This window comes from Prauserella isguenensis (assembly GCF_014191605.1).
GTDB lineage: Bacteria > Actinomycetota > Actinomycetes > Mycobacteriales > Pseudonocardiaceae > Prauserella > Prauserella isguenensis.
Genome location: NZ_JACHWU010000001.1, coordinates 1,316,173 through 1,429,790 on the forward strand (window position 1 = coordinate 1,316,173; position 113,618 = coordinate 1,429,790).

Here is a 113,618-nt window from a genome sequence, read left to right on the forward strand (position 1 = left end):
GGGTTCGGAACTGTTCGACCGCTCTGCGTTCGAGGGCACGGCGTTCGGCGACACTGCTTCGGGCTTCTCCTGCGCGGGGGCCATGGTTGAACACTAGCGCGGCGCGCTTATTCGGGGCTTCCTCCGGGATCGAGCGGGCCTGCCATACGCGGGCCTGCGAGCCTGCGTTCCAGCCTGCCGAGTCCCGTTCGGACGGGCTGGGCGAGGAACTCGCCCAACACCACGCCCGCGGCGAGGGCGATACCGATCGCGACGGCACCCATCAGCGGTGTCAGGTTGCCGAAGTCGGCCAATTCGGACAGTCCGCGGTAGGTGGCGAAACCGGGCAGCAGCGGAGTGATGCCGGAGACCGCCACGACCAGGGGCGTCACCTTCAGCCTGCGGGCCATGACGCCGCCACCGAGGCCGACGAGCGTGGCGGCGATCGCCGACGCGACGATCGGGCCGGCCGTGAAGACCATCAGCGTGCCGTAGGCACAGGCGCCGACCGCTCCCGCGCACGCCGCGACCAGCAGCGGGCGCAGGCTCGCGTACGACGCGAGCGCGAAGCACGCGGCCGCACCCGTACCGGCGAGGACGACGATCGGCAGGTTCAGCGCCTGCAACGGCGGCACCGACGGCACGGGAGTGCTCGCCGCACCGAAGTACTCGGCGAACTGCATGCCACCGGCCACGCCGGTGATCAGTCCCGCCGACATCAGTGCGACCTCCAGACTTCGCCCGGCCGCGGTGACGTAGTAGCCGGTGATCGCGTCCTGCACGGCCGAGACCGTGGACAGTCCCGACAGCAGCACCGTCAACGCGGCCGCAACCACCAAAGTCGGTCTCTCCAGTGGCATCAGGTCCAGGTTGACGACGCCGATCGCCGCAGCCGACGCCAGCGCACCGCCGGTGATCTGCTGGAAGAAGAACGGCATCGACATGCGGTTGAGCAGGCGGCCGACCCGGTCGATCACCGCGCTGATCACGAACGCGACGAGCGCGGTCCAGACGTCACCGCCGAGCAGCAGGGCGATGAAGCCTGCCATGCCGCCCCACGCGAGCGTCGACACCCACCGCGGGTACGGGTGGCCCGCGCCGGTGACGCGGTGCAGTTCGGCGTAGGCCTCCTCGGCGCTGAGCTTGTTCCGGAGCAGCTTCTGCACGAGACGTTCGGTGTCGGACAGCCGCGTGTAGTCCAGGCTGCGGGACCGGACCACGCGCAGGGCCGTCACCGGTGACAGTTCGCTGCCCCGGTGACACGACACGGTGATCGACGTGAAGATCACCTCGACCTCGCAGTGCGGCAGGCCGAGCGCGCGGGTGAGCGAGAGGATCGTCGCCGTGACGTCGGATGCGCCCGCCCCGCTGGCCATCTGGACCTCGCCGATGCGCACGACGAGATCGAGCACCATGTGCACGGTCGGTTCGTCGGGAAGCTGGGGGCCGATCGCCGCGTCGCGTTCGACCGCGGGGTGTTCGCCGGTGGGGGCCTCGAGGATCTGCCAGGCGCGCTGCCGGAGGTTGTTGCGGCCGCGATGCTGGCGAGAACCACGGTTGTTGTCGTTGTCGTGCCTGCGATCCTCGGCCGGCGCTTCGAGGATCTGCCACGCGTGCCGGCGATGTCCCGCCGTCCTGGCGCGCGGCTTCAGTTTCATACGGCCCCACCTCCCTAGCTGCTCACCTGTTCCCCCATGGCATCGCCTCCGGAGGCTGCGCCGTTGCACCCCGGATCATGTGTCGTGTGACACGTTTCGGCGCTGGCTGTTGCGCCGCGTCCAATTTACTCTCGTGTAGGCGTTTTCGCAGGTCGGAATGTGTGTTCGAGGTGTGTTGGGCCGTTGTTTGTTGCGGGTTCCGGGAGGTTCGCCCGCGCCGGGGAGGGCGGTCCTATACTGGACGCGCGAACCCGCTTCGGCGGGGCGCGCCGGCATAGCTCAGTTGGTAGAGCAGCTGTCTTGTAAACAGCAGGTCGCGGGTTCGAATCCTGTTGCCGGCTCCGATGTGATCAGGGGCTTCCGGTTTCCGGAAGCCCCTGATGTCGTTCGGTCTCAGTTCTGGCCTCAGTCCCGGTCCGACCGGTCGGCGGGTGCCGTCAACGGCAGGCGGGTCGCGGTGACGAGTTCGTCGCCTTCGGCCCGTTCGTAGATCGCCCGTGACTCGCGGCCGTCGATCTCGACGGTGGCCACGGCGTTGGGCAGGTGCGGTCCCCACACCCGCTCCCACGTCACGTCGGCGGGTGCGACCCCGGCGCGGCGGGCCCACCGGCGCATGACGGCCGCCAGCGGACGCCACCACGCGATCCGGAAACCCCACGCGATGTAGGCGGGTGCCTCGTTGTGCACCGGGGAGCAGGTGAGCTGGTGCACCCGGGAACGGACCCGCTCGCCGAACGTGGCCTCGGCGGCGTAGTGATGGTGGACGTCGCCGGACAGGACCGTGACCGACGCGGGCGCGTCGTCGCGGCTCGCGACCCGGCGGATGAGGCGCGCGAGCCGGTCGAACGACGTGCGGAACGCCGCCCAGTGCTCCATGTCGACGAGCTGGCGAGCCGTTTCCGCCACCCGGCCGCGCAACCCCGGCCTCTCGCAGGCGCGTTCGTTGATCGACTCGCCGTCGGAGATGGAGTGCGGCAACAGCCACGGCAGCGAGGAGCCGAGCAGCAGATGGTCGAACTCGCCCTCGGTGTTCGCCTCGATCCAGGTGAACTCGTCGTCGTCGACCATCGACCGCCCGCCCGGTTCGAGCATCCGCCCGGCCCTGGTGTCGATCATCAGCAGCCTGATCCGCCCGAAATCGCGCCGGTAGGACCACCGGACGCTGGTGCTGTCCGCGTCGGCGCGCCGGGCGAACTCGCGCAACAGCGGCGCGGCGTCGCCGTCGTGGCGGGTGACCGTCGTGAAGATCTCGTCGTCGGCGAGCTCGTCCGGCCCGAGGTTGCCGAGGTGCTGATACACCCAGTACGACACCAGCGCGTCCTGGATCCGCTCCGGCCACCACGGCTTCGTCGACATCTGTTCGCGCCATGCCCGCGATGTGTTCCAGTCGTCGCGTACGTCGTGGTCGTCGAAGATCATCGACGTCGGCACCGTGGAGAGCAGCCAGCGCAGCAGCGGCTCCGTCCAGCTCTCGTAGTAGAGGTGGGCGTACTCGTGGAAGTCGGTGACCTCGACGCCGGGCGGCTTGCGCAGGTCCCGGCGGCCCGCCAGCCACTCCTTGGTCTCCGCCGTCGGTTCGTCGGCGTAGACCTGATCCCCGAGGAGCAACAGCGCCTGGGGCCACTCGGACTCCGCCAGCTCGGTCATCCTGCGTGCGTAGGCGATGAGCGCGTCGGAGCCGATACCCCGTTCGTGTCCCGGCCTGCGGCACGACCCGAACATCAGTCGGAACGTCCCGGCGGTGCCCAGGGTGCGGATCCGGCCCGGGGGCAGGGCCGAATCCGGTTCGGGCCAGGCCCGTTGCCCGTCGAGTCGCACTTCGTAGGGCGTGCTCGTGCCGGGCCGCAATCCACGGACGACGACCAGGGCGTAGTGATGGCCGTACACCTCGAAGGTGCGGGCCGTGCTGCCCAGCACGTCGACCTCGCAGGCGGAGTCGGTTTCGACCCACACCGTCGCCGTGGTCTCGCCGACGTGTCTCAGCAGGGGCCCGAGGAGAAGTCGTGTCGTCACGCCAGCCTTCTTCAGGAGATCGGGGCGGAGGGTTCGAGGCCAGGGATCTCGCCGCCTCGGAAGGCGTCGACGAACAGCTCCCTGTCGTGCCGCGTCTGTCGAGCGTAGTTCGCGCCGAACGCCACCATGTCGCGTACGAAACCGTCCTCGTCCGAGCCGATCGCCGACAGGATCGCCTCCTCGCTCTGGAACGGGACCAGCGACTGCTCGGAATCGGCGTCGGAGACGCAGTGCATCCCTGCCGTCGCCTGCCCGAGGTAGTCGATCACCGGCTGCATCTCCTTCGGCTCCGTGAGATCGGACCAGTCCAGATCCTGGACGTACGGGGACAGCTCCGACACGACGTATCCCTCGCCGCCGAACTCGGTGTGGCCGAGCCACGGGTCGGCGTGGGCCTGCAGGGCCCGCTGCGACACGGCCGTGCGGTGTCCGTGGTGGACGAAGTAGTCCCGGATGGCCTCGTCGTCGACGATACGGCTCGGCGCCGCCACGTTGCCCTGCTTCATCGACAGGATCACGTCGTTCTCCAACGCCTCGGTGCGGCCCTCCACCAGGATGTTGTAGGCGGGCAGTCCCGCGGAGCCGATGCCGAAGCCCTTGCGGCCGACGATGTCCTTGACGTCGTAGGTGAGGCTCTCGAAGCGTTTGGTCTCCGGGATCGTCTCGAGATACCGGTGATAGGCCCGCTGCACCTGCGCGTACTCGTCGTCGCCGAGCCGCCGTACCCCGCGGCCGGGGCGGAACCTGCGTTCGTGCTCCTCGACGACGGTGGTCTCCCGCAGCAGATCGATCCGCGTCTTCAGCTTGGCGTCGAGGAGCACGTCGTGGACGACACCCTCGGTGTTGCTGAGGTGGAGTTTGAACTCCTCCTCGTCACGGGTGCCGTCGGCGAAGGCTCGCACCATGCGGATGTACGAGCGCACGAACGTGGCCATCAGCGTCTCGATGTCGGCGTCGGAGATCGCCTTGCGCCTGGCCAGCAGGGCCACCGAGGCACAGAACCGCTTGATGTCCCACGTGAACGAACCCAGGTAGGCCTCGTCGAAGTCGTTGACGTCGAAGACGAGCTGGCCGGCGGAGTCCATGTAGGTGCCGAAATTCTCGGCGTGCAGGTCCGCCTGGATCCAGATGCGGCCGGTGCGGGCGTCGGCCCACGGATCGTCGGCGCCCGCCATGTCCCGGTAGAACAGGCACGCGGCTCCGCGGTAGAAGGCGAACGGGTTGTCGGCCATCTTCCGGAACTTCTTGCGGAACGCGTCGGGGTCCGCCTTGATCATGTCGCCGAAGGCGTCGACGAACACGTCGATGATCTCGGCCTTGCGGTCCTGCTCTCCGAGGGTGCTCGTGCCGTCGTGCATGCCCACGTTGCTCTCCCATTGCCGCTTCCGGTGCCGGAGTGTGCGTGGCGGGGCGCCGGCCACGCTCGACGAGCGCCCGCGACCGCCGCCGCCGATCCTGTCAGAGCCACCCGCCGTCTGGGCCGGATCCCGGGCGGGCGATTCCTGGGCGAGACCCCGGGATGCGGTGGGGCGGGACGGGGTGAGCTTCCGGGGGGCAACGCTGGTGCCGGGTGCCCCGAGTGCTCCTCGGGTTCACTGTCCCGAGGTCCGGCCCGGCCGCGGGCCCCGCCGGACCCCGGCCGCCCGGGGCGCCGCTCGGGCTCCGGGTGCGGCCTCGGCTCGGGGCGAGGCTTCCGCGGCGCCGAACCGCTCGCGTGCCGCCTGCGTCGAGCCGGCGACCGCGGCCGGGTCGTCGCCCAGGCCGAGCAGCAGGTTCGTCGCGTGCGGGGCGAGGACGGTCGTGACGCCCCGGCCATCGGCGCCGAAGAAGCCGGACATCTCCAGCAGCACGAACCCGTGGACCATGCTCCAGAACTGCCCCGCGATCGCCACGGCGTCGTCGCCGTGGATCCGCCCGGCGTCGAGGGAGCGCTGCACGGCCCGGCGCAGTTCGTCGAAGGTCGCCGAGGCCTCCGGGAGCGTGCTGGGGGTTCCCTCCTCGGTCACGTCGTTGGCCGCCGCCGCCCCGCTGCCAGGCGCGGTGACGCCGAACATCAGCCGGTACCGCTGCGGGTTGGCCGACGCGAACTCGCGGTACGTCATGCCGAGCGCGAGGAGGTCGGCGACCGGGTCGTCGGTGCGGTCTACCGCGGCGAGGGCGTCGCCGAACTGCACGAAGGCCCGCCGCACGAGTGTCTCGTACAGGCCGGCCATGCCGCCGAAATGCGTGTAGACGGTCATCGTCGACGCGCCGATCTCGCCTGCGAGCTTGCGCGCGTTCAGCGACTCCGGTCCCTCCGCCTCGAGCAGCCGGAGTCCGGCCTCGATCAAACGTTCCTTCGTGCTCATGGTGGCCGAGCTTGGCATAACTATGTTATGACTATCAACATAACAACGTTATCCGCGTCGGAGTCGTACGCCGACGTCGAACAGGGAGGCAGAAATGGGGACACACGGTGACCACGCCGTCGTCATGGGTGCGGGCATGGGCGGACTCCTCGCCGCCCGGGTGCTCGCCGGCCACTACGAATCCGTGACCGTGCTCGACCGCGACCCCCTGCCGGACACCGCCGAGCCGCGGCGCGGGGTCCCGCAGGGGCCGCACGGGCACACGCTGCTGCCGCGGGGCGGGCTGTCGCTGGAGGCCTGGTTCCCCGGGCTGCTCGCCGACCTGAACGGGCGCGGTGTTCCGGTGATCACCGACGACGCGGACGAGATCCACTTCGAACCGCTGGGCCACCACCTCACCGGGACGGCACCGGGCACGGACCACCCGATCCACGTGCCCAGCAGGCCGATGCTGGAACACCGAGTGCGCGCGCATCTGGCCCGCGCGCCGACGGTGCGGATTCTCGAACGGTGCGCTGTGGACGGACCGCGAACCGAGGGCGGGCGCATGACGGGCGTACGCGTGACCGGCCCCGACGGGCCGTTCGAACTCGCCGCCGACCTCGTCGTCGACGCACTGGGCCGCGGCTCGCGCACCCCGGCGTGGCTGGGGGAACTGGGCTTTCCGCGACCTGCCGAGGACACCGTCACCGTCAGGGCCGCCTACTCGAGCCTGCAACTGCGCGTCGACCCCGGCGCGCTGACCGAGAAGATGGTGTTGATCAGTGCTACGGCCGGTCGGTCGTCGGGTGCGGCGATCTTCCGTCACGAGGACGACATGTGGGACGTGTCGGTGTTCGGAGTGCGCGGCCACGCACCGCCGGCCGACGCCGCGGGCATGCTCGACTTCCTCGCCGGATTCGCACCGCCCCACGTGGTCGAGGCTCTGCGCTCCGCCGAGCCGTTGACCGAGCCCGACTCGCGCACGTTCCCGGCCAGCCGCTGGCGGCGGTACGACCGGATGTCCGCGCTTCCCGACGGTCTGCTCGTGCTCGGCGACGGGGTGTGCAGCCTGAATCCGACGTACGGACAGGGCATGACCGTCGCGGCGATGCAAGCCGAGGCGCTGGCCGCGACGCTGCGCGAAGGCACGCGGGACCTGCCCCGCCGGTACTTCCGCGCCGCCGCGAAGCCGATCCGCGACACGTGGCACCTGGCCGCCGTCGCCGACCGGGCCATCCTCGGCGACACCACGGGGCCGTTGCCGTGGCCGATCCGCGCACTCGCGCCACTCGGTGACACCTTCTTCGGCGCGGTCGCCGCCGACCCCGTGCTGCGGGAACGCTTCCTCGAGGTGTTCTCGCTGTTCTCACCGCCGACCCGGCTGCTGACACCGGCCGCAGGACTGCGGATCGCCCGTGGGGCACTGCGTCGCCAACAGGGCCGGGCGGACACGACGCAGCCGGAGCCGAGGTCCGGGGCGAGCCCGGTGCGCTCGCGTCCGCCGATGCGCTGAGCGCAGGACAGCGGGCCTGGGTGCAGGACACGCGAGCGGGTCGCGGTAGCCGGGGCGCGCCGGGGCGGGATGGGCCTACCCTGTCGCCATGCTGGATCTGCTGCTGCGCGACGTGCGCGCCCTGACGTTGAACCCCGCCCACCCGCGTGCCCACACCATCGGGGTGTTGGGAGGACGCATCGTCGGGGTCGACGACGAGGTCGCGGAGCTGCCGGCCCGCCACGTCGTCGACGGCGGCGGCGCGACCGTCACGCCGGGCTTCTCCGACGCCCACAACCACATGGTCTGGTACGGGCTGTCGCTCGCCGAGACGGACCTGTCGACGGTGACGACGCCGGAGGCTCTCTACGACGTCGTCGCGGCCGAGGCGGCCAAGCTGCCTGCGGACGGCTGGGTCATCGGTTCCGGGTACGACGACTTCGCCCTCGGCGGCCACCCGGACCGCGCGGCGCTCGACCGTGCGGGCGGCGGCAGGCCGGTGTGGCTCAAGCACCGCTCGGCACACATGGCGACGGTGAGCACGAAGATCCTCGAGCTCACGGGCGTCCTGGACGGTTCGGCCTCGGTGCCCGAGGGGGGAGTCGTCGAACGCGGGGCCGACGGCGAGCCCACCGGGCTGCTCGCCGAGCAGGCCCAGCAACTGGTGGACCGGTTGGTGAAGCCGTACCCGGTCGGTGAGCTGGCCGACGCGATCACCCGCGCCTCGGCGGTGTACGCGACGGAGGGCCTCACGCACGTGACGGAGGCGGGTATCGGCGGTGGCTGGATCGGCCACAGTCCCGCCGAGGCCGCCGCCTACCAGGTCGCGCGCGCCCGCGGGGACCTGAAACAGCGCGTCGAGCTGATGCCCGCACGGGAGGTGCTGCACGAGGTCGACGAGGCGTACGGCCTCGACCTGGGACTGCGCAGCGGTTTCGGTGACGAGTTCCTCCGCATCGGCCCGATGAAGATCTTCACCGACGGCGCCCTGTCGAGCCGCACCGCCGCCGTGACGGCGCCGTTCTGCGGCCACGGCGGGTCCGACGACCACGGCGTGCTGGGCGACGACCCGGAGGTGCTGCGCAAGGCGATTCTCGCCGCACACCACGGCGGCTGGCGAGTGGCGGCCCACGCGATCGGTGACCGCGCCATCGACCTGACGCTCGACATCTTCGAGCAGGCGCAGCGGGAACTGCCGCGCCCCGGGGTGCGGCACCGCATCGAACACGCCGCCATGACGCGGCCGGAGCACCTCGAGCGGATGGCCGCACTCGACGTGGTGCCCGTGCCGCAGGCCCGGTTCCTCTACGAGATCGGCGACACGATCGCCGACGCCGTCGGACAGGAACGGATGCCGTGGGTGTACCGCAGCAAGTCCTTTGTGGACGCGGGACTTCCCGTCGTGGGCAGTTCCGACCGGCCGTGCGTGTCGGCGGGTGCCCCGCTGCTGGGGATGCAGTCGCTGGTCGAGCGCACCACGAAGAGCGGTGCCGTCGCCTCGCCCGACGAGCGTGTCGACGCCGAACAGGCGCTGCGGGCCTTCACCACCGGCGCCGCCTACGCCGCAGGGCAGGAGAACGTGCGCGGCCGGCTCGAACGGGGCATGTACGCCGACCTCGTGCTGCTCGACGACGACCCCACGGAGGTGCCCTCCTCCAAGATCGGCGACATCGGCGTGGAGGCGACGCTCGTCGCAGGCGAGGCCGCGCACGGGGCCGACCGTTTCTCGTTCCCGGGGTGAGCCGTTCCCAAACCTTTCACCTCACCTGGTGAGACGAAGCCGACACGCTGCGTGGGGTCATGTCACACCGAGCGGCATATGGTGCGAACCTGGCATCGGCGAGCCGATGTGGGAGGTGCACGCGATGAGGGAAACCGTGCGGGAATTGCTCGATGCGGTGGACGAGAGATCCGGAGAGCTGACGCGGGCCGCGACGATGCTGCTCGACTGTGTGGACGGCGGCGGCGTCATTCACACGGCCGGTGCCGGCCATTCGGTGGCGATGGTGTGCGAGACGTTCTACCGGGCAGGCGGTCTCGCCGCGGTGCGGCCGTTGTGGGACCCGGAGGTCGTGCCGCTCGGCGGCGCGCTGCGCAGCACCGCGGCGGAACGGGAGATCGGCCGCGGTCGCGCGCTGATCAAGGAGGCGCAGCCGACGCCACCGGACGTGGTCGTCGTGTTCTCCACGAGCGGGCGAAACCCGTACCCGGTCGAGATCGCGCAGGAGTCCGTGGCGCGCGACGTGCCGGTGATCGCGGTCACGTCGATCGCCGCGTCGGCGGGGTCGACGGACCGTTCGGGAAGGCGGGTCGCCGACCACGCCGACCTCGTACTCGACACGGGTGTGCCGGCCGGTGACGCCGTCCATCCCGCCGAGTCGCCGCGGACGTCGGCCGTGTCGACGATTCTCGGCGCATACACGTGGTCGGCCGTGCTGGCGGAACTGCACCGGCAGGCGGAGGCGCGTGGCAGTGTCCTTCCACTGTGGACGAGCGCCAACGTGGCGGGCGGCGACGAGCGCAACGCCGAACTGTTCGCCCGCTATTCGGAGCGCATCCCGGAGTTGACCGCCGACCTGGGCTGAGGTTGCCCGCGTTGCGAGCGGCGGCGGACGTGGTCGCGACGTGCGCGTCAGGGACGCAGCGTTGCGACCGCGTCGAAGCCGGCGAGTTCGAGGATCCGGCGGGCCGGCGTGCCGGGTGGTGCGACGACGGCCAGTTCGGTCTGCAGTCGTTGCAGCCGCTCGGCGAGCATGAACAGCACCCGCAGCCCCGAACTATCCATATAGGACACATCGGTCAGGTTCACCGAGACGTACATGAGGTCGTTCGCGATAGACCGGTACAGCTCGTCGCGTACCTGATCGGCGTTGGACAGGTCGATCTCCCCAGTGACGGTGAGCTCGGCCGACCGTGGTTCCTCTTCAGTCAGCAGAGCGACGTGTGCGACCGTCATCACCGATTCCCCAGACTTCTGCGCAGATACACGGTCGTGCCACCGTTGTCGTGCTCGATGCGCAGCTCATCGCTCAGTTGCTGCATCAGCTGCGTCCCCCTGCCTCTGTTGGTTCCTCGTGCGGACCGCCAGTTGCCCTGGTCCCGCACCGTTCCTTCCACCTGGGCCTCGGTGGCCGTCAGCCGTAACTCGAACCGGCCGCCGCCGGGGCCGTAAGCGTGTTCGATGACGTTCGCGCCCGCCTCGCCGATGATCACCAGCAGGTCGTCGATGTCGTCGTCGGTCGCCCCGACCGTCGGCAGCCAGCGGCGTAACGCCGCGCGCATGTCCGCGAGCGATTCCGGGACGGCCTCCAGTGTCAGTGTCAGTTCCGGGGCCGCCGCGTCGGGCTCGCGCCGGATCGCCAGCAGGGCGATGTCGTCGTCGGTGGGATCGGTGCCGACCATCCGCAGCATCACGTCGGAGCACAGCGCTTCGGTCGGGCCGGATCGGACAACGTCGCGTAACAGTGCGAGTCCGTCGTCGAGGGGCCGGTTCCTGCGTTCGACCAGTCCGTCGGTGTAGAACAGCACGGCCGTGCCGGGCTCGACGTCGACGGCTGTCGTCCGCCGCGGCCTGGGCACGAGGCCTGCGCCGACGGGTGGGTCGATGGGGATCTCGGGGAGCTCGGCGGGCGCGTTGTCGGGAGCCATCACAGGGGTGAGGTGACCGGCGAGTGAGAGGTGCATGCGGCAGAGTGAGGGTTCCCACATCGCATAGCTCACCGTCGCCATCATCTGCGGCTCGAAGTGGCGGACGTGCCGGTCGAGTTTGGTCAGGACCTCGGCCGGGTCGGCTGAATCGAGCGCATACGAGCGGACGGCCGTGCGCAGGCGTGTCATGACGGTGGCGGCGTCGAGGCCGCGGCCGACGACGTCACCGACCGTGACGCACAGCCAGCCGGAGGGCAGCTTGAAAACGTCGTACCAGTCGCCGCTGACACCACCCGCTTCGCCCGGTGCGTATCGCGCGGCCATGTCGAGACCGGCGACCTCGGGAAGGAGGCCCGGAATCAGCGTACGCTGCAGCGACAGCGCGGCGGCGCGACCCGAGTCGGTTATGCGGTTCCGCGTTGCCATGGCGACGCGATCAGCGGCCACGCGGAGAAAATCGACATCGGTGTCGGTGAATCGGCGATCGCCAACTGTGCCGACGTGCAGTACGCCGAGGAACTCGTCGTTCGCGATGAGGGGGACACCCAGCAGCGACCGAATTCCGCGGTGCCACAGGAGTGGGTTGGCGACCGTCGTCTCGTCGACGCGATCGAGTATGAGCGGTTCGCGGGTCGTGGCGATCCTGCCCGCGAACCGCGAACCGCTGATCCGTACGCGCGCGCCCTGGCGGACGGCCTCCTTCATGCCGGACGACGCGCGGGTGACGAGATGTTGCCCGGAGGAATCCAGCAGTAGCACGGTGGCCGTGTCGGCAGCGAGCAGTTCCCGGATCCGGTCGAGGAGTTCCTCGAGCAGCCGTTCGATCTCCAGGTGCGCGAGCGCGGAATCGGTGACCACGTCGATCCGTTCGAGGCGATCGGTGGCGCTGCCCGCATGGGACTTCGGCATGGGTTTCAGGTTAACCCTTCGGCGCGCTCGCAGCATTCGTTCGCGGCGGTCCGGCACGTGCGCCCGGTGTGAGATGCCGTGGTTTTTCACTCAATGTGGACCGTTTGTTACCCATGGTTGCCCGTGTCTGCGCGGAGCAGGGGGCGGTCTACGCTGAGAAGGGGTTCGAACAGGTCTCCTCGTGACGCTACGCGGTCTTTGCCCTCCGCAGCGGTGAAAGTCAACTCATTCGGATCTCTGCAACTTGCAACTTCTTTCCATGCAAGGGGAATGGACACGGTGGGGCGGGGGCGGGCGCGCAGTGAGTACGGCGCGACGGTCGTCTTCTGAGTATTGTTCTGGCTCCAGTCGATCAGGACTTTGCCCTTGCGAAGCTGTTTCGTCATGCGGGACACGACGAGGTCGGGGCACTCGTGTTCCAGACGTTGCGCAAGTCGTTTGGCGTACTCGCGTGGATGATCCCGATCGTTGGTGCGGATGGGCGAGTAGAGCTGCATCCCTTTGGAGCCGCTGGTTTTGGGGTATGCGGTGAATCCGTCGTCGGTCAACAGGTCCCGCAGCAGTTCCGCTACGCGGCAGCATTCGACGATCGTGGCGGGCTCGCCCGGGTCGAGATCGAACACCAGCAGGTCGGGCTCGCGCACCCCGCCGCGCGGCCCGACGGTCCACTGTGGAACGTGGAGTTCCAGGCTCGCGAGATTCGCCGTCCACACAAGGGTCGAAAGATCCTGCACCAGAGCGAAATCCGCGTACTCGGAGCCTCGAGAGCTCCCGGGTGTGTCGATGCGGACGGTGCGTACCCAGTCGGGCGCATGGCGGGACACGTTCTTCTCGAAGAACGACGAGCCCTCGACCCCGTCGGGGAACCGTTTCAGCGTCAGCGGCCGGTCGCGTACGTGCGGCAGCAGCACCGGCGCCACTGTCGCGTAGAAGTCGATGACCTCGCCCTTCGTGAAGCCCGTCTCCGGATACAACACCTTGTCCAGATTGGACAAACGTAGCGAGCGGCCGTCGATGTCGACGACCGGGTTGTTCGGGTCCGCTGTCACCGTGCCAACTCCTCCGGGGTTCGATCGGGACGGAGACCGCGCCAGGACGGTGCGCGCAGTCTGCCGTCGTCGGTCCACGCCTTGAACTCGACCTCGCCGACGAGCACCGGACGCACCCAGTGCGCGCCGCGGGCACGATCCCGCGGAACCTCCTCCGCGGTGAACGGGCTGTCGGCGGTCTCGAGCTCGCGCAGCCGCGCCGACAGCTCGCCGAGCATGTCGTCGGTGAAACCCGTGCCCACCTGGCCGACGTACCGCAGCGGGCCGTGGGCCGCGCGCTCGGTGTGAGGGGAGTCCCCACGCGGCAGGCCCAGCAGGAGCGAGCCGAACGTGTCCGCACGCCGCCCCTCGCCGGGCCGCCAGCCCCCGACGACGACCTCCATCGTGGCGGTCTCGGTGGCCTTCACCCAGTCCTCGCTGCGCCGCCCCGGCCGGTACGGCGAGTCGGACCGTTTGGCGACCACGCCCTCGAGGCCCCGCCGGGATGCGGTGTCGGCGACGGCGGCACCGTCGTCGAACCACGGCGACACCGCCACGTGCGGACCGCCGAGTCCGAGGGAGTCGAGCAGACCGCGACGCTCGGTGTACGGCGAGGTGAGCAGTCGGCGGCCGTCGTGGTGCAGGACGTCGAACACGACGTAGGTCACCGGGACCTGGCGAGCGAGCTGCGCGGCGCGCGCCTCGCCCGCGTGCATGCGCTTCTGCAACGCGGCGAAACTCGGTACACCGCCCGCCATCGCCACGATCTCGCCGTCGAGCCAGACCGGGGCGGTGAGTTGCGAGGCCAGGCCCGCCAGCTCGGGGTAGGTGGCGGTGATGTCGCCGCCACGCCGCGACAGCAGGACGAGCTCGTCGCCGTCGAACCGAGCGAGCGCGCGCACGCCGTCCCACTTGAACTCGTACGACCAGCCGTCGCCGTCGGGCAGCGTGCCCGGTGTGGCCAGCATCGGCAGCAGGGCGGAGGGGAGCGGCTCCGGCCCAGCGGGTTCGTCGATGTCCGCCGTCATGGGAACGGTCTACCCGATCCGGCCGGCCCGCACCCGCCGAGCCGCCGGCGCGCCCTCGCTGCGCCGCGACCCGGCGAGCTCGGCCAGTATCACCGAGTGGTCCACGCCTGCCTACCTCGCCGGCCGATTCCCCACTTTCGTAGGGGCTCGCTCGTCCGGCGGCAGGCGTGCGAAAGACTGTTCGATGATCTTGCTCCCGACTCTCCCCGGAGGACGACTCCCCGATGATGGGCCGCACGCACGCCCTCACCGGCTGGTGCGCCGGACTCGCCGTCGCACCACTGGCCGGCGTCACCTCGTTCGCGCAGACGCTGGTGTTCGCCGCGACGACCGCGGGTTACGCACTGCTCCCGGATCTCGACCACCCGGGCGCCCGCGCCTCGAAACTGCTCGGCCCGCTGACGCGCCTGATCTCGCGGATGCTGCGCGCGGCGTCGTCGGCCGTGTACTCGGTGACGAAGGGCCCACGCGACGAGGACCACAGCGGTGTGCATCGGCACCTGTCGCACACCGTGCTGTTCGCGGCCGTTCTCGGCTTCGCGGTGGCTGCGGGAACGGATCTGGGCGGTGCGTGGGTCGTCGCGGTCGTGGTCGTATTCGGCCTGCTGCTGGCCGAGGACGCGCTCGGCGACTGGCTGTTGCCCGTGGCGGGTGGGGCCGCGGTCTGGTGGGCGTGGGAGGCGAATCCCCATGCACTGGCCGAACTCGAGGCCATGGGCGGGCTGCTGGGACTGGCCGTGGCCGCCGGTTGTGTCACACACTGCCTCGGCGACGCGCTGACCGAGTCCGGCTGCCCGTTCCTGTTCCCGCTCCCCATCGCGGGTGAGACCTGGTATGAGCTTCGTCCGCCGTCGCTGCTCCGGTTTCGCACCGGCAAGGGTGTCGAGAACAAGCTTCTCTTCCCGCTGTTCTCGGTACTCGCCGTGCTCCTGCTCCCGGGCGTGCTGCCGTGGCTGATCGACGTCGTGTCACCACTGCTGTCCGGCACCCCTGCCGCCGACGGCTGACCCCACACCCGCGTGTCCTGTACTCGGTCCCCCGTGTTCTGTGTTCGTGCAGTCCCGGGCGGGGTTCGCCTCACACGGGTCGAGTCGTCCGTCGGGTGTACCGATTCTGTCGGCGCTCGCCACGGCGGTGCCACGGCGGCCACGGCGACTGCCCCCCGGTGACCCGCCGACCCGGCGATGCCCTGCAACGTCGTCCACGGCCCCGTCCCCACCCATCGGCGTAGCGCGCCGGGAGCATCGGCGGAGTCGGCGACGGCGTCGAGGCGGGGGAACTCACCCCGGCTTTGTCCTGTGGAAGACCGCCGCCTTCCACAGTGGATTCGGGATTCGGACGTAGTGTGGCCGTTCGCCGCGCTGGGTGAACCGGCTCAGCAGATTCGCCTTCGCGGGCAGCTCGGGCATGTCCAGAAGACGGTCAGCCGCTGGGACGTACGCCAGTTCGGTGGCGGCGACCGTCCACAATCGCCGTTCCCCTGTGGACGTGTGCCTGCCGAGTGCGTGGACGACGTGCGCCAGTTGGTTCGTGATCGCGTGGTAACACAGCCGGCGCCACGCCTCCTCGTCGTCGTAGAGGGCGGGGCTGTCGGGCGGCAGCACTTCGGCGTGCCTGCGGCTGATGGCCACTCCCTCCATGTCCCGCACGAGGAAACGAGCCGGCATCCCGTCGTCGTCGAGGTGCAGCAGTGAGTTCTGGACGTGCGCCTCGAACGCGACGCCGTGGCCTGCGAACGCCGACAGCAACGGCACCTGTGCGATCGCGACGTACCGGCGTAGCCATTCCTCGACGTCGCCGGAGCGGTCCGCGCGGCCCGCGAGGACGGCGGGGTCGTCGAGTAGTCCGGCCAGCACCCGGGCACGCCGGTCGGGCGCGACCCGCCGCACGGCGTTGACCTCGGCCGCGAGGTCGTGTCCCACGGCAGCCGGGTCGAGCGTGCACATCCCGGTCTCGGCCACGACCTCGAAACCGTGCATGGCCGGGAGTCTCGTGATCGCGCGGGCGACGTCGGCCGCGCGGCGCAGGTGTTCGACCGGGGTGTTGCGGACGAAGTTCGTGATGCGCACGTGGAGCGGCAGTTTCCATGTGACCTCGGCGGCCGGGTCGCACACGGTGCGCACCGACGACGTGGGGTACACCTCGCCACCGCACGGGCCGAGGTCGACGATCGACTCGTCGCCGACGAGCCGCTGCACGGCGGGGTTGCGCCGCAGATGCCGGGCCTGCCACGGGTGCACAGGGATCGGGACGTAACCGTCCGGAACGACGTCCGCGACGTCCGCGGGGACGGTGACGTCGCCCTCCTCGCGGACGAGCTCCCTGGCGACGGCCAGGTACGGCAGTCCGAACGACACCCCGAGTTCCGGTGCGAACGCGTCGAGGTCGGCGTCGCTGAATCCCTCGGCGCTCTTCGGCGTGGGATGGAACGGGTGCCCGAACAGGACGCTCTGTTCCGACTCGCGCATCGGGTCGATGTCATGAGGCCGGAAGCGGCTCGGTTGTGACAGGTACCGCGCGGTGCGGTCGATGCTGCCGTCGATCTGTGCGCGCAGCACCCGGGATCCTGCGAAACCGGTGCGCCGCTCGAGTTCGTGGAGGATCGTGTCGATCACGTGCGCGGGCGTCTCGGCGTAGTCGTGGTGGCCCGTGGGCGAGGCGTAGGTGACGGTCAGCCGGAGGACGCCGCCGGTGGCGGGCAGCGGCACGGTCAACGGGCCCGCGGTGATGTCGTGGAGCCCGTTCTCCCGCAGATACGCGTTGACGATGCGCCGGATCGTGGCCTGCTGCGCGCGCGGGTACGGCCGTGAGGCGGTCATGGCAGGTGCGGTGTCGGAAACGCGAGCGTGTGGCCGACACGGTCGAGAACGGGGCCGGCTGCGGTTCCGGGACGGAGGGTTCCGGGAAGGGGTGCAGCGATGGGTGCAGCGATGGTCACGGATTGCCTCGATGGGTCGGAGCCGTTGTCAGGCTAGTCTCGCCCTCAGTCCCGGCACCACTGCCGGCCGACCATCCGGCCACGATGTCGCGACCACGGGGAAGCCTCCACCCGGCGGGCTCCCGCCGGAGGAGTTGACCTTCGAGTTGCCTGAAAGCCGAGCATCGTCGCCATGCCTGACACCGAGCTGATCCCCATCGGAACGTTCGCGCGCCGCAGTGGCCTGACCGCCAGCGCACTGCGGTTCTACGACGACTCCGGCGTGCTCCGGCCCGCCGACGTCGACGCGGCCTCCGGCTACCGCTACTACCACGTCGACCAGCTCGAACGCGCCGTCACGGTGCGCCGCCTGCGCGAGCTCGACATGCCGCTGGCCACCGTCGGACAGGTGCTGACCGCCGATCAGACGCGCGCAGCCCGGCTGATCGACGAGCACGTCGCATCCCTCTCGGCGCGTGCGGACGCGGCCCGGCGGCTGGCCGTCGAGGTGAAGGCGGCGCTGACAGGGGAGGACGCGGTGCCGTTGGCGACGGTGAAGGGGCCGGTGCTGGCCGCGGCCGTCGACCAGGTGCTCGCCGCGACGGGTGTCTCGGAGGACCACCCGGCGATCGCGGGCGTGCGGCTCGAGGTGAACGGGGAGGCGCTGACGCTGACCGCCACCGACAGGTACCGCCTGTCCACGCGCACGCTCGTCCCCGAGGAGTCGTCCGGCGCGGAATGGGCGGCGACGTTGAGCGGCGACGACCTGCGTGTGGTGCTCGGCGAGATCCGCCGCCGGCACGTCGTGCGGCTCGAGGCGTTGCCGGACGGTGTGCGATTCCATGAGGTCGCCGGCCCGGGCGTCGGCACCGCGGGCGGCGACCACGGTGGCACGGGACGGTTGTCCGGCGACGTGCGTTGCCGGCTGCTCGACGGCGAGTTCCCCGACCACCACGCCCTGCTGGCCGCGCTCACCGGCCCGTCGACGCGGGTCGTCGTCGCGAAGGACGCGTTGCTGCGGGCGATCGAGAGTCGGGCGGAACCGACCGTCCGGGTGTCCGTCCGTCCCGGCGAGTGCGTCCTCTCCGGGCCCGGCGCGGAGTCGGGAGACCCGGCCGGACACGTGGTGACGGCGGAGGTCGAGGGCGCCGCCGCGGAGATGTGGTTCGGCGCCGTCGTGCTGCATCCCGCTGTGGCGACGGCCGTGGGGCCCGACGTCATGCTCGACATGCGCGGCCCTGCGGAGCCCCTCACGGTGCGGTCGGCCGACAACGGTGACCTCGCCACCCACGCGATGCCGCACACGCCGCCGGTCGAAGCCTGACCCGGGTCCCGGGTCGCGCCGTCCTGCCGTCGGGGCCCCTCGCCCGGCGGCAGGAGGCGCGTCATCCGGGGTGGGCCGTCACTCCGGGTTCGCGCCGTTGACGCTGCGCAGGGTGCGCATCGCCTCGGCGAGCTCCTCCGACGACCGGCTGCCCAGCGGCGTGAGCACGCGCTCGCGCAGGATGTCCGCGCACGCCTTTCGCGCGTTCGACGCAACGTCGCGGCCGTGGTCGGTCAGGCACGCGTACGTGACGCGTCGGTCCTCGGAACTGGGTACCCGTTCGATGAGGTCGGCGGCGACGAGGCGGTCGGCGACCTTGGTGAACCCGCCGCTCGACAGTGCAGCCTCTTTGGCCAGCCGGGTCATCGGCAGTCGGTGATCCGGGGAGCGGACGAGCCGCACCAGGATGTCGAACGAGGCAGGTGGAAGGTCGAAGCGTTCCGCGATCTCGCCCATCAGTCGGTCTTGGGTGGCCAGGTAGCCCTCGATCACGAGGCCCCACCAGGTCACGATCTCGTCGTCGTCCGGCTCTGTCGTCACGGTGGACCACCTTACATGTCGCTTCCCGGCGCAGATTCTCGCCGTGATGACTCTCGTACAGATGAATCTAGCAGGGGTGATTCTCACGATAAAGAGTCTCGTATGGCAAACTCTCGCTAAGAGATGTCTTGCACGCGAGAAGTTTCGGCGCTAACGTCATCCCCAACGAGTTCGGAGGAGATCGCCATGGGCTTCCAGACCAGCGGCCTGCACCACGTCACCGCCATCGGTGGCGACCCGCAGCGCAACGTCGACTTCTATCTGCGCACGCTCGGACTGCGCCTGGTGAAGACGACCGTCAACTTCGACGACCCGGAGACGTACCACCTGTACTACGGCGACGAGGCGGGCCGACCCGGCACGCTGCTGACGTTCTTCCCCTGGCGCGGCGTGCCGAAGGGGAGGATCGGCACCGGCCAGGCGACGACCACCGCCTTCTCCGTGCCGGAGCACTCGCTCGGCTGGTGGAAACAGCACCTGGAGACGTCCGGCACCACGCCGGGAACCGTAGTGACCAGGGACAACGAGGAGGCGCTCACCTTCCGGGACCCGGACGGGCTGCAGATCGCCCTCGTCGCCCACCCGCAGACCGACCCGCGCGCGCCGTGGGACACGCCGTTCGTTCCCGCCGAGCACGCGATCCGTGGACTGCACTCGGTGACCATGTCGGTGACCTCGGAGGACGCGACGGCGACGATGCTCACCGACGGCCTCGGCCTCTCGCTCGCAGGTGAGAGCTCCGGCCGGTTCCGCTTCCAGGCGGGCGAGGGTGGCTCCGGCGCGTTCGTCGACGTCGAGGTCACGCCGGACGCGCCGAAGGGGGTCGTCGCGGGCGGCACGGTGCACCACATCGCGTGGCGGGCCACCGACGACGCCGAGCAGCTCGCTCTGCGGGAGGAACTCGTCGGCACGGGTGTCGGCGTGACGTCGGTGCTCGACCGGCAGTACTTCCGCTCCATCTACTTCCGTGAGCCGGGCGGTGTGCTGCTGGAGGTGGCGACCGACCAGCCCGGATTCGACATCGACGAACCGCTGCTCGAACTGGGTCGTGCGCTGAAGCTGCCTCCGTGGCTCGAGCCGACGCGGGACCAGATCGCAGGTGCGCTGCCGCAGCTGGAGCTGCCCGCCGAGAACAACCCGGTGCAGGCATGACTGGCCTGGCGTTCGATCACCGGTATGTCGAGGGTTCGCAGGCCGAGCCGGTGTTGTTGCTCCTGCACGGCACCGGTGGCAGCCCGGACGACATCCTCGCGCTCGGTAAGGAGCTCAGCCCCTCATCGACGATGATCGCGCCGGCCGGGCCGGTCTCGGAGAACGGTGCGGCGCGCTGGTTCCGCAGGCTCGCCGAGGGCGTGTTCGACGTCGACGACGTCGTCGTGCGTGCGGGCGAGCTGGCCGAGTTCGTCGAGTCGGCCCGCGAGCACTACGGCCTCGCCGGGCGGAGGCTCGTGGCTGCTGGGTTCTCGAACGGCGCCAACATCGCCGCCGCCGTCGCGCTGCTGCGGCCGGACGTGCTCAGCGAGGTGATGTTGTTCTCCTCCATGTCGCCGCTGCCCGAGCCGCCCGCAGGCGACCTCGCGGACGCGCGGGTGTTCCTCGCCAACGGCAGGCACGACCCGATGGCGCCGCTCGACTCGAGTGAGCGACTGGTGCGCACGTTCCGGGAGCGCGGCGCCGAGGTGACCGAGTACTGGCACCCGGGTGGGCACCAGATCACCGTGGACGGCCTCGACGCCGCCAAGGAGTGGCTCCGGTACTAGAGGAGATGTGCGGGCCGCGGGGGCGGTCCGTGGCCCGCCACATCGTCCTGCGGCGCGGGGACATCGCCGAAGTGGCGTGGTGCGCCGGCCGGCCCGGTTCGGGGTGGGAACCGTCGAGCCGGGCCGGCCGTTTCGCCGGGTGGGGGATCGGCGAGGGCGGCCTCCGGCAGGGGTCGCAGGGGGACGTCTGCCGGAGGCCGGCCGTGTCGCGGCCCGCTCGGATCCGGATTACGCCGGCGCGTGGGATTGCGACCCCGCGAAGTCGGCAGGGCCTCGACCACAGCGTCGACGCGTGGGTGACGCGGACTGGAGGGCATGCGGACGGCCGTTCGCCCTGCCGACTCTGGTCCAGCCGGCCGATTCCGTCACTCTCGGTAGGAATCGCACATTGCAGACTGGTCCTGTCGGCGGCTCCGGATTATTCCCATGCGTTCTACAGTGCGTGTCTTCCGAAACCGGACACCGGTGGGAGGTGCACGCGATGCAGGTCGGCGACATGGTCGACTGCCCTCGTTGCCACGGCTCCGGGCTGACCCCCAACCGCAAGGGCCCGTGCCCGAATTGCGGCGGGCTCGGGCAGGTGCCGCAACGACAGGGACGCGGCGAGACGCCCCGATGGGACGGACCGCCGACAGAGGCGGCACGGGTCGCCGGGTGCCGTGGACGTGCCGTGTCGTCGCAGCGACGGGCGGTGATCAACAACTCCGTGACGCCCGCCCAGTAGCATCGGGCGTGTGGAAACCGACGAGTTGATGCAGCGCGCGGGCAAGCTGGCCGGATGGGCGGCACGGACCGGTTACTCGCTGGGTAAACGCCTGCCCGGTGCCGACGGTGCCGAACGCTCGCTGCGCAATCTCGAGCAGAAGGCGCTGACCGAACTCCACAAACGGATGGAGGGCGCCAGCAACCGCAGGCTGCTCGAACTGACGGAGCTGCCCTCCTCGCCCTCGGGCGAGGGCGCCGCCGGCGGACACGGCGAGAACGGGTCCGGGTCGAAGAGCTCGTCGACGGCCGTCGCGGTGCCACTGCCGACCGACCCGCTGCGGGCGGGCATGGCCGCGCTGCTGAACCGGTCCACACATCTGAGCCGGGAGGCTGCGCGCGACTACCTCTACGCGTCGATCCTCCGGCAACTCACGCCCGACGAGGCGCGCATCCTGTCGGTGTTGTCGGACGGCGCCGACTACCCGGTGGTCCAGATCTCCGAACGCAAGACCGGGCGGGTCGTGCTGCGGAACGCTTCGACGATCGGCAAGACGGCGGGAGTGTCGGCCACGACGCACGTGCCCGTGTACGTCTCGCGCCTGGTGGCGTTCGGCCTCGCCGAGATCGACGACGAGCAGACCGAACTGGCGACCCAGTACGAGATCCTGATGACCGACGAGACGGTGCGGAAGGCCGAGGACCTCGTCAAACGTCCGAGGATCACCCGCGGCGCGCTGCGGATCACGCCGCTCGGCGTCAACTTCTGGCTGGCCTGCGCACCGTGACGGCTGCACCCCCTTCCTCCCCTCGGGGCGGGTGTCGCGATCTGGCGGCGAGTCGCCTGGCCGTGTGATCATGCGCGCCTGCGTCGACGACCGGGTCGGCGCAGCTGCCACAGCTGTGGTTCCGACGCGCGGCGGTGATCGATGGGCGAGTACCTGCACGGCATAGTCGACGACTTCGTGCGGTATTGGCCTGTCTACTCGTCGATTCCGGTGGTCGCGGCGTTGATCGGCTGGGTGACCAAGCTGGTCGCGATCCGCATGATGTTCGAACCGATCGAGTTCACCGGCATCCGCCGTCGGGGCAGGCCGTTCCTCGGCTGGCAGGGCATCGTGCCGCGACGGGCGGCGCGGATGGCGGGTATCGCGGTCGACACCATGACCGAGCAGCTGATCTCGCCGCGCGACATCGTGCAGCGGCTGGATCCGGCACGCATCGGCAAGGAGATCGAGGCTCCGCTGCGGGAGGCGATCGAGGAGATCGTCGTCGACGTGGCCGAGCGGTATCAGCCCGGCCTGTGGGAGCGATTGCCCGACCGGGCCAGGCGCATGGTGATCCGCCGCGTGCAGGATCAGGCGCCGCACATGGTCGCGACGGTCATCGACCAGATCAAGGCCGACGTGGACTCGGTGTTCGATCTGAAGGACATGGTCGTCACGCACCTGGTCAAGGACAAGGCGCTGCTGAACCGCATCTTCCAAGAGGCGGGCCACAAGGAGTTCCGGTTCATCGGCCGGTCGGGACTGTTGTTCGGCGCGTTGATCGGCATCGTGCAGATGATCGTGTGGTTGTTGCTGCGCGTACCGCTGATCATGCCGGTGTTCGGCCTGTTCATCGGCTGGTTCACCGACTGGCTGGCGCTGAAGATGATCTTCCGGCCGTTGCGGCCGCGGAAGTACTTCGGCGTGACCTGGCAGGGGCTGTTCCTCAAGCGCCGCGACGAGGTCACCGACGCTTATGCCGACCTGATCGCCACCGAGATCATCACGCCACGCAACGTCATCGACGCCGTACTGCGCGGTCCGACGTCCGACCGTGTGCTGACGATGATCGAACGGCAGGTGGATGCCGAGCTGGAGCGACACACCGGCGTGGCGAAACCGCTGGTACTGCTGGCCATGGGAGGAGGCCGGTACGGGGCTCTCAAGGACCGCATCGCCGAGTCGGTGATGACTCGGCTGCCCGAAACGCTGCGTTATGTCGAGACCTATGCCGCCGACGCCATGGACATCCGCGGCACGCTCGTGACCAAGATGCGTGAACTCGACGACGCCGAGTTCGAAGGCCTCCTGCGCCCGGCGTTCCAACAGGACGAGTGGATCCTCATCCTCACCGGTGCGTTGCTCGGCGGCCTGTGTGGTGAACTGCAGGTCCAGCTCGTTCTCGTGCTGACGGGGTGACTGCGCACAGTGCTCTGAACGCCGGTGTGGGTCGTGCAGCGGTGCTACACGCTGCACAGCCAGTCGAGGACGACGGCGGCGGTCCAGGACTGGTTCGCGCTTCCCAGTGGCGCTGCCGTGAACGGTTCGTAGTACTCGCCGAACGACCCGTCGGAGGCCAGGTGCACGCCTTGCGCGCGGAACTCGCTGGCGTGTCGTTCCCAGCCGCGCCGGCCGAACGCCCAGCCGAACAGCCAGGTCACGACCGGCCATTGTGGACCCCGCCAGTACAGCTTCGGGTCGAAGTCCTCGGATCGCGGCGACACCGACGGGGGCACGGCGGCGAGGAGGTCGGGGTGGGCCGACCACGAGGGCCCGTCGAGTGTGTCGATGAGTCGCTGCTCGGTATCGGCCGGCAGGCCGCCGCACAGTAGAGGGGAGAACGCGGCGATGGACTCCGTGTCGAGCCACGTGCCGGTGCGCACGTCGAAGTCGCGTGCCATGCCGGTGTCGGGGTGGCAACTGCGGGCCGCCGCGGCGCGGGTGCGTTCGGCCCACGTGCGCAGCTCCGCGATCTCGGTGGCCGGTGCGCCGATCTCCTCGCCGAGGTCGGCGAGCGTCTCGCTCGCCAGCGCGAACACGGCGGTGACGAACACGTCGCCGACGAGGAACGCCGACGTCTCGACGATCTCGTCGGGGTTGTAGTCGGCGCGCCGCATCTGCTCGATGAGCCACAGGTACCGGTCGTACTCGTCGTCGCTGGGCCGCTGGCCGGGGTCGTCGACCTTCAGCACGTCGAGGCGAACGTACGGTGGCAGGTCGGGGCCCGGCCGCACGCCCGCGTACGGAACGTCCCACCGCGGCGAGTTGTCCATTCCGGACTCCCAGCCGTGCACGATCGTGACCAGACCGTGGTCGCCGGACATGCGGTGCCGGGCGATCCAGCGGTGCCAGTGGTGCAGTGGTTCCCACACGCGCCGGGCGAAGTCCTCCGCGACGCGGGTGTCGGTGCCGGACGTACGGCGGGCCGTGTCGACGATGCGGCGCAGCGCGATGGCGTGGACCGGCGGCTGGCAGATGCCGGAGGTGCGCACCCCCGCGGGACGCTGTGGTGCGTCGTCGGTGCCCCACCGGTCGGGTCCGGGGAAGTAGTCGTCGTCGCCGGTGAACACGATGTGCGGGATCATCCCGTCGCACCACTGGGCCGACAACAGCGTGTCCAGCTCGGCCGCGGCGCGGCCCACGTCGAGGTGGGCGAGCCCGATCGAGATGAACGCCGCGTCCCAACTCCACATGTGCGGGTACAGGCGCGGCGATGCCGTCACGAGCGTTCCGGTGTCGTTGTCGCGTAACACCATCGCGGCCCGAGCGGCGAGGCTCGCCGCCCGGTGGGTGGTGCGGTTGCCGGCGGCGGTGGTCACCGGGCCTCCCGGGGCAGAGACGTTCGGGCGAACGAGATGTGTCGACAACGTGCCGTGTTACCCACTTTTGTCAGTTCCGTTAACATAAGTAGGAGGGAGGGTGATTGTCAACGTGGTTGCGACCAACGAGCAGCGGAATCCCCCGAGCGCGACGTCACCGGGGCGGGTGCTCGACGTGTTGCGCGCGCACGGTCCGTTGACCCGGCAGGAACTGCAGGACCGGGTCGGGCTCTCGCGCGTGACGCTGGTCGAACGCCTCGACGTGCTGCGCGCGCACGGACTGGTGCGCGCGAGCGGCCACCGGCATTCGAGCGGCGGGCGACGTGCCGAGATGCTGGAGGTCGACCTCGAGACGCCGAGCGCCCTGACCGTCGACCTCGGACAGAGTCACGCGGCACTGGCCGTCACCGACCTGCGCGGCACCGTGCTCGCCCGCGACCACCACCGGTTGCCCGCGCGGCACGATCCCGACGACGTCGTCCCGCTGCTGCTACGCGCGGGCCGTGACCTGCTCGACCGCACCGGTCGCGCCGACGACCTCCGGGCGATGGCGTTGTCCCTGCCGGGGCAGATCGACCACGAACGCGGCGTCACCGTCGCCCCGGCGACCATGCCCTCCTGGAACGCCCGTCCGCTGCGCGAACCTTTCGCCGACGCGTTCGGTGTGCCCGTGCTGCTGGAGAACGATGCCAACGCGCTCGCGTTCGGCGACCACTGCGCGATGGGCAGGCCGGACGCCACGGTCGTCGGCGTGAAGATCGGTACCGGTATCGGTGCCGGTGTCATCGTGTCGGGGCGCATCCATCGTGGCGAGAGCGGCACCGCGGGCGAGATGGGGCACATGCGTATCGAAGGCAACGATCGCCGGTGCTCGTGCGGTCGGCGCGGTTGCGTTGCGGCCAGTGCGGGCGGTAGCGCGCTCGTGCGGGAGCTGCGACCGTCCGGGGTGCGGTCGATGGACGACGTCGTGCGTCGCGTGGGTGACGGTTCCGAGGACGCCGTACGCGTCACCGCCGAGGCGGGGCGGCTCGTGGGAACGGTGCTGGCCACGGTCGTGACGATCGTCAACCCGCGGCACGTCCGTATCGGCGGCGCGATCGGCGTGTTGCCGCCGTTCCTGGACGCGCTGCGCGACACGGTGGAGGCGAACGCTCACGCCAGTGCGCTGCGCGGACTCGATGTCGGTCCGTCCGGCCTCGGCGCCGACGGTGCATTCGTCGGGCTGGCCGGGCTCGTGGCCGACGAGATGCTCGCACCGTCCACTGTGGATGCGCTCATTGATCGGGCAGTGCGGTGAATCGCAGCGTCGGATCGTCGCGGTACGCAGTCAGGTCCCGCAGGTCGGTTCGGCTCGGCTCGCCGTACGGCGCGAACCGGTGCCGGTGCGAGCGCGGCGGGCCGAACAGTTCGTCCGGCATGTCCTCGTCGACGTCCTCGATCGCCACGTCGTGCCCTTGGCCCGCGGCGCTTCCGCCGAGGTCCTCGGAGTACACGCACACGCCCGTCGCCACGTCGAGTCGCACGAGGTATGCGTCGGCGAACACCGTGCCCGGTGGCGGTTCGTGGTCCTCGGCGGCCTCCGATTCCGCCGAGAACAGCAGTGGACAGCAGCCGCAGCGCGGATCGTACCGGCGCGTGGTGCGCAGCCGCGCCTGCCACGCGGCCCTGCCGTGGTGCTCGACGGCGGCGAGGTCGAGGATCTCCGTACCCGCCACCGCGGTGCCGTCGTCGTCGCGGCCGTCGGCGAGCTCGTACGGGTCGAGCATCGCGACCCAGTGGTAGTTCTGGTACATCGGCGGTTCGAAGTCGAACCGGAACGCCGGAGGTTCATCCGGAGCCCGGGCGAGGAGGCCGTCGGCGGCGAGGTCGACCGCGGGTGGCTCGGCCACGTTGAGGTCGGCGGTGCGGTCGAGGACGGCGCCGCTGAGGTCCTCGACACGGAGTCTGCCCGGTTTGCGTACCCGGGCGCGCACGGTGTGGACCGCCCGGTCCTCGCCGACGCGGCGGTTGCCTACGGTGAACCGCAGCGACCGCCACCTCCACGGTGCCGACCGTGCCAGTGCGCGGAACCGTTCCTCCGTCGGATCCATGAATCGTTGGTACCAGGCGAGTCGGCGGCCGGGCGACCACAATGGCGGACATGGGAAGTGTCGAGCTGTTGACCGACGCCTTCGGGCGGGTCCGGGACATCGTCCGCGACGTCGTCGAGGGGCTGGACGCCGACGCGCTGGCCGCACGCCTCGACGCCGACGCCAACTCCATCGGGTGGCTCGTGTGGCACCTGACGCGGGTGCAGGACGACCACGTCGCCGACGTCGCCGGTCGCGAACAGCGGTGGACGGCCGACGGCTGGATGGAACGGTTCGGGCTGCCGTTTCCGTCCGGTGACATCGGCTACGGGCATTCCAGCGCCGACGTCGCCGCCGTGCGGGTGACCGACCCCGACCTGCTCGTCGGCTACCACGAAGCGGTGCACGAGCAGACCGTCGATTACGTCGGCGGGATCACCGACGCCGACCTCGACGTGGTCGTCGACGACTCGTGGGATCCACCGACGACCCTGGGCGTGCGGCTGGTCAGTGTCATCGGCGACACGATGCAGCACGCGGGCCAGGCCGAGTTCGTCCGCGGCATCCTCCTGCGACGTTGAATCCTCGGGCAGCGCCTGCGACGGCCCGAGCCCCCGTGCGACGTCTCTGACACCGACGCACGCGTCCGCACCCGCATGTGGCGAACCGTTCACCGCCGGGGATCCCGGCCTCTAGGCTCGGCCGCGCAGGAGCGCGGAGTGTCGTGGAGGTCGGTCGGGCTCTTCTGACCGTCGCGATCGGGTACGTGCTGAGCCTCAACGGCTGGGTGCTCGCCGACCCGGGCGGCTCGTGGTGCCGCCGCGCGGCCGGCCCGCGTCGAGACGACGCGGGGCCGAGTACGAGGTGCAGTACAGCATGCACAACGGCGGGGACCGGACGCCACGGCGCCACGACTGCGTGCGCGACCCGGACAGCTGTCGCCGCGAATCCTGACCGGTCGCGCGCGGGCGCGGTGTGGTGGCTACTTCTTCGCTGCGGCCTTCTGTGCTTTCTTGAAGTCGCGTACCTCGGCGAGGGTCTCGGAGTCGACGACGTCGGCGATCGAGCGGCGCGCGCCCTCGTCGCCGTAGGCGCCCGCGGCCTCGCGCCAGCCGCCGGGCTGCACACCGCGCTGCTTGCCCAGCAGCGCCAGGAAGATGCGCGCCTTCTGGTCACCGAAACCGGGAAGCGCCTTCAACCGCTTGAGGACCTCCTTGCCGTCGGGGTCGCCGTGTGTCCACAGCTCGGCGGTGTCCCCGTCGTAGTGGTCCGCGATGTAGCGGGCCAGCGCGTGGAGCCGCTTGCCCATCGATGCGCCGTAGCGGTGGATCGCCGGTTTGGCCACGCACAGCTCGACGAAGGCGTCGACGTCCATCTCGGCGATCTTGTGGACGTCGAAGCCGTCCATGCGTTCCTGCAGCTTCCGGGGACCCGCGAAGGCAACTTCCATCGCCACCTGCTGATCGAGGAGCATGCCGCTGAGCAGGGCGAACGGGTCTTCGGAGAGCAGCTTGTCGGCGTCGGCGTCGCCGGTGAGGTGCAGCGTGGACATGTCGCCATTCTCGCACGCAGAACCGACCGCGGGTACGAACCGGCGCCGACGGAGCGCCCGAAGGTCTGGAGTGCCCACGGCGCTCTCTGCCGTCGGATCCGGTCACTGGTTGTGTTCGCTCTGCTCGTACTGTGACGGCGTCACCCGCCGGGTGCGCAGCCGGGCCGATCACCCCGAGTGAATACGTACGGGCGAAAAGTTGCCACCGTTCGGCCTCTCCCGCCGGGAGGCCGGTGCCACTACCGTGCTGTGCGGTGGCTCTCGGACGCCGCATTCCGACGTCGCTGTCCGGTGCGGTGGCCCGTGTCGACGACCGGCGTGCCCGTACGGCCGAGGGTCGAAAGTCCCTGGACACGGCCGCGGGTTAGCACAGCGGTGTCTTGATCGGTAGCTCGCTGTCGCCATCATCACGCACGTTTCTGCGTCGTTGCAGGTTGATCGGGTGATTGAGCGCGTTGCCCGCTGATATCGGAACGCGAACCTGTTAGATTGCTTCAATATGTCCGGAAAGCACACAAAGCGTGCCAACGGCGATAATGATTCGGCGGGCCACGTGGTGATCGAACCACCAGCGGCGGATGACGGCGCGGCCCTCTGGCGAATAGCGCGTGATTCACAAAAGCTGGACTTGAACTCGTCCTACGCCTACTTGCTGTGGTGCCGTGATTTCGCCGACACATCTGTCGTCGCCCGTGCCGACGGGGAACCCGTAGGATTCGTGATGGGCTATCGCAGGCCTGCGACGCCCGATTCGTTGCTGGTCTGGCAGGTCGCCGTCGACGATTCCCAACGAGGCCGAGGCCTTGCCGGAAAGATGCTGGACGCACTGTTCGAGCGTGCGACCTCCACCGGTGTTCGCTACCTCGACACGACCATCACGCCGGACAACGACGCGTCCATCCGACTGTTCACGTCGTTCGCGAAGCGCTGGGACGCGACGCTGGAACGGTCCGAGTTCCTCGCGGCGGCCGAATTCCCGGAGCCGCACGAACCGGAGGACCTGTTCCGCGTCGGCCCGTTGAACGCGTCCGCCGACTGAATCGCCCGGCCCAGAGCCGGCACAAACCAAGATTTGCCTGAAAAGCAGGAGCTGAGAACGTGAGCATCTTCGAAAAGCTCGAATCCCAGGTGCGGAGCTACAGTCGCGGCTGGCCCGTGGTCTTCGACAAGGCCCAGGGCAGCTGGCTCTACTCCGAGGACGGCAAGCCGTACCTGGACTTCTTCGCCGGTGCCGGTGCCCTCAACTACGGGCACAACAACCCGGCACTGAAGCAGGCGCTGCTCGACTACATCTCCCGCGACGGCGTCACGCACTCGCTGGACATGTTCACCACGGCGAAGCGGGACTTCCTGGAGTCGCTGGACGAGCAGATCCTGCAGCCGCGGAACATGGAGTACAAGGTCATCTTCCCCGGCCCCGGCGGCGCCAACGCCGTCGAGGGTGCGCTGAAACTGGCGCGCAAGGTGACCGGGCGCGAGTCGGTCATCAACTTCACCAACGCGTTCCACGGCATGACCCTCGGCGCGCTGTCGGTCACCGGTAACTCGATGAAGCGCGGCGCCGCGGGCATCCCGCTCGTGCACGCCACGCCGATGCCGTTCGACAAGTACTTCGACGGCGAGTACCCCGACTTCTTCTACTTCGAGCGCCTGCTCGAGGACTCCGGCTCGGGACTCAACGAGCCGGCCGCCGTGATCGTCGAGTCGGTGCAGGGTGAGGGCGGCATCAACGCCGCGCGCCTCGACTGGCTCAAGGGCCTGTCCGACCTGTGCAAGAAGCACGGCATCCTGCTGATCCTCGACGACGTGCAGATGGGCTGCGGGCGCACCGGACCGTTCTTCAGCTTCGAAGAGGCCGGCATCGTGCCGGACATGATCTGCCTGTCCAAGTCGATCGGCGGTTACGGCCTGCCGATGGCGATCACGCTGGTGCGCCCGGACCTCGACGTCTGGTCGCCCGGCGAGCACAACGGCACCTTCCGCGGCATCAGCCCGGCGTTCGTCACGGCCGCCGCCGCGCTGCGCACCTACTGGTCCGACGACGAGCTCGAGAAGTCGACCAAGGAGAAGGGCGAGCGCATCGGCGCCCGGTTCCGCAAGTTCGTCGAGGAGTACCCGGACGCCGAGCTCATGGCCAAGGGCCGTGGTCTCGCACGCGGCCTCGAGTTCGGCAGCGGGGAGGCTGCGGGCAAGGTCGCCGCCGCCGCGTTCGACCGCGGCCTGCTGCTCGAGACGTCCGGTCCGAGCGACGAGGTCGTCAAGCTGCTGCCGCCGCTGACCCTCACCGACGAGGAGCTCGACAAGGGCCTGGAGATCATCGCCGAATCCGTCGAATCGGTGCTGTCCCGCTGACGCCACCGTCGCGGTTCTCCCTCCCATGGCGCCGCTCGGCCTGAATTCCACACGAGAACGGTGATTCACCGCCAGGAACGTCCCTCGACGTCACCCTGGCGGTGAATCGCCGTGACCCCGGCGGGCACGAGGCGGCGCTTCGAGCACAATCACCGGTACGACCCGATCAACCCGACCCGAGGAGTCGCCTTGTTCGTCCGCAGCATCGACGACATCACGGACACCGAAGCCGACATCAAGACCGAGAACTGGCGCAGCAAGCGCATCGTCCTCGCCAAGGACAAGCTCGGTTTCTCCGTGCACGAGACCACGCTCTACGCGGGCACCGTGAACGACTTCTGGTACGCCAACCACATCGAAGCCGTGTTCATCACCCAGGGTGAGGGCGAGGTGGAGGACAAGGCGACCGGCGAGATTCACCAGCTCAAGCCGGGCTCCATCTACGTCCTCAACAACGCCGACAAGCACCAGGTGCGGCCGCGGACCGAGATGAAGACCGTCTGCGTGTTCAACCCGCCGGTCACCGGCCGGGAGGTCCACGACGAGAACGGCGTCTACCCGCTGATCGTCGAAGAGGACTGACACACACGCGTCACCGCCGGCCGGTGGCGTAATACGGAAGCTCCGCGGGAACCCGGTCGGTGAGATGTCGTGATGTCACGGCCTTCACCCGGCCGGGTTCTCGCGTTTCACGAGAGGAACAACCAGGAAGAAAACCGAACCACGGATTCGTAGGAGGCGACCTTGACTCTTGCGGACAGAATTTCCGGTATGTCCGACGAAGCCGATGCGTCGTTGCGCGGTGAGCCCGCGAACGGCGGACCGGACGCCTACCCGACGCGCCTGAGCGCCGGCGAACCGCAACTGCTCGACCGGCCCGACCCCACTGTGTGGGGGAGTGAGGCCGACGGCCCGTTCGACGGCGACGGGCTCGCCGTCCACGCCGGCAACGGCTACACGATCCTCGAAGGGCTGATCACACCCGCCGAGGTGCAGGCCTATTGGCAGGAACTGGTGCGGCTCTCCTCGGACCGCAGTCTCAAGTCCGACGAACGTGCCGTCACCGAGAAGTCGTCGGGCGAAGTGCGGTCGATCTTCGAAGTCCACCGCATCAGTGAGCTGATCAACGGGCTGGCGCGCGATCCGCGCATCCTGGACCGCGCGCAGCAGCTCCTCGGCTCCGAGGTCTACCTGCACCAGACCCGCGTCAACTACATGCCCGGCTTCCGCGGGAACGGCTTCTACTGGCACTCGGACTTCGAAACCTGGCACGCCGAGGACGGAATGCCGAGGCCGCGGGCGGTCAGCTGCTCGATCGCGCTGACCGACAACTATCCGTACAACGGCGGCCTCATGGTGATGCCGGGCTCGCACCGGACGTACGTGCAGTGCCTCGGTGAGACGCCCGAGGACCATTACAAGGCGTCGCTGAAGGAACAGGAGATCGGCGTCCCGCGCGAGGACGACATCACGAAGCTCGCCGCCTCCTGCGGCATCGACCAGTTCACCGGACCGGCCGGTTCGGCGTTGTTCTTCGACGCGAACATCATGCACGGGTCGGGCAACAACATCACGCCGTATCCGCGGTCGAACATCTTCCTCGTGTTCAGCAGTGTGGAGAACGCCCCGGTCGAACCGTTCGCCGCGAGCAGTCCGCGGCCGGGATTCATCGGTGCCCGTGACGTCACGCCACTTCGTAGGTGACGCCGACGCGCTGCGCTGCCGGTGATGGTGACGCGGCGTCCGAGCGCTTCCCGTGAGTGTGGGGCGTCCGTGGCTCGGTGCTCCGTCCGGCGTCCGTGCCGCCGGACGGAGCACCCTTCGGATGCGGTCGAACCACGACAGGACTGAACCGGTTGCCGCACCGAAGTCGCGGACAGGGTTTACGCCAGGGGTGGGTGTAGCCGACCTTGCGCAGCCTGTTACCGTGTCGCCACCTCATCGCACAGCGGTGAGCAGTCGCCCCCAGCGGCTTGGTGACTCCTTTTGCTCGGGGTGGGCGCCGTGTGACCGCGGCGGAGGCGGCGAAGAACGAGGAGTACGGCCCCGCGCCATCAGATCGGGACTGATGGCACGGGGCCGTATTCTGTTCCGACCGTGGCGCCGATTCCCGTCCGAGCGTGACTCCGTTCGAGTGGATTCGCGGTTCGAGTGGATTCGCGACCGGGTCCGAATTCCCTGGTTTCTCCGGTTCGAGGCACATCGGCGGCGTTCCGATTCACGTGAATTCGCCCGGATTCTCCGTGCGCCCGACATTCGTACAAGCCGGGAACTCCGCCGCCTCGCGCGTGCTGCGGCCCCGAATCGTCCGATTCCGGTCAGTGCGGCGCACTTCGTGCATACCCGGCGCGGCCGGAGTGGGTCAGTCGAACAGGCTCGTCTCGCCGTGGATGTCGAGCAGCTCGTACACGGGACGTCCCCGGCGGCCGTCGATCGTAGTGGTGCGGACCACCCGCAGGCGCGCCGTGACGGGCCTGTCGAGGTTCACCTTGATCTGGTCGAGCAGGTCCGGCACGACCGCGCCCTGGATCGTGCTACCGGTGTCGCGCTCGAGGTAGAAGATTCGCCTGCGGGTGCGTACGCCGTCGAGCCTGCCGGTCACCGTCTCGTAGCCGACGTCCTCGCGCGACTCCCGCAGGCTGTTGTGCAGCACGCGCGCCTGCTCGGTGGTCATGCTGCGCGTGACCTCCTCGCCCGAGGTCGGCATCAGCGTGAGGCCCAGGCTGGAGGTCTTGGTGACGGCGCTGACGACGTCGCTCACGGCATTGCGGATCGTGTCGCGCTGCAGCAGTACCGCGTCGAGGGCACCGTCGTCGGAGCCGTTGATCGGCAGGAAGTCGCACAGCTCCTTCACGGCACGCTCCGACAGCGTCTCGATGCCGTCGTTGATCAGCGCGTCCGGATCGGACGTTTCCGGGAACCCGAAGAACAGGGCGTTGCCCGCTTGGCCGCGCTGCAGCAGTGGCGCTTTCTCCCGGTCGGCGGGCTGGACGTAGGTGATCTCGCCCTGCGGGTTGCGCACGATGTGGCCGACCTTCGCGGTCGCGTCCTGCAGCGCGCGGCTGATGTCGGAGAACGCGTAGGCGTCCATCCGCGGCGAATCGAGCATCGACACCCGCAGCAGCGCCGACCGGATCGGCCGTTCGAACTTGGCGTGCGCGGCGCGGGCGGATGCGCGCGCCAGGTCGTCCAGCCACGTGCCGCCGGGAATCGCATCGGCGACCTCTTCGAAGCTCACCACGTCACCTCCGCGAATCCCTTGAACGTGCCGTGGACCGGACCGCGCGCCCACGTCGGTTCCCACGCCTCCTCGTCACCCGGCCGGCACAGGAAGCCGTCGAGAAGGCCGCTCATCGGACGGACCCGGTCGAGGTACATCGCGGGCTGCTCCGCGATCACGCCGTTGAGTGTGAGCATGCCGTACAGGGCCTCGCGGGCGGGGGCCGTCAGCCGTTTGAGGCTGCCCCACTCGTCCGGAATGAGCAGCACGTCGATGTCCCGGGGCACGTTCTCGGTGCGCACGGCTATTTCCCCGGAGATCCATGCCCTGCCCGTAGGGATGAGCCCACCGACGACGCCGAGGTAGCCGGACAGTGCGCTGAACAGCACCTCGCGCTCGTTGCGGTGCGGGGCGTCCCACACGAACCTCTCGTAGAGGTCGGACAGGTCGGCGGGGTGTCGCCCCGGAGGCAGAACGTTGTCCGGAGTCCAGTAGGGGAGCGGCATCCACGTTCCTTACATCGCCGACGAAGCGCCGAAGCGGCTCAGCGAACTTATCAGCCGCTACGGAGCGAGAGGTCAGCCGCCTGAACGGGGGATGTCGTGCTCGGTGGCCCACTCGTCGGCTTCGTCCGGCCACTCGTTGCGGGTGTGCCACGCGCGCCGCGGCGGCAACGTTCCCGATGTCCGGCCGGCGCCCGTGGCCTCGTCGAGCGTGCCGATGATGTGGTTGCCTGGGCCGTCTGTGGGGGCGGACCGTGCCTGTTCCACGTCGGGTGTGCGCGGACCGCGCCGCCGCCCGCGGTTGTGACCGGGCGTGGTCGGGTCGTGTACCTGCCGCCCGGAGCCGTGCGGCGCCGCGTCGGACCGCCCCGTACCGGCGTCGGAGCCGGACGTCACCGCGCCGAACGTCGCCGTCCCGGCCGGGCCGGTCCTCGTCGTTCCGGGCGCGGCGAGGGCATCGCCGGTGTGTGTGTCGCCCGCGTGCGTGTCGCCCGTGGCCGTGCCGTCGGCGGAGGTGCCGTCGTCGGTACCGGCCTGCGCGGCACGCCTGCGCTGCGCAGGCCAGGTCAGCAGGGCCCCTGCCAGCGCGCCGAGCGCGAAAGCGACGAGCAGCCAGAGCCAGATCTGTCCGAACAACCACAACATGGGCGTTATCCCTCCTCGTTCCGGTCCCTGTCGCGTGCCGTCAGCGCACGTGGATCTCCACTCGCCGGTTCACCCGGTCGGACTTCGCGTCGTACCCGTCGGCCACCGGCCGGGTGTCGCCGTGGCCTACCGTCGTCAGGCGGTCGCGGGAGATGCCGGCGTCGGCCAGTTGCGTGGCCACGGCGTCGGCACGCTCGCGGGACAGGGCGCGTGCCTCGTCGCCGTCGAGGTTGGGCACCTTCGCGACGTGTCCCGCGACCTCGAACCGCAGCGTGGTGGGTGCCGAGCGCAGGATGTCGGCCACGTGCGTGACGGCACGCCTGCCGGCCCCGGTCAGCTCATCGCCGTAGGGGGCGAACCGGATCGGCGACCGTCGGAGCGCACCGTCGATGGCCTGCTGCGTCCGCACCGCGGCCGGATCGGCCTTCGTCTCCTGCACGTCGACCGCCCGGACGCCCTCGACATCGCCGACGACGCCGCGAACTCGATCGCCGTGCCCTTTCGGGACGTCCGCCACCGTGACGTCGCGTCCGTCGATCGTCACGTCGGGCGCGGCCACCCCGGCGTCGCGTAGCGCGGTCTGCGCCTCGCCCTGCAGGTCGTGTTCGATCCGGTCGGCCGTCGCCCACGTCGCGCCGAACGCCAGAAGCCCCGACACTGCGAACGCGAGCGGAATCAGCCAGAACCGCCCATTCTTCCCGGCCATGCACCGACGATAGGCGCGGACCACTCGCCCCGCGAACGCAGCGACAGGTGTGACGCCTGTGGGTGGCGTGCCGTGTGTGGACGCTCCGGAACCCGCAACGCGGGGCGCGGTCAGTTGTCTGAGGGTTCGACCCGCGTGAAGCTCGCCGTGCTCGCCGACGTGGCCGTGTTGGCCGAGACCGTGGAGACCGCTGTGGAGACCGCTGCGTTCGCCGACACCGTCGACGTCGCCGTGACCGTGGTGCCCGCCGGGGTCGTGGAGACCTGCTGGCACAGCTGGGCCGAGCCGGCCGCCTCGCGCAGCGGGGTCAGGCGGGGGCGCTTCGGCGTGATGCCGTCCCCGAGCGATTCGCCGCGCAGCTGGCGCCGGATCCACGGCAGCAGATGCGTGCGGGTCCACTCCAGGTCGCTGCGCCGGAGGGTGAGCCAGTTCGGGTGGCCGTCGGCCTCGGGCCACGGCTCCCGCGAGTCGTCGGACGTGGGCACGCCCAGCACCTCCGCGGTACGGAGCGCGATCCGCCGGTGGGCCTCGGCCGTGAAGTGCAGCCGGTCGTCACTCCACGCGCGGATGTCGTGCAGCGTGTCCATGGACCACAGGTCGACGATCTTCGCGTCGTGGCGGTCGGCGATCGCGCGCAGGTGCGCGTTGTAGATGGCGACCCTGCCGCGCAGCATGTTGATCACCGACATGCTCTTCGTGTCGGGTCCGGTGAAGATCAGCACCTCGATGCCCTCGGCGCGCAGGGCCGCGACGCCCGCCTCGAACTCGGCGGCCTTCGCGTCGACGTCGACGCCCGGCACGATGATGTCGTTGCCGCCCGCGCACACCGTGACCAGGTCGGGCTTGGTCTCCAGCGCCACCGGCAGCTGCTCGGTCATGATCTCGGTCAGCATCTTGCCGCGGATGGCGAGGTTGGCGTACGCGAAGTCAGGGGAGCCGTCGGCGAGGATCTCGGCGAGCCGGTCGGCCCAGCCGCGGTACGTGCCGTCGGGACGCTCGTCGTTCATCCCCTCGGTGAAGCTGTCCCCGATCGCGACGAAGCTGCGGTATCCGGTCACGACGTCTCCCTCCGCCCTGTGCACGCGTGTCTCCCAGTTGATCAACGGCCGGCGGGAGGCGCGTTCTTCCCCCGAAGGGCCTGCGTCGCGGGCGCCGGTCGGACCAAGGCTGACAGTCTCCTCCTTCGAGGGCGACCTACGCAGCCGTAATGTGGGGACCGCAGTGTTCGGTGTGGTGAAGGTAACGTGCTCCGAGCCGGCGATGCCGGCGCACGGAATCAGGCAAGGTGGGGACCGTGAGTGACACGCCGCCGCACGAGACCCCCGGGGCCGCCCCGGATCGTCGCGAAGCCGCACAGCGCCGGGGTTCGGAGAATCCCGCCGCGCCGCGCCGCGAGTCCCTGGCGAGCCTCCTGGGTGGTCGCAAGGGCGCGATCGACGCGAGCCTGCCGCCCGTCGCGTTCGTCGTCGGCTGGCTCGTGTCGGGCTCGTCGATCGGCTGGGGAGCGGCCGCCGCGATCGCGCTGAGCGTGGCCATCGGCGGTTTCCGCCTCGCCCGCGGCGACAAGGTCCGTGCGGTGCTGATCAGCCTCGCCGCGGTGGTGCTGGCGGCGCTCATCGCCCTGCGTACCGGCCGTGCGCAGGACTTCTTCCTCATTCAGCTGTTGTCCAATGTGGCCAGTGCGCTCGCGTGGGCCGTGAGCATCGTGATCCGGTGGCCGCTGCTCGGCGTGGTCGTCGGCACGGTGCTGGGGCAGAAGACGCGCTGGCGGGCCGACCGTGACCTGTTGCGGGCGTACTCGCGCGCCAGCTGGGTGTGGGTGTTCGGCCAGTACACGTTGCGGGTCGCCGTGTTCGGCGTGCTGTGGTGGGCGGGCGAAGTGGTCGCGCTGGGCGTCGCGCGCACGGTGCTGTCGTGGCCGCTCGTGGCGCTGACAGTCGCCCTCAGCGGTTGGGTGTTGCACCGGTCCTTGCCCGCGGAGCATCCCGGCCTGCGCCATCCGGTGCCGCCGGAGGGGCGGGGCTCGGAGCAGAGCGATACCGCAGCCGGCGAGGACGTGGAGCCGGCGGACGGCGACACGACCGGCGGCGCTGCGACCGATGGCAAGACGTCTGACGGCGATACGACCGAGGGCGGGGCCTCCGGCTCGGCGTCCCCGGATTCGGCGCGCGCCGGTGGCGCGAACGCGGGGTCCGCGCCACCGGCGCGCGACAAGTAGGTGGCCCCCGGCGAGGGGGGAGGTCCGGGGGCCGCCGTCACCCTACTCTGTTCGGGTGAGGAACCTGTCGACCGAACCCCCTTAGTGCGGCCAGCCACGCGGCGCCCAACACGCCGTCCTTACTTTCCCGCACGTCACAGCCACGCATCCGATCGTGGACGCGGATGCGGACCGGACCGCCCTCCCCCAGGACGCTGCCGACGAGCACGATCGGAGTGTTCTCGGCGGCATCGCGGGCGGCGAACGCGATCTCGCTGAGCCGGTCCGCCGCGTCGTCGGCGATGCGCGCGGCGACGGGATCGGACTCGACCGCGGCGCTCACGAGTGGTGCGAACCGGGCCAGCCGGACGGGCGCCTCCCCGTTGACGGCCGTGATGAGCAGGTGGAACGCCTGTGGCTCCGCCGGGTCGACACCGGCCTCGGCCAGTACCGTCGACGCCAGCTCGCCGAGCGCTTCACGCCTGGTCAGCGCGTCGAGCGTGGCACGGACCGCCTCCCTGCCGATCCAGAACCCCGAGCCCTCGTCGCCGAGCAGCCAGCCGTAGCCGCCGGATATCGACACCATGCGCCGGTCGCGGATCCGTCCCGCGATCGAGCCCGTGCCCGCGACGAGCACCGTGCCGTCCGGCGCGTCGGTGGCCGAGGCGAACGCCGTCTCCGCGTCCGAGACCACCTGCGGAGTGACGTCGAAACCCGCGTCCCGCCACGTGCGCTCGAACAGGGTCGCGACGTCCGGATCGGTCAGCTTGCTCGAACCGGCCATCCCCACGACGCACGCGCCCAGGTCGCCGCGGTCGAGGTCGACGGTGGCCGCGGCGACGGCCTCGGCGACGGCGGAGGCGGCCTTCTCCGGCGGGTGCGAGTTCGGATTCGCCCCGCCCGCGCGGCCGGTGCCGAGCACGTGCATGTCGGCGTCCACCGCGCACGCCCTGGTGCTCGTGCCGCCCGCGTCCACTCCGACGACGTACATCAGCGGGTCTTCGTCACTTTGTGCAGGCCACGCGGGTTGTCGGGGTTCCCGCCCCTCGCCAGCGACAGGTGCAGCGCCAGTCGCTGCACCGGCAGTATCTCCAGGATCGGCGCCACCTCCTCGGCCGTTTCCGGGACGTCGATGCGCAGCGCCGCCGGCATCGACGACGCCGCCGATCCGACCGCGAGCACGTCGGCACCGCGCTCACCGACCGCGCGCAGCACGTCGCCCATCGCCTCGCCGCCACGGCCCGCGCTCGTCATGCCCAGCACCGCCGTCTCCTCGTCGACGGCCGCGACCGGCCCGTGCAACAGGTCCGCACCGCTGTAGGCGTGGGTCTGCAGGTAGCTCGTCTCGGCGAGCTTGAGCGACGACTCCAGCGCCGAGGCGTACGAGTAGCCCCGCGCGGCCGCGATGACCCGGTCGGCGAACCGGAACCGGTCGACCGCGTGCGAGACCTGGTCGGCCGAGTCGCGCAGCGTCGTCTCGGCGCGCTCGCCGATGTCGGCCACCGCGCCGCCGTCCCCGCCGCGGATGGCGTCGACCAGCAGATACAGCGTCAGCAGCGTCGCCGTGTAGGTCTTCGTCGCGGCGACGGCGTTCTCCTGGCCCGCGCGGATGTCGACGGCGAGATCGGCCGCCGAGAACAGCTGCGACGACCGTGTGTTGCTGACCGCGACCGTGCGTGCGCCGGCGTCCCTCGCCGCCTGGGTCACTTCGAGCAGGTCGGGTGACCCGCCGCTCTGGCTCACCGAGATGACGAGGACGTCGCGCAGGTCGGGGCGTGCGCCGTAGAGCGTCGTCGTCGAGGGGGAGACCAGTCCGACGGGAAGGCCGAGGAGCACTTCGATCAGGTACTTGGCGTAGATGGCGGCGTGATCGCTGGAACCCCGGGCGGCCAGCAGGGCGAACCGCGGCCGGTGCCGGGCGATGTCGGCGGCCACGGCCGCGATGTCGGCGCGGTGCTCGGCGATCGTGGCCAGCATGCCGGGCTGCTGGTCGATCTCGGCGGTCATCAGCGCGCCGGGTTGCGCATCGGTCACGATGCTCCTCTCGAATCCCCGTTAAGGTCTAGACCAATACTAGACAGGTTGAACATGGGCCGCGAAGGGTAGTTTGGCGGTAAGGCGTTTCGGGGCGCTGGAGTGGAGGAGTCGCCATGTTGGAGGTTTCCGGAGCGAGGGGCGGTACCGCAACCGTCGCACGACCTGGGCGTGAGCCGAAGTACTGGGCTCTCAAGCAGCATCTGCTGGATCAGCTGGACTCGCTACCCCCGGGGGCACCGATCCCCACGGAGCGGGCACTCGCCGGGGAGTTCCACGTCTCCCGCACGACGGTCCGGCAGGCGCTGGCGGACCTGACCGCGGAGGGCAGGCTGCACCGGGTGCAGGGCAAGGGCACGTTCGCCGCCGAGCCGAAGGTGGCGCAGCGGTTGCAGCTCTCGTCCTACACCGAGGACATGCTGGCGCAGGGTCTGGAGCCCTCGTCGCAGTTGCTCGAGGTGGACGAGGTGTTCGCGGAGGGTGATCTGCCGAAACTGCTCGGTATCCGGACCGGTGCGAAGGTCCTGTTGCTGCGCAGGCTGCGGCTCGCCGACGACGAGCCGATGGCACTGGAGACGACCCATCTGCCGCTGGCGCGGTTCCGCGGGCTCAAGCGGCAGATGATCGAGGGCGGGTCGCTGTACGAGGCGCTCGCCGAGCGGTACGGCGTCGAGATGGACCGGGCAGAGGAGACGATCGAGACCTCGCTCGCCGGTCCGGAGGAGGCCGAACTGCTGGGTGCCGACGTCGGTGTTCCGGTGCTGCTGCTGAATCGGCAGACATTCGGTTCCGACGGCAAGCCGGTGGAGTTCGTGCGGTCGATCTACCGCGGTGACCGCTACAAGTTCGTCACCACCCTCACGAGGCCGTAGTCCGCGTCGTCGTCGCCCGCTCGCCACACTGAGGCGTCCTTTGTGGACGGTGGCGTGGTGTCCGCGCTCACTCGAAGAGTTCTCGCTTCTCGCGAAACGGCGGAACCGCCGGATGCGATGTATTCGGCAAGGGGCGAGGGAGCGAGCGCGGACCAGAGGGGCGCATGAACGACGACAAGATCCACAGGGGCGGCCGGCGGTACGTCGAGCAGGACGCTGCGACCGACTACATCGCGGCGAACGGCGCTGCGCCGGACCGCCCGGACTCGGATGTCGACAGGACGGACGGTGTCGGTACCGGTGGTGCCGACGAGGCGAAGGAGAAGACCGGGCTGCGGCCCGCTCCGGTGATCGCGGGCGGCATCGCGGCGACCACCGCGGCGTTCCTGTGCTCGTTCTTCGGCGTGTACGGGACGGTGATCGGTGCCGGCGCGATCAGCGTGCTGAGCACCGTCGGCAGTGAGCTGTACCTGCGCTCGATGCGACGGTCCCGCGAGGCCGCGCGCCGGGCGAAAGCCAAGGCCGCGGCGCTCGCCGAGGCGAAGAGCGGCGGCCGGGCGAAGGGCAGGACGGTCGTCATGCGGCAGTCCGCTGCGACGGACACGGCCCGGTACGGCCAGGCGGCCGAGCCGACGACGCGCAGGATCCTGTCGAACGCCGACCAGCCGACCGACTATCTCGGCGTGCCGTCGCACACCGATGCGACGGGCGCGGCGTCGGATACCACCACCGGGGGCGGTCTGCTCCGGCGGCGGTGGCCCGTGCTGGCGGCGACGAGCGCCGTCGTGTTCGGCATCGGCATGCTGGTGCTCACCGGCTTCGAACTGGCGACCGGCGAGTCGTTGAACGGCCAGGGCCGCAGCACCGTCAGTGCGATCGTCGGTGACCGCGACCACTCCGGGTCCGACTCCGGCGACGTCGACGTCGACGTCGACGATCAGCGCGACGGCGACGCGCCCGCGACGCAGCAGGACGGCGATCCGGCCGATCCTGCCAACCCCACAGGCGAGGCGACGCCCACGCAAGAGGAGCCGCAGCCTTCGGAGGAGCCGGGGTCGGAGCGACCGGACCAGCAGCAGCCCGCCGACGAGCAGGAGCAGGTCGAGGAGCCCGAGCCGACCGAGGTCGAGGAGCCGACGGAGGCCACGCCGGAGCAGCCCACCGCACCCGAGCCGAACGAGGCGACCCCGGCTCCCTGAGCCGGGTGCCGGGATGTCCGGTGCGACGGGCGGGCGCAGAACACGAGCCCCGGAGAACGCAACACGAGCCCCGGGGAACGCAACACGGTCCCCGGAGAACGCAACACGGTCGCCGGAGAACGCAACACGAGCCCTGGAGAACGCAACACGCGGGCCTGAGTGTGGGGCACGCACGGTCGGAGCCGGCGTGCGGGAGTTACAGGAGTGACGCCCGGAGGGTTGCGGCCGCGGTCTGCGGGTCGTCGGCGTCGGTGATGGCACGTACCACGACGGCGCGATCGGCGCCCGCGGCGCGTACCTGCGGCATGCGATCGGCGTCGATGCCGCCGATCGCGAACCACGGCCGCGGCGCGCCGATGGTGTCCGCGACGTCGCGCACGAGGTCGAGGCCGGGGGCGGTGCGGCCCGGCTTCGTCGGCGTCGGCCAACACGGGCCCACGCAGAAGTAGTCGACACCCGGTTCGGACGCCGCGGCGGTGGCCTGGTCGAGCGAGTGGGTGGACCGGCCGATCACCACGTCCTCACCGACGACGCGGCGGGCGTGCGGCACCGGCAGGTCGCCCTGGCCGAGGTGCAGCACGTCGGCCCCCGAGGCCAGAGCGATGTCGGCGCGGTCGTTGACGGCGAGCAGCGCGCCGCGGCGGGCGCACACCTCGGCGAGCTTCTCCAGGGCGGCGAGCTCGTCGGCCGCCTCCATCGCGGGCTTCTCGCGCAGCTGGACGATGTCGACCCCGCCCGCGAGTGCCGCGTCGGCGAACTCCGCGAGGTCGGGGCGCATCGGCGTGCACAGGTACAACCGCGCGTCGGCGAGGCGCGCGCGTATTCGATCACCGCTCAGGCCGGGCATGGCATCACAGTAGCGCGCCGCGGTAGGTTGGTGGTGTCCGCACGGGAGCCCTGCCGGGCTGAGAGGGAGTACCGGGCCGAGTCGTATCGGTGCCGGTCGACTCCGACCGTGGAACCTGATCCGGATCATGCCGGCGCAGGGAGCGTGAGTCGTATGTCCGAGCCTGCCGCTCCGGCTTTCCCGGCCGGTGCGACCGAGGTGGCCGTCGTGGGAGGCGGCGTCATCGGCCTGGCCGTCGCGTGGCGGGCCGCCACCGCGGGACACCGCGTCACCCTGTTCGATCCGGCGCCGGACCGTGCCGCGTCGCGGGTCGCGGGCGGCATGCTGGCGCCCGTCACCGAGGCCTGGCCCGGCGAGGAGGACGTACTGGTGCTCGGCGAGGAGTCGCTGCGGCGCTGGCCCGCGTTCGCCGAGGAGCTGTCGTCCTGCGGACACGATCCCGGGTTGTCGACGTCGGGGACCGTCGTCGCGGCGTTCGACCGCGCCGACGCCGAGACCCTGCACACGCTCGCCGGTTACCTGCACGAGCTGGGCCGCGAGGCGACGTACGTGCCCGCGCGGCGGTTGCGGAGGAGTGAACCGGGGTTCGCGGGCTCGATCACGGGCGGGCTCGTCGTGCCCGGCGACCTCGCCGTCGACACGCGCAGACTGCTGGCCGCTCTCCGCGCAGCCGCCGGCTCCCGTGGTGTGGTGGAGGTCGCCGAGGAGGTCGGGGCCGTCGAACCGGGTGTGGTGCGCACCTCGCGGGGCGAGCACCGTGCCGACGCGATCGTCGTGGCCGCGGGCGCGTGGAGTCGGTCGCTGCTGCCGGACGTCGGCGCGCACGTCCGGCCGCTGAAGGGCGAGGTGCTGCGGCTGCGTTCGCGGCGCACCACGTTGCCACCGCCGACCAGCACGGTGCGCGCGATGGTCGAGGGCGAGCCCGTGTACCTCGTGCCGCGCGCCGATGGCGAATCCGGCGACGGCGACCTCGTGGTCGGCGCGACGCAGTACGAGGCGGGCTTCGACACCGCCGTCACGGCCCGCGGCGTGCGGCGGTTGCTCGACGCCGCCGAGCGCGTGTTCCCCGGGATCGCCGAGTACGAGGTCGTCGAGACCGCCGCGGGCCTGCGTGCGGGCAGCGCCGACAACCTGCCGTTGCTGGGCGAGGTCGCCGACGGGGTGTACGCCGCGACCGGTCACCACCGCGGCGGCCTGCTGCTGGCCCCCGTGACCGCCGACGCGGTCGCCGCGTGGCTGGCGGGTGCCGCACCGCCGCCCGGCGTCGCGGCTGCCCATCCCGACCGTGTGAAGGAGCGGGTCTGATGCACATCCATGTCAACGGAGAGGCGCGCGAACTGCCCGACGACACCACCGTCGCGGGCGTGCTCGCCGCGCTGGAGGTACCGGAACGAGGAGTGGCCGTGGCCGTCGACGGGGTCGTGGTGCGCCGCGCCGAGTGGCCGGCCGCCGTCGTCGGCGACGGGGCACACGTGGAGATCCTCACCGCCGTCCAGGGCGGCTGAGGGGACGGAGGCTGACATGACAGGCGATTTCGCAGGCGAACCGGCCGGGGTGCTGGCGATCGGCGATCACAAGTTCACGTCGAGGCTGGTCATCGGCACCGGCGGGGCGGCGAACCTCGACATCCTCGAACGCGCGCTCACCGCGTCGGGCACGGAGTTGACGACCGTCGCGATGCGGCGCGCCGACCTCGGTTCCGGCTCCGGGGTGCTGGACCTGTTGCGCCGCCTCGGCATCGCGCTGCTGCCCAACACCGCGGGTTGTCGTACCGCGGCGGAGGCGGTGCTGACGGCGCAGTTGGCCCGCGAAGCGCTCGGTACGGACCTGGTCAAGCTCGAGGTCCACGCCGACGACCGCACCCTGTTGCCGGACCCGATCGAAACCGTCGACGCTGCGCAGCAGCTCGCCGACGAGGGGTTCACCGTCCTCGCCTACACCAACGACGACCCGGTGACCGCGCTGCGGCTCGAGGAGGCGGGCTGCGCCGCGGTGATGCCGCTCGGCTCACCCATCGGCACGGGTCTCGGCATCCGCAACCCGCACAACATCGAGTTGATCGTCGCGCGCGCGAGCGTGCCCGTGATCCTCGACGCAGGCATCGGCACGGCCTCGGACGCCACGCTCGCGATGGAACTCGGCTGCGACGCGGTGCTGCTGTCCACCGCCGTCACGCGAGCGCAGGACCCGGAACGGATGGCGGCGGCGATGCGCGCAGGCGTCACCGCGGGCAGGCTCGCCCGCGAGGCGGGGCGGATTCCACAGCGGTTCTGGGCCCAGGCGTCGAGCCCGCCACGCTGAGCCCGCCACACCGAGACGCCGGACCACGCCGAGCCCGCCACACCGAGACGCCGGACCGAGGCACCGGACCACCGGCCGGGACACTTTCCGCGCCTGTTCTCCCCGATCGGGTGGAGGGAACGTATGGTGAACGCTCACTCCGTGCGATCGAAGGAGCGTAGGTGACCACGCCGAACGACGTCCCGCATCGGCTGTTTCTGGCCGTCGGGCGGCTGTCGCGAGCACTGCGGCAGGCCGGCGCGCCCGGGCCGGGCCACGGTGCGATCTCCGCCATGGCAACGCTCGACATCCAGGGCCCGCTCCGCCTCGGCGACCTCGCGTTGAAGGAGGGCGTCGCGGCGGCGACCATGTCGCGCATCGTGGCCACGCTCGTCGAGTCCGGTTTCGTGGCCCGCGAGCCCGACCCGGTCGACCGCCGTGCCTGGCTCGCCGAACTCACCGACGAAGGCAGGCGCACCCTCCACGACCTCCGCTCCGAACGGATCCGGGAGCTGTGCAGCCGCATCGAGCGCCTCTCCGACGACCGCCGGGCCGCCCTCGAGGCCGCGCTCCCCGCGTTGGAGGCGCTCCTCGACGAGGAGTCCGACCCGGCGTAACCCGTGACCCGACGCGCGTTGCGGGTCACGGGCACGCGCGGTGCGCCCGCCCGTCGGCCATGACCGCCCCCTGGGTGGTGCGGGTGCGAACGGGCAGGCGATCACGGCGTGGGCGAACCGTCGTGCTGCGAATTCCGGCTCATGCTGCGGAGTCCGGCCCGTCGCTCCGCGGCATCAGGCCTTGTGCAGGATCCCGGAACGGGCGGTACCCCAAATCGGGATGTCGCGCAGTTCCGCGGGATTCACCTCGTAGGGATCGTCCTCGAGGATGGCGAAGTCGGCGAACTTGCCGGGTTCGAGGCTGCCCGCGGTGCGTTCCATACCCAGAACGTGCGCGGCGTCAACGGTGATCGCGCGGAGTGCGCGGTCGACTCCGATGCGTTCGCCGGGTGCGAGCACCGTCTCACCGTCCGCGCCGAGGCGGTTGACCGCGACCCACGCCGCGGTCAGCGGATGCATCGGAACCGGGACCAGTGAGAAGTCCGAGTGCAATGCGAAGGTCACGCCCTCGCGTTCGAGCGAGCGGAGCCGCCCGACCGCTTCGGAACGGTCCGGCCCGTAACCCTCATGACTGTGCACGTGGCTGCGGTAGTGCACGAAGTAGCAGTTGACGCTGGCCTGCGCACCGAGCGCCTTCACCCTGCGGGCTTGATCGGGCGTGCTGATGCAGTAGTGCTCGAGGGTGAAGCGGTGGTCGAATCGCGGTTTGCTGTCCTGCAGTGCCGCCAATGAGTCGAGAGCGGCGTCGATGCTCTCGTCGCCGTTGGCGTGGCAGTGAATGGGGATTCCTGCTCGCCAGAAGGGTTCCATGCGCTCGTGGAGCTGATCCCACGGGACGTCGTTGCGCACGCCGTTGCTGAGGTCGAGGTAGCCGGGGAACCGCACGCGCAGCGACATGGCCGGGAACGAACCGTCGGCGAGGAACTTGACACCGTGGAAGAACAGCGTCTCGCTGTTGCGGGAGTGCAGCTCCGCCAGCTGCTGCGCTGCCTTGTCGCCGTGCTGGTCGTGCAGCGTCATCTCGTACGACACCAGGCCCATCCGCACCGGTGTGGCCGGATCGTTGAAAGCCGCGTCGTGGATGCGCCACTCGTGTTCCGGGTCCGTCATGCCGAACAGGAGCTCCGCGGTGGTGGTGACCCCCGCTCGCACGGCGAGCTGGGCCATGTCGCGCAGGCCTTGCTCGCCGGTGTCCTCGACCAGATCGGCGGCTGATCGGCCGATCGCGGCCTTGTGTGCGGCGAACTCGACGAACTGGCCGTTCAGGCGTCCGTCGGGGTAGCGGCCGACCCCGTGCACCGCGCTGTCCGCGGAGAGCTCCGTGGTCGCCAGCGCGGCGCTGTTGGCGTAGAGGTAGTGCGGCGCGTAGGAGATGATGAACACCGGCCGTTCCCCCACGACGCCGTCCAGCTCGTCGCGGTGCAGATGTCCACCCTGAACGGCCGGGTCGAAGCCCCATGCGACCAGTGTCTTGCCCGAGGGCAAGCGAGAGTCGAGGTCGCGCAGCTCGGCCATGACGCTGTCGCGCGTCGGGTGTCCTGGATTGGTCCCGCACGGTCCGGGCGAGTCGATCGGCCCCACATACGGCACCCCGAGGTAGCCCGACGACAGCGCGAAATGGGTGTGCGGGTCGATGAAGCCCGGCAGGATCACCTTGTCGCGCAGGCTCTCGTCCACTTCGTATTCGTGGCGGTCGAGCCATGGCTTCATCGATTCGATGCTGCCGGTGGACAGCACCCGTCCGTCCATGACAGCCACAGCCGAGGCACTTGGTCGGCCCGGATCCATGGTCACGACTCGTTTGGCCGGAAAGACCGTGATCTTGGCACTCATGCGATGCTCCGTCCTCTCTCGTGGGATGCGGGCTCGGTGGCGGACAACGGGCGGCGCGAGGTCTCGGGCAGCGCCCACGCGGCGACCAGCGCGAACAGTGAGGCGACCGCGAGGTAGTAGGCGGGAGCCAACGGGTCACCGGTGACCTCGATCAAGAAGGTCGCGAGGAACGGCGCTGTTCCGCCGAACAGCGCGTAGGCGAGGTTGTACGTGAGCGCCGAGGCCGTGTACCGCACGCGCGTCGGGAACAACTCGACGAGCAGGACGGCGGTGACGACGTTGCACGACACGGCGCCCAGAGCCAATACCAGCTGCCCGAGGACCGCAGGCGCCAACCCACTGTTGCCTGCCAGCAGGAACGCCGGCATCACACCGACGACCAACAGACCCGAGGCGGCGAACATGGTCGCGCGCCTGCCGAACCGGTCGGAGAACAGACCGACGAGCGGGCACAACGCGGCCGCGAACATCAGCGCGAGCACGTTGGAAAGCAAGGTCATGGAGGCGCTGTGTCCGGCCGTGACCTTGAGATACGTCGTCATGTACGTGGTGAACATGTAGAACGACAGCGCGGTGGTGCAGATGAACAGGCCGAGCTTCGCCATGGTGAGCCCGTGCGACCGCACAGCCTCCCGCAGCGGCGCGGACGCGACGGTGTCGTTGTCGGTGACCTGCTGGAAGTCCGGCGTTTCGTCGAGCTTCTGCCGGATGTAGAAGCCACAGATGCCCAACGGGGCGGCGATGAGGAACGGGACGCGCCAGCCCCATTCGGTCATGGTGTCCGCGCCGAGCCAGTTGCTGAACGCGAAGGACACGACGGCGGCGGTGCCGAATGCCGTGAAGGTACTCACGGGCAGGAAGCTGGAATACCACGCCCGTCTGCCGCGGTGGCAGTGTTCGAGCACGAAGGCGCAGGCTCCGGCGTACTCGCCGCCGGTCGAGAATCCCTGGACGCAGCGGACGAGCACGAGCAAGATCGGTGCGATGATGCCGATCGCGCTGTAGGTGGGCAAGAGTCCCAGAACGACGGTTGACCCGGCCATGAGAAGGACCGTGATGGCCAGCGTGCGTTTGCGGCCGATGCGGTCACCCAACGCGCCGAAGTACGCGCCGCCGATGGGCCGCAGCGCGAAGGCCACGGCGAAGGCGGCGAAGGTCTGGAGCAGACCGGCGGTGGAGTCACCGCTCGGAAAGAAGTTGGCGGCGATCTCGGTAGCCAGGAAGCCGTAGAGCGCGAAGTCGAACCACTCGACGAAGTTTCCGATCGACGCTGCGCGGATGACCTTGCCGACTGTTCTCGTGTCAGGGACGTCGTTGCTTGTCATGGCACCTTCCAGGTCCGTCGGTGGTGAACCGGCACTCGTCAGCGTTGACGCCGCACCGGTCCTCGTGGACGGGTGCGATGCCGGGTTCACCCGAGGCGTACTGCAGCGCGCCCTCGAACCACGCCTCGAACAGGTAACAGGCCCGGTCGACCGAACGGCTCGAGCCGTCGACGGGCAACAGGGCGGAATGCCGCACCCGCACGCTCAGGGCTCCTCGCGAGGGATCGAGGGTGTCGATCTCGAAACGGCCCCATCCACGACGGCTCAAGCGATCGAGGTAGTGCCGCACGATCGCGGCACCGGAAAGGCCCAGCCGCGCCGACTCGTGAGCGCACCAGTGGAATGCCGATCGCCGACCGGCGTCGCGGAACAGCAGGGCGGATTCGTCCCGGCCGAGCCGTTGCTCGACTGCGTCCATGTTGTTCACGAGCAGGTGCTGAGGAACCAGCACCATGGGCAGTCCGTCGACGCTCCACTTCCCGGTGTAGCGGTCGACCTCGACTGGAACCGGCAGTTCCTCATTTTGCATGCAGAGATAATACAAAGTGACGGCAGTGGGTCAAGGGCACGAAATCGATGTGCCAGGATGGTTACGTGGGACGGCGGCAGCGAACACAAATGGAACGGGCGTACACCGAGATCAAGGCTCGGTACATGACTCTGCGCCTCGCGCCCGGCGAGTGGGTCGACGACGTGCAGCTCAGTCAGGAGCTGGGACTCAGCCGTACCCCGGCTCGCGAAGCGCTGTTCCTACTCGCCTCCGAGGGCCTGATCCAGGCCCACCCCGGCGGTGGATTCATCGTGCGGCCGATGGACATCTCCGGCATCAGCAACTTCTTCGAAGCCAACATCGTCACGGCGAAGGCGATCGCTCAGCTGGTCGCCAACCGGGTGACCTCCGCCGAGATCGCCGAGTTGCGTGAAGCGGACGCCCTCGTCAACGACGCGATCCGGCGAAGGTCCGCGCCGGACATCGCCGAATCCAACGCCGCCCTGCACAACCTCGAAGCGCGCATCGCGCGCAACGAGTACCTCGCCGTGCTCGCCGCGCGCATCCACGACGAGGGGCAACGGCTGGGATACCTGGCGTTCGGAGGTACGGAGGACTGGAATTCTCATCACCTCGACGACCACTTCGCGCGGGTGAGTCATGATCACTCCACGCTCATCGACGCCTACGAGAACCGAGATCCCGGAACCGCCGAGAAGATCGCCGTCGGCCACGTTCGGCTCTTCCGCGAACGTATCCTCGCCTACATCGCCTCCAGCGGCACCGACGAGCTGGACCTTTCCGGCGACCTGATGACCTCGGCCCGGCTCGATGTCGCCGACGAACGAGAGGCGGTCAACGACGCCGGGAACACCGTGTGAGGCGGTGCGTAGCGGAGGCGAACCTCAGCGAACCTTGAGGTGCGGTTGCCCGGCCCGCGTCTGCTGCCGGGTCGCACCGTCAGGCGTCGCCGTCGGACTCCTCGGGTGCGAGTCGCCAGAACGCCGACACCGGGCCGATCTTCGCGCCCATCGGGTAGGAGTGCTCCACGGCTTTGGTGACGAACGCCTTGGCGAACCGGGCCGCGTCGACCATCGACATGCCGCGCGCGAGTCCCGCCGTCAACGCCGACGCCATCGCATCGCCCGCGCCGTGGGTGTGCGGGGTGTCGTGTCGCGGGCCCGGCAGTTCGACGAACTCGGAGCCGTCGTAGAGCAGGTCGACGCATTCGCGGTCGTGCACCAGGTGGCCACTCTTGACCAGCACGTATCGCGGTCCGAGGTCGTGCAGCGCGAGCGCGGCGTCCCGCATCTGGGCCCGCCCGGTGACGTCCATGCCGGTCAGCAGGCGTACCTCGTCGAGGTTCGGCGTGAGCACCGTCGCGCGCGGCAGCAGGCGCTCACGTAGCGCGGTGAGTCCGCCGTCGTCGAACAGCGGGTGGCCGGTCATCGACGCCGCCACGGGGTCGACGACGAACGGTACGCGGGCGTCGCGGCCGATGCCCGCGTCGTCGCAGGCGTCGGCGACCTCGTGGATGATCTCGGCCGACGCCAGCATGCCCGTCTTCGCGGCGTCGACGCCCATGTCCGCGGCCACGGCGGCGATCTGACCCGACACGACGCGTGCCGGGATATCGGCCCGGTCGTGGACGCCGAGCGTGTTCTGCACCGTCACGGCCGTTACGGCGACGAGCCCGTGCACTCCGCAGGTCAGGAACGTGCGCAGGTCGGACTGCAGTCCCGCGGCCCCGCCGGAGTCGGAACCGGCGATCGTCAGCGCGGCAGGAGGTCGGGTGGTCATCCCTCCAGTGTCGCTGCTGCGCCGACGATCGGGCCAGTGGGCGTAGGGATGAACACAGCGTGAACGGCCGGTTCTTGCAGGTGATCGCGGTCGGTGCCGGCTCGTGGTCTGCGAGCACCACGACGATCGCGGAGACGCTGCAGACCCTGCCTGCGTTGCGCGCCGCCGTGGCGGGTTGATCGGCGCGCCGTCGCGGGTTGCGCGCCGCCGTGGCGGGTTGATCGGTGCGGAGGGGCCGCCGGGCGACCCGGCGCCGTGGGCGTCGCCGGACCGTTGGCAGAACTTTTCCGGTTCAGACCTCCGCCGGTCGTGAGCGCGTTCGTTCACCGGTGTTTCAGCGGGCGGTCCGACGACGATCACATGCTCGGTGTCGGGCGCTGCCAGCCTTCGTCGCATGACCTCGACACGTCAGGTATCCCGCTCCCTCGCTTCCGCCTCCGCCGCGTGTGCGGTGCTGCTCGGTGGTGTCGCCGCGCCGCCGGCCGCGACGGCCTCGCCCGCCAACCCCGCCGAGTCGTCCGTGACGCTCGCTCCCGGCGTCACCCACCGGCCGTTCACGGTCGACACCGCCGCGGGCGCCGTCCGGGGCCACGTGCTCACCGTCGATGTGCGGAAGGCGCGGCTCGGCCTGCTGCACCCCGATGTCGTCGCAGAGCGGGCCGAGATTCCCGACATGGCGAACGCACAGGGCGCGCTCGCGGGCGTGAACGGCGACTTCTTCAACATCAGCGACTCGCACGAGGGCGTCGAGCCGACGGGATCGTCGGTCGGGCCCGCCATCGCGGGAGGCGACGCGCTCAAGGGCGCCGTGCCGGACGGGCAACGGTTCGGCCCCGCGTTGCCCGACGGCACGTCGACGCGTGACGTGTTCGGCGTGGGCGTCGACGGCACGGCGCGCGTGTCCACGCTCGACGTGACCGGCACGGTCCGCACCAACGGCGGCGCCTTCGACGTCGACGGCATGAACCAGTACGCGCTGCCGGAGAACGGCGTCGGCGTGTACACCTCCGAATGGGGACCGATGAGCCGGGTGCGGCCGACCTGCGGCACCGACACGAACCGACAGGCACCGTGCAGCGACGAGACCGAGGAGGTGGTGGTGAAGCGCGGTGTCGTCGTGGCCGAACGGGACGAGCCCGGTGAGGGACGGATTCCGGCCGAGGCGACGGTGTTGGTGGGACGCGAGGACGGCGCCGCCGAACTGGAGGCGCTCGACGAGGGCGACCGGGTGCGGGTGCGCTCGGGTTTGGACGCCGACGAGCCCGCGCCGCCGTTCGCCTTCGCCGTCGGCGGGTTCCCGATCCTGCGTGACGGCGCACCCCTGGCCGGTCTCGACACCGGCGTGCTCGCCCCGCGGACGGCCGCCGGAGTCAGCGCCGACGGCCGCACCGCCTACCTGACGGTCGTGGACGGCCGGTCGGCCGAGAGCGCCGGCATGACGGTGGCCGAGCTCGCCGACCTGCTGCGGTCGTTCGGGGCGGTCGACGGCGTCAATCTGGACGGCGGCGGCTCGTCGACGTTCGTCACCCGCGAGCCCGGCGACGAGCGGGCGATCGTCCGCAACGTGCCCTCCGACGGCAAGCCCAGGGCGGTCGCCAACGGCGTGGGCGTGTTCGCCCGCTGACCGGCACGCGCCCAGGAACCGCGACGCGGTCCCCGGGAGCCGCAGCACGGCCCCGGGGATCCGCAACACGGTCGTCAGGCTTCGGTGTCCAGGCGCCAGAACGGGGAGACGGGCCCGATGCCGCCGCCCATGGGGTAGGCGTCGGCGACGCAGCGTTCGATGAAGCGTTTGCCCTCGCGGACGGCCGTGGGCACGTCGGCGCCCTTGGCCAGCGACGCGGTGACGGCCGACGCGAGCGTGTCGCCGCCGCCGTGCGTGTGTGGGGTGTCGTGGCGCGGGCCGTCGAGTTCCACGTGCGTCGTGCCGTCGGAGAGCAGGTCCACGCAGCGTGGCCCGGTGTCGTGCCCGCCCTTGACCAGCACCCACTGCGGGCCGAGTGCCAGCAGCGCGTCGGTGGCGGCACCTCTGCTCGCGGCGTCGGTGACCTCGATGCCGGTGAGCAGGCGGACCTCGTCGAGGTTCGGCGTCACGAGTGTGGCGCGTGGCAGCAGTTCGGTGCGGATCGCCTCCAGCGCTTCCTCGCGCAGCAGCGGATCGCCGTGCATCGAGGCCGCCACCGGGTCGACGACGAAGGGAACGGCCGTGTCGCGGCCGATCCCCACGTCGCCGAGGGTCTTCGCGACGGCCGTGATGATCTCTGCCGTCGCCAGCATGCCCGTCTTGGCGGCACGGGCGCCCATGTCACCGGTCACCGCCCGGATCTGCGCGGTGACGACGTTCGCCGGAATCTCGGCGAAGTCCTCGACACCGAGCGAGTTCTGCACGGTCACGGCCGTCACCGCGGTCATGCCGTGCACGCCGCAGGCGAAGAACGTCCGCAGGTCCGCCTGGATACCCGCGCCGCCGCCGGAGTCCGAGCCCGCGATCGTCAGTGCGGTCGGCGGCGCGTGCGTCGCACCGACCGCGTTCGCGGAGCTTCCGGCGGTCATTCAGCCACCGGAAGATAGACGCGGCCGCCGCTGGAGGTGAACTCCTCCGACTTCTCCTGCATCCCCGCCTCGATCGCTTCCACAGAGGACAGTCCATGTTCTTCCGCGTAGGCACGGATGTCCTGGGTGATGCGCATCGAGCAGAACTTCGGCCCGCACATCGAACAGAAGTGCGCGGTCTTCGCGGGCTCGGCCGGAAGGGTCTCGTCGTGGTAGGCACGCGCGGTGTCGGGGTCGAGTGACAGGTTGAACTGGTCGATCCAGCGGAACTCGAAACGCGCCTTCGACAACGCGTCGTCCCGCTCCTGTGCGCGCGGATGGCCCTTCGCCAGGTCCGCGGAATGTGCCGCGATCTTGTACGTGATGACGCCGGTCTTCACGTCGTCACGGTTGGGCAGGCCGAGGTGCTCCTTCGGCGTGACGTAACACAGCATCGCCGTGCCGTGGCGGGCGATCTCCGCCGCGCCGATCGCCGACGTGATGTGGTCGTAGGCCGGTGCGATGTCCGTCGCGAGTGGGCCGAGCGTGTAGAACGGGGCCTCGCCGCAGAGCTCCTCCTCGAGCTCGACGTTCTCCTTGATCTTGTCCATCGGCACGTGACCGGGACCTTCGATCATCACCTGCACGCCGAGGTCGCGGGCGATGTGGGTCAGTTCGCCGAGCGTCTCGAGTTCCGCGAACTGCGCGCGGTCGTTGGCGTCGGCGATCGATCCCGGGCGCAATCCGTCACCGAGGGAGAACGTGACGTCGTAGGAGCGCAGGATCTCGCACAGCTCGGAGAAGTGCGTGTAGAGGAAGGACTCCCGGTGGTGGGCCAGGCACCACGCGGCCATGATCGAACCGCCGCGGGAGACGATGCCCGTCACCCGCTGGGCCGTCAGCGGGACGTAGCGCAGCAGCACTCCCGCGTGGACGGTCATGTAGTCGACGCCCTGTTCGCACTGCTCGATGATCGTGTCGCGGTACAGCTCCCACGTCAGCTTCTCGGGTTCACCGTCGACCTTCTCGAGGGCCTGGTAGATCGGCACGGTGCCCACCGGAACCGGCGAGTTGCGCAGGATCCATTCCCGCGTCTCGTGGATCCGTTTGCCCGTGGACAGGTCCATGATCGTGTCGGCGCCCCAGCGGGTCGCCCACACCATCTTCTCGACCTCTTCCTCGACCGACGACGTCACGGCCGAGTTGCCCAGGTTCGCGTTGACCTTCACGAGGAAGTTCTTGCCGATGATCATCGGCTCGGACTCCGGATGCCTGCGGCTGACCGGAATCACGGCCCGTCCGGAGGCCACTTCGGACCGGACGAACTCGGCGGAGACTCCTTCGCGGACCGCGATGAATTCCATCTCCGGAGTGGTCACTCCGTCGCGTGCCCACTCGAGCTGCGTCCGGTGTTCGGACGCCCAGCCGCGACGCAGCGGATAAAGTCCACTGTGGACGTCGATGACGGTGTCGGAATCCGTGTAGGGGCCGGACGTGTCGTAGACGTCGAAGTGTTCGCCGTTGGTCAGCGAGATGCGGCGTACGGGCACCTGAAGGCCGGATTCGGTGGGCACGTACGCCTTCGCGGAACCCTCGATCGGCCCGGTGGTGACGGCGGAGTTCGGAACCGTGGAGTTCGTGGCGGAGGCGGCGGGGCCGCCGTTCGACTCGGAGGCCGTGGACACGGCGGAATTGTCGGAAACAGGCGTCGGCAACGACATTCACTCCCTACGCTGGCATTATCCAGTCAGGTTCGTGCGGTCGGCGACACCGGGTCGGCCCCAGTCGCCCTCTCAGCCCGCCAAGGCGCGAGCTCCCGCGTTCGATGTACTTATTCCGTCAGTGACCATGCCAGCATGGGCCGCGACAAGCAACAGGCGGGCGCCCGCGAATTCCGTCGCGAACGCCCGCCCGGATGGGTGTCGACCGGAGAATCCCGCCGTGGAGGGCGGTTCCGGCGGGGAGTGTCCGGGTGTTACGGCTCCCTCGGGGGAAGCCAGCTGTTGCCCGCCGCCGTCCAATCGTTCTTCTTGAGCATCTTCTTCGCCGCGCGGGCGTACCTGCCCGTGAGCCGGTCGAGGTAGATGTAGCCGTCGAGGTGGTCGGTCTCGTGCTGCAGGCAACGGGCGAAGTATCCGGTGCCTTCGACCTCGACGGGCTTGCCGTCGGCGTCGAATCCGGTCACCTTCGCCCATGAAGCCCGTCCGGTCGGGTACGCCTCGCCCGGTACGGACAGGCAGCCTTCCCAGTCGTCGTCCGGGTCGGGCATCGTCTCCGGGATCTCGGAGGTCTCGAGCCTCGGGTTCACCACGACACCCTTGTGTCGCACGCCCTCGTCGTCGGGGCAGTCGTACACGAACAGGCGCAGGTCGAGGCCGATCTGGTTGGCCGCCAGTCCGACGCCCTCGGCCGCGTACATCGTCTCGAACATGTCGTCGACGAGTGCGGCCAGCTTGTCGTCGTACTCCGTCACCTCGCGAGTGGGGTTGTGCAGCACGGGGTCACCGGCGATGACGATGGGATGGATGCTCACCCGACCCATTGAAGCAGCGTCGCGGAGCGACTCATTGGGGGGTGGCGGTCGGGCGACGGGCGGGAAGACGGCGAAGCCGCTGATCGGGGGTGGTGGCCGGGTCGGAACCGGCGACGGTGGGTGATGTCGCTGTGACGGGACGCTGTGACGGGACGCCGTGACGGGACGCGCCGGGGCCGGGTTACACCACTGATGGTGGTCCTGCGTGATCTAATGGCGCCTGCGGAAACCACATCCGTGTTATTCGCCGAGAACGCCTGCGAGGAGCCACATGGACGCCGCGGAGTCGACGGGGGACAACGGTACATCGTCGTCGCCGATGGAGTCCTCACCGGCGGACAGCGCCGGAGCGGGCGACGGGCTCACGGAGCGTGAGCGCGAGGTGCTCGCGTTCGAGCGGCAGTGGTGGAAGTACGCGGGCGCGAAGGAGCAGGGCATCCGTGAGCTCTTCGCGATGTCGCCGACGCGTTACTACCAGATTCTGAATCGACTTATCGACAAACAGGACGCCATGCGGGCCGACCCGATGCTGGTGAAGCGGCTTAGGAAGGCCCGCGCGTCCCGGCAGCGGGTGCGTGCGGCGCGCCGGTTGGGGATTGAGCTGTCATGAGCATTTTCGACGGTCTGTCCAGGCCCGTGCGCGCCGCCGGGCTCGGCCTGCTGGCGGTCGCGGTGATCGCGGCGGTGATCGGCGGAGTCACCCTGGTGACGGGCGGCGACGACCCGAACCCTGCCGCGCAGGAGACGTCGGAGACGAACGCGCCCGGCAACGGCAACGGCAACGGCGGGCAGTCCGGTTCGCCGGACGCTCAGCAGCCGGATTCCGGGGACGGCTCGGGCGACGGCTCCGGTAACGGTGACGGTGACGGTAGCGGTGAGAACGGCAACGGCTCCGATGGCAACGGCTCCGGTAACGGTGACGGCTCCGGTAACGGCGGTGGCGACGGCGGAGACGGCGCCGACGGAGGCGGCGCCGGCGGGTCTGCGGACGGTTCCGGTAACGGTGGTGGCAACGGCGGCGGCAACGGCGGCACCGCTAACGGTGGCGAGAACCAGAAGGTGAACATCAAGTCCGTCCACGTGCGGGTGTACAACAACTCCACGATCCGCGGACTGGCGCGCACGGCCGCCGACGACCTGCGGGCGCAGGGCTGGAACGTCGTCGAGGAGTCGAACTACTCCGACGGCGTCATCCCGGAGAGCACCGCCTACTTCCGCCCCGGCACCGATGAGGAGCACGCGGCCCGTGCGCTCGCCTCGGACCTCGGCATCCAGTCCGCGAAGCGGTTCAACGGCATCCAGGACTCGAGCCCCGGCGTCATCGTGATCGTGACGAAGGACTACGCCCAGAACCGCTGAGCCAGAACCGCTGACCCCCGGAACCCCCGACCCCTGGCACCGCTGACCCCCGGAACTGCGCCGCGACGGATCGCGAGCCGTGTCACCGGTTGCCGGCGTACTCCTCCAGGTCGGCGAGCTGCTGCGGGTCGAGTGACGGGCGGACGACGCTGCGCGCCTTGTCGAGGTGCGCCGCGGTGACCTCCGTGGCCTCGAGTGATTCGCGCATCGCGGTCAGTGCGGCCTCGCGGATCAGGGCCGCGCAGTCGGCCGCCGAGTAACGTTCCAGGGCGGTGGCGAGCTCGTCGAGGTCGACGTCGTCGGCGAGCGGCGTGTTCTTGGCGGCCGAGCGCAGGATGTCCGCGCGGGCCTCCGCCGTCGGCGGCGGCACGTAGATCTGCCGCTCCAGCCTGCCGGGCCGGAGCAGCGCCGGGTCGACGAGCTCGGGCCGGTTCGTGGCGCCGAGGACGACGACGTCGCGCAACGGTTCGACCCCGTCGAGCTCGGTCAGCAGCGCGGCGACGACCCGGTCGGCCACACCGGAGTCGCTGCCCTGGCCGCGGCGCGGCGCGAGTGCGTCGACCTCGTCGAGGAAGATCAGTGACGGTGCGGCCTCGGCGGCCCGGTGGAAGAGCTCACGCACGGAGCGTTCCGATTCGCCAACGAACTTGTCCATCAGCTCGGCACCCTTGACGGCGAACACGTTGAGCGCACCCTCTCCGGCGAGCGCGCGCACGAGGAACGTCTTGCCGTTGCCCGGCGGGCCGTACAGCATCACGCCGCGGGGCGGTGCCACGCCGAGGCGTGCGAACGAGTCCGGGTAGCGCAGCGGCCACAGCACGGCTTCGGTGAGGGACTGTTTGATGTCGTCCATACCGCCGACGTCGTCGAGTGTCAGCCCGCCGGTGGCGAGGGTGTCCGATTCGGACATCGAGATCGGACGGACCGACGAGAGTGCGTCGACCAGGTCCTGCTGGGCGATGGTGGGCTCTGCGCCGCTCGCGATGTCGTCGTCGCGCTGGCGGAGCGCGCCGCGGACGGCCGCGTCGCGGCGTAGGGCCAGCAGGTCGGCGGCCACGAACCCGGGCGTGCGCTCGGCCACCGCCCCGAAATCCACATCGGACTCCACCGGGACGTCACGGAACAGAATGCGCAGCAGTTCGGTGCGCACACCCGCATCCGGCTGGGAGAGGGTGAGTTCCCGGTCGAGCAGGTCGGTGGCCAGCAGGCGCGGGTCGACCGACTCAGGGTGTGCGGTTGTGGCGACGAGGGCGAATCCCGGTTCGCTGAGCGCGTGCCGGATCCGGTCGAGGAGCACGGTCGCGACGGGCGGTTGCTGATGGGCCGGAAGCAGCGCGTCGACGTCGGTGAGCAGCAGTACGCCCGAACCGTCGCCGGATGTGACGGTCTCGACGGCGCGGGCGAGGCGGTTCAGTGCGGCGTCGGGTTCGAGGACCGCGAGCGTCGGAGCGGCAAGGGTCACGACCCGGATCTTCTCGGCGTGGGCGACCGACCGTGCCAGCGTGGCCTTACCGACGCCTTCGGGTCCGGCGAGCAGGACGCCCAGTCGCGACGACGTGCCGAGCTTGGCGAGCAGTTCCGGCCGGTGGAAGGCGAGGTCGAACCACTCGGCGAGGGTGCGGGCTGCGGCGGAGTGGCCCGCGAGTTCGGACACCGGAACCGTGTCGGCGGTGGCGGACGGCTCGGTCACGGCGATCTCGGCGACGTCGGGCCCGGCCGCGGGCTCGGTGGCGGCCGAGGAGGCGGTACCGGCGGGCGCCGACTGCAACGGGGTCGACTGTGCCTGCGCCGCGGCGCCCCGGGTGTCGGTGACCGTCTCCGTGGCGGGTGCGGTGTCGTCGCCGCGCCAGCGCACGACCGTGGACTGGCCGACCACGACGGGACCCGTCGACGGGTCGGTCGCGGTGACGGTGAGCAGTTCCGTCGTCCACGTCGCGCCGACGGTGCGGGACAGCGTGCCGCGGACCGCCGCCACGTCCGTTCCCGGCGGCGGCGACAGGTCCTGGGGGAGCAGCGACACGGCGTCGCCGACGGTCAGCACCTTGCCCGCAAGCGCGTGCCGCAGCGTCGTGGCGGTGACCGACATCGTGGCGAGCCGGGAACCGGACACCGTGACCGTCCGTGCGACGGTCACGGCGCACGGTGCGACGACGACCTCGGAGCCTTCGGTGACGCCCAGGTTCGACATCGTGACGTCGTCGGCCAGCACGACCCCGGGGACGCCGTCGTCGGCAGGCGCGGCGAGTGCGGCGCTCGCGCGCGCGCCGGTGAGCCGCACCGCGTCCCAGGACCGCAGGCCGAGGGCGTCGAGCACCTCCGGGTGCAGGCGGACGACCCCACGACGTGAGTCGAGTGCGGACGGGGTGTGCCGGACGGTGAGCGTGAGCTGAGCGGAGGACGTCACAGCCGCCACTCTAGGAGGTGTGAACACAGCCACGCGCCGGCGTGTCCATGAGGGGTGGTGGTCGGGCCGGCGAGCGGGCGCCCCGAAACTTCCCCTCTCGCGCGACCGGAGCGTGCCGAGCGCGGCCGGAGCGTGGCAGCGGGTGGCCGCCTGCGGTCAGCGTTCGCGTTGGCGGAGGCCGATGCGGCGCCACCCACGCTTGCGGGACGAGGTCCGCGCCGGGTCGGCGGGCGGATACACCCGTGACACGTGCGGGGTGGTGGGTCCGGTCCCGGACCCGTCCGAGCGCTGGACGGCCCGGCGCGCGGCACCGGCCACCTGGCGCAGTCTCGGCCTGCGCAGCCCCAGCCGTCGCTGTCCGCGCAGTCCTCTGCGCATCGCACGGCGCTCGCGTCCCGGCACGTCCCACGCCTCGGGGTGCGCGGCGAGCCAGTGGTATCGCCGCACCGCGTACGGGATGTGGGCCAGGTACAGCACCAGCGCCGCCGCGAGCGCGATCAGCGGGTACTGGATGACCGCGGCCGCGAGCAGTCCGACGCCCACGAGCAGCGGCGCGACCGCCTTGGCGGGTGCGCGCAGCTTCTTCAGCGACAGCGTGGGGATGCGGCTGATCAGCAACGTCGCCGTGGCGACCGTCCACAGCCACACCGCCGGCTGCGACGACCACCAGCCGGTGCCGAACTCGAGCGTGACGATCACCGGCAGCAGCGCCGTCAGCCCGCCCGCCGGAGCCGGCACGCCGACGAAGAACTCGTTCGCGAACGGTGGCTGGTCCTCGTCGAGCAGCGTGTTGAACCGGGCCAGCCGTAACACCATGCAGACGGCGAAGATCAACGCGACGACCCAGCCGAACCGGTCGTCGCCGGGCAGCCACACGTACAGCACCAGTGCGGGGGCGACGCCGAACGAGATCGCATCGGACAACGAGTCGAGCTCGGCGCCCATCTTCGACGACGCGTCGAGCAGGCGGGCGATCCGCCCGTCGAGGCTGTCCAGGATCGCCGCAACGCCGATGGCGCCGATGGACAGCACGTAGTCGCCGGTCAGGGCGAACTGCACGGCGGAAAGGCCCGCGCACAGGGCGAGCACGGTGATGGCGTTCGGCAGCAGCCGGACGCCGGGAGTGGTCCGCGACATCACGGGTCAGTCCCTCGCAGCGGGGGCGGTTTCGGCGATGGCGGTTTCGCCGCCGATGGTGCGCTGGCCCTCGCGGACGAGGACGCGGCTGTCCGGCGGCAGGTAGGTGTCGACCCGGGAACCGAAGCGGATCAGCCCGTAGGTCGTCCCGACGTCGTGGCGCTCGCCCTCGGCGACCTGGCACACGATGCGCCGCGCGACCAGCCCGGCGATCTGCGTGACCACCACCTCCCGGCCCGCGTCGGTGCGCAGCAGCAGCGAGTTGCGCTCGTTGTCCTCGCTGGCCTTGTCCAGGTCGGCGGACAGGAACTTGCCCGGCCGGTAGGCCGCGCGTTCCACGGTGCCGCTGACGGGCATGCGCTGCACGTGGACGTCGAACATCGAGAGGAACACGCTCACGCGGGTGCGCGGCTGGTCGGGCAGGCCGAGCTCGGCGGGCGGCACGGCGTCGGAGACCAGCGACACGGTGCCGTCCGCGGCGGCGACGACGAGGTCCTCGCGTTGCGGCGGCACCCGGTGCGGTTCGCGGAAGAACGCCGCCGTCGCGAGCGTGCCCAGCCCGGCGATGACACCGAGGCCCGCCGACACCTTGCGCAAGGCGAGCGTCGCGGCGAGACCGCCGAGCACGAACGGTCTGCCGGCCGGATGCATCGGCGGCAGCGTTTCCCTGGTGAGCGCCGCGGCGTGGCCCAGTGCTCCGGAGATCTTGGAGGCCCCGGAAGCCTGGTCAGCCGTGGACGCCGGTATGCCGTCGGAAGCCATGTGTGCCGTCGTTCCGTTCGCGTAGGTGAACCTCGAACGCGACCACGCTACTCCGCTCGGGTAGCGCTCCGGTGGCCGCCTCACCTCCGTCAGAGCAGCATCACATCCACCTCGGAGTCCGCGGGCGCCTCGGTGGTGTCCTCGTCGAGCACGATCAGGCAGTTGGCCTGCGACAGCGCTGCGAGCAGGTGCGAGGCCGGGCCGCCGCGCGGGCCGACCACACCCGTCACGTCCCCGTCCGGGTGCGAGTAGAAGCCGCGGCGGAACTGGCGTTTGCCCCGCGGCGAGGTGAGCGTCTCGAGCAGTCGCGCGCGCATCACGGTGCGGTCGGGATCGGCGTGGCCGAGCGAGGAGAGGAGCGCGGGCCGCAGGAACGCCTCGAACGACACCAGCACGCTCACCGGGTTGCCGGGCAGCGTGACGACGGGGACGCCGTCCCACGTGCCGCACCCCTGGGGGCCGCCGGGCTGCATGGCGACCTTCGTGAACGTCACACCCGCCCCGGTCAGCGTGTCCTTGACGACCTCGTAGGCGCCCGCGCTGACACCGCCGGAGGTGACGACGAGGTCGACGTCGGCGAGCCACGGTTCGATGGCCGCGCGGAAGCTGTCGACGTCGTCGGCGACGCTGCGGACCGTGTGCACCTCGCACCCCAGTGCCCGCAGTGCCGCGCCGAGCATGACGCTGTTGGACTCGTAGATCCGGCCGTGGACGAGCGGTTCCGGGGGGAGCACCAGCTCCGTGCCGGTCGACACCACGAGCACCCGCGGCGGCACGAACACCGCGAGGGTGTCCCTGCCGACGGCCGAGGCGAGGCCCAGCTGGGCGGGCCCGCACAGGGTGCCCGCCTCGAGCGCGACGGTCCCCACCGCGACGTCCTCACCGGTGCGGCGCACGTGGGCGCCCGGCGCCGACTCGGCGTGGATCCGTACGCGCGACGTGCCGCCGTCGGTGCGTTCGACCATCACCACGGCGTCGGCGCCCTCGGGCATGGGGGCGCCGGTCATGATGCGGTGGGCGGTACCGGGCGGCAGTGCGGGTACGTCGGTGAGGCCCGCGGGGATGTCGGTCCCGACGCTCAGCTCGACGGGTGCGTCCTCGCTCGCGCCCGCGACCTCGTCGGAGCGCACGGCATAGCCGTCCATCGCGGAGTTGTCGAACGGCGGCAGCGACACGGTCGCCGCGACGTCCTCGGCCAGTATCAGTCCGGCGCACTCGGTGACGGGCCTGCTCACCGCGGGCCTCCTGCCCAGCAGTTCGGTCACGTGTGCGCGGTGTTCGTCGACGGAGATCACGCCGGTCATCCTCCTCGCCGATGGTGGCTGTGTCAGACTCTCCCCGCTCGGAGCCCACAGGGAGGCGGGCTTCGTGTCACCCAGGGGAGGTTTCGTGCAGGTACAGCTGCGGCATCAGCCGTCGTTCGCGGTCGGGCGCATCATGCTCGCCCCGGGCGAGCCCGTCCAGGTCGAAGCGGGCGCGATGGTCGCGACGAGTTACGGCGTGCAGGTGCAGGCGTCCACCCAGGGCGGCGTGATGAAGGGGCTCGGGCGAGCCGTGTTCGGCGGCGAGTCGATGTTCATCAGCACCTACACCGCGCCCCAGAACGGCGGCTGGGTCGACGTCGCGGCGTGCCTGCCCGGTGACCTGCAACTGATCAATCTCGACGGCCGGATGGGCTGGTGCATCACCCGCGGGTCGTGGATCGCCTCGGCCCACACCGTCAACCTGCAGACCCAGTGGGGCGGGTTCAAGAACCTGTTCGGCGGCGAGGGCGGCTTCCTGACGTACGCGGCGGGCCAGGGGCCGGTGCTCGTGTCGTGCTACGGCGCGCTCGAGGTCGTGAACCTGCAGCCGGGCGAGATGGTCACGATCGACTCCGGGCACGTGGTGGCCTACGCGGAGACGGTCCAGTCGCAGCTGCGCAAGATCTCCGGCGGCATGGTGCAGAGTGCCAAGAGCGGTGAGGGCCTGGTGTTCGACTTCGCAGGCCCCGGCCAGATCATGACCCAGACCCGGAACCCGTCGGCCCTCGCGGCGTGGGTCGTGCAGCAGGTGCCCGGACGGTAGGGCATGGAGGTCCACACCCGGCACACGCCGACGTTCGGTGTCGCCCGCATCGTGCTCGCCGAGGGTGAGGCGGTGCAGGCCCCCGCGAAAGCGATCATGGCGAGCAGCTTCGGCGTGTCGGTCTCCCGGCCCGTGCGCGGTGAGCCGACGGTGCTGACCGCGCCGTCCGGCGGCGGCTGGGTCGACCTCGCCCCGGAGACGCCCGGCGACGTCTACCCGCTCGGCTTCGACGGGCGCAGCGGCTGGTGTGTCTCCACCGTGCCGGAGTCGAGAGTGCTGGCGCGGCCGGCGTCGATCCGCCGGGACGCGACGTGGCCCGGGTTGCAGCACCTGTTCGGCGGCGATCACGGGTTCCTCGAGCACTACGGCGGGGCGGGTTCGCTCGTGCTGAGCGCGAAGGGCCCGGTCGACCTGCTCAACCTCGAGGGGGGCGAGATGGTCACGGTGCGGCCCGCGTTCCTGGTCGCTTATCCGGACACGATCCAGGTCCGGTTGCGGGCTGTCGATCCGGCGGGGCCACAGTCCGTGCGCACCGGGCAGGGGCTGGCTCTGGATTTCGCCGGTCCGGGTACGGTTCTGATCCAGGCCAGACGCTGATTTTCCCCGTTTTCCGGGGAGTTCGCCGCGCGGGTTCTTCACTTTTCAACGTTCGTCGTGGTCTATGTGGGTGAACCCGATTCTCGTGGGCGTCACTCACCGCGCACGTCGGGCGACGAGATGTCGGCGAACCCGTTACCGCAAATTGACCATTGCCGAGCCGTGTGATTCCGGTAGCGTGATCGACGCTTGGAGCGCAGACAGGCTGTGCTCGGAGCGTTTTTCGGTTTGCTACAAGGAGGACGCCGTGGCAGTCGGCACGGTCAAATGGTTCAACGCGGAAAAGGGCTACGGCTTCATCGAGTCCCCGGAGGGGCCCGACGTTTTCGTGCATTACTCCGCGATTCAGGCAGAAGGATTCCGCACTCTCGACGAGGGTGACCGGGTGGAGTTCGAGATCACCGCGGGGCGGGACGGCCGCAGTCAGGCTGCCGACGTCAAGAAGGTCTCGTAACTCCCGTTTTTCTTCTCGACCGGGGATCCTCCGGCGCATCGCGCGGCGGTCCGTTCCCGGTTCGCCGGTTCTCGACAGTGGCGAGGCGGTGGCCGGGGCTTTCCGACACTTCGCGTCCGACCAGCGGTCCGACCGCTAGGCTGCGCGCTGTGTCAGGCGATGTGTCGGGGGACCTCACCGGTCGGCAGCTGGGCAACTACCGCATCGACGGTGTGCTCGGCCGCGGCGGCATGAGCGTGCTCTACGAGGCCACGGACGTGCGCCTCGGTCGCCGCGTCGCGTTGAAGATCATCGGCGATGACACGGGCGCGGACCCCGAGTTCCGTGACCGGTTCGTGGACGAGGCCCGCAACACGTCGGCCGTCGACCACGCCAACATCGTGCCGCTGTACGACTTCGGCGAACTCGACGGGCTGCTCTACATCGCCATGCGCTACGTCGACGGCGCCGACCTCGCCGGTCTCGGCGGCGACGGCCCCATGGACCCGGCGCGGGCCGTCGGCCTGCTCGATCAGGTCGCCGACGCCCTTGACACCCTGCACCGGGACGGGCTCGTGCACCTCGACGTCAAGCCCGCGAACGTGCTCGTCACGAGCAGACAGCGGGCGCGTGACCGTCTCGAACACGTCTACCTCGCCGACTTCGGCCTCACAGAACGCGGCGCCGCCACGCGAACGTCCCGCGGCGGCGACTTCCTCGGCTCGCCCACCTACGCAGCGCCGGAACACCTCCGCGGCGAACAGCTCGACGGCCGCACCGACCAGTACGCGCTCGCCTGCATGCTCTACTCCTGCCTGGCGGGCAGGCCGCCGTTCACCGGCGACGTGCAGACCGTCATCGCGGGCCACCTGAACCGCGAACCGCCGGCGCTGTCCCGCGCCGTGCCGAGCCTCGGTGACCGCATCGACAACGTCGTGCGCAGGGGTATGGCGAAGCGGCCCGGAGAGCGCTACACCTGCTGTGTCGAGCTGATCGCCGCCGCGCGCGAGGCACTGGCGGGTGAGACCCCGGGCGCGGGTGCCGGGGCGGGTGGAACTGGGGCGGGCGGTGCCGCAGCTGGTGCCGTCGCCGGTGGAGCCGCGGCGGACGGGATGAACGGACTCCCCGCAGGCAACGGCCGGGCGTCCGGGACTCCGATCACCGAACAGGTCACCGCCCGACAGGCTGCGACCCCGCCGTCCGGAGTCGACCACGGGGCGATTCGGGAACAGGGCGTTCTCGGGGAAGCGGGCGGTCTCCGAGACGGTGGCCACGGAGCCGGAGCGTCCCGGCACGCGGTTGCGTCCCAGAATGCGTCGCCGGGCAGTACGGCGGTACGGCAGAACACGGCTTCGCGACAGGGAGAGGGAGGCCTGGTGCATCCTCAGCAGCCGGGACAGCCCGGTCCGTACGGACCGCAGGGAGGACAGCCGGGCCCCGGTGGGCCGGGACGGCCGGGTCCGTACGGCCCCGGCGGGCCCGGACAGCCGCCCCACGGAACTCCGCCGCCGGGCAACCCGGCGCAGAACCCGCCTCCCGGAATGGGCAGGCCGCCGCAGGGCGGCCGGCCCGGCTTCGGCACCCCGCCGCCCGGAATGCCCGCGGGCGGCCCGCCACCCGGAGGTTTTCCGCCTCCCGGCCCCGGCGGCCCCGGTGGTCCGGGTGGCCCCGGTGGCCCCGGCGGCCCCGGTGGCCCCGGTGGGCAGGGCGGCGGCAGGAGTGGCGGCGGCAAGTGGTGGCTGTGGGCAGGGCTCGCCGTCGTCGTGATCGCCGGCGTCGTGGTGGCGATCGTCCTGCTGACCGGTGGGGACGACGAGAGCGAGGGCGGCGGCTCCGGCGGCGACCCGGGCACGTCGAGTTCGGTGCCGGAGATCCCGGTCGGCCCCGGCGGTTCGCAGACCGCGCCGACCGGCGAGGCCTCGTCGGGGCAAGCTCCGCCGAAGTCCATTCCGGTGGAGCCCGAGAACTGAGTCCGTGGCAGTTCAGGTCGTGTACACGCCCGTCGGTTCCGGGTGGTAGCCCTTGGCGCCGACGGCGCGGGCGGTCGGGCTGCGCGCCGTTCCGGTGGTGCCGGCCAGTTCGACGGCGGCGCGGATGTCGTAGCGAGGCCGCCAGCCGAGCCCCGTGAGCGCGCGTTCGTTCGAGTAGACGCGGTCGAGTGTGGGCAGCATCCGCCAGCCCCACTCCTCGTACCGCTCGGCCACGTCCGGCAGCACGCGGGCGAACACCGCCGGGGCGTCGGTGGCGAGCTCGGCGGTGTCGGCCCGCGTGAACGGCGTCGTGGCGCTGATGATGAACCGGTCGAATCCCAGCTCCGGTGCGCGGTGGGCTGCGAGAAGGTGCGCGTCGACGACGTCCTCGAGGTCGACGCGACGGTAGGCGTACTCGTTGACCTTGAGATTCGTGTCGTCGAAGGCGTTCCGCACGTCGCCTCGGTCGTCACCCTCGGGGAAGAACCGCGACGTGCGCAGTACAACCACGGGCAGGTCCAGCTCGCGGGCCAGCAGTTCGCACAGGTCCTCGGCGGCGATCTTCGTGGCACCGTAGACGTTGCGCACCACGGGACGGACGTCCTCGGTGATCCACGCCGCGGGTTCGCCCGGTGCGGGGGTGAGTGCGCGGCCGAACGCGCTCGTGCTGCTGGTGAACACCACACTCCGGACTCCGGCCGCGGCGGCCTCCTCGAGGACCGTCAGCGTGCCGGTGACGTTGACGTCCACGAAGTCCTGCCGCGTGTGCGACCCGACGTGCGGCTTGTGGAGGGTCGCGGTGTGCAGGACGCGGGTGACCCCGTCGAGGGCTCGGCGCACGACGTCGCGGTCGGTGATCGAGCCGGGGACGCTCGTGAACGGCGAGTCGAGGATGTCGAGGCCGACGACGTCGTCGCCGCGTGCGCGCAGGCTGCGCACGACGGCCTCGCCGAGGTGGCCCGCGCTGCCGGTGACCAGGTATCGCTCCATACGCGGGATCGAAGCGTTTCTGGTACGACCGTGTCAATCTGTTTCGGGGAATGAGGCTCCGGGTCGGCGCGGAGGAGTGTCGGGGGACCCCCTTTCTTGCACTCTCACCCGGAGAGTGCTAAACACGAGATTGGCACTCGGCACCGTCGAGTGCTAGGTAGCCGGTCGCCGACCGGCGCCTGAAGGTCGGGACGGTGAGGCCACGTCCGGGAGATCCCGGGCTGGTCGTCCGTCGCGGGCACCGAGCCTGGCCTGTGACGTGTCCGATTACCGGAGGACCACACCCCAATGGCCAAACTGATTGCGTTCGACGAGGACGCCCGCCGCGGACTCGAGCGCGGGCTCAACACCCTCGCCGAGGCCGTCAAGGTGACTCTCGGCCCGCGTGGCCGCAACGTCGTGCTCGAAAAGAAGTGGGGCGCGCCGACGATCACCAACGACGGTGTCTCGATCGCGAAGGAGATCGAGCTCGAGGACCCGTGGGAGAAGATCGGGGCCGAACTCGTCAAGGAAGTCGCCAAGAAGACCGACGACGTCGCGGGTGACGGCACAACTACCGCCACCGTGCTCGCCCAGGCCCTCGTGAAGGAAGGCCTGCGCAACGTCGCCGCCGGTGCCGACCCGGTCGCCCTCAAGAAGGGCATCGAGCAGGCCGTCGAGGCCGTCACCGAGCAGCTGCACAAGGCCGCTCACGAGGTCGAGACCAAGGAGCAGATCGCTGCCACCGCCTCGATCTCGGCCGCCGACCGCACGATCGGTGACCTGATCGCCGAGGCGCTCGACAAGGTCGGCAAGGAAGGCGTCGTCACCGTCGAGGAGTCCAACACCTTCGGCCTCGAGCTCGAGCTCACCGAGGGTATGCGCTTCGACAAGGGCTACGTCTCGGGCTACATGGCCACCGACGCCGAGCGTCAGGAAGCCGTGCTCGAGGACCCGTACATCCTGCTGTTCGGATCGAAGATCTCGAACATCAAGGACATGGTGCAGCTGCTCGAGAAGGTCATGCAGACCAACAAGCCGCTGCTGATCATCGCCGAGGACGTCGAGGGCGAGGCCCTGGCCACGCTGGTCGTCAACAAGATCCGCGGCACCTTCAAGTCCGTCGCCGTCAAGGCCCCGGGCTTCGGTGACCGCCGCAAGGCGATGCTGCAGGACATGGCCGTCCTCACCGGCGGTCAGGTCATCAGCGAGGACGTCGGCCTCACGCTCGAGAACGCCGACATCTCGCTGCTGGGCCAGGCCCGCAAGGTCGTCGTCACCAAGGACGAGACCACGATCGTCGACGGCGTCGGCGACGCGGAGCAGATCCAGGGCCGGGTCAACCAGATCCGCGCCGAGATCGAGAACAGCGACTCCGACTACGACCGCGAGAAGCTGCAGGAGCGCCTGGCGAAGCTGGCCGGCGGCGTTGCCGTCATCAAGGCCGGCGCCGCCACGGAGGTCGAGCTCAAGGAGCGCAAGCACCGCATCGAGGACGCGGTGCGCAACGCCAAGGCCGCCGTCGAGGAGGGCATCGTCGCCGGTGGTGGCGTCGCTCTGCTGCAGGCGTCCAAGGCTGCCTTCGACGGCCTCAAGCTCGAGGGCGACGAGGCGACCGGTGCGAACATCGTGAAGGTCGCCGTCGAGGGCCCGCTCAAGCAGATCGCCGTCAACAGCGGTCTCGAGGGCGGCGTCGTGGTGGAGAGGGTCAAGGGCCTGCCGCAGGGCCAGGGCCTCAACGCCGCCACGGGCGAGTACGAGGACCTCATCGCCGCCGGCGTGCTCGACCCGGCGAAGGTCACCCGTTCCGCGCTGCAGAACGCTGCTTCGATCGCCGGCCTGTTCCTGACCACGGAAGCCGTGGTCGCGGACAAACCGGAGAAGAACGCTGGCGCCGGTGCCGACCCCACGGGCGGCATGGGCGGCATGGAAGGCATGATGTGATTCAGGCCTGAAGCCACAACGAGCCCCGGGAGCACCCAGTGCCCCGGGGCTCGTTGTATCTGCCCCCGGACGCGCGTGTTGCGCGCTCGCGGGGCCGTGTTGCGCGCTCGCGGGGCCGTGTTGCGCCCGCCCGTCTTCGGACCGCCACCTCATCGACGGGCTGTCCGCGGCTGTGGCGATGGGCCCGGACCGGTTGGGGACTGCACCACTGCTTCCGCTGTTCGGGGGATGGGCGCGCTGCCGGATCGTGATCCCTAGGCATGATCAACGCCACGGGGTTAGTGTCGGTCACATGCCTGGATCTGTGCTCGGAACCGAGGTGCGGCGGGTCGAGGACCCCGAGCTGCTGCGCGGAGAAGCCACCTACGTCGACAATCTGCCGATCCCGGGCGCCGCGCACATCGCGTTCGTGCGCTCGCCGTTCGCCCACGCCGAGATCACGGGTATCGACACCGGCGAAGCCGAACAGGCCGACGGGGTACTGGCGGTCTACACGGCCGCGGACCTCGACCTGTCGCCGGTGCGCCAGCTGATGGTCGTCAACCCCGACTGCGTGCGCATGCCGTTGGCGAGCGAGCGGGTGCGGTTCGTGGGCGACGCCGTCGCCGCCGTGGTGGCGGAGACGGCCGCGGCCGCGGCCGATGCCGTGGAACTGGTGGACGTCGACTACGAGCCACTGCCCGTCGTCGCCGATCCGGAGGACGCGCTCGCCGACGACGCGCCGCTCCAGTTCCCGGATCTGGGGTCGAACATCGCGGCGGGCGAACGGGACGAGGCGGGCGCGGACATCCTCGCGGACGCCGACGTCGTGGCGCGCGCGAGGATCGAGAACCAGCGCGTGGCGGTCGTGCCGATGGAGGGCAACGCGATCGCCGTCGAACCGGGTGGTGGGTATCTCGGTGGTGACTACGACCTGACGATCCACGTGTCGACCCAGATGCCGCACGTGGCGTGGCAGGTCGCGGCCAAGCAGTTCGGCATGGACGCCGACCGGATCCACCTGGTCACCCCGCACGTCGGCGGCGCATTCGGCGGCAAGATCGGCATGATCGCCGAACACCAGGTCGTCATCGCCGCGGTGCTGCGACTGGATAGGCCCGTGAAGTGGGTGGAGACCCGCTCGGAGAACCTGCAGGCGATGCCGCACAGCCGCGCCCAGGTGCAGTACGCCGAGCTGGGCCTGAAATCGGACGGCACGATCACCGGGCTGCACTGCAACGTCATCGGTGACTGCGGCGCCTACGCGGGCTTCGGCGGCGGGTTCGCGCTCGGCCCCACACGCCTGATGTCGCAGGGTGTGTACCGCATCCCGAAGATCAGCTTCGGTTCCATCGCGGCGCTGACCAACACGACGCCGACCGGTGCATTCCGCGGCGCGGGCAGGCCGGAGGCGGCGGCCATGCTGGAGCGGATCATCGACGTGGGCGCCGCGGAGCTCGGGATGGACCCGGTCGAGCTGCGCCGCAAGAACTTCCTGCAGCCCGACCAGTTCCCGTACGAGACGCTCGTCGGGGCCACGTACGACTCGGGCGACTACGACCTGCCGCTGCGCGAGGCGCTGCGGGCCGCCGACTACGACGAGCTGCGCAAGGAACAGCAGCGTCGTGTCGACGCGGGCGAGACGACGCTGCTCGGGATCGGGGTGAGCACGTACGTCGAGATCACCGGCGGGGGCACCAGTGAGTTCGCCGCGGTTGAGATGGCCGACGACGGGCGCGCCACGATCAAGGTCGGCACCTCTGGGCACGGCCAGGGCCACCCGACGTCGTTCTCGATGCTCGCCTCCGACGCGCTCGGTATCCCGTTGGAGCGGATCGACTTCCTCCAATCGGACACGGCACAGGTCCCGCGTGGTGGCGGTACCGGCGGCTCGCGGTCGTTGCAGATCGGTGGCAGCGCCGTCAGGGAGGCCAGCGAACTGCTCGTCGAGAAGGCCAAGGAGCTGGCGGCCACGAAGCTCGAAGCGGCCGTCGAGGACATCGAGGTCACGGGCGACGGCGGACTCGGGGTGCTGGGCGTGCCGAGTGCGACCGTCAGCTGGGCCGAGCTGGCAACCTACGCGGCCGAGAACGGCACCACCCTCGCCGCCGACACCGATTTCACGCCGGACGGTGCCTCCTTCCCCTTCGGGGCGCACGTGTCGGTGGTCGATGTCGACACGGAGACCGGAAAGGTGACGCCGACGCGGCACATCGCCGTCGACGACTGCGGGCGCGTGCTCAACCCGTTGCTGGTGCGCGGGCAGCAGCACGGCGGTGCGGTGCAGGGCATCTCGCAGGCGCTCTGGGAGCACTACACCTACGACGAGGACGGAAACCCGTCCACCGGCACGCTCGCCGACTACCTCGTGCCGTCGGCGATGGAGGTGCCGATGCTCGAGGCGTCGAACACCGAGACCGATTCGCCGCTGAACCCGCTGGGTGCCAAGGGCATCGGTGAATCGGCGACGATCGGCTCCACCCCCGCCGTGCAGAACGCCGTGGTCGATGCCGTCAAGCACCTCGGTGTGCGGCACATCGACATGCCGCTCACACCGCAGCGGGTGTGGCAGGCGATCCGTGAGGCGCAGAACGGCGCGCCCGCCGACCCGTGGCGTGATCCACCCGAGGCGTTCGCGACGCTGCCCGTCCGAGAGGGCCCCGATCCGTACGCCGACGAGGCTGCCGTCTGACGGGAGCGTCCGCCTCCGGAGTGCCCGGTGCCGCCCGCGGTCCTGCGAACCTCCGACTCGCCGGCGCCGGGTTCGGCGGGGCGGCGGATCGGGGGCAGCGGGTCAGCGGATCGCGCCGACCCGGCAGAGGCGGTCCTGCCACCAGCGCGTGGTTTCCGGGTCGGCCGAGTGAGCGGCCAGCAGGTCCGGCTCCGGGGCGGTGCGCGGCACCGGAAGCCGACCGGCCACGGGTGACAGCGGCGAGCTCGTCACGTCAGCGGTGAGCAGACTCGCGGTGCCGAGCCCGCAGGCGAACTCGAGCTCGGGCAACGCACCGGCGAGCGCGAGCCCCGCGGCGAGGCCGATGCTGCTGTCGACCGCCGACGACACCACGCACGGCAGGCCGCACGCCTCGGCCACGTCGAGTGCCCGGCGCACACCTCCCAGCGGGGCGACCTTCACCACCGCCACGTCGGCGGCACCGGCCACGGCCACGCGCAGCGGGTCCTCGGCACGCCGGATCGACTCGTCCGCTGCTATCCGCACGTCCACCTTCCGCCGGACCTCGGCGAGCTCGGGCACCGAGGGACACGGCTGTTCGGCGTACTCCAACCCGCCCGCCGCCCGGTCCAGCTCGCCGAGTGCACGGACTGCTGTGTCGACGTCCCACGCGGCGTTCGCGTCCACGCGCACCGCCCCGCGTGGTCCCAGCGCGTCGCGTACCGCTTCGAGCCGGGCGCAGTCGTCGGCGAGCGTCGACCGCGGGTCGGCGACCTTCACCTTCGCCGTGCGGCAGCCCGACGACGAGACCAGTTCGTGAGCGTGGTCCGGCGCGACCACCGGCACTGTCGTGTTGACCTCGATCGAGTCCCGGACCGGCTCGGGCCAGCCGACCCGGCTCGCCTCGACCGCAGCTGCGAGCCACGAAGCCGATTCGGTGTCGTCGTAGTCGCGGAACGGGCTGAACTCGCCCCATCCCGCAGGTCCGCGCAGCAGCACACCTTCGCGCACCGTGATTCCCCGGAACCGGTTCCGCAGGGGGAGCGCGAACACACCGGACGCGTCGACCCCGTTCCCCTTGTCGCTCACACGAACCATTGTCCGACGGAGTTTCGCGGGTCGGCCGGGCCGGGTACGCGCGGACCGAACCGACACGAGAGGAGTGGTGACCGTGACAGGCAGGCTCAGTGGCCGTCGAGTGGCCTTCCTGGTGGCGCCCGAGGGCGTTGAACAGGTCGAGCTGACCAGGCCGTGGAAGGCGGTGCAGGACGCCGAGGGTCTGCCCGAGCTGATCTCGTTCGAGTACGGCGACGTGCAGGCCTTCAACCACCTGGACAAGGCCGATGTGTTCCGTGCCGACAAGCCGGTCTCGGAGGCCTCGGTGGACGACTACGTCGGCCTCGTGCTGCCGGGCGGCGTGGCGAATCCCGATCTGCTTCGCACCGACCCGGCCTCGGTTCGGTTCGTGGGCTCGTTCTTCGACGCGGACAAACCCGTCGCGGCGATCTGCCACGCGCCCTGGACGCTCGCCGAGGCGGGCGTGATCCGGGGCAGGCGGCTCACGTCGTACCCGAGCCTCCAGACGGACCTGCGCAACGCAGGCGCCGAATGGGTGGACGAAGAGGTTGTGATCGACGGGCGGCTGGTGACCAGCCGCAATCCGGACGATCTTCCCGCGTTCTGCGAGAAGATGGTCGAACAGCTGGCCCAGCAGGCGGACCAGGGTCACACCGCACCGGCGTGACCGCGTGGCGCCCGGGTTCGTGTCGTGTCCCAGTCGTGGGCGTCCGCGGCGTAACCCCGGGCGTTCGCAGAGTCGGCGTTCCGGGCGTCCGGCTCCGAGCCGGCCGCCCGGGAGCCGGCGTTCCAGGAGACCGGATCGCAGGAGGCTGGCTACGAAGACTCGCGTTCGGCGGATGAACCGCCGCCGTCCGCGTTCGGCGGTGTGACCTCGACGCCCGCCCTGCGCGCCAGTCGTATCGCGTCGTCGGGTGCCTTCACCTTCTGGTCGTTGTCGAAGTAGACGAACACGTCGCGGGCCCGTCTCGGTGCGGCGCTCGCGACTGTGCGGTCCGAACGCGGTGACTTCCCGGCCCGCCACGCCAGCACCTTCTCGGCCCAGCCATCGAGTTCCGTGTCGGGGTAGCCGCCTGCGTACAGCTGCTCCCAGCCGTGCAGTCGCACGTAGACGAAGTCCGCCGTGACGTCCTCCAGCTGCGGCCATTCGTCCGCGGCGTCGGCGGCGACGAGGCCGATCTCGTGCTCGCGCAGGAGCTGCACGGCCTCGGCCGTGGCGAAGCTCGGGTGTCGTACCTCGAGGGCGTGGCGGAGCGGTCGATCCGTTTCCACGCTCGTCCGGGGCTCGAAACGCACCGTGTGGTGGTCGCGGGCCAGGCGTGCCGCTGCGCCCGTGCTGCGGGGGAGGTGCCGGAAGAAGTCCGCCAGCAGGTCCGGGTCGAACTGCAGGGTCGGCGGCAGCTGCCACAGCAAGGGGCCCAGCTTGTGTTCGAGGGCGGTCACCCCGGAGGCGAAGAAGTTGGCGAGCGGTTCGGTGACCTCGCGCAGCCGCTTCATGTGCGTGATGAAGCGGCCGCCCTTCACCGCGAACACGAAGTCGTCGGGCACCTGCTCGAACCACGCGCGGTACCGCTCGGGCCGCTGGAGCGAGTAGAACGAGCCGTTGATCTCGACGGACCCCATGCGGTTCGCCAGGTACTCGAGTTCGCGGCGCTGCGGCAGGCCCGGCGGGTAGAACCTTCCCCGCCAGGGCGGATAGACCCAACCCGACGTGCCGATCCGCACGGCCGGCGCGTCGCCCCCGCGCCGGGGACCGTCTCGTACTGCCGTGAGTGGCGGCACCCATGTCCCCAGGCTGCCACCGTGGCCCTCACTCCCACCAGAACGTCCACAGCCGGTCGCCGACCAGGCCGCCCGCCACGCCGCTGAGCGTGTCCGGCTGGGCGGTGAACTGGTCGAGGCAGAACGCGCGGTGCTCGGCCGCGAGTAGCTCCGCGCGGTGGCGGGTCTTCGGTGGTGCCGCGACCGACAGTGTCATCTCGTCGTAGCCGAGGCGGATCAGCGTCGCACCGAACCGGTCCTCCCAGCTGCGCAGCACCGTCGACACCAGCTCCGCGCGGTCGGTGGTGCGGAGCATGCCCTGCCAGCCCAGCGCCGCGGGCACGTCGGCGGGCCGGGCGGCCTCGGTGATGCCGAGCCGGTGGCCGCCGCCCGCGACCAGGCGGGAACCGGTGTTGCCGGCCTCGGCCAGCGGGTCCGACTTGCGCGGGGACCGCCGCGCGAGCCCGGGGAACTCGGCACCGAACGGTTCCAGGCACGTGCCGTCGCAGCAGGGCCCGCGCCACCAGGAGCGGAGCACGTCGCCGGGGTCCTCGCGGCCGACGACGTCATCGCTGGGCGCGTCCCAGGGCCGGTCGTCGATCCAGTCCTGCCCGGCCGCCTCGAACCGCGGGTCGTGGGGGATCAGGACCGGCCAGCGGCCCGTGCGCGGAAACGCCGCCACGCAGGCCAGGTACAGCGCGGGGTCGGTGATCGGATCGTCGGACACCCACAGCGCCTGGTGCATACGCCCCGGCGGCAGGGTGAGGTCGGCTGTGCGGTCATCGGTGCGGGCGTTGCCGTGCGTCTCGGTGCCGTGAGTCTCGGTGCTGTTCGTGGTCGCCGATGTGAACATGACCCGAACGCTAGTTCGACCCACCGACAGTTCCGGCCCGAGTGTCGACCCGAGCGCTTCGGCGTCACTCGAACGGATGATCGAGTGATCCGCCCGCCGTGGGTCGGCGCTCGGGCCGGGTGGAGCGACGCCGACCTACAGCGGGCGCAGCAGGTCGTCGGAGTCGATGATGCGGTAGGCGTAGCCCTGCTCGGCGAGGAACCGCTGCCGGTGCGCGGCGTAGTCGGTGTCGACCGTGTCGCGTGCGACCACCGAGTAGAAGTGGGCCTGCCTGCCGTCCTCCTTCGGGCGCAGCAGCCTGCCGAGGCGCTGGGCCTCCTCCTGGCGGGAACCGAACGTGCCCGACACCTGGATCGCCACCGAGGCCTCCGGCAGGTCGATCGAGAAGTTCGCGACCTTCGACACCACGAGCTTCGTGATCTCGCCGCGCCGGAACCGGTCGAACAGCGCCTCGCGCTCCTTGTTCTTCGTCGACCCCTGGATCACCGGTGCGTCGATGGCCTCGCCCAGCTCCTCGAGCTGGTCCAGGTAGGCGCCGATGACCAGCGTGGGCTGGTCCTCGTGCGCGTCGACGATGTTCTTGATGACGGCCGTCTTCGTGTGTGCCGTCGAGGCGAGCCGGTAGCGCTCCTCGGCGTCGGCGGTCGCGTACGCCAGCCGTTCCCCTTCGGTGAGCGTCACGCGGACCTCGATGCAGTCCGCGGGTGCGATCCACCCCTGTGCCTCGATGTCGCGCCACGGCACGTCGAAGCGCTTCGGCCCGATCAGCGAGAACACGTCACCCTCGCGGCCGTCCTCGCGCACCAGCGTCGCGGTGAGCCCGAGGCGACGGCGGGACTGCAGGTCGGCGGTCATTCGGAACACGGGCGCGGGCAGCAGGTGCACCTCGTCGTAGACGACGAGGCCCCAGTCGCGGGAGTCGAACAGTTCGAGGTGCTTGTACTCGCCCTTCGACTTGCGGGTGATGACCTGGTAGGTAGCGATCGTGACCGGGCGGATCTCCTTCTTCTCGCCCGAGTACTCGCCGATCTCGTCCTCGGTCAGCGACGTCCGCGCGACGAGCTCGCGCTTCCACTGCCTGCCCGCGACCGTGTTGGTGACCAGGATCAGCGTCGTGGCCTGCGCCTGCGCCATCGCGGCCGCCCCGACCAGGGTCTTACCCGCGCCGCACGGCAGTACGACCACGCCGGAGCCGCCCGCCCAGAACGAGTCGGCCGCCTGCTGCTGGTACTCGCGCAGCGACCAGTCGTCCTCCTCGAGGGACATCGGGTGCGCCTCGCCGTCGACGTAGCCTGCGAGGTCCTCGGCGGGCCAGCCCACCTTGAGCAGGGCCTGCTTGAGACGGCCACGTTCCGACGGGTGGACGGCGACCGTGTCCTCGTCGACCTGCATGCCCAGCATCGGCTTGATCTTCTTGCTGCGCTGGACCTCGGCGAGCACGGCGCGGTCCGTCGTGGTCATCACGAGGCCGTGTGCCGGGTGGTTGTGGATCTGCAGCCTGCCGAACCGGCCCATCGTGTCGACGATGTCGATCAACAACGGCTGCGGCACGGGGAAACGGGAGTAGGTGGTGAGCGCGTCGACCACCTGCTCGGCGTCGTGACCCGCGGCGCGTGCGTTCCACAGCGCCAGCGGGGTGATGCGGTAGGTGTGCACGTGTTCGGGGGCGCGTTCCAGTTCGGCGAACGGCGCGATCGCGATCCGCGCGTCACCCGCCTGCTCGTGGTCGATCTCGAGCAGCACGGTCTTGTCCGACTGGACGATCAGGGGGCCATCACTCACGTCTCCCTTTATACGTTCCTCTTCGGCGAGGTTGGGCCGTCCGGTGGGCAGGCCGCCCTCGTACTGGAACCTGACAGGGGGACGCAATACCATCGCCGGGCGTAACGTCGGCCATTGCCGGAGGGGACCGCGGTTCACCCGGTGTGGCTACGATCCGAGTGTCTTTCGCGTTGATATGAAGGAAGTCCGTTGCCCCGTCGCAGCCAGGCCCCCAGGGACGAAGCGGCGGACATCCAACGGTCCGGTGGCCGCTGGCGGTTGCGCAACTGGCGGCTGAGGACACGGCTGCTCGCCGCTCTCCTCGTGCCGATACTGGCGATGTTGGGTTTCGCCGGGCTGCGCGTCGAGTCGAACCTCTCGGAGGCGGGCGATTTCGCGGCGGCGACCGAGCGCGTCCGGGTCGACGACACCGTCGCGAACCTGGTCCACGAACTGCAGCGGGAGCGCGACCTGACCGTCCGGTACGTCGCCGGGGGACGGCAGGGACGGCCCGTAGAGGTGCTCGGCCAGCGGGAACGGGTCGACACCGCCAGGGGCGACTTCGAGAAGACGCTCACCGCGGCCCGGCCCGAGCTGCCGGACGAGGCGGTCGAGGACTTCCGGCAGTGGGAACGCGGGCTCGAGGGGCTCGCCGACGCGCGCTACGCCGGTCAGCACTCGCAGCAGTCGGCTGGGCAGGTGCTGGCGGCTTACAACGAGTTCGTCGCCGGGCTGCTCGACCTCGGCGGTCAGGCGTCGGTCGACACCGCGGACCGCGAACTGGCACGCACGTACCTGGCCGCGGGTGCGGTCGCGCGGGTGAAGGACGCGCTGTCGATCCGCCGGGCGCTCGTGGCCCAGGCGCTCGCCTCGGGAGCGGCGCCGCCGGAGCTGATGCGCGGGCTCGCGGGTGCGGACGTGCAGGTCGCGGACGCGAGGAACAACTACGCCAAGTTCGCGACGCCTGCCCAGCAGCGGTTGCTCGACGACGAACTGAACCCGCGCGTCGAGGCTACGTCCGGAGTCGTCACCGCGGTGCTCAACGGCGACCCGGCGGCGGACCCGGCCGGGTGGGATCGGCAGGCCACGCAGGCGGTCGACGCGGCGAAGCGTGCGGAGGACGCGCTGCGCGACGACGTGCGCGATCGGTCGACGACCCTGGCCTCGGAAGCACGGTCGGACGCACTGATCGACGGTGCCGTGATCCTCGGCGTGCTGCTGCTCGCGGGCCTGCTCGCGGTCGCCATCACGCGGTCCCTGCTGCGTCCGCTGCGCACGCTGCGCAACAGCGCGCTCGACGTCGCCCACTACCGGTTGCCCGAGGCGGTCAAGGGCATCCTGGCCGACCCGGACCCGCGGCCGGAGGACGCGCACCGCCGGTGCGTCGAACCGGTCCGCGTGTACAGCCGGGAGGAGCTCGGCCAGGTCGCACGGGCTTTCGACGCCGTCCACGGCCAGGCCGTCCGGCTGGCGGGTGAGCAGGCGATGCTGCGCGAGAACGTCAACTCGATGTTCGTGAACCTCTCCCGGCGCAGCCAGGACCTCGTCGAGCGGCAGCTGACGGTGCTGGACCGCATGGAGGAACACGAACAGGACCCCGACGTCCTCGGCGGCCTGTTCGAACTCGACCACCTCGCGACGCGCATGCGCCGCAACAGCGAGAACCTGCTCGTGCTGGCCGGCCAGGACGTGGGGAGGCCGTTGCCGGGCGCCGTCGCGGCCGAGGAGATCATCGGCGCGGCACTGTCGGAAGTCGAGCACTACCAGCGCATCAGCGTGGCCGCGACGCCGCAGATCGGGGTCAGGGGCGAGATCGTCGGCGACCTGGTGCACGTGATCTCCGAACTGTTCGAGAACGCCACCGACTACTCGCCGGACGAGTCGCCCGTGTCGGTCGTCAGCGCCGTCACGCAGGACGGCGAGTGGCGGATCGACATCACCGATCGCGGTGCGGGCATGCCCGAGGCGGAGATCCAGCGGGCGAACACGCGGCTGGCCGAGGTACCGGACGTCGACGTCGAAGTGTCCCGGCGCATGGGCCTGTACGTCGTCGCGCGCCTGGCTCGGCAGCACGACATCCGAGTGTGGCTGTCGGCCGCGGATCTGATGGGCCTGACCGCGACCGTTCTCGTGCCCTCCGCGCTCGTGCGGCGGGCGGATGCCTCACCCCAGGAGTCGCCGGTCGCGCTCGAGGAGCCGGCGGAGCAGCACCAGGCGCAGCAGCAGGGCCGGTCGTCGTCGGTGGTGTTCCGGCCGGAGCCGCCGCGCCGTCCCGCGACCGCGCTGCCGTCGGAACCCGAACCGTCCGAGCCGCTCGCACCCGCGGACGAGCCCGCCGACGGCCCGGCGAGCGCGCCCGTGGCCCCGCGGGGTTCCGGACAGCCGCCCCCGCGCGAGTCCGTCGCCGAACTGTTCGCCGATCCGTACGCCGACGCGGACACGTTCGGCAAGCCGGTCGACGTGCCGGATCCGGGGCCGCTCCCCGAACCGGCCGTCACCGCTGAACCGGCCGCCACCGCGGAGCCGGCCGTCACCGGGGACTCCGGCGGCACCGCGGAGCCGGCAGCGCTGCAGGAGCAGGACGCTTCGGGGGCGGAGGAACCCGCGCCCGTGTTGCCACGGCGCAGGCCTGCGGTCTCGGAGATCCTGGGCGACGACCACGCCGGCGCCACCGGCGACAGGAACCGCCCCGACGATGTCGTCGCGCCCGCGGGGCCGGGCGTCGCCGATCGGGCCGGCGAAGCCGGGACCGCACCCGTCGAGGTTGCGGCAGGCGAATACGCGCAGGCACACGGCAACCTGCCGGGAGCCGACCGCGTGGACGGCGCCGCCGGTGCGGTACAGCCCGCGGCGCCGTGGCGGCCGGTGCGGCGTCCCGGTGCGGCGCCCACCGCTGACGATTCGCTCACCGAGGAGATCCCCCGCGTCGCGGGTGGCTCGGAGACCGGGCGTGCCGCGGCGTTCGGTACCCGTGAGGCGGACTGGGACGAGGGCAGCGGTGCCGCCTCGACAGCGGCCCGGCTGCCGGCTCCGGAGTCGGCCGCCGAGGTCACCGACGGACTGACCGCACCCGTGCCCACGGTCGGTGCGGTCCCGGTCGAGGCGGAACCGGACGGCCGACCCGCCGACGCAGTTGACGGCGCCGCGGCGGAACACGCGCCTGCGCCGGGTGCGCACACTCCCGCCGAACGGCCCGCAGGCGACGGTTCGGCGGCGGGGCTGGCGGCGCGGCCGCACCGCGAACCGGAGCTCGAGCCCGCCGAACAGACCGACGTGTCGGCGTTGGGCCCGGGGCCGACCTGGCCGATGCGCGACGGCGACGAACCCGCCGCGGCACCCACACCGCACTCCCTGCCGCAGCCCGAGGCCCCGGCCGGTCCCGACACGTCCGCGGACGACGGGTCCGGCGACGAGCCCACCGATCGGATGGCCGTCTACCGGCGCCTCATGACGCGGTGGTTCGAGCCGGACGGGGATCCACACGACTGGCTCCTCGACTCCACGGGCGAGGACGGTTCCGCGCGTAGCGTCATCGCCGGCCAGGCCGGTGCGACGTCCCACGACTCCGGACCGCACGGTCGCTCCCGCAACGGTGCCGGCGCCGACGGTCCGGGGACACACGGTTCTGGGACGAACGGTGCGGGTCGGGGCGTTCCCGGCCACGCGGGTGCCGCTCCTGGTGGTTCCCACAGCGGACTAGACCACGACGGACTCGACCACAGCGGTGCCGACCACAGTGGCGCCGATCACGGCGGACTCGACCACAGCGGTGCCGTGCCGGCGGGTTCGGCGGCCGCTCGTCCCACCGGCGACGGCGGTGACCGCAACGGGCGCGACGCCGACGGCGTGCAGCGGCGAGCGCCCGCGTTCATCGACAGGTCGCCCGAGGCGATTCGCGAACGGATGTCGGGACTGCAGCGGGCCACGGCACGCGCCAGGCACGCCCGCACCCACCGCTGAGCGGACGCTCCCGCCCACCGGCGCGGGAGCGTCAGGCGCTCAGCTCCGCGCCGTGGCCGTCTCGTCGGACGATTCGGCGGTCCCGTGGGTCTCCGTGAATCGGTCCGAACCCGCACCGGAACCCGCGTCCGTCCGGGCGCCCGCAGCGTCCCCGGACTCGCCCGCTGCATGCGCCGCGTCCGTCGTGTCCGCTTCGCCGGTGCGCTGCACCTGCGGGCTCTGCAACAGCCGGGCCACCTCGCTGCGCAGGGAGACGAACTGCTCGGACTCGCGGGTGGTGATCTGGTCGCGGTCGGCGGGCAGAGCGATGTCCAGGTCCGCCACGATCGCCGCGGGCGACTTCGACAGCACCAGCACGCGGTCGGCGAGGTAGACGCTCTCGTCGATGTCGTGGGTGACCAGCAGGATCGTGCTGCCCAGTTCGCGCTGCACCCGGCGCGTCAGATCCTCCAGCTCACCGCGGGTCTGGGCGTCCACCGACGCGAAGGGTTCGTCCATCAGCAGCAGCGCGGGCCTGCTGACCAGCGCCCGCGCGATGGACACGCGCTGCTGCATGCCACCGGAGAGCTGCCACGGGTATTTCTTACCGACGCCGGACAGGCCCACCGACTCGAGGACCTCCTCGGCGCGGCGCTTCCGATCGGCTTTCGGCACCTTCTGCCAGCGCAGCGGGAACTCGACGTTCTTCGCCACGGTCAGCCAAGGGAACAGCGAACGGCTGTAGTCCTGGAACACCACGGCGAGGTCGTCGGGTACGCCCGACACCTCGTCGCCGTGCAGCCGGACCGAACCACCCGTCGCGGGGATGAGGCCGGAGATGCAGCGCAGCAGGGTCGACTTGCCGCAACCGGACGGGCCGACGATGCACGCCAGCTGTCCGGACTCGATGGTGAACGTCAGGTCCCGCACGGCGACATGCGCGCGCTCACCCTGGCCGTACTGGTGGGTGAGGCCGGAAACCTCGAGCATGGTCGACACGGTCAGCCTCCTACGGGCGCGTCACAGGTCGGTGTCACGGGACGGACGTCGTGGGCGTTCACGCGTCGTCCTCGCGGGCGGGCTGCCAGCCGAGCACGAGCCGCTCGACCGCCAGCAGAGCGCTGTTGAGTGCGTAGCCGAGCGCACCGAGCAGCAGCACCCAGAACCACATCTCGGTGTACTGGACGGTCGACTGCGTCGTGGAGATGCGCAGGCCGATGCCGCTGCCGCCGACGATCTCGGCCACCACCATGAGCAGGATGGCGATCGACAGGCTCAGCCGCAGTCCGGCGAAGATCTTCGGCATCGCCGCGGGTAGCACGATCATGCCGAGCCAGTACCGCCGCGGGGTGCCGAGCGAGCGCGCGGTGTCGATCTTGACCTGGTCGACCGAGCGCACGCCGTCGACCGTGTTCAGCACGATCGGCCACAGCGTCGAGAACACGATCGCCGCGATCTCCATCTGCTTGCCGATGCCGAACATCACCATGAAGGCGGGCATCAGCGTCACGGGCGGGACGGAACGCAGGAACGAGATCAGCGTTCCGCAGTAGTCCATCGCCCAGCGGGATCGCCCGAGTGCGGTGCCGAGCGCGACGCCGAGTGCCGCGGAGAAGGCCCACGCGCCGAGGGCGGTCGCGAGGCTCGGCAGCACGATGTCGAACACGGCGTCGCCCAGCATCAGCCGCCAGGCCGGGCCGGACAGCAGGATGTCGGCACCGGTGCCGAGGATCGCCGTCATCCGCGGGAAGTAGACGGTGTCCGCGCCGAGGGCGATCAGCTCCCAGGCCGACAGCGCCAGGGCGAACACGAGCCAGGTCACCGCGGCCGAGCCGAGGATGCGTCCGCGCTTGGCGGCGACCGTCGGGGCGCTCATCGTGTGGCCCTTTCCTCGGTGTCGGCCCAGCGGAACAGCTTCCTGCCGCCGCCGACGAGCGCGGAGTTGATCGCCCAGCCGGCCAGGCCCGCGAGCACGGTGCCCGCCATGACCTGATCGAGGTGGCCGTTGTTCATACCGCCTTCGAGGATGTACCGGCCGAGCCCGATCTCCGACGCCGCGATGTACTCGACGCTGATGACCGCGATCAGTGCGATGGACGCCGCCACGCGGACACCGGTGAAGATGAACGGCGCGGCGTGGGGCAAAGCCACCCAGGTGAGTGACTGCCTTCGGTTGGCTCCTGCGGCTCTGGCGGAGTCGAGCAGGACGGGGTCGATCTCACCGAAGGCGTAGATCGTGTTGAACAGGATCGGCCACATCGCCGCGTACACGGCGAGCGTGATCTTGGCGTCGGGGCCGCTGCCGATGGTCACCATGACCAGCGGGACCAGGGCGACGGCGGGGATCGGACGGAGGAACTCGATGAGCGCCCGGCTGGCCGACTGCACCGCAGGCACGCTGCCCAGGAGCAGCCCGGCGGGCACGCCGACGGCGATGGCGACGCCGAGCGAGATCAGCCAGGCCAGCAGGGTCGCGATGACGGCGAGCAGGAACTCCTGCTGCCCCAGCAGGGTCACGAAGGTCGTGGCGACCTCGCTGGCGGGAGGAACCCAGTAGTCCGGCAGCACACCGGCCTGCACGGCGATCTCCCAGAGAAGGAAGAACCCGAGCAGGCCGGTGAGACCTTTGGCGAATGTGCGCACGCCGGTTACTTGGCCGAGTCGTCCCCGCCGGTGTCCGGCGGGACGATCATGTCCTTGACGTCGATCTTCTCGTTGATGGCGCCGCGGTCGACCATGAGGTCGGGGACCCGCTGGATGCGTTCGGGGTCGAGGCTGCTCTCGAAGGTCAGCAGCGTCGTCATCGGCGCGATGTCCTCGGGCAGGCCGATGTCCTTGACGAGGATCGGGTCGATGACCTTGGTGCGATCGGCGGTCTCCGCCTCGTTGCTGGCCTTGACCATGGCGCGCTGGAACGCGGCGACCGTCTTCGGGTTCTCCTCGGCGAAGCCGGCGGTGGTGCCGTAGCCGGCCATCGGCAGGTCCTTCAGTGGCCCGGTCATCGGGTCCCACCGCGACTCGGCGCCGATCTGCTGCTGGTTCATGGCGATGAACGGGTCCGGGAAGAAGGCGGCGTCGATGCTCTTGCCGAGGCCCTTCGCCGTGGTGCTGAATCCGGCGGGCTTCCAGTTGACCTTGTCGAGATCGACGTCGTTGGCCTCGGCCCACGCCTTGGTGAGGATGTCGGCCAGGGTGTCGGGCGGGGTCACGCCGACCGTCTTGCCCTCGAGGTCCTTCGGCTCCTCGAGCGGCGAGTTCTTCGGGACCATGATCGCGTTGGACTTCGGCGCCGCGGACGAGGCGTCGGCGATCAGTTTGAGGTCCATGTCGCCGGCGGCCTGGTGCGAGAAGAAGCCGGTGTAACCCGAATAGATGATGTCGACCTCGCCCGAGTTGAGCTTGTTGAAGCCCTTGTCGGCGCTGTCGACCTTGATCGGGTTGACCTTGAGGCCCTCGTCGGCGAAGTAGCCCTCCTTGCGGGCGAGGTGGAACGCGGCGAGGTCGATCGTGCCCTGGATCGAGACGTTGATCTTCGACTTCTCGACCTGGGAGTTGCCGCCGTCCTCGTCATCCGAACCGCCGAGCAGACCGCAGCCACTGATGGAGGCGAACACGGCGAGGCCGGCGGTGAGCGCGGCGAGACGCCGACCGCCCGCGCGGCGTAGTGATGGGCGCAAGGCAACTCCTCGTGGGACTAGATAATGGTGTGGGGTGACCACATGGCGCAGGCCTGCGAGGATCGCTGGTCTGCACCGGGCGCACCGACGATGCGCGTCCACTGTATTAACCCGGCAAAGCGATCACAACGGGTGCTCAATACGAATGACTGGGTGTTGGATATCACCCTCCCGGCACTGAGTTGGATTATGAAAGACTACTGAACGTGTTCCCGGAGTTCGGGTTATAGGGCAGAGAAGTGAACACTGAGTAACCGGATGGTGGGTTTCGCCCTGTTCTAACCTGAGAGGGTTACGTGCTAACAGGTCGTTCGCTACTCTCTGCCTCTGCCCACCCGGGAATCGGGTTGCACGCTCACTGAAATGAGTGTCGGTCGGCGACGAGGGATCGAAGATCCCGCGACGGGGGGAAGGCCGTTGAGGGGTAGACGACGATGCGTCGAGTCGAGCTGCAGCACTCATCCGGTAGGCGTACGTACTGAGCGGGTGCACCCGCGAGGCGTCGGAGCGGGACGCTCCGGCGCGGCGGTCGGTCGCCACCGCCGTCGCTGGTGCACCGGGTCCCCGGGCCGGCAGGTCCTGGTCGGGACGGCAAATCGGCAGGAGCCGTAGGAAATCGGCGGGAGCCGTAGGGCTCGAACTTTGGGAGTGTGCTCGTAGTGCTCGACGAGAAGGCGGAGGGAGGGCAGGCCGGCGGCGACGGCCCGGACGGCCCGACCGCCGAGGCGACTGCCTCCCCGTCGGCCGCCGGCAGCGCCGGCAGCGGCGGTTCCGGACGCGGTCTGCGTAACTGGCGGCTGCGGTCCAAGCTCGCCCTGATCCTGATCATTCCCACGGTCACCGCGCTCGTGCTCGCGGGCCTGCGCGTGTACGAGTCCCTCGACCGGGCGGGTCAGCTCGAGCAGACCGCCGACCAGGTGCAGCTCGCCGACCAGATCAGCGACGTCGTCCACCAGCTCCAGATCGAGCGCGAGCACGCGGTGCTCAAGCTCGGCGCGGGCCCCGGCGACGCCGAACGGACGAACCTGTTCAACGCCCAGGTGCAACAGGTCGACACCGCGGTGGGACGCCTGAACGCTCTGGCGGAGGACCTCGCCGTCGACGACCCTGCGATGCAGGCGCGCTACGAGGCGGGCGTGAACCGGCTCGGCGTGCTCGACTCCATGCGCCAGGCCGTCGCCGAGGGCGCGATGACCCCGCGCACCCTGCTCGACCAGTACACGCTGCTCATCACGGGACTGGTCCAGCTCGACCGAGAGGTCACGACCGCGATCAGCGATCGCGACATGCTCCGCGACAGCAACGCGATCCACGCGCTGTCGGAGACCAAGGAGAACATCTCCCTCGAAGGCGCCATCGTCGCGCTCGCAGCACAGCAGAACGACTTCCCGCGGTACATGCTCGAGGACGCCAAGGACGCCATGGCCAGTGGCGAGTCGGCGTCCGAGGACTTCAACGCCTACGCCTCGCTGCAGCAGCGGCAGTACTTCACCGACACCGTGTCCGCCCCGGAGATCGACCGCAGGCAGATGCAGCGGGACCAGGCCTTCGCGCGCGTCGAGAACGGTGAACCGCCGCAGATCAACCAGCAAGAGTTCGTCAACGACCTCGCCGTCACGCGTGACAACTACCGAGAGGCCGAGTCCGGGCTGCTGAGCGACCTGGAGGAGCAGTCGAGCGCCCTCGCGGGCGACACGACGTTCGCCGCCTGGCGTGACGCCGCCATCGTGGCCGTCGCCCTGATCGCCGCGCTGGCACTGATGCTCTACGTGTCGCGCTCGATGCTGGCGCCGCTGCGGACGCTGCGGGAGAACGCACTGGAGGTGGCGTACGTCCGGCTGCCGGAGACCGTGCGCCGCATCCTCGCCGATCCGAACCCGATGGAGGCGTCCCGCAAGGGCATCAGCCCGGTGCCGGTCGATACCAAGGAGGAGATCGGCGAAGTCGCCCGGTCGTTCGACGTGGTGCACGAACGCGCAGTCCGCATGGCCGCCGAGCAGGCGCTCCTGCGTGAGAACGTCAACGGCATCTTCGTCAACCTCTCGCGCCGCAGTCAGCGGCTCGTGGAACGCCAGCTCGGCGTGATCGACAGCCTCGAATCCGACGAGCAGGACCCGGACCAGCTGTCGCATCTGTTCGAGCTCGACCACCTCGCGACGCGGCTCCGCCGCAACGGCGAGAGCCTGCTGGTGCTCTCGGGTGCGGGCCTGTCGAAGTCCATGGCCAAGCCCGTGCCCGCTGCCGATGTCGTCGGTGCCTCGGTGTCGGAGATCGAGCAGTACGCCCGCGTCGAGGTCGGCAGCGTGCCGGAGGCCGCGGTGCACGGCCGTGCCGTCAACGACCTGGTACACCTGCTGGCCGAACTGCTCGACAACGCGACGTACTTCTCCGAGCCGGACACGAAGATCAGCGTGCGGGCCGCCGTGACGCGCAAGCGTTCGCTCGCCATCCAGATCACCGACCGCGGTGTGGGCATGAGCGAGGAGCAGCTCGCCGAGGCCAACGAGCGGCTCGCCGACCCGCCGGACCTGGACGTGTCCGTGACCCGGCGCATGGGCCTGTACGTGGTCGCGCGCCTGGCCCAGCGACACGGTATCGACGTCCGTCTCCGTGAGAACGAGGACATCGAGGGCGGTGTGGTCGCCCGGGTCGTCGTGCCGCGGGAACTGCTCACGGACGCGCCCGGTGGTCCGCAGGGAATCGCAGCTGCGGTGGGTGGTCAGCACAACGGTTCGTACGCGGGTGTGCCCGCGGCGGCGGAACTGCCGATGCGGCGGCTCGACCACACCGACGAGCCCGTCGCCGGTTCCGCTGCCCGGCCGACCAGCGCGTTCGAACCAGCACAGTCGTTCGACGACCGGTGGCCGAGTGCCGAGGACGTCCCGGAGGACGCCTCCGAACTCGACTACCTGTCCGGGGCCCCGCAGGGCGCCGACTCGGCGACCACCGTCATGCCCGCGGCGAGCCCGTCCACGGGCGGCGAGGACCAGCAGGGGCTGACCCCGCTCGACCAGCCGATCAGCCTCGACGACCTGGTCGGCGGTCCGAACAAGGCTGCCGGTCCGTTCGTCAGTCCGGAGGAACGGGAACCGGACGCGCTGCCGAAGCGCACCCCCGGGGAGACGACCGGCTCCGTCCGGCCCTCCTGGCCACCGCAGCAGCCCGCGGGCGGCAACGGCGATGGCAACGGCAACGGCGATGGCAACGGCAACGGCACCGGCAACGGCAGGCTGGACACGACAGGCGAGGCCGCGCCCGGTGCCGGTACGGTGCCGGAGGACAACCCGCTCGCGCTGCCGCAACGGGAGCCGCGCTACGTGTCTCCGGAAACGGCGGCCGGTCCCGGAACGTCGCAGGGGGCGGCCGGCAACGGGACCACGGGCGCCGCAGATGCCGCAGCCGCGGCAGGTGGGGCACAGTCCGGAACCGAGAGTGCGGCGCTGGAGGAAGAAGCGCCGACGAAGCGGCTGCCGATCTACCAGTCGGTGCTGTCGCGCTGGTTCAGCGAGGAAGACGAGAATGTGCCGGAGGCAGGGGCCGGCGACCAGACCAGCGACGTCGCGGATGCAGACACCGCACGCGCCGGGGATTCCTCCGGTGGCGCCTCCGCCGGAGGAGTACAGGAGGACTGGCGGAGCGTGTCGGACACCGGTTGGGAAGCGGCACAGTCGCTGCTCGAGCCGAAGGGCGAGGAGATCACGACAGCGGGCCTGCCCAAGCGGGTGCCGAACGCGTACCTCGTGCCGGGCTCGGTCACGGAGGCGAGTGACGCGACCCCCGCCCCCAGCGCGGCTGCGGAGACCGCCCCGGCGGCCCCGCCCGTCGCGACGGAGAAGCCCGCCGTGTCGCGGTCGGCCGAGGCCGCCCGAAACCGCATGGCCTCGTTCCAGCGCGGCTTCACCAGCGGCAGGCATGCACTGAAAGAACAACCGGATCAAACAGGCACACAGTCCGAGGCCGAGTCGAACGGTTCGACCGACAACGGCGTTCACGGGGCGAAGGAGTAAGAGTTGACACGCGCTGGTTCGATGCAGCCGGGTACGCCCCGGCAGGGCAATTCCGGCCAGGCCGGGAGCTTCGCCTGGCTCATCACCGACTTCGTGCACCGGGTCCCCGGCGTCGCACATTCCGTGGTCGTGTCCGCGGACGGGCTGCTGCTGGCCTCCTCGAAGGGCCTGCCGAAGGACCGTGCCGACCAACTCGCCGCGGTTGCGTCCGGACTGACGTCCCTGGCACGCGGTGCCGCCCAGGTCTTCGAGGGCGGCCCGGTGGCCCAGACGGTCGTCGAGATGGCCAACGGTTTCCTGTTCCTGATGTCGGTCTCCGACGGCTCCTGCCTCGCCGTGCTCGGTGCGCCGGACAGTGACATCGGCCTGGTCGTGTACGAGATGACGTTGCTGGTCGACCGCGTCGGCCAGCAGATGACCCCGGAACTGCGAGCCCAGCTGCAGGGAAGCACCCGCCGGTGAGCTCACCGTCACCAGGACTTGGCGCGAGGCTGCCGATGATGTATCCACCGACAGTGAGCACACACTGAGGAGACCGCCGTGGATTCCGGGCACTCACGAGGTGATCGACGGTGGGACCGGGGGCAACAACCCCGCCCGCCGGACGAGCAGGACGGTCGCGCCGACGAGGCGTGGCGGCCGATCAGACCAAGCAAGCGGGTGGACCGCGGCAGCGACTGGCTGTACCCCTCCGACGAGGAAGCGGGCGATCCCGCCGACTTCAGCGTGTCCGAGTACCGGGAACGGCTGTTGGGTGGCCCCGGCTCGGAGCTCTACGGCTCGCACGACGTACCGCACCGCGACAGCGGCCCGCCCGAACGCGAGCACCCGGATTTCAGCAGCGGCTACCACGTCCCGTACGCGGAGAACTCTCTGAGCGGACCAAACGAGTTCGCCCGCGACTTCGACCGCTACGATGACGACTTCGGTCGCGGCCCCGCCGACACCGGCGAGTGGCGTACCGGCGACTTCGGCACCGGACGGTTCCCGCCCGTCGACGACGGGTTCCGCCCGTCGCCCGTACCCCGCCAGTCGTCGGGCGACACGTTCGGACCGCAGCGGATCGACCTGGGAGGCTCCGGACCGGTGCCCGAGGAAACACCGTCCGAGAGCTCCGGACTGGTCCGGCCGTACTTCCGGACGAAAGGCCGCACCCGGCCGAGCCAGGACCTCGCCATCGAGACACTGATCTCGACGTCCGAGCGGGGCAGGCGGCTCGACGGGGTGCGCGTGCCGGAACACAAGCACATCTGCGGGCTCTGCCTCGACACCAGGTCGGTCGCCGAGGTGGCCGCCCTGCTGAAGATGCCGCTCGGCGTGGTGCGGGTTCTGGTAGGTGACGTTGCCGGTCTGGGCCTGGTGCTGGTGCACTCCCCGAACACGAACACCATGGTGGGCGACCGGCCCAGTATCGAATTCATGGAAAGGGTTCTCAGTGGCCTTCGGCGAATTTGATTCCGACACAGCTGCGCCTGCCGCTGGGGGACCCACGTCCTCGACGAAGATCGTGGTCGCGGGTGGTTTCGGCGTCGGAAAGACGACCCTGGTCGGTGCGGTGTCGGAGATCGACCCGCTGACGACCGAGGCGTCGATGACCGAGGCGAGCGTGTCGGTGGACGATCTGTCCGCGACGCCGCAGAAGGCGACCACCACGGTCGCCATGGACTTCGGCCGGATCTCGCTGGACTCGGACCTCGTGCTGTACGTCTTCGGCACGCCGGGCCAGCACCGGTTCTGGTTCATGTGGGACGACCTGGCGAAGGGCGCCATCGGCGCGGTCGTCCTCGTCGACACGCGGCGGTTGGCGGACGCGTTCCCGTCGATCGACTTCTTCGAGAACCGCAAGTTGCCGTACATCGTGGCCATCAACTGCTTCGACCGGCTGCTGCACCACTCGATCGAAGACGTCCGGCACGCGCTGACGATCTCGCCGTCCGTGCCGATCATGGCCTGTGACGCGCGGCAGCGGGACTCCGCCAAACAGGTGCTCATCTCCGTCGTGCAGCACGCCATCGCCCACGACTCCGCCCTCCAGGCCGGTTGACGGGAAAAGTCATACGGGCTGTGTGGCGGTGCGGGTAGCAGAACCTCAGGCTCACCCGCCTGGCCGGCCACGCCCCATGGAGCGCTTCGCCGGCTGGGTTCGCGCATCCCGTCGTCGTAGCACCAGGTCGTCGTAGCACCCCGTCGTCGCTGTCCTCGCCCGAGACGCGCGGAGAACCTGCGGCGCTGGACGCTGGCGGCCGATGGGAAGTGACGTGGTCACTGCCGGCTACGCGGTGACGTGCGCTGTTGCGTGCGCCGTGCGGCGCGGTGTGCCGCCGCTCAGGTGAAACCGCGTGTAGCCGGGGCCTCGAGGTCGAACCCCGTGCGGGCGCCTAATAGTCTGAGGCCCGGGCCGATGTGCGCGTGCGAAGGAGGGACAGTGACCGATCCCGGGACCCGCGGCGACGTCGGCGGTCTCCTCACCGACTTCGTGCGCCGGGTCTCCGGTGCCGCCCACACGGTCGTGGTGTCCGCCGACGGGATGCTGCTGTCGGCGTCCGACGGACTGCCGCGGGACCGGGCCGACCAGCTGTCGGCGGTCGCGTCGGGCCTGGTGTCACTGACGCACGGCGCGGCGGAGTCGTTCAACGGCGGCCGCGTCAACCAGACTGTCGTCGAGATGGATCGCGGTTACCTGTTCCTCATGTCGGTCGGCGAAGGCTCGTGCCTGGCGGCACTGGCGGCCCCGTCGGCCGACATCGGCGTGCTCGCCTACGAGATGGCGGTGCTGGCCGATCGGTTGGGCCAGGACGGCGGCGCCGCGCTGCGCAGCGGTGGTGAGGCGCGGTGACTCCGGCGCGCGAGTGGGACCCGTCGGACTGGGACGCGCTGCACGAGGGCGGGGACCGGGAGTACGACGCCCCGGACCGATTCGACCTGGGCAGCCTGCCGCGGCAGCCCGCGCCAGGGCGGCCACCGGCGGGCCAGCACCCGCCCGGCAGGCACTCCGCCGAGCGGTTCCCGCCTCCGCCGCAGCCGGGGCACTCCCGGAACGAGCACCAGTTCCCGCCCGCACCGTCGCCGTACCAGCCGCCGGCGTCGGAGCCGTTTTCGGCGGACCAGCCGCCTTCCGAGGCGTTCCCACCGGAATCACGGCCGCCCGCGCCGCGGCGGAGCTCGTCGTCGCCGTCGTTCCCGCCCGCCTCCCGAGGCGGGGCGCAGAGCGGACACAGCGCATCCGGACAAGGCGCATCCGGACACAGCGCATCCGGATATGGCGGGGCGGCGGAGCCGGCGGAACCGCGACGGATGCACCGGTCGCTGGTGCGGCCGTACGCGCGCACGGGCGGACGCGTCGCGCCCGCGACGGACCTCCAGCTCGAGTCCCTCGTGTCGGCCTACGACGTCGCGGGCGCCACCGCGTCCGGAGCCGTGGCCTCCACCGTGCAGCGGTTCATCTGTGACCTGTGCACGGAGGAGATCAAGTCGATCGCCGAGATCGCCGCGTACGCGCGGCTGCCGTTGGGCGTGGTGAAGGTGATCGTCTCCGACCTGGCCGACGCCGGAGCCGTGTCGATCCAGCGGCCCGGCAGGGTGACCGGTGATCGTTCCTCCCAGGCCTTCATGGAACGCATCCTGGAAGGTCTCAAAGCCCTGTAACCCGCGTGTGCTGCGCCTGCCCGCCGCCCGGCCACGGCCCCAACGACACGCTGACGCGCGGCTGCCCGTTCGCGCGTGTTCTGGCTCAGGCCTCGACGAGGGCCGCTGACGTGATCCGGTGCAGCGGGTAGCGCTCGTTGTCGGACCCTTCGAGGATGCCGCTGCCGACGCGCACCGGGGTGACGATGCGCTGCGTGGCCGTGCCGTGGGAGTCGACGAACCCGATCCATACCTCGCGCTGTTCGCGCGTGGCCTGGGCCAGCAGCGCCATGGTGGCGGAGGTGTCCGCCCCGCCACCCGCGGGCAGCCGGACGGTCGTGCCTCGCCGCGTCGTCGCCGCGCGATCGCCCGCGCGGATGTGCGTGAGCACGGCCGAGACCTGCTCCTCGCTGATCGGCGCCGGCGCGTGGGCGGTGCGCTGGCTGGGCCGGTTCCTGGCCGGAATCCGACGTCCGCTGGGACGCAGATCCAGGATCCGCCCGTCGGGGCCCTCGGCGGCGGGCGTGAACCCGGCGCCGCGCAGCGCGTCGAGCACCTCGGCCAGCGGAAACGGGCTGACGAGCACGGTCGGCGCGATCCGCCGCAGCTCGTGGTCGCGTGCCACGGAGTGCGCCATCACCTCGGCGATGAGCACCTCGTCATCGCAGCGCAGGAACGATGCGGCGGCGCCGCCGCGGAGCCGGCCGTGCCTGCGGGCGACGTCGTCGATCAGGTACGTCAATCCCTGCGGAACGAGTGTCGCCGAGCGGGTGCGGAACAGTTCGTGCAGGTCGTCGGCCGTGCGGCCGGTGTCGAGCGCCCGCCGGACGGAGCCCTCGGTGACGCGGTAGACCGTCGCGTGGCCTGCCGATTCGACGTCGGCGACGGCGTTGATCGCCGTGGCCAGGTCCGCCTCGAGCGGGCCGGGGGCCACGACGGTCAGGTCGGCCTGGACGAGGACCTCGTCGACCGGTCTCGGCATCGCGTCGGCCATGGCGCTCGCCGCGGTGTGCGCGTCGTCGTCGAGCAGGGCCGCCGCGGCGGAGGTGATGGCGCCGAGCGCCACCATGCCGAGCGCGGCGCCCTCGGACATCGTCGCGCGGGCGATCTCGTCGCGCAGCCGTCCGCCCTTGCGCGGTGCGTGCCAGGCGAGGTAGGCGACGAGCTCGTCGACGCTCTTCACACCCGCGCCGCCCGACAACTCCGACAGTGTGCTCAGGACCCGCCTGCGCAGCATCGGCGCGTTCGGCCTGCGCAGTTCCTCGGACAACGCGGCCAGCGCCTTGTCCTTCTCGTCCCGCTGTCCGGCCAGGCCCGGCAGCCGAGGCAGGTCCAGCCATGCCTGGGCGAGCGTCATCCACCGGATCGCTGGCGGCGACGACAACCACGAGTCGGTCAGCGTGGTCGGCACCCATGCGGGCGTGGCGTCGTCGCTCGCCGCGACCAGGCCCGCACCGGCGACGAGCTCGGCGAGCAGCGCCAACCGGGTCTCGTCGACGTCCACCTCGCGTGCCAGCCGCTTGATCTCCCGTACGCCGAGCCCGCCCGACTTCAGTACCGGCGACGGCGTGTCGGACCATGTGCGCAGCAAGGCCTCGGCGTGGCGCAGCAGCTCCATCGCCTCGCCCGCACCCGCCTCATCCACTGTGGACTGGCCGTGCGGATGGACGGGCAGTTCCGGTTCGGCGAGCTCGCCCTCCCGGTGGATCGCCCCGCCGCGCAGGGCCAGCCCGAGCTCGCGGGGCAGTTCGACGGTCGATTCGTCGCGGCGGACCAGCAGGCCGCGCGCGAGCAGCTTCTGCACCGGCGTCTCGGCCCGTGACAGCGGGACGTCGGCCGCGGCGTCACGGGTACGGCCGATCGGCGGGCCCGCGGACAGCTTCCGCAGCAGCGCGCGCTCGTCGTCGCCGAGATCCAGCGTGTCGAACTCGGTATCGGCCAACGAGGGCACCGAATCGCCGAGGCCCGCCGGGAACGGGCCGAACGTCTCCCGTGCGCCGGGCGGGATCTGAATCTCGCCGGTCTCGGGATCGTCCCACGCCAACGCGAGCTCGAACAGGCCTGCCGGCGCGGGCTCGTCGCCCAACAACTCGGCCAGTCGCTCCGGGGTGACCGGTTCGGTGTCGGCGCCGGCGACGACGAGCCCCTCGTAGGTGGCCAGCGTGGCCGAGTCGAGCTGCTCACAGGCCCTCGCTATGGACCCCGGCGTGCCCGCTCGGGTCGCGAGGACGGTGGAATCGGACGGCGGCGGCGTCGCCAGGTCCCGGCGAGCGCGCAGCAACGAGGCCATTCGGTCGTCCGGCAGCGAGCGCAACCAGTCCGCGAGAGCGAGGGCGGGCATCGTGACCAGGATATCTCCCGGGTTCCGGCATCGGGCACACTGTGCTGGAGTCGAAAGGCCTGCGCTGTGCGCACGCGCGGGCACATCCGCGGACCGAGGCGATGGAGGACGACGTGGCGAAGGCCAGCGAGCGGAAGAACGACCGGATCGACCCGGAATGGCCGGAGGTCGACGACGGCCACCCCGTGTCGGAACTCGCCGCCGACCGGCAGGGCGCCCTCTCTCCTTTCGGGGACGTGTCGTTCCCGCTCGAGTCGGTGCCGTACGAGCACCCGCAGACCGAGATCAACAAGCGCGCCTGACCCGGGCGTTCGCACTGCCGGTGAGCAGCGCGAAGTTACTGGTCAGTCACCCGGTCGGGGGCCGGTGACGCCCGCCACGCCGCTAGTGTTGACAGGCGAATCCTGCAGTTCCCTGACCACACGGGGGTAGTGACAATGCCGGTTCCCGGCCCGGGTTATTCGATCACCGTTCGAGTCGACGCGCCGCCGTCGGCCAGCGCGGCCGGGGATCTGACGACCGCGGTGGGAAAGGTCGGCGGCGTGCTGACGGCGTTCGACGTCGTCGGGTCGGACGCCGAAGCCATCGTCGTCGACATCACGGCCAACGTCTCCTCCGCCGACCACGCGGAGGACATCACAACGGCGCTGAACGCGCTGCCGGGCGTCAAGGTGCGCAAGATCTCCGACCGCACGTTCCTCATGCACCTCGGCGGCAAGCTCGAGGTGAGCCCCAAGGTCGCGTTGAAGAACCGTGATGATCTCTCGCGTGCCTACACGCCGGGTGTCGCCCGTGTGTGCCAGGCGATCGCGGCCAACCCCGAGGACGCGCGCAGGCTGACGATCAAGCGCAACACCGTCGCGGTCGTCACCGACGGTTCGGCGGTCCTCGGACTGGGCAACATCGGGCCCGGTGCCGCACTTCCCGTCATGGAGGGAAAGGCGGCGCTGTTCAAGAAGTTCGCCGACGTCGACGCCTGGCCCGTGTGCCTGGACACGCAGGACACCGAGGAGATCATCCGCACGGTGAGCGCGCTGGCGCCGGTCTACGCGGGCATCAACCTCGAGGACATCGCCGCGCCCCGTTGTTTCGAGATCGAGGCCCGGCTGCGTGAGCAGCTCGACATCCCCGTTTTCCACGACGACCAGCACGGCACCGCCATCGTCGTGATGGCCGCGCTGCGCAACGCCCTCCGCGTGGTCGCGAAGAACATCGAGAACTGCCGGGTCGTCGTCAGCGGTGTCGGCGCGGCCGGCTCGGCGATCATCCGGCTCCTGTTGCGCAGGAACCCGGCCGACGTGATCGCGGTCGACATCGACGGCATCGTCCACACCGGACGCGAGAACATGGACCCCAACCTGCAGTGGGTCGCCGAGCACACCAATGCCGACGGCATGACCGGCAGCCTGCACGAGGCTCTCGCGGGCGCCGACGTGTTCATCGGGGTGTCGGCGCCGAACCTGTTCGGCGCCGAACAGGTCGCCACGATGAACGACGACCCGGTCGTGTTCGCGCTCGCCAACCCGGACCCGGAGATCGATCCGATCGAGGCGCAGCAGCACGCCGCCGTAGTCGCCACGGGCCGCAGCGACTACCCGAACCAGATCAACAACGTGCTGGCGTTCCCGGGCGTGTTCCGCGGCCTGCTCGACGCCCACGCGCGCGACATCGACGACGAGATGCTCCTCGCCGCCGCGAACGCCGTCGCCGATGTCGTCGACGACCGGCTCAACGCCTCGTTCATCGTGCCGAGCGTGTTCGACAACGCTGTCGCCCCCGCCGTCGCGGAAGCCGTCAAGTCCGCGGCGGTGCAGGCGACGGGGGGCAAGCAGGCGAAGTAGCCTCGACGGTGTGAGCCAGCCAGCGAGGGAACTCAGCCACGTCGACGAGTCCGGCAACGCCCGAATGGTCGACGTGTCCGCGAAGGACGTCACCGCCCGCACGGCCGTCGCCAGTGGCCGGATGCGTACGACCGCCGAGGTCATCGGATTGATCTCGGGAGGTGGGCTGCCGAAGGGCGACGCGCTGGCCACCGCCCGGATCGCGGGGGTGATGGGAGCCAAGAAGACGCCCGAACTCATCCCGCTGTGCCACCAGATCGCGTTGACGAAGGTGGACGTGAGCTTCGAGCTCGAGGACACCGCGGTGCGCATCGAGGGAATGGCGCGCACGAGCGACCGGACGGGCGTGGAGATGGAGGCGCTGACGGCGGTCACGGTCGCGGGGCTGGCGCTCCACGACATGATCAAGGCCGTCGACCCGGCCGCGACGCTCGACGACGTCCGTCTCGAGACGAAGGACGGTGGCAAGACCGGCACGTGGAGCCGCGACGAGTACCTCCGCGGCGACCGGGCAGCGCAGGGTTCGGACGAGCACGCGGGCGGTGAGCGATGAGCCGGGAGGCCAGGGTCGTCGTCGCGTCGAACCGTGCATCGACGGGCGTGTACGAGGACAGCACCGGTCCGCTGATCACGGCGTGGCTGACCTCCAGGGGGTACGCGGCGCCCGATCCGATCGTCGTCGGCGACGGCGCTCCGGTGGAACAGGCGCTGCGTGAGTGCCTGGCCGCGGGGGTCGATGTCGTCCTCACGACGGGCGGCACCGGCATCTCGCCGACCGACCGCACCCCGGAGGCGACCGCCGCCGTGCTGGACAGGGAGGTGCCGGGGCTCGCCGACGCAGTGCGGGCCGCAGGGGCCGACGCCGTGCCCACGGCGAAGCTGTCACGCGGGCTCGCGGGCGTGGCGGGCAGGACGCTGATCGTGAATCTGCCCGGGTCGACCGGCGGGGTGAAGGACGGGCTCGGCGTGTTGGAGCCGGTGCTGGACCACGCGATCGACCAGCTGCAGGGCGGAGACCATGCGCGGGACGGCGGATCCGGGGCCGGCGACGCCGGTGCTGCGGTGCGGATTCTGCGTGCCGACGTCACCGAGGACCCGTTGTCCGTCGACGAGCACGCCGAGCTGGTGGGCGACGACGCGGCCGGGGCGGTGGTGACGTTCAGCGGCGTGGTGCGCGACCACGACGGCGGACGCACCGTGTCGTCCCTGTACTACGAGGGCCATCCTTCGGCGCCGTCGGTCGTGGCCGAGGTGGTCGCCGACGTGGCGAAGCGCCGTCGCGGAGTACGCGCGGTCGCTGTCAGCCACCGCATCGGATCCTTGGAGATCGGGGACGTGGCTCTGGCGTGTGCCGTCGCCGCGGAGCATCGCGGCGAAGCGTTCGCGACGTGTTCGGACCTCGTCGACGAGGTCAAGGCGCGCCTGCCGGTGTGGAAGCACCAGTGGTTCACCGACGGCACGGACGAGTGGGTCAACAGCCCCTGACGGAACCGGCTGGTGGGCGCTCGGCCGGACAGCCGACCGGACCGACGTGGGCGTGCTCGGCCGAGGTTGCCGTCGGATGCGGTTGCGTCCTGGATTGCTCCGTCCGTGGGAGTGCGCCCGCTGACATTCGCATCAACCGGATTGCTCGATAAGGTTTCCGACATGCGTAGGGCCCCACCGTCCGGGGGACACGGTGGGGCCCTACGTTGCTGGGCGGAGCCGGCGTCCGACGCCGCTCAGCAACCGCGCCTTGCGGGAAGGTCGGAGTCAGTCGATCACTTGGTGGCGATCTTCTGGTCGACCACGATGAAGTCGGGGTTGTTGATGTAGCCCTCGTTCAGCTCGACGAGCTTCTGGAAGCCACCCTCGACGTTCTGCTTCTTGGCGATCTTGCTGAGCGTGTCGCCCTTCTTCACCTTGTAGTCGCCGTCCGGGTTGGACTTGGCGACCGGCGCCGGGGCGGGCTCCGGGGCCGGGGCGGACTCCTCCTGGACCGGGGCCTCGGCGGTTTCCTCCTCGGCCGGCGCCGGGGCGCTGCCCTCGGTGTTGCTGCTCTCGTAGCTGCCGGTGGAGCCGGCCTGAGCGCCGCACACCGGCCACGCGCCGATGCCCTGGCCGTCGAGCACGCGCTCGGCGACCGCGATCTGCTGGGAACGCGAGGCGTTGGCCGGGTTGCCGCTGCCGCCGTAGGCCTCCCAGGTGCTCTGGGAGAACTGCAGGCCGCCGTAGTAGCCGTTGCCGGTGTTGATGCTCCAGTCGCCGCCGCTCTCGCACTCGGCGATGGCGTCCCAGTTCACGCTCTGGGCCTGCGCGGGGGTCGCAGCCAGCGCCAGCGGAGCGCCCACGGCCAGGCCCGCGACAGCGACCCGGGCCATGGTGCGCGAAGCGGTGGAGGACTTACGGTGCTTGCCTCGATAAGCCATTTTCGACTCGGTCTCGCCTTCCGCGCCTTACGTGGAACAGGGCAGGCCACATGAGCCTGGCCGGCTTTCGGGATGCCGGCACGTGCCGCGGGTTCGGCTCCGTTTCCCTCTCGTCCCAGTCCAGAAGTTCTTTCGCTCGGGGTCGGTTCCGGGAATCCGCGGACTGGGTTCGGCGCGTCGGAATCCCGGTCTTGCTCGTGGTCGGTCGGGGCCAACCGAGATGCGACGGTACGTAACGAGAACGCCGATCGGAAATTTTCGAGTATGTGTGCTAAGTCACAGTAACGACGTGCAACCTTCTGCGATGACGCCGTCATTGCAGGTCAGCCTGCCGTTATGGCGCCGTTTCCGTTCCGAGATCTTTTACTCTTCGTGAGGCTTGTGTCACGTGGTTTTGGCGCGAATGGACCGTTCGTGCAGGCCACTTCGCAGTGGTCCGAACCGGCGAATCGGACACTTGAGACGGTCGCGCGGGAGCCGGTTGCAGGACCGTGTTGCCGTAGTCGATCGGCCGCGTGGCGGCCCGGCGAACTCGGCGGTAACTCCAGGACGGTGAAGGTCCGGACCGGCGAGCCTCCGTCACCCGGGGTGATTCCGGACGGCGAGTGCGCCTCGTCCCGGCCGCGGGTCTGGAGTTGTGGCATCACGCTCGGTCCGGACAAACCACCCGAAGGAGTTGATTCGTTCGGTCCAAGCGCAGAGGTCCGGACGACCGGTTCGCCGAACGTGGGTCGGACCATCGACCGCGTCCCGGAGTCGGGGTACGTCGCGGTGAACGGCATGTGTCGACTGTGTGGCGCTGTGAGTGGCGCGCGACCGCGCTCGGTGGGGAAGGGCGCCGGACGGTGGAGTGCCGATCACAGCCCCACTCAGCGACGCTGAGTCCGGCGTTGCCACTGTGGGTCGGCGGTAGGCCCTGCCGCTGGGCCGACCCGGTTGTTCGTGCCGGTCGCCGCGCCCGACCCGTTTCAGCCGCCCGCGAACGGCGGCAGCACGTCGAGTTCCCCATCGGCGGGCAGCGGCCGGTCCGGGTCGCGCACGGCGACGCCGTCGACGAGGAAGCTCGCGGCGTCGAGGATCCGCGGCAGCGAACCGGGGTGGCGGGTGCGCAACGCCGCCATCGCGTCGGCCACCGTGGCACCGTCGGGCAGCTCGAGGGCCTCGGACTCGACTCCTGCGGCCGCGCGTGCGGACGCGAAGTACCGCACGCGCACTCTCGTCCCGGTAACCGGCACGCGCTCAGCCTCCGATCGAGCTCATCGGCCGGAGTGGCTGTGCGAACCCGGCCTCGTTGATCTCGTGTCCGGCGAGTTTGCCCCACATCGTGTCACGCCAGACGTTCGCGATGTCCTCGTCGCTCGCGCCACCGCGGAGCAGCATGCGCAGGTCCGTCTCGTCGTTGCTGAACAGGCAGGAGCGGACCGCGCCGTCCGCGGTCAGGCGGGTGCGCTCGCACGCGGCGCAGAACGGCCGCGTGACCGATGGGATCACGCCCACCTCGGCCGGGCCGCCGTCGACGAGCCAGCGTTCGGCCGGTGCACCGCCTCGTTCCGCCGGGCTGGGGGTGAGTGTGAACTCGGTCGAGAGCAGATCGAGGATCTCGGTCGCGGTGATCATGTTCGCCCGGTCCCAGCCGTGCTGAGCGTCGAGCGGCATCTGTTCGATGAACCGCAGGTGGTAGCCGTTCTCCAGCGCGAACCGCAGCAGCGACGTCGCCTCGTGGTCGTTCTCTCCCCGGATGAGGACGGCGTTGATCTTGACCGGTTCGAGGCCGGCCTCGCGGGCCGCGGCCAGGCCGTCGAGCACGTGGCGCAGCCGGTCGCGGCGGGTGATGCGCTCGAACGTCTCCGGGTTCACGGAGTCGAGCGAGACGTTGATGCGGTTCAGGCCCGCCTCGGCGAACGCTCCGGCGCGCTTGGCGAAGCCGATGCCGTTCGTCGTCATCGACAGCCGCGGCCGTGGTTCGAGCGAGGTGATCCTCGCGACCAGCTCTTCGAGGTTCGGCCGCAGCAGCGGTTCGCCACCGGTGAGTCGGATGTCGGTCACGCCGAGCCTGCCGACGGCGATGTCCATGAGGCGGACGAGCTCGTCGTCGCTGAGGACCTGGTCGCCGGGCATCCACTCGAGACCCTCGGCGGGCATGCAGTAGCTGCACCTCAGATTGCACTTGTCGGTCAGCGAGACGCGCAGGTCGGTGGCGACCCTGCCGAAGGTGTCGATCAACGCCGGGTTGTCCGGCCGTGGCGTCGTCGCGCCAGGGCCGGAGGAGCGCGCGCCGGGCACCGCCGGGGTGCCGAGGTTCACAGCGCTCCCCGTGTCGTTCCCGGTGCCGTTCCCGGTGCCGTGGCCTGTCGCGTGGCCTGCCGCCGATTCCGCTGCCATCACCACTCACCCTAGTGCCGGGGACCGACAGTGTGTGAGATCGCGAACGCACCGAATTGGTACCGGTTCGACGTCAGGCGATGGCCACACCGCAGATGCGGAGATAATCTTCGTTTCATGACGCATTTTCGGTTCTCCGACGCGGCGCGGTTGCTGGGCGTCAGCGACGACACCGTCCGCAGGTGGGTGCGCGCGGGGCAGCTCGAGGCGGGCGAGGACGACGCGGGCCGCAAGGTGGTCGACGGCGCCGAGTTGGCGGCGTTCGCCAGGAGGCAGGCGGTGCGGTCGGCCGAGGAGGACCGGACGGCAGAGTCGGCCGATCCCAGCGAGATCGGCAGGTCGGCACGGAACCGGTTCGTCGGCCTGGTCACCGAGGTCGTCGCGGACGGGGTCATGGCGCAGGTCGAGGTGCAGTGCGGCCCCCACCGCGTGGTGTCGCTGATGAGTGCGGAGGCGGTGCGGGAACTCGGCCTGAAACCGGGCGAGCTCGCGGTGACCGTGGTGAAGGCGACCCAGGTGATCGTCGAGACGCCGCGAGGTGTCCGATGAGGCCGGCCGGGCGACAGGGCGTGCGGCGGGCCCTGCGCAGCAGGCGGGCCGGCGCGGTCGTGCTGGCCGCGGCGGTCGCCGTCGGCACCGTCGCCTGCGGCTCGGAGGGGCGGACGTTGAACGTGTTCGCTGCGGCCTCGCTCACCGAGCCGTTCGGCCTGCTGGAGAAGGCCTTCGAGCAGCGGCACCCGGACGTCGACGTGCGGCTCAACCTCGCGGGCTCGTCGACACTCGGCAGCCAGATCGCCGAGGGCGCGCCCGCGGACGTGTTCGCCTCGGCGGACGAGCAGACGATGGCCGACGTGGCAGCCGACATGGACGGCGAGCCGGAGCCGTTCGCGACCAACCGGCTGACGATCGCCGTGCCGCCCGGCAACCCGGCAGGCATCCAGAACTTCGAGGACCTGGAGCGAGGCGGCGCGACCGTCGTGGTGTGCCAGCCGCAGGTGCCGTGCGGGGCCGCGGCCCGGCAGGTCGCGAAACTGGCCGGGACGTCGCTGAGTCCGGCCAGCGAGGAACAGGACGTCAAGGACGTGCTCAACAAGGTCGTCACCCGCGAGGCCGACGCCGGGCTCGTGTACCGCACGGACGTGCAGGCGGCGGCACGGAAGGTCGAGGAGGTACGCATTCCGCAGGCGTCCCGCGCCGAGAACCGGTACCCGATCGCCGTCTCCGCCCGTGCCGCCGAGCCCGAGCTCGCCGCCGAGTTCCGGGACCTGGTTCTCGGCGACGAGGGGCGCCGGGTGCTCGGGGAGGCCGGTTTTGGCACGCCGTGACGGCAGGCGCCGCGACGCCGTGCCCACCGACGCCGTGCCCACCGACGCCGTGCCCACCGACGCCGTGCCCACCGACGACGTGCCCACGGACGCCGTGCCCACCGAGGACGTGCCCACCGACACCGTGACGTCCGGCGGTGGGCTGCGCTCGCGCAGGACACGCAACCGGAACCCGGGCCTACCGTGGGTGTTGTGGATCCCCGCGGGGCTCGCGCTCGCACTGGTCGTGCTACCGGTCGTCGGCCTGCTCGTGCGGACCGACTACGCACGCCTGCCGGAGCTGCTGACGTCGTCCGCCGCCCTGAGCGCGCTGCGGTTGTCACTGGTCACTGCCTCCCTGTCGACGATCGCGTGCGTCGTGCTGGGCGTGCCGCTGGCCGTCGTGCTGGCGAGGGCGAGGGGCCGCGGCGTGCGGCTCGTGCGTGCCGTGGTGCTGCTGCCGCTGGTGCTGCCGCCCGTCGTGGGTGGCCTGGCGCTGCTGTACCTGCTCGGCCGCAACGGATTCCTCGGTTACCTGCTCGACGTCGTGGCTGGCGTGAGCGTGCCGTTCACGACGACGGCCGTGGTGATCGCACAGACGTTCGTGGCGATGCCGTTCCTCGTCGTCAGCCTCGAAGGGGCGCTGCGCGGGAGCGGGCAGCGCTACGAACTGGTCGCGGCCACCCTCGGCGCCCGCCCCTGGACCGTGTTCCGCCGCGTGACCGTGCCGTTGCTGTTACCCGCGCTCGGCTCCGGTGCCGTGCTGAGCTTCGCGCGGGCGTTGGGCGAGTTCGGTGCGACGATCACGTTCGCGGGCAGTTTGGAAGGAGTGACGCGGACGTTGCCGCTCGAGGTGTACGCGCAGGCGCAGGCCGACGTCGACAGCGCCGTGGCGTTGGCGTTGCTGCTGATCGTCGTCGCTGTCGTGGTGATCGCGGTGGCCAGGCCGAAGGCGTTCGACCGATGAGCCTGCACGTGGACGTGGCCGTGAGGCGCGGGCGGTTCACGCTGGACGTGGCGTTCGAGGTGCCGGCCGGCGGTGTGCTGGCGGTGCTCGGGCCCAACGGGTCCGGCAAGTCGACGCTGCTGCAGTGCCTGGCCGGACTGCTGGTACCCGGGCGCGGAACGGTGACGCTCGGTGGCCGGACCCTGACCAGCGTCCCGGGCGTGCAGGTGCCGGTCCACGACCGCGGTATCGGCCTGCTCGCCCAGGATCCGCTGCTGCTGCCGCACCTGACGGTCGTGGAGAACGTGGCGTTCGGCCCCCGGTCGCAGGGTGTCTCACGCGTGCGCGCACGCGCGCAGGCGCGCGCGTGGTTGAAGGAGGTCGATGCCGCCGGGTTCGCCCGCCGTAGGCCCGCGCAGCTGTCCGGTGGGCAGGCTCAGCGGGTCGCCGTCGCCCGCGCGCTGGCGGGCGGGCCGCGGGCACTGCTGCTCGACGAACCGCTGTCGGCGCTGGACGTCGACGCGTCGCCCGCTGTACGCGGACTGTTGCGGAGAGTCCTGCGGCGCAGTCACTCCCGCGACGGACACTCCGGTGACGAGCTTTCCGGAACCGGGCGCGAGGTGACCGGCGGCGATCGCTGTGCCGTGCTCGTCACCCACGACCCGCTCGACGCGCTGGCCCTCGCCGATGACGTCGTGGTCCTCGACGCCGGGCGGATCGTCGAGCGCGGACCGGTGAAGGAGGTGCTGGCCGCGCCGCGCACGCCGTTCACGGCGCGGATCGCCGGCCTGAACCTCGTCTCCGGGCTGGCCGCCGACGGCGGTTTGCGCGCCACGGACGGACGGTTCGTCGCCGGCGTTCCCTCCGGCGACTGCGTGGCAGGCGAGCCGGCCGTCGCGGTGTTCGCCCCGGGCGCCGTCGCGGTACACCCGGCGGATGCGCCGCACACGGGCAGTCCGCGCAACGTCGTCGACGCGCGGGTGTCCTCACTCGAACCGCACGGCGCCGTGATCAGCCTCCGCACCGCGGGTGAGGCAGGTGCCGAGGCTGGAATCGCCGCCGATCTGACGCCCGCCTCCGTCGCCGAGCTCGGACTGGAACCGGGCTCGCCGGTGCGGCTGGAGGTGAAGGCCGCGGCGGTCGCCGTGCACCCCGCGGTGGAGTCGCCGTCGCCGTTCCCGGCCGCCGAGCCCTAAGGTGGGCGCATGGCCTCGTCGAACACTCCCTGGACGTACCTCACCGACATGGACGGCGTGCTCGTCCACGAGGAGCACCTCGTGCCGGGCGCCGATGACTTCCTCGCCGAGCTGCGCTCCGCAGGCGTGGATTTCCTGGTGCTGACCAACAACTCCATCTACACCCCGCGTGACCTGCGGGCGCGGCTGCTGCACAGTGGTCTGGACGTACCCGAGTCGGCGATCTGGACCTCGGCGCTCGCGACGGCGAAGTTCCTGCAGGAGCAGCGCCCCGGCGGGTCGGCGTTCGTCATCGGCGAGGCCGGTCTGACCACCGCGCTGCACGAGGCCGGTTACATCCTCACCGAGACCGACCCTGACTACGTCGTGCTCGGGGAGACCCGGACCTACAGCTTCACCGCCATCACGCGCGCCATCAGGCTGATCGAGCGCGGTGCCCGCTTCATCGCCACCAATCCCGACCCGACGGGGCCCAGTCGCGAGGGCGTGTTGCCCGCCACCGGGTCGATCGCCGCGCTGATCGAACGCGCCACCGGCAAGTCGCCGTACTACGTGGGCAAACCGAATCCGCTGATGATGCGGTCCGCGCTGCGCTCGCTCGGCGCCCACTCGGAGCACACGATCATGATCGGCGACCGCATGGACACCGACGTGCACTCCGGCATCGAGGCGGGGTTGAAGACCGTGCTGGTGCTGTCCGGGATCTCGACCCGCGAATCCGCCGACCGGTACCCGTTCAAGCCGACCCTGGTCGTCGACACGATCGCCGACCTCGTGGGCCGCACCGCGGACCCGTTCGGAGCGGGCTGACCTCCCGCCGCCGCGCCGTGAGTCCGGAGCCGGTGGAGGCAGTCGTCGTGGCGGGCGGAGGGCGTAAAGTCGAAGAGTGATGGACGGGGACATGTTCGTCGTCGGTGACGTGCACGGACACCGCGACGAACTGGCCGACGCACTGCGTGAGCGCGGCCTCATCGACGATGCCGACGACTGGTCGGGCGGTACCGCGACGCTGTGGTTCCTGGGGGATTTCGTCGACCGCGGGCCCGACGGCATCGGCGCCATCGAACTGGTCAGGGAGTTGCAACGCCAGGCCGCCGACGTGGGCGGGCGCGTCGAGACGCTGCTCGGCAACCACGAGATCCTGCTGCTCGGTGTCCACCGGTTCGGCGACCGGGACGTGCCGTCCGATTTCGGTCCGCGGAGTTTCGCGCGTAGCTGGGAGATCAACGGTGGATGCCAGGCCGACCAGGACGGGCTGACCGACGAGCTCGTCGAATGGCTGGCGACGCGGCCGATGCTCGCGTGCGACGGCGACCACCTGCTGATGCACTCCGACACCCTGGAGTATCTCGAGTGGGGCTCGTCGATCGAGAAGATCAACGAAACGGTCCACGACGTGCTGGCGGGTGACGACCTGTCCCGGTGGTGGGATGTGTGGCGGCGGATGACCACGCGGTACGCGTTCCGCGGGCCGCACGGCCAGGACGCGGCCCGCGCCCTGCTCGACGAACTCGGCGGGGAACGGATCGTGCACGGCCACAGCGTGATCGCCGACCAGCTCGGCATCCACCCGGTCGACATCGAGCAGCCGTACCTGTACGCGGGCGGGCGGGTCCTCGGCATCGACGCCGGCCTGTTCGCGGGCGGCCCCTGCCTCGTCGTCCCGTTGCCGTACGTGCCCGAGGACTGATCACTGGGCCGACCGGGTGTAGGCGGTCGGTGCCCCACGGGCACCTCGGTGCCACTCAACGCCCCCCAGGTGCCCGTGGGGTAATGAAGCCTGTTACGAGGCGTGGTCGGGATATTCACGCGGTCGTGGTTGGCGGGGTGGTCGAGGCCGCATAAGGTCCGGACCGATCGTCGTCGAAGCCCGGGAGTATCCGATGAAGCGGACCGCCACCGTCCTCGCCACCACGCTGTTCGCCGTGGGGCTCGCCGGTCCCGCGGCGTCGGCAGGGCCACCCTCGGGCGGACCGCCACCGGTCGAGATCACCGTCGCGTCGTACAACATCCACGCGGGCATCGGCGCGGACGGGGAGTTCGACATCGACCGCACCGCGAACGCCATCGCGGAAACCGGCGCCGACGTCGTCGCCCTGCAGGAGGTCGACCGACACTGGGGCGACCGCAGCGAATACCGTTCGGTGATCGGCGAACTCGCCCACGAGCTCGGCATGCATGCGCGGTTCGCGCCCATCTACTCGTTCGACCCTCCGCAGGCCGGGGACCCGCGCCGCGAGTACGGCACCGCCGTGCTGTCGCGATTCCCGATCGCGGACTTCACCAACCACGAACTCACGCGGTTGTCCACACAGGGCCCCGAAGCCGGGCCGCAGCCGATGCCGGGCTTCGCCGAGGTCGTCGTCCGGGCTCGCGGCACACTCGTCCACGTCTACTCGACCCACCTCGACTACCGCGGCGACCCGTCGACCCGCGAGACCCAGGTGGCGGAGACGCTCGACATCCTCGCAGCCGACTCCGGCGCGCCGCGCGTGCTCCTGGGCGACTTCAACGCCGAACCCGCCGCACCGGAACTCGATCCACTGTGGACGGAGCTGACCGACGCATACGGCGAGGCGGGTACCGGCGAAGGCCCGACGTACCCCGCGGAGGTTCCGGCGAAGCGCATCGACTACGCGGCCGTGTCCGAGGAGGTCGACGTGCTCGACGCGTACGTGCCCGACACGGACCTCGCCGCCACGGCGTCGGACCACAGGGCCGTCGTGGCCGACGTGGAGGTGCCGCGCTGACGGCGCCGCCGCCACCGTCACGCACGCGAGACGTCACCTACGTCGGCACGATCTCCCTTCCCAGCGGCACGAGCGCCACGGGAACGAGTTTGATGTTGGCGACGCCGAGCGGGATGCCGATGATCGTGACGCACAGCAGCAGGCCCGTGACGAGGTGGCACAGCGCGATCCACCAGCCGGCGAGCAACAGCCACAGCACGTTGCCGATCAGCGACGGCACGCCGGCATCGCGGCGTTCGGTGATCGTGCGCCCGAACGGCCACAGCGCATATCGGGCGATACGCAGGGATGCGAGGCCGAACGGGATCGTCACGACCAGGATGCAGCACACGATGCCCGCGACCAGATAGCCGACCGCCAGCCAGAAGCCGGCGAACACGAGCCAGATCACGTTCAGCAAGAAGGTCACCTCGCCAGTGTTCCGGAACCGGCCCTGCGTCGGCCACCCGCTGAGCGCCGGGTCTCACGCACCTCCCCGCCGGTCGGCCCGCTCCGGTCGGACCACCGGGCGATGCGACGTTCAGGGTGGCGACGGTCAGCGGTGCGATGGCCAGCGGCGACGGTCAGCGGCGACGGTCAGCGGTGTGACGGTCAGCGGTGCGACATCAGGCGACGAGGGTGCCTTCGACGATCGTGACGGCGCTGCCGGAGAGGACGACGTCGTCCCCGTCGAGGCGGGCACCGACGATGCCGCCGCGCGGGGAGGCCTGTTCGCCGGTGAGCTCGCTGCGGCCGAGTCGCTGCGCCCAGTACGGCGCCAGTACGCAGTGCGCCGACCCGGTGACGGGATCCTCCGGAATGCCGATGGCCGGGGCGAACATGCGGCTGACGAAGTCGACGCCGGTTGCGTCGGACGGCGCGGTGACGATCACCGAATGCGCATGCAGGCCGGCCAGCGCGTCGAGGTCCGGTTCGCAGGCGCGCACGGCGGTGGTGTCGTCACTGACGACCAGCAGGAATCCGGCACTACGCCGCACTTCGGTCACCGGCAGCGACGGCAGTGCGCGGGAGACGTCCACGTCGACGGTCTCGGTGGGCGGGTCGGCGGGGAAACGCATGTCGATGCCCGCGTCCGACCGGGTGCATCGCAGCTCACCGGAGGCCGTGGTGAACGTCTGCGAGCCGCCCAGCACGTGCGCCGCCGCCAACGTCGCGTGTCCGCATAGCGACACCTCGGTCGTCGGCGTGAACCAGCGGAGCGGTTTCGGCTCCTGCGTGGTGACGACGAACGCCGTCTCGGCGTGCTTCATCTCCGCGGCCACATGCTGCATCCAGTGCTCGTCGGCGGGCTCGCTGAGCAGCACGATCGCGGCGGGGTTTCCTCGGAAGGCGGTGTCGGTGAAGGCGTCGACGACGTAGAGGCGCATGGCCACACAGTAGAACGCGCGGCCGGCGCCGCGGCCCGTCGTCGACTCCTGCCACTCGACCCCCTTGCGAGTCATGGCCTGCCGGCGCTCAGGTCCCTAGACTGACCGGCGGAAACGTCAATGCTGACGCCCGAGGAGCACACCATGACTTCGCCCGCCACCGCGCCCGCCCTGCCCAGTTACGCGTCCGGAACGTCGGACGTCCCGCTGCTCGGCGACACGATCGGCGACAACTTCGACCGGACGGTGGCGGCCCACGGGGATCGCGACGCGCTGGTCGACCTGCCCTCGGGGCGGCGGTGGACGTATCGCGAGTTGCAGGCCGACGTCGATGCGCTGGCGCTCGGACTGCTCGCGAAGGGCGTGTCGAAGGGCGACCGGGTCGGTATCTGGGCACCGAACTGTCCGGAATGGACGTTGACGCAATACGCGACGGCCAAGATCGGTGCGGTCCTGGTCAACATAAACCCGGCATACCGCGCGCACGAGCTCGAGTACGTGCTCAACCAGTCGGGTATTCGCATGCTCGTCGCGGCGGAGAGCTTCAAGACCTCCGACTACGCCGCGATGATCGACGAGGTGCGCCCGCGTTGCGATGCGCTGTCGGATGTCGTGCTGCTGGGCCGTCCGGAGTGGACGGAACTGTTCGAATCGGGCGGTGACGCGGCGACACTCGCCGCCGTGTCGAAGGGACTGTCCGCCGACGACCCGATCAACATCCAGTACACGTCCGGCACGACGGGATTCCCCAAGGGTGCGACGCTGTCGCACCACAACATCCTCAACAACGGATTCTTCGTCGGCGAACTCTGCAACTACACCGAGCAGGACCGGATCTGCATCCCGGTGCCGTTCTACCACTGCTTCGGCATGGTGATGGGAAACCTCGCCGCGACGAGTCACGGTGCGTGCATGGTGATCCCGGCGCCGGGGTTCGACCCGAAGTCCTCGCTGCAGGCGGTGCAGGCCGAGCGCTGCACCTCCCTCTACGGCGTGCCGACGATGTTCATCGCCGAGCTCGCCGAGGACGATTTCGACGACTACGACCTGTCGACGTTGCGCACCGGCATCATGGCCGGCTCGCCGTGCCCGGTCGAGGTCATGAAACAGGTCATCGAGCGGATGGGCATGGCCGAGGTGTCGATCTGCTACGGCATGACCGAGACGTCACCGGTCTCCACGCAGACGCGGGCCGACGACACCATCGAACGTCGAGTGTCGACCGTGGGCCGGGTCGGTCCGCACCTCGAGGTGAAGGTCGTCGACCCGGCCACCGGCCTGACCGTGCCACGCGGTGAACCCGGCGAGCTGTGCACCCGCGGTTACTCGGTGATGCTCGGCTACTGGAACCAGCCCGACAAGACCGCCGAGGCCATCGATTCGGCGCGGTGGATGCACACCGGCGACCTCGCCGTGATGGACGACGACGGCTACGTCAACATCACCGGCAGGATCAAGGACATGGTCATCCGCGGCGGCGAGAACATCTATCCCCGCGAGATCGAGGAGTTCCTCTACACCCACCCCGACATCCTCGACGCCCAGGTGATCGGCGTGCCCGACGCCAAGTACGGCGAGGAGCTCATGGCGTGGGTGCGGATGCGTGAGGGCGCGGAGCCGCTGACGGCCGAGTCGCTACGGGAGTTCTGCCAGGGCAAGTTGGCGCACTACAAGATTCCGCGCTACGTCCAGGTCGTCGACGACTTCCCCATGACGGTCACCGGGAAGGTGCGCAAGGTCGAGATGCGACAGCAGGCTGTCGAGCTGCTGGGCCTGAAGGACCTGGCCGGGTCCGGCCACGCCTGAGCACCGGGGCCGCCGTGGCTCCGGAACCTGCAACACGGGCCCGGGATCTGCAACACGGGCCCTGGGATCCGCAACACGGGCCCCGGGATCCGCAACACGGGCGATTACCGTGGGTCGGGTGCTGACCTGCGTGGGATTCGACCTGGACATGACGCTGATCGATCCGCGGCCCGGGATGGTCGCGGCGATGAACCGCCTCGGCGAGGACAACGACCTGCCGCTGGACGGGGAACACTTCGCCGCCCATCTCGGGCCGCCGCTCGACCACTCGCTGCGCGGGTTCGGCACACCCGAGGAGAAGATCCCCGACCTGATCACCCAGTTCCGCGCGACCTACCCCGAGATCGTGATCCCGCGCACGGTGGCGCTGCCCGGTGCGGTGGAATCACTGCGGGCCGTCCGTGATCTGGGCGCGACGGCACTCGTGGTCACCGGCAAGTACGGGCCGAACGCCGACCTGCACGTCAAGGCGCTGGACCTGCCGGTGGACCGTCTCGTCGGCGACCTGTGGTCGGCGAGCAAGGCCGAGGCGCTGATCGAACACGGCGCGACGGTCTATGTGGGTGACCACATCGGCGACATGGTGGGCGCCAGGGCAGCCGGCGCGGTCGCCGTGGGCGTGCTGAGCGGGCCGTGTTCGAGGGACGAGCTCGTCGAGGCGGGCGCTGAGGTGGTGCTCGACGCGCTGACCGAGTTCCCGGAGTGGCTGCGGCGCACGTTCCCGTAACCGGCTCGCAGGCCGCCGGCCGCGGCGTGCGGCGCCGGGAACGGCGGTTCGCGATCCCTGTGCGTCAGGAGCCCTTGTGTTCGCGGACGAGGGCGATGAGCCCGAGCCCGAGGCCGAGCGGCGTGATGACGCCCGCCGCGACCGACAGCCACACCGGGAGGTCTTCCATCCCGGCCGCGAACAGGACGAACACGACGATCACGGCGAGCATGCCGATGGCGAACAGTCCGATGCCGAGGCGCATCAGCAGGGGCTTTCGGTTGCCGGTCGCCTGCTCGTCCGAGGTGCTGGTCGTCATGGTGCTCAATAGTAGAGCGTGCAATGTCCTGGAACGCACCGTGTGTGGCGAGATAAGCTTGTCGGTACGCGCGTCCTGGGTACGCAGACCTGGGGCGCGTTCGTCATGCGGGACGGGCACAGCCGCCCGCACCGCGGTCAGAGCAGCGAAGGAACGGTGAGGGAAGTGCCGACCGGCAAGGTCAAGTGGTACGACGCGGATAAGGGGTTCGGCTTCGTCACGCAGGACGGCGGCGAGGACGTCTTTGTTCGGAAGGCCGCGTTGCCGCAGGGTGTGGAGTCCCTCAAGTCCGGTCAGCGACTCGAGTTCGGCGTGGCCGACGGCCGCCGCGGCCCGCAGGCGCTGTCGATCCGGCTGCTCGACGCGCCGCCGTCGGTCGCCGAGGCGCGCCGCCGTCCCGCGGAGGAGCTGCACGGCATGGTCGACGACATGATCAAGCTCCTGGAGGCGACGGTGCAGCCGGAGCTGCGCCGCGGCCGGTACCCGGAGCGGAAGAAGACGAAGAAGATCGCCGAGGTCATGCGGGCCGTCGCCCGCGACCTCGACCCGTAACGACACAGGTCGACCGGTCACGACGCCGCGTCATGGAAGTACGCAGGCCCCGGCGCCCGAACACGGCGCCGGGGCTTTGCTCTTTTCGGAGCCCGTTTCGAGCCCGTTTCGGAGCGGCCGGTCAGGACGCGGAGTTCTGCAGCGACCAGATGCCGCGGGTGACGAGCTGGGGCTGGCCGTTCTCGTCGA

104 protein-coding genes, 1 tRNA gene and 2 riboswitches (2 of these 107 only partly in view) are annotated in these 113,618 nt (G+C 70.5%); of the genes, 55 read left to right on the forward strand and 50 right to left on the reverse strand.

The window, feature by feature from the left end; all coding sequences use genetic code 11:
- A protein-coding gene (locus tag FHS23_RS06160; protein ID WP_246381351.1) for an alpha,alpha-trehalose-phosphate synthase (UDP-forming) crosses the window boundary here: on the reverse strand, positions 1–84 show its 5' portion. The gene continues 1,542 nt to the left of window position 1, outside the view; the window shows 84 of its 1,626 coding nt (coding positions 1–84); the start codon lies at positions 82–84; its stop codon lies beyond the left edge, outside the window.
- Positions 85–107: 23 nt separating this feature from the next.
- Positions 108–1,637: a threonine/serine exporter family protein gene (locus tag FHS23_RS06165; protein ID WP_183649099.1), complete on the reverse strand. Its 1,530-nt coding sequence runs from the start codon at positions 1,635–1,637 to the stop codon at positions 108–110.
- 268 nt (positions 1,638–1,905) lie between these two features.
- Here FHS23_RS06165 and FHS23_RS06170 point away from each other — a divergent pair.
- Positions 1,906–1,978: transfer RNA gene (locus tag FHS23_RS06170), tRNA-Thr, on the forward strand.
- A 64-nt stretch (positions 1,979–2,042) separates the two neighbouring features.
- On the opposite strand, the gene FHS23_RS06175 is transcribed toward FHS23_RS06170, so the two are convergent.
- The 3 genes from FHS23_RS06175 to FHS23_RS06185 all read right to left on the reverse strand — a co-directional run bounded on the left by FHS23_RS06175 (position 2,043) and on the right by FHS23_RS06185 (position 5,998).
- The gene (locus tag FHS23_RS06175) at positions 2,043–3,650 is read right to left on the reverse strand and encodes an alkaline phosphatase D family protein (RefSeq protein WP_343053677.1); all 1,608 of its coding nucleotides are present in this window, start codon (positions 3,648–3,650) and stop codon (positions 2,043–2,045) included.
- A gap of 11 nt (positions 3,651–3,661) precedes the next feature.
- On the reverse strand, positions 3,662–5,008 hold the full coding sequence (locus FHS23_RS06180; protein ID WP_183651025.1) for a DUF2252 domain-containing protein: 1,347 nt from the start codon (positions 5,006–5,008) through the stop codon (positions 3,662–3,664).
- Between the two features lie 234 nt (positions 5,009–5,242).
- Positions 5,243–5,998: a TetR/AcrR family transcriptional regulator gene (locus FHS23_RS06185; protein ID WP_183649103.1), complete on the reverse strand. Its 756-nt coding sequence runs from the start codon at positions 5,996–5,998 to the stop codon at positions 5,243–5,245.
- Positions 5,999–6,092: 94 nt separating this feature from the next.
- On the opposite strand from FHS23_RS06185, the gene FHS23_RS06190 reads away from it, so the two are divergent.
- From FHS23_RS06190 to FHS23_RS06200, 3 genes are all read left to right on the forward strand, one after another.
- Positions 6,093–7,493: an FAD-dependent oxidoreductase gene (locus tag FHS23_RS06190; protein WP_183649107.1), complete on the forward strand. Its 1,401-nt coding sequence runs from the start codon at positions 6,093–6,095 to the stop codon at positions 7,491–7,493.
- Positions 7,494–7,581: 88 nt separating this feature from the next.
- Positions 7,582–9,213 (forward strand): amidohydrolase, encoded by a 1,632-nt coding sequence (locus FHS23_RS06195; protein WP_183649110.1) that lies wholly within the window; start codon positions 7,582–7,584, stop codon positions 9,211–9,213.
- Positions 9,214–9,337: 124 nt separating this feature from the next.
- Positions 9,338–10,057, forward strand: a complete 720-nt coding sequence (locus FHS23_RS06200; RefSeq protein WP_183649113.1) for an SIS domain-containing protein — start codon at positions 9,338–9,340, stop codon at positions 10,055–10,057.
- A 47-nt stretch (positions 10,058–10,104) separates the two neighbouring features.
- On the opposite strand, the gene FHS23_RS06205 is transcribed toward FHS23_RS06200, so the two are convergent.
- From FHS23_RS06205 to ligD (FHS23_RS06220), 4 genes are all read right to left on the reverse strand, one after another.
- Positions 10,105–10,428, reverse strand: coding sequence for an STAS domain-containing protein (locus tag FHS23_RS06205; protein WP_183649116.1), 324 nt, complete (start codon positions 10,426–10,428; stop codon positions 10,105–10,107).
- Positions 10,428–12,029 carry an ATP-binding SpoIIE family protein phosphatase gene (locus FHS23_RS06210; RefSeq protein ID WP_183649119.1) on the reverse strand — a complete coding sequence of 534 codons (1,602 nt, stop codon included), beginning with the start codon at positions 12,027–12,029 and terminating at the stop codon, positions 10,428–10,430. The genes FHS23_RS06205 and FHS23_RS06210 overlap by 1 nt, the downstream gene beginning before the upstream one ends.
- Before the next feature lie 107 nt (positions 12,030–12,136).
- On the reverse strand, positions 12,137–13,078 hold the full coding sequence (gene ligD, locus FHS23_RS06215) for a non-homologous end-joining DNA ligase (protein ID WP_183649122.1): 942 nt from the start codon (positions 13,076–13,078) through the stop codon (positions 12,137–12,139).
- Positions 13,075–14,085 (reverse strand): non-homologous end-joining DNA ligase, encoded by a 1,011-nt coding sequence (ligD, locus tag FHS23_RS06220; RefSeq protein ID WP_183649125.1) that lies wholly within the window; start codon positions 14,083–14,085, stop codon positions 13,075–13,077. Before ligD (FHS23_RS06220) ends, ligD (FHS23_RS06215) begins: the two co-directional genes overlap by 4 nt.
- A gap of 224 nt (positions 14,086–14,309) precedes the next feature.
- On the opposite strand from ligD (FHS23_RS06220), the gene FHS23_RS06225 reads away from it, so the two are divergent.
- A complete protein-coding gene (locus tag FHS23_RS06225; protein ID WP_183649128.1) occupies positions 14,310–15,092 on the forward strand; it encodes a metal-dependent hydrolase in 783 nt (260 codons plus the stop codon).
- A 273-nt stretch (positions 15,093–15,365) separates the two neighbouring features.
- Here FHS23_RS06225 and FHS23_RS06230 read toward each other — a convergent pair whose 3' ends face one another.
- On the reverse strand, positions 15,366–16,904 hold the full coding sequence (locus FHS23_RS06230; RefSeq protein ID WP_183649132.1) for an IucA/IucC family protein: 1,539 nt from the start codon (positions 16,902–16,904) through the stop codon (positions 15,366–15,368).
- 291 nt (positions 16,905–17,195) lie between these two features.
- Here FHS23_RS06230 and FHS23_RS06235 point away from each other — a divergent pair, with 291 nt between their 5' ends.
- Positions 17,196–18,326 (forward strand): DNA polymerase III subunit beta family protein, encoded by a 1,131-nt coding sequence (locus FHS23_RS06235; protein ID WP_183649135.1) that lies wholly within the window; start codon positions 17,196–17,198, stop codon positions 18,324–18,326.
- 78 nt (positions 18,327–18,404) lie between these two features.
- Here the strand turns inward: FHS23_RS06235 and FHS23_RS06240 are convergent, their stop codons facing one another.
- Positions 18,405–18,866: a MarR family transcriptional regulator gene (locus FHS23_RS06240; protein WP_183649138.1), complete on the reverse strand. Its 462-nt coding sequence runs from the start codon at positions 18,864–18,866 to the stop codon at positions 18,405–18,407.
- A gap of 186 nt (positions 18,867–19,052) precedes the next feature.
- Between FHS23_RS06240 and FHS23_RS06245 the strand changes: the two genes are divergently transcribed.
- From FHS23_RS06245 to FHS23_RS06260, 4 genes are all read left to right on the forward strand, one after another.
- Positions 19,053–20,018, forward strand: coding sequence for a ring-cleaving dioxygenase (locus FHS23_RS06245; protein WP_183649141.1), 966 nt, complete (start codon positions 19,053–19,055; stop codon positions 20,016–20,018).
- Positions 20,015–20,626, forward strand: coding sequence for an alpha/beta hydrolase (locus FHS23_RS06250; protein WP_183649144.1), 612 nt, complete (start codon positions 20,015–20,017; stop codon positions 20,624–20,626). Before FHS23_RS06245 ends, FHS23_RS06250 begins: the two co-directional genes overlap by 4 nt.
- A 734-nt stretch (positions 20,627–21,360) precedes the next feature.
- Positions 21,361–22,116, forward strand: a complete 756-nt coding sequence (locus FHS23_RS06255) for an Abi-alpha family protein (protein WP_343053678.1) — start codon at positions 21,361–21,363, stop codon at positions 22,114–22,116.
- Positions 22,117–22,257: 141 nt separating this feature from the next.
- The gene (locus FHS23_RS06260) at positions 22,258–23,514 is read left to right on the forward strand and encodes a DUF445 domain-containing protein (RefSeq protein WP_183649147.1); all 1,257 of its coding nucleotides are present in this window, start codon (positions 22,258–22,260) and stop codon (positions 23,512–23,514) included.
- 44 nt (positions 23,515–23,558) lie between these two features.
- Here the strand turns inward: FHS23_RS06260 and ggh are convergent, their stop codons facing one another.
- On the reverse strand, positions 23,559–24,914 hold the full coding sequence (gene ggh / locus FHS23_RS06265; protein ID WP_183649150.1) for a glucosylglycerate hydrolase: 1,356 nt from the start codon (positions 24,912–24,914) through the stop codon (positions 23,559–23,561).
- 112 nt (positions 24,915–25,026) lie between these two features.
- On the opposite strand from ggh, the gene FHS23_RS06270 reads away from it, so the two are divergent.
- On the forward strand, positions 25,027–26,211 hold the full coding sequence (locus FHS23_RS06270; RefSeq protein ID WP_183649153.1) for an ROK family protein: 1,185 nt from the start codon (positions 25,027–25,029) through the stop codon (positions 26,209–26,211).
- Here the strand turns inward: FHS23_RS06270 and FHS23_RS06275 are convergent.
- Positions 26,189–27,004 (reverse strand): hypothetical protein, encoded by an 816-nt coding sequence (locus FHS23_RS06275; protein WP_183649157.1) that lies wholly within the window; start codon positions 27,002–27,004, stop codon positions 26,189–26,191. The two genes, FHS23_RS06270 and FHS23_RS06275, sit on opposite strands and share 23 nt — an antisense overlap.
- A gap of 50 nt (positions 27,005–27,054) precedes the next feature.
- Here FHS23_RS06275 and FHS23_RS06280 point away from each other — a divergent pair, with 50 nt between their 5' ends.
- The gene (locus FHS23_RS06280) at positions 27,055–27,564 is read left to right on the forward strand and encodes a mycothiol transferase (RefSeq protein ID WP_183649160.1); all 510 of its coding nucleotides are present in this window, start codon (positions 27,055–27,057) and stop codon (positions 27,562–27,564) included.
- A 401-nt stretch (positions 27,565–27,965) separates the two neighbouring features.
- Here the strand turns inward: FHS23_RS06280 and FHS23_RS06285 are convergent, their stop codons facing one another.
- On the reverse strand, positions 27,966–28,535 hold the full coding sequence (locus FHS23_RS06285; protein ID WP_183649163.1) for an HhH-GPD-type base excision DNA repair protein: 570 nt from the start codon (positions 28,533–28,535) through the stop codon (positions 27,966–27,968).
- A gap of 499 nt (positions 28,536–29,034) precedes the next feature.
- Here FHS23_RS06285 and ectA point away from each other — a divergent pair, with 499 nt between their 5' ends.
- The 4 genes from ectA (at position 29,035) to thpD (ending at position 32,591) form a co-directional block, all read left to right on the forward strand.
- A complete protein-coding gene (gene ectA / locus FHS23_RS06290) occupies positions 29,035–29,574 on the forward strand; it encodes a diaminobutyrate acetyltransferase (protein WP_183649166.1) in 540 nt (179 codons plus the stop codon).
- 59 nt (positions 29,575–29,633) lie between these two features.
- Positions 29,634–30,887, forward strand: a complete 1,254-nt coding sequence (ectB, locus tag FHS23_RS06295; protein ID WP_183649169.1) for a diaminobutyrate--2-oxoglutarate transaminase — start codon at positions 29,634–29,636, stop codon at positions 30,885–30,887.
- A gap of 189 nt (positions 30,888–31,076) precedes the next feature.
- Positions 31,077–31,469, forward strand: a complete 393-nt coding sequence (locus FHS23_RS06300) for an ectoine synthase (protein WP_183649172.1) — start codon at positions 31,077–31,079, stop codon at positions 31,467–31,469.
- 189 nt (positions 31,470–31,658) lie between these two features.
- A complete protein-coding gene (gene thpD / locus FHS23_RS06305; protein ID WP_183649175.1) occupies positions 31,659–32,591 on the forward strand; it encodes an ectoine hydroxylase in 933 nt (310 codons plus the stop codon).
- Positions 32,592–33,249: 658 nt separating this feature from the next.
- On the opposite strand, the gene FHS23_RS06310 is transcribed toward thpD, so the two are convergent.
- The 5 genes from FHS23_RS06310 to FHS23_RS06330 all read right to left on the reverse strand — a co-directional run bounded on the left by FHS23_RS06310 (position 33,250) and on the right by FHS23_RS06330 (position 36,968).
- A complete protein-coding gene (locus FHS23_RS06310) occupies positions 33,250–34,125 on the reverse strand; it encodes a hypothetical protein (protein WP_425501086.1) in 876 nt (291 codons plus the stop codon).
- Complete coding sequence (locus tag FHS23_RS06315; RefSeq protein ID WP_183649182.1) at positions 34,122–34,613, reverse strand: DUF6932 family protein; 492 nt, start codon at positions 34,611–34,613, stop codon at positions 34,122–34,124. The genes FHS23_RS06310 and FHS23_RS06315 overlap by 4 nt, the downstream gene beginning before the upstream one ends.
- Positions 34,614–34,685: 72 nt before the next feature.
- Positions 34,686–35,255 (reverse strand): hypothetical protein, encoded by a 570-nt coding sequence (locus FHS23_RS06320; protein WP_183651266.1) that lies wholly within the window; start codon positions 35,253–35,255, stop codon positions 34,686–34,688.
- 40 nt (positions 35,256–35,295) lie between these two features.
- Positions 35,296–35,961, reverse strand: a complete 666-nt coding sequence (locus FHS23_RS06325; RefSeq protein ID WP_183649185.1) for an OmpA family protein — start codon at positions 35,959–35,961, stop codon at positions 35,296–35,298.
- A gap of 110 nt (positions 35,962–36,071) precedes the next feature.
- Positions 36,072–36,968 (reverse strand): SGNH/GDSL hydrolase family protein, encoded by an 897-nt coding sequence (locus tag FHS23_RS06330; RefSeq protein WP_221219225.1) that lies wholly within the window; start codon positions 36,966–36,968, stop codon positions 36,072–36,074.
- Positions 36,969–37,372: 404 nt separating this feature from the next.
- Between FHS23_RS06330 and FHS23_RS06335 the strand changes: the two genes are divergently transcribed.
- Positions 37,373–38,179, forward strand: a complete 807-nt coding sequence (locus FHS23_RS06335) for a DUF3159 domain-containing protein (RefSeq protein ID WP_425501105.1) — start codon at positions 37,373–37,375, stop codon at positions 38,177–38,179.
- 37 nt (positions 38,180–38,216) lie between these two features.
- Here FHS23_RS06335 and FHS23_RS06340 read toward each other — a convergent pair whose 3' ends face one another.
- Entirely contained in the window at positions 38,217–39,152 is a 936-nt protein-coding gene (locus tag FHS23_RS06340) for an N-acetylglucosamine kinase (protein WP_183651031.1), read from the reverse strand.
- Positions 39,149–40,165, reverse strand: coding sequence for an SIS domain-containing protein (locus FHS23_RS06345; protein WP_183651034.1), 1,017 nt, complete (start codon positions 40,163–40,165; stop codon positions 39,149–39,151). The genes FHS23_RS06340 and FHS23_RS06345 overlap by 4 nt, the downstream gene beginning before the upstream one ends.
- Positions 40,166–40,308: 143 nt before the next feature.
- On the opposite strand from FHS23_RS06345, the gene FHS23_RS06350 reads away from it, so the two are divergent.
- On the forward strand, positions 40,309–41,064 hold the full coding sequence (locus FHS23_RS06350; protein WP_183649194.1) for a GntR family transcriptional regulator: 756 nt from the start codon (positions 40,309–40,311) through the stop codon (positions 41,062–41,064).
- Positions 41,065–41,228: 164 nt separating this feature from the next.
- Positions 41,229–42,263 carry a hypothetical protein gene (locus FHS23_RS06355; protein WP_183649197.1) on the forward strand — a complete coding sequence of 345 codons (1,035 nt, stop codon included), beginning with the start codon at positions 41,229–41,231 and terminating at the stop codon, positions 42,261–42,263.
- Between the two features lie 196 nt (positions 42,264–42,459).
- On the opposite strand, the gene thiE is transcribed toward FHS23_RS06355, so the two are convergent.
- Positions 42,460–43,110: a thiamine phosphate synthase gene (gene thiE, locus FHS23_RS06360; protein ID WP_183649200.1), complete on the reverse strand. Its 651-nt coding sequence runs from the start codon at positions 43,108–43,110 to the stop codon at positions 42,460–42,462.
- Positions 43,111–43,141: 31 nt separating this feature from the next.
- Positions 43,142–43,269: riboswitch (TPP riboswitch) on the forward strand.
- Between thiE and thiO the strand changes: the two genes are divergently transcribed.
- The 4 genes from thiO (at position 43,264) to FHS23_RS06380 (ending at position 46,007) form a co-directional block, all read left to right on the forward strand.
- On the forward strand, positions 43,264–44,415 hold the full coding sequence (gene thiO / locus FHS23_RS06365; protein WP_183649203.1) for a glycine oxidase ThiO: 1,152 nt from the start codon (positions 43,264–43,266) through the stop codon (positions 44,413–44,415). It overlaps the preceding riboswitch by 6 nt.
- Complete coding sequence (thiS, locus tag FHS23_RS06370; RefSeq protein WP_183649206.1) at positions 44,415–44,615, forward strand: sulfur carrier protein ThiS; 201 nt, start codon at positions 44,415–44,417, stop codon at positions 44,613–44,615. Before thiO ends, thiS begins: the two co-directional genes overlap by 1 nt.
- A gap of 16 nt (positions 44,616–44,631) precedes the next feature.
- The gene (gene thiG / locus FHS23_RS06375) at positions 44,632–45,411 is read left to right on the forward strand and encodes a thiazole synthase (protein ID WP_183649209.1); all 780 of its coding nucleotides are present in this window, start codon (positions 44,632–44,634) and stop codon (positions 45,409–45,411) included.
- A gap of 161 nt (positions 45,412–45,572) precedes the next feature.
- Positions 45,573–46,007, forward strand: a complete 435-nt coding sequence (locus FHS23_RS06380; protein ID WP_183649212.1) for a MarR family transcriptional regulator — start codon at positions 45,573–45,575, stop codon at positions 46,005–46,007.
- A 174-nt stretch (positions 46,008–46,181) separates the two neighbouring features.
- Here FHS23_RS06380 and FHS23_RS06385 read toward each other — a convergent pair whose 3' ends face one another.
- The 3 genes from FHS23_RS06385 to FHS23_RS06395 are packed head-to-tail and all read right to left on the reverse strand — an operon-like array spanning position 46,182 to position 49,694.
- A complete protein-coding gene (locus tag FHS23_RS06385; RefSeq protein WP_183649215.1) occupies positions 46,182–47,840 on the reverse strand; it encodes an amidohydrolase in 1,659 nt (552 codons plus the stop codon).
- Entirely contained in the window at positions 47,837–49,165 is a 1,329-nt protein-coding gene (locus FHS23_RS06390) for an MFS transporter (protein ID WP_183649219.1), read from the reverse strand. Before FHS23_RS06390 ends, FHS23_RS06385 begins: the two co-directional genes overlap by 4 nt.
- Positions 49,143–49,694: a DUF5943 domain-containing protein gene (locus FHS23_RS06395; RefSeq protein ID WP_183649222.1), complete on the reverse strand. Its 552-nt coding sequence runs from the start codon at positions 49,692–49,694 to the stop codon at positions 49,143–49,145. Before FHS23_RS06395 ends, FHS23_RS06390 begins: the two co-directional genes overlap by 23 nt.
- An 89-nt stretch (positions 49,695–49,783) precedes the next feature.
- On the opposite strand from FHS23_RS06395, the gene FHS23_RS06400 reads away from it, so the two are divergent.
- Positions 49,784–50,536 carry a GntR family transcriptional regulator gene (locus FHS23_RS06400; protein WP_183649225.1) on the forward strand — a complete coding sequence of 251 codons (753 nt, stop codon included), beginning with the start codon at positions 49,784–49,786 and terminating at the stop codon, positions 50,534–50,536.
- 79 nt (positions 50,537–50,615) lie between these two features.
- On the opposite strand, the gene thiD (FHS23_RS06405) is transcribed toward FHS23_RS06400, so the two are convergent.
- Entirely contained in the window at positions 50,616–51,455 is an 840-nt protein-coding gene (gene thiD, locus FHS23_RS06405) for a bifunctional hydroxymethylpyrimidine kinase/phosphomethylpyrimidine kinase (RefSeq protein ID WP_183649228.1), read from the reverse strand.
- A gap of 394 nt (positions 51,456–51,849) precedes the next feature.
- On the opposite strand from thiD (FHS23_RS06405), the gene FHS23_RS06410 reads away from it, so the two are divergent.
- On the forward strand, positions 51,850–53,079 hold the full coding sequence (locus FHS23_RS06410) for a phosphodiester glycosidase family protein (protein ID WP_183649232.1): 1,230 nt from the start codon (positions 51,850–51,852) through the stop codon (positions 53,077–53,079).
- Positions 53,080–53,153: 74 nt separating this feature from the next.
- Here FHS23_RS06410 and thiD (FHS23_RS06415) read toward each other — a convergent pair whose 3' ends face one another.
- The 3 genes from thiD (FHS23_RS06415) to FHS23_RS06425 form a co-directional block, all read right to left on the reverse strand.
- Positions 53,154–54,008, reverse strand: coding sequence for a bifunctional hydroxymethylpyrimidine kinase/phosphomethylpyrimidine kinase (gene thiD / locus FHS23_RS06415; protein ID WP_183649236.1), 855 nt, complete (start codon positions 54,006–54,008; stop codon positions 53,154–53,156).
- A complete protein-coding gene (gene thiC, locus FHS23_RS06420) occupies positions 54,005–55,585 on the reverse strand; it encodes a phosphomethylpyrimidine synthase ThiC (RefSeq protein WP_343053753.1) in 1,581 nt (526 codons plus the stop codon). The genes thiD (FHS23_RS06415) and thiC overlap by 4 nt, the downstream gene beginning before the upstream one ends.
- A gap of 110 nt (positions 55,586–55,695) precedes the next feature.
- A riboswitch (TPP riboswitch) is annotated at positions 55,696–55,817 on the reverse strand.
- A gap of 145 nt (positions 55,818–55,962) precedes the next feature.
- Complete coding sequence (locus FHS23_RS06425) at positions 55,963–56,520, reverse strand: peptide deformylase (RefSeq protein ID WP_183649243.1); 558 nt, start codon at positions 56,518–56,520, stop codon at positions 55,963–55,965.
- A gap of 271 nt (positions 56,521–56,791) precedes the next feature.
- On the opposite strand from FHS23_RS06425, the gene FHS23_RS06430 reads away from it, so the two are divergent.
- Positions 56,792–57,130: a DUF3263 domain-containing protein gene (locus FHS23_RS06430; protein ID WP_183649245.1), complete on the forward strand. Its 339-nt coding sequence runs from the start codon at positions 56,792–56,794 to the stop codon at positions 57,128–57,130.
- Complete coding sequence (locus tag FHS23_RS06435; protein ID WP_183649248.1) at positions 57,127–57,879, forward strand: LytR C-terminal domain-containing protein; 753 nt, start codon at positions 57,127–57,129, stop codon at positions 57,877–57,879. The genes FHS23_RS06430 and FHS23_RS06435 overlap by 4 nt, the downstream gene beginning before the upstream one ends.
- 82 nt (positions 57,880–57,961) lie before the next feature.
- Here FHS23_RS06435 and FHS23_RS06440 read toward each other — a convergent pair whose 3' ends face one another.
- The 4 genes from FHS23_RS06440 to moeA form a co-directional block, all read right to left on the reverse strand.
- Complete coding sequence (locus tag FHS23_RS06440; protein ID WP_425501087.1) at positions 57,962–60,283, reverse strand: AAA family ATPase; 2,322 nt, start codon at positions 60,281–60,283, stop codon at positions 57,962–57,964.
- Positions 60,284–60,439: 156 nt separating this feature from the next.
- On the reverse strand, positions 60,440–61,420 hold the full coding sequence (gene pssA / locus FHS23_RS06445; RefSeq protein WP_183649254.1) for a CDP-diacylglycerol--serine O-phosphatidyltransferase: 981 nt from the start codon (positions 61,418–61,420) through the stop codon (positions 60,440–60,442).
- A gap of 6 nt (positions 61,421–61,426) precedes the next feature.
- Positions 61,427–62,182 (reverse strand): phosphatidylserine decarboxylase, encoded by a 756-nt coding sequence (locus tag FHS23_RS06450; protein ID WP_183649257.1) that lies wholly within the window; start codon positions 62,180–62,182, stop codon positions 61,427–61,429.
- A gap of 89 nt (positions 62,183–62,271) precedes the next feature.
- The gene (gene moeA / locus FHS23_RS06455) at positions 62,272–63,486 is read right to left on the reverse strand and encodes a molybdopterin molybdotransferase MoeA (RefSeq protein WP_183649260.1); all 1,215 of its coding nucleotides are present in this window, start codon (positions 63,484–63,486) and stop codon (positions 62,272–62,274) included.
- An 85-nt stretch (positions 63,487–63,571) separates the two neighbouring features.
- Here moeA and FHS23_RS06460 point away from each other — a divergent pair, with 85 nt between their 5' ends.
- The 4 genes from FHS23_RS06460 to FHS23_RS06475 all read left to right on the forward strand — a co-directional run bounded on the left by FHS23_RS06460 (position 63,572) and on the right by FHS23_RS06475 (position 67,249).
- A complete protein-coding gene (locus tag FHS23_RS06460) occupies positions 63,572–64,249 on the forward strand; it encodes a TIGR00266 family protein (protein WP_183649264.1) in 678 nt (225 codons plus the stop codon).
- A gap of 3 nt (positions 64,250–64,252) precedes the next feature.
- Positions 64,253–64,846: an AIM24 family protein gene (locus FHS23_RS06465; RefSeq protein WP_183649267.1), complete on the forward strand. Its 594-nt coding sequence runs from the start codon at positions 64,253–64,255 to the stop codon at positions 64,844–64,846.
- Positions 64,847–65,093: 247 nt separating this feature from the next.
- Complete coding sequence (locus FHS23_RS06470; RefSeq protein WP_030532335.1) at positions 65,094–65,300, forward strand: cold-shock protein; 207 nt, start codon at positions 65,094–65,096, stop codon at positions 65,298–65,300.
- A gap of 149 nt (positions 65,301–65,449) precedes the next feature.
- The gene (locus FHS23_RS06475) at positions 65,450–67,249 is read left to right on the forward strand and encodes a serine/threonine-protein kinase (RefSeq protein WP_343053681.1); all 1,800 of its coding nucleotides are present in this window, start codon (positions 65,450–65,452) and stop codon (positions 67,247–67,249) included.
- Between the two features lie 12 nt (positions 67,250–67,261).
- Here FHS23_RS06475 and FHS23_RS06480 read toward each other — a convergent pair whose 3' ends face one another.
- Positions 67,262–68,239 (reverse strand): NAD-dependent epimerase/dehydratase family protein, encoded by a 978-nt coding sequence (locus FHS23_RS06480; protein ID WP_183649269.1) that lies wholly within the window; start codon positions 68,237–68,239, stop codon positions 67,262–67,264.
- Positions 68,240–68,527: 288 nt separating this feature from the next.
- Between FHS23_RS06480 and groL the strand changes: the two genes are divergently transcribed.
- A complete protein-coding gene (gene groL, locus FHS23_RS06485) occupies positions 68,528–70,162 on the forward strand; it encodes a chaperonin GroEL (protein ID WP_183649273.1) in 1,635 nt (544 codons plus the stop codon).
- A gap of 292 nt (positions 70,163–70,454) precedes the next feature.
- Positions 70,455–72,833 (forward strand): xanthine dehydrogenase family protein molybdopterin-binding subunit, encoded by a 2,379-nt coding sequence (locus tag FHS23_RS06490; protein WP_183649276.1) that lies wholly within the window; start codon positions 70,455–70,457, stop codon positions 72,831–72,833.
- Positions 72,834–72,935: 102 nt separating this feature from the next.
- Here FHS23_RS06490 and FHS23_RS06495 read toward each other — a convergent pair whose 3' ends face one another.
- On the reverse strand, positions 72,936–73,910 hold the full coding sequence (locus FHS23_RS06495; protein ID WP_183649279.1) for an o-succinylbenzoate synthase: 975 nt from the start codon (positions 73,908–73,910) through the stop codon (positions 72,936–72,938).
- Between the two features lie 67 nt (positions 73,911–73,977).
- Here FHS23_RS06495 and FHS23_RS06500 point away from each other — a divergent pair, with 67 nt between their 5' ends.
- Positions 73,978–74,556, forward strand: a complete 579-nt coding sequence (locus tag FHS23_RS06500) for a DJ-1/PfpI/YhbO family deglycase/protease (protein ID WP_183649282.1) — start codon at positions 73,978–73,980, stop codon at positions 74,554–74,556.
- Between the two features lie 149 nt (positions 74,557–74,705).
- On the opposite strand, the gene FHS23_RS06505 is transcribed toward FHS23_RS06500, so the two are convergent.
- The 3 genes from FHS23_RS06505 to FHS23_RS06515 all read right to left on the reverse strand — a co-directional run bounded on the left by FHS23_RS06505 (position 74,706) and on the right by FHS23_RS06515 (position 78,285).
- On the reverse strand, positions 74,706–75,608 hold the full coding sequence (locus FHS23_RS06505; protein WP_183651040.1) for a DUF72 domain-containing protein: 903 nt from the start codon (positions 75,606–75,608) through the stop codon (positions 74,706–74,708).
- Positions 75,609–75,699: 91 nt separating this feature from the next.
- Positions 75,700–76,503 (reverse strand): DUF4253 domain-containing protein, encoded by an 804-nt coding sequence (locus tag FHS23_RS06510; protein ID WP_183649285.1) that lies wholly within the window; start codon positions 76,501–76,503, stop codon positions 75,700–75,702.
- A 135-nt stretch (positions 76,504–76,638) separates the two neighbouring features.
- Positions 76,639–78,285: a DNA repair helicase XPB gene (locus FHS23_RS06515; RefSeq protein ID WP_183649288.1), complete on the reverse strand. Its 1,647-nt coding sequence runs from the start codon at positions 78,283–78,285 to the stop codon at positions 76,639–76,641.
- A 189-nt stretch (positions 78,286–78,474) separates the two neighbouring features.
- Between FHS23_RS06515 and FHS23_RS22920 the strand changes: the two genes are divergently transcribed.
- On the forward strand, positions 78,475–82,224 hold the full coding sequence (locus tag FHS23_RS22920) for a nitrate- and nitrite sensing domain-containing protein (RefSeq protein ID WP_221218971.1): 3,750 nt from the start codon (positions 78,475–78,477) through the stop codon (positions 82,222–82,224).
- Positions 82,225–82,263: 39 nt separating this feature from the next.
- Here the strand turns inward: FHS23_RS22920 and FHS23_RS06525 are convergent, their stop codons facing one another.
- Genes FHS23_RS06525 through FHS23_RS06540 form a run of 4 tightly spaced genes read right to left on the reverse strand, consistent with a single transcriptional unit; the run spans position 82,264 to position 85,880 of the window.
- Positions 82,264–83,202, reverse strand: a complete 939-nt coding sequence (locus tag FHS23_RS06525; protein ID WP_343053684.1) for an ABC transporter ATP-binding protein — start codon at positions 83,200–83,202, stop codon at positions 82,264–82,266.
- Positions 83,203–83,260: 58 nt separating this feature from the next.
- Positions 83,261–84,079 carry an ABC transporter permease gene (locus FHS23_RS06530; RefSeq protein ID WP_183649291.1) on the reverse strand — a complete coding sequence of 273 codons (819 nt, stop codon included), beginning with the start codon at positions 84,077–84,079 and terminating at the stop codon, positions 83,261–83,263.
- The gene (locus FHS23_RS06535; RefSeq protein ID WP_183649293.1) at positions 84,076–84,846 is read right to left on the reverse strand and encodes an ABC transporter permease subunit; all 771 of its coding nucleotides are present in this window, start codon (positions 84,844–84,846) and stop codon (positions 84,076–84,078) included. The genes FHS23_RS06530 and FHS23_RS06535 overlap by 4 nt, the downstream gene beginning before the upstream one ends.
- Positions 84,847–84,851: 5 nt before the next feature.
- Positions 84,852–85,880: an ABC transporter substrate-binding protein gene (locus tag FHS23_RS06540; protein ID WP_183649297.1), complete on the reverse strand. Its 1,029-nt coding sequence runs from the start codon at positions 85,878–85,880 to the stop codon at positions 84,852–84,854.
- Between the two features lie 650 nt (positions 85,881–86,530).
- Here FHS23_RS06540 and FHS23_RS23090 point away from each other — a divergent pair.
- From FHS23_RS23090 to FHS23_RS23685, 6 genes are all read left to right on the forward strand, one after another.
- On the forward strand, positions 86,531–89,887 hold the full coding sequence (locus FHS23_RS23090) for a sensor histidine kinase (protein WP_343053685.1): 3,357 nt from the start codon (positions 86,531–86,533) through the stop codon (positions 89,885–89,887).
- A gap of 3 nt (positions 89,888–89,890) precedes the next feature.
- Positions 89,891–90,349, forward strand: a complete 459-nt coding sequence (locus FHS23_RS06550; RefSeq protein WP_183649300.1) for a roadblock/LC7 domain-containing protein — start codon at positions 89,891–89,893, stop codon at positions 90,347–90,349.
- 180 nt (positions 90,350–90,529) lie between these two features.
- Positions 90,530–91,342 (forward strand): DUF742 domain-containing protein, encoded by an 813-nt coding sequence (locus FHS23_RS06555; RefSeq protein WP_425501106.1) that lies wholly within the window; start codon positions 90,530–90,532, stop codon positions 91,340–91,342.
- The gene (locus FHS23_RS06560; RefSeq protein WP_183649307.1) at positions 91,323–91,931 is read left to right on the forward strand and encodes an ATP/GTP-binding protein; all 609 of its coding nucleotides are present in this window, start codon (positions 91,323–91,325) and stop codon (positions 91,929–91,931) included. The genes FHS23_RS06555 and FHS23_RS06560 overlap by 20 nt, the downstream gene beginning before the upstream one ends.
- Positions 91,932–92,288: 357 nt before the next feature.
- Complete coding sequence (locus FHS23_RS06565; RefSeq protein WP_183649310.1) at positions 92,289–92,723, forward strand: roadblock/LC7 domain-containing protein; 435 nt, start codon at positions 92,289–92,291, stop codon at positions 92,721–92,723.
- Entirely contained in the window at positions 92,720–93,532 is an 813-nt protein-coding gene (locus FHS23_RS23685) for a DUF742 domain-containing protein (protein ID WP_343053687.1), read from the forward strand. The genes FHS23_RS06565 and FHS23_RS23685 overlap by 4 nt, the downstream gene beginning before the upstream one ends.
- An 85-nt stretch (positions 93,533–93,617) precedes the next feature.
- On the opposite strand, the gene FHS23_RS06575 is transcribed toward FHS23_RS23685, so the two are convergent.
- Positions 93,618–95,852 carry a helicase-associated domain-containing protein gene (locus tag FHS23_RS06575; RefSeq protein WP_183649314.1) on the reverse strand — a complete coding sequence of 745 codons (2,235 nt, stop codon included), beginning with the start codon at positions 95,850–95,852 and terminating at the stop codon, positions 93,618–93,620.
- Between the two features lie 101 nt (positions 95,853–95,953).
- Between FHS23_RS06575 and FHS23_RS06580 the strand changes: the two genes are divergently transcribed.
- The 4 genes from FHS23_RS06580 to FHS23_RS06595 all read left to right on the forward strand — a co-directional run bounded on the left by FHS23_RS06580 (position 95,954) and on the right by FHS23_RS06595 (position 99,178).
- Positions 95,954–96,154: a hypothetical protein gene (locus tag FHS23_RS06580; RefSeq protein ID WP_183649317.1), complete on the forward strand. Its 201-nt coding sequence runs from the start codon at positions 95,954–95,956 to the stop codon at positions 96,152–96,154.
- A gap of 135 nt (positions 96,155–96,289) precedes the next feature.
- The gene (locus FHS23_RS06585) at positions 96,290–97,693 is read left to right on the forward strand and encodes an NAD-dependent malic enzyme (RefSeq protein WP_246381354.1); all 1,404 of its coding nucleotides are present in this window, start codon (positions 96,290–96,292) and stop codon (positions 97,691–97,693) included.
- 10 nt (positions 97,694–97,703) lie between these two features.
- Positions 97,704–98,246 carry a cyclic pyranopterin monophosphate synthase MoaC gene (moaC, locus tag FHS23_RS06590; RefSeq protein WP_343053688.1) on the forward strand — a complete coding sequence of 181 codons (543 nt, stop codon included), beginning with the start codon at positions 97,704–97,706 and terminating at the stop codon, positions 98,244–98,246.
- Positions 98,243–99,178, forward strand: a complete 936-nt coding sequence (locus FHS23_RS06595; protein ID WP_183649323.1) for a molybdenum cofactor biosynthesis protein MoaE — start codon at positions 98,243–98,245, stop codon at positions 99,176–99,178. The genes moaC and FHS23_RS06595 overlap by 4 nt, the downstream gene beginning before the upstream one ends.
- Positions 99,179–99,453: 275 nt before the next feature.
- Here FHS23_RS06595 and FHS23_RS06600 read toward each other — a convergent pair whose 3' ends face one another.
- From FHS23_RS06600 to moaA, 3 genes are all read right to left on the reverse strand, one after another.
- Positions 99,454–100,101 carry a LysM peptidoglycan-binding domain-containing protein gene (locus FHS23_RS06600; protein WP_183649326.1) on the reverse strand — a complete coding sequence of 216 codons (648 nt, stop codon included), beginning with the start codon at positions 100,099–100,101 and terminating at the stop codon, positions 99,454–99,456.
- 968 nt (positions 100,102–101,069) lie between these two features.
- Positions 101,070–101,336 carry a MoaD/ThiS family protein gene (locus FHS23_RS06605; RefSeq protein WP_183649329.1) on the reverse strand — a complete coding sequence of 89 codons (267 nt, stop codon included), beginning with the start codon at positions 101,334–101,336 and terminating at the stop codon, positions 101,070–101,072.
- 4 nt (positions 101,337–101,340) lie between these two features.
- Positions 101,341–102,483 (reverse strand): GTP 3',8-cyclase MoaA, encoded by a 1,143-nt coding sequence (gene moaA, locus FHS23_RS06610; RefSeq protein ID WP_183649332.1) that lies wholly within the window; start codon positions 102,481–102,483, stop codon positions 101,341–101,343.
- A gap of 117 nt (positions 102,484–102,600) precedes the next feature.
- Between moaA and FHS23_RS06615 the strand changes: the two genes are divergently transcribed.
- From FHS23_RS06615 to FHS23_RS06645, 7 genes are all read left to right on the forward strand, one after another.
- Positions 102,601–103,032, forward strand: coding sequence for a TOBE domain-containing protein (locus tag FHS23_RS06615; protein WP_183649335.1), 432 nt, complete (start codon positions 102,601–102,603; stop codon positions 103,030–103,032).
- Complete coding sequence (modA, locus tag FHS23_RS06620) at positions 103,029–103,808, forward strand: molybdate ABC transporter substrate-binding protein (RefSeq protein WP_183649338.1); 780 nt, start codon at positions 103,029–103,031, stop codon at positions 103,806–103,808. Before FHS23_RS06615 ends, modA begins: the two co-directional genes overlap by 4 nt.
- Positions 103,809–103,950: 142 nt before the next feature.
- The gene (locus FHS23_RS06625; protein ID WP_246381775.1) at positions 103,951–104,754 is read left to right on the forward strand and encodes an ABC transporter permease; all 804 of its coding nucleotides are present in this window, start codon (positions 103,951–103,953) and stop codon (positions 104,752–104,754) included.
- Entirely contained in the window at positions 104,751–105,929 is a 1,179-nt protein-coding gene (locus tag FHS23_RS06630) for a sulfate/molybdate ABC transporter ATP-binding protein (RefSeq protein ID WP_183649340.1), read from the forward strand. Before FHS23_RS06625 ends, FHS23_RS06630 begins: the two co-directional genes overlap by 4 nt.
- Positions 105,930–105,938: 9 nt before the next feature.
- Entirely contained in the window at positions 105,939–106,739 is an 801-nt protein-coding gene (locus tag FHS23_RS06635; RefSeq protein ID WP_183649343.1) for an HAD-IIA family hydrolase, read from the forward strand.
- A 79-nt stretch (positions 106,740–106,818) separates the two neighbouring features.
- Positions 106,819–107,619, forward strand: coding sequence for a metallophosphoesterase (locus tag FHS23_RS06640; protein ID WP_183651068.1), 801 nt, complete (start codon positions 106,819–106,821; stop codon positions 107,617–107,619).
- 193 nt (positions 107,620–107,812) lie between these two features.
- Positions 107,813–108,679, forward strand: coding sequence for an endonuclease/exonuclease/phosphatase family protein (locus FHS23_RS06645; protein WP_183649346.1), 867 nt, complete (start codon positions 107,813–107,815; stop codon positions 108,677–108,679).
- Between the two features lie 37 nt (positions 108,680–108,716).
- Here FHS23_RS06645 and FHS23_RS06650 read toward each other — a convergent pair whose 3' ends face one another.
- Together FHS23_RS06650 and FHS23_RS06655 are read right to left on the reverse strand one after the other, a co-directional pair.
- Positions 108,717–109,088, reverse strand: coding sequence for a YccF domain-containing protein (locus FHS23_RS06650; RefSeq protein WP_183649349.1), 372 nt, complete (start codon positions 109,086–109,088; stop codon positions 108,717–108,719).
- Positions 109,089–109,284: 196 nt separating this feature from the next.
- A complete protein-coding gene (locus FHS23_RS06655; protein WP_183651071.1) occupies positions 109,285–110,046 on the reverse strand; it encodes a PhzF family phenazine biosynthesis protein in 762 nt (253 codons plus the stop codon).
- 144 nt (positions 110,047–110,190) lie between these two features.
- On the opposite strand from FHS23_RS06655, the gene FHS23_RS06660 reads away from it, so the two are divergent.
- Both FHS23_RS06660 and FHS23_RS06665 read left to right on the forward strand, forming a co-directional pair.
- A complete protein-coding gene (locus FHS23_RS06660) occupies positions 110,191–111,852 on the forward strand; it encodes an AMP-binding protein (RefSeq protein ID WP_183649352.1) in 1,662 nt (553 codons plus the stop codon).
- A gap of 118 nt (positions 111,853–111,970) precedes the next feature.
- The gene (locus tag FHS23_RS06665) at positions 111,971–112,579 is read left to right on the forward strand and encodes an HAD hydrolase-like protein (protein ID WP_183649354.1); all 609 of its coding nucleotides are present in this window, start codon (positions 111,971–111,973) and stop codon (positions 112,577–112,579) included.
- 64 nt (positions 112,580–112,643) lie between these two features.
- On the opposite strand, the gene FHS23_RS06670 is transcribed toward FHS23_RS06665, so the two are convergent.
- The gene (locus FHS23_RS06670; protein ID WP_183649357.1) at positions 112,644–112,877 is read right to left on the reverse strand and encodes a hypothetical protein; all 234 of its coding nucleotides are present in this window, start codon (positions 112,875–112,877) and stop codon (positions 112,644–112,646) included.
- A 165-nt stretch (positions 112,878–113,042) separates the two neighbouring features.
- Here FHS23_RS06670 and FHS23_RS06675 point away from each other — a divergent pair, with 165 nt between their 5' ends.
- On the forward strand, positions 113,043–113,429 hold the full coding sequence (locus tag FHS23_RS06675; RefSeq protein ID WP_183651074.1) for a cold shock domain-containing protein: 387 nt from the start codon (positions 113,043–113,045) through the stop codon (positions 113,427–113,429).
- 121 nt (positions 113,430–113,550) lie between these two features.
- On the opposite strand, the gene FHS23_RS06680 is transcribed toward FHS23_RS06675, so the two are convergent.
- On the reverse strand, positions 113,551–113,618 hold the 3' end of the coding sequence (locus tag FHS23_RS06680) for a DUF2771 family protein (RefSeq protein WP_183649359.1). 427 nt of this gene lie beyond the right edge of the window; the window shows 68 of its 495 coding nt (coding positions 428–495); its start codon lies off the right edge, out of view; the stop codon is at positions 113,551–113,553.

Excerpts from the sequence above, each read along its gene's own strand:
- FHS23_RS06600 (WP_183649326.1), bottom strand. The coding sequence starts at position 100,101 with ATGGCTTATCGAGGCAAGCACCGTAAGTCCTCCACCGCTTCGCGCACC.
- FHS23_RS06200 (WP_183649113.1), top strand. The coding sequence starts at position 9,338 with ATGAGGGAAACCGTGCGGGAATTGCTCGATGCGGTGGACGAGAGATCC.
- pssA (WP_183649254.1), bottom strand. The coding sequence starts at position 61,420 with ATGTCGCGGACCACTCCCGGCGTCCGGCTGCTGCCGAACGCCATCACC.
- FHS23_RS06330 (WP_221219225.1), bottom strand. The coding sequence starts at position 36,968 with ATGAACGACGAGCGTCCCGACGGCACGTACCGCGGCTGGGCCGACCGG.
- FHS23_RS06585 (WP_246381354.1), top strand. The coding sequence starts at position 96,290 with ATGCCGGTTCCCGGCCCGGGTTATTCGATCACCGTTCGAGTCGACGCG.
- FHS23_RS06285 (WP_183649163.1), bottom strand. The coding sequence starts at position 28,535 with ATGTCCACGCTGCACCTCACCGGCGACGCCGACGCCGACAAGCTGCTC.
- FHS23_RS06410 (WP_183649232.1), top strand. The coding sequence starts at position 51,850 with ATGACCTCGACACGTCAGGTATCCCGCTCCCTCGCTTCCGCCTCCGCC.
- FHS23_RS06400 (WP_183649225.1), top strand. The coding sequence starts at position 49,784 with ATGGAACGGGCGTACACCGAGATCAAGGCTCGGTACATGACTCTGCGC.
- groL (WP_183649273.1), top strand. The coding sequence starts at position 68,528 with ATGGCCAAACTGATTGCGTTCGACGAGGACGCCCGCCGCGGACTCGAG.
- FHS23_RS06350 (WP_183649194.1), top strand. The coding sequence starts at position 40,309 with ATGTTGGAGGTTTCCGGAGCGAGGGGCGGTACCGCAACCGTCGCACGA.
- FHS23_RS06185 (WP_183649103.1), bottom strand. The coding sequence starts at position 5,998 with ATGAGCACGAAGGAACGTTTGATCGAGGCCGGACTCCGGCTGCTCGAG.
- FHS23_RS06480 (WP_183649269.1), bottom strand. The coding sequence starts at position 68,239 with ATGGAGCGATACCTGGTCACCGGCAGCGCGGGCCACCTCGGCGAGGCC.
- FHS23_RS06450 (WP_183649257.1), bottom strand. The coding sequence starts at position 62,182 with ATGGCTTCCGACGGCATACCGGCGTCCACGGCTGACCAGGCTTCCGGG.
- FHS23_RS06655 (WP_183651071.1), bottom strand. The coding sequence starts at position 110,046 with ATGCGCCTCTACGTCGTCGACGCCTTCACCGACACCGCCTTCCGAGGA.
- FHS23_RS06390 (WP_183649219.1), bottom strand. The coding sequence starts at position 49,165 with ATGACAAGCAACGACGTCCCTGACACGAGAACAGTCGGCAAGGTCATC.
- FHS23_RS06320 (WP_183651266.1), bottom strand. The coding sequence starts at position 35,255 with ATGTTGTGGTTGTTCGGACAGATCTGGCTCTGGCTGCTCGTCGCTTTC.
- FHS23_RS06645 (WP_183649346.1), top strand. The coding sequence starts at position 107,813 with ATGAAGCGGACCGCCACCGTCCTCGCCACCACGCTGTTCGCCGTGGGG.
- FHS23_RS06615 (WP_183649335.1), top strand. The coding sequence starts at position 102,601 with ATGACGCATTTTCGGTTCTCCGACGCGGCGCGGTTGCTGGGCGTCAGC.
- thiE (WP_183649200.1), bottom strand. The coding sequence starts at position 43,110 with ATGCCCGGCCTGAGCGGTGATCGAATACGCGCGCGCCTCGCCGACGCG.
- FHS23_RS06230 (WP_183649132.1), bottom strand. The coding sequence starts at position 16,904 with ATGACCGCCTCACGGCCGTACCCGCGCGCGCAGCAGGCCACGATCCGG.
- FHS23_RS06355 (WP_183649197.1), top strand. The coding sequence starts at position 41,229 with ATGAACGACGACAAGATCCACAGGGGCGGCCGGCGGTACGTCGAGCAG.
- ligD (WP_183649125.1), bottom strand. The coding sequence starts at position 14,085 with ATGACGGCGGACATCGACGAACCCGCTGGGCCGGAGCCGCTCCCCTCC.
- FHS23_RS06250 (WP_183649144.1), top strand. The coding sequence starts at position 20,015 with ATGACTGGCCTGGCGTTCGATCACCGGTATGTCGAGGGTTCGCAGGCC.
- FHS23_RS06195 (WP_183649110.1), top strand. The coding sequence starts at position 7,582 with ATGCTGGATCTGCTGCTGCGCGACGTGCGCGCCCTGACGTTGAACCCC.
- FHS23_RS06225 (WP_183649128.1), top strand. The coding sequence starts at position 14,310 with ATGATGGGCCGCACGCACGCCCTCACCGGCTGGTGCGCCGGACTCGCC.
- FHS23_RS06595 (WP_183649323.1), top strand. The coding sequence starts at position 98,243 with ATGAGCCGGGAGGCCAGGGTCGTCGTCGCGTCGAACCGTGCATCGACG.
- FHS23_RS06640 (WP_183651068.1), top strand. The coding sequence starts at position 106,819 with ATGGACGGGGACATGTTCGTCGTCGGTGACGTGCACGGACACCGCGAC.
- FHS23_RS06490 (WP_183649276.1), top strand. The coding sequence starts at position 70,455 with ATGCCTGGATCTGTGCTCGGAACCGAGGTGCGGCGGGTCGAGGACCCC.
- modA (WP_183649338.1), top strand. The coding sequence starts at position 103,029 with ATGAGGCCGGCCGGGCGACAGGGCGTGCGGCGGGCCCTGCGCAGCAGG.
- thiO (WP_183649203.1), top strand. The coding sequence starts at position 43,264 with ATGTCCGAGCCTGCCGCTCCGGCTTTCCCGGCCGGTGCGACCGAGGTG.
- FHS23_RS06205 (WP_183649116.1), bottom strand. The coding sequence starts at position 10,428 with ATGACGGTCGCACACGTCGCTCTGCTGACTGAAGAGGAACCACGGTCG.
- FHS23_RS06580 (WP_183649317.1), top strand. The coding sequence starts at position 95,954 with ATGGAGGACGACGTGGCGAAGGCCAGCGAGCGGAAGAACGACCGGATC.
- FHS23_RS06235 (WP_183649135.1), top strand. The coding sequence starts at position 17,196 with ATGCCTGACACCGAGCTGATCCCCATCGGAACGTTCGCGCGCCGCAGT.
- thiD (WP_183649236.1), bottom strand. The coding sequence starts at position 54,008 with ATGACCGCCGGAAGCTCCGCGAACGCGGTCGGTGCGACGCACGCGCCG.
- thiS (WP_183649206.1), top strand. The coding sequence starts at position 44,415 with ATGCACATCCATGTCAACGGAGAGGCGCGCGAACTGCCCGACGACACC.
- thiD (WP_183649228.1), bottom strand. The coding sequence starts at position 51,455 with ATGACCACCCGACCTCCTGCCGCGCTGACGATCGCCGGTTCCGACTCC.
- thiG (WP_183649209.1), top strand. The coding sequence starts at position 44,632 with ATGACAGGCGATTTCGCAGGCGAACCGGCCGGGGTGCTGGCGATCGGC.
- FHS23_RS06210 (WP_183649119.1), bottom strand. The coding sequence starts at position 12,029 with ATGCCGAAGTCCCATGCGGGCAGCGCCACCGATCGCCTCGAACGGATC.
- FHS23_RS06630 (WP_183649340.1), top strand. The coding sequence starts at position 104,751 with ATGAGCCTGCACGTGGACGTGGCCGTGAGGCGCGGGCGGTTCACGCTG.
- FHS23_RS06670 (WP_183649357.1), bottom strand. The coding sequence starts at position 112,877 with ATGACGACCAGCACCTCGGACGAGCAGGCGACCGGCAACCGAAAGCCC.
- FHS23_RS06275 (WP_183649157.1), bottom strand. The coding sequence starts at position 27,004 with ATGGATCCGACGGAGGAACGGTTCCGCGCACTGGCACGGTCGGCACCG.
- FHS23_RS06430 (WP_183649245.1), top strand. The coding sequence starts at position 56,792 with ATGGACGCCGCGGAGTCGACGGGGGACAACGGTACATCGTCGTCGCCG.
- thpD (WP_183649175.1), top strand. The coding sequence starts at position 31,659 with ATGTCCGACGAAGCCGATGCGTCGTTGCGCGGTGAGCCCGCGAACGGC.
- FHS23_RS06325 (WP_183649185.1), bottom strand. The coding sequence starts at position 35,961 with ATGGCCGGGAAGAATGGGCGGTTCTGGCTGATTCCGCTCGCGTTCGCA.
- FHS23_RS06635 (WP_183649343.1), top strand. The coding sequence starts at position 105,939 with ATGGCCTCGTCGAACACTCCCTGGACGTACCTCACCGACATGGACGGC.
- FHS23_RS06565 (WP_183649310.1), top strand. The coding sequence starts at position 92,289 with ATGTGCGCGTGCGAAGGAGGGACAGTGACCGATCCCGGGACCCGCGGC.
- FHS23_RS06530 (WP_183649291.1), bottom strand. The coding sequence starts at position 84,079 with ATGAGCGCCCCGACGGTCGCCGCCAAGCGCGGACGCATCCTCGGCTCG.
- FHS23_RS06180 (WP_183651025.1), bottom strand. The coding sequence starts at position 5,008 with ATGCACGACGGCACGAGCACCCTCGGAGAGCAGGACCGCAAGGCCGAG.
- FHS23_RS06510 (WP_183649285.1), bottom strand. The coding sequence starts at position 76,503 with ATGTTCACATCGGCGACCACGAACAGCACCGAGACTCACGGCACCGAG.
- FHS23_RS06395 (WP_183649222.1), bottom strand. The coding sequence starts at position 49,694 with ATGCAAAATGAGGAACTGCCGGTTCCAGTCGAGGTCGACCGCTACACC.
- FHS23_RS06345 (WP_183651034.1), bottom strand. The coding sequence starts at position 40,165 with ATGACCGCCGAGATCGACCAGCAGCCCGGCATGCTGGCCACGATCGCC.
- FHS23_RS06660 (WP_183649352.1), top strand. The coding sequence starts at position 110,191 with ATGACTTCGCCCGCCACCGCGCCCGCCCTGCCCAGTTACGCGTCCGGA.
- FHS23_RS06575 (WP_183649314.1), bottom strand. The coding sequence starts at position 95,852 with ATGCCCGCCCTCGCTCTCGCGGACTGGTTGCGCTCGCTGCCGGACGAC.
- FHS23_RS06385 (WP_183649215.1), bottom strand. The coding sequence starts at position 47,840 with ATGAGTGCCAAGATCACGGTCTTTCCGGCCAAACGAGTCGTGACCATG.
- FHS23_RS06495 (WP_183649279.1), bottom strand. The coding sequence starts at position 73,910 with ATGGTTCGTGTGAGCGACAAGGGGAACGGGGTCGACGCGTCCGGTGTG.
- FHS23_RS06435 (WP_183649248.1), top strand. The coding sequence starts at position 57,127 with ATGAGCATTTTCGACGGTCTGTCCAGGCCCGTGCGCGCCGCCGGGCTC.
- FHS23_RS06165 (WP_183649099.1), bottom strand. The coding sequence starts at position 1,637 with ATGAAACTGAAGCCGCGCGCCAGGACGGCGGGACATCGCCGGCACGCG.
- FHS23_RS06190 (WP_183649107.1), top strand. The coding sequence starts at position 6,093 with ATGGGGACACACGGTGACCACGCCGTCGTCATGGGTGCGGGCATGGGC.
- FHS23_RS06280 (WP_183649160.1), top strand. The coding sequence starts at position 27,055 with ATGGGAAGTGTCGAGCTGTTGACCGACGCCTTCGGGCGGGTCCGGGAC.
- moaA (WP_183649332.1), bottom strand. The coding sequence starts at position 102,483 with ATGGCAGCGGAATCGGCGGCAGGCCACGCGACAGGCCACGGCACCGGG.
- FHS23_RS06260 (WP_183649147.1), top strand. The coding sequence starts at position 22,258 with ATGGGCGAGTACCTGCACGGCATAGTCGACGACTTCGTGCGGTATTGG.
- moeA (WP_183649260.1), bottom strand. The coding sequence starts at position 63,486 with ATGACCGGCGTGATCTCCGTCGACGAACACCGCGCACACGTGACCGAA.
- FHS23_RS06465 (WP_183649267.1), top strand. The coding sequence starts at position 64,253 with ATGGAGGTCCACACCCGGCACACGCCGACGTTCGGTGTCGCCCGCATC.
- FHS23_RS06245 (WP_183649141.1), top strand. The coding sequence starts at position 19,053 with ATGGGCTTCCAGACCAGCGGCCTGCACCACGTCACCGCCATCGGTGGC.
- FHS23_RS06315 (WP_183649182.1), bottom strand. The coding sequence starts at position 34,613 with ATGCCGCTCCCCTACTGGACTCCGGACAACGTTCTGCCTCCGGGGCGA.
- ectA (WP_183649166.1), top strand. The coding sequence starts at position 29,035 with ATGTCCGGAAAGCACACAAAGCGTGCCAACGGCGATAATGATTCGGCG.